Origin of the sequence: Streptococcus oralis ATCC 35037, from assembly GCF_900637025.1 — a bacterium.
Classification (GTDB): domain Bacteria; phylum Bacillota; class Bacilli; order Lactobacillales; family Streptococcaceae; genus Streptococcus; species Streptococcus oralis.
Genome location: NZ_LR134336.1, coordinates 1753186 through 1868528 on the forward strand (window position 1 = coordinate 1753186; position 115343 = coordinate 1868528).

The 115343-nt window shown below is 42.9% G+C and carries 114 protein-coding genes and 1 riboswitch (2 of these 115 only partly in view); of the genes, 27 read left to right on the forward strand and 87 right to left on the reverse strand.

The window, feature by feature from the left end:
* The 26 genes from rplV to uvrA form a co-directional block, all read right to left on the reverse strand.
* Positions 1–227, reverse strand: partial view of a 50S ribosomal protein L22 gene (gene rplV, locus EL140_RS08705; RefSeq protein ID WP_000818137.1) — the 5' portion only. It extends 118 nt beyond the left edge of the window; the window shows 227 of its 345 coding nt (coding positions 1–227); it begins with the start codon at positions 225–227; its stop codon lies beyond the left edge, outside the window.
* 11 nt (positions 228–238) lie between these two features.
* A complete protein-coding gene (rpsS, locus tag EL140_RS08710) occupies positions 239–520 on the reverse strand; it encodes a 30S ribosomal protein S19 (RefSeq protein WP_000533766.1) in 282 nt (93 codons plus the stop codon).
* Positions 521–623: 103 nt separating this feature from the next.
* On the reverse strand, positions 624–1457 hold the full coding sequence (gene rplB, locus EL140_RS08715; RefSeq protein ID WP_000512910.1) for a 50S ribosomal protein L2: 834 nt from the start codon (positions 1455–1457) through the stop codon (positions 624–626).
* 17 nt (positions 1458–1474) lie between these two features.
* Complete coding sequence (locus EL140_RS08720; RefSeq protein ID WP_001055347.1) at positions 1475–1771, reverse strand: 50S ribosomal protein L23; 297 nt, start codon at positions 1769–1771, stop codon at positions 1475–1477.
* Positions 1771–2394 carry a 50S ribosomal protein L4 gene (gene rplD / locus EL140_RS08725; RefSeq protein ID WP_000024539.1) on the reverse strand — a complete coding sequence of 208 codons (624 nt, stop codon included), beginning with the start codon at positions 2392–2394 and terminating at the stop codon, positions 1771–1773. Before rplD ends, EL140_RS08720 begins: the two co-directional genes overlap by 1 nt.
* A 24-nt stretch (positions 2395–2418) precedes the next feature.
* Positions 2419–3045, reverse strand: coding sequence for a 50S ribosomal protein L3 (gene rplC, locus EL140_RS08730; protein ID WP_000160197.1), 627 nt, complete (start codon positions 3043–3045; stop codon positions 2419–2421).
* Between the two features lie 82 nt (positions 3046–3127).
* Complete coding sequence (rpsJ, locus tag EL140_RS08735; protein ID WP_001284513.1) at positions 3128–3436, reverse strand: 30S ribosomal protein S10; 309 nt, start codon at positions 3434–3436, stop codon at positions 3128–3130.
* 255 nt (positions 3437–3691) lie between these two features.
* Positions 3692–4105 (reverse strand): effector binding domain-containing protein, encoded by a 414-nt coding sequence (locus tag EL140_RS08740; RefSeq protein WP_000478847.1) that lies wholly within the window; start codon positions 4103–4105, stop codon positions 3692–3694.
* 567 nt (positions 4106–4672) lie between these two features.
* The gene (locus tag EL140_RS08745) at positions 4673–5299 is read right to left on the reverse strand and encodes a uridine kinase family protein (RefSeq protein WP_000725974.1); all 627 of its coding nucleotides are present in this window, start codon (positions 5297–5299) and stop codon (positions 4673–4675) included.
* Positions 5296–5892, reverse strand: coding sequence for an anaerobic ribonucleoside-triphosphate reductase activating protein (gene nrdG / locus EL140_RS08750; protein WP_000220157.1), 597 nt, complete (start codon positions 5890–5892; stop codon positions 5296–5298). Before nrdG ends, EL140_RS08745 begins: the two co-directional genes overlap by 4 nt.
* 4 nt (positions 5893–5896) lie before the next feature.
* Positions 5897–6403, reverse strand: a complete 507-nt coding sequence (locus tag EL140_RS08755) for a GNAT family N-acetyltransferase (protein WP_000423439.1) — start codon at positions 6401–6403, stop codon at positions 5897–5899.
* A gap of 9 nt (positions 6404–6412) precedes the next feature.
* A complete protein-coding gene (locus tag EL140_RS08760; protein ID WP_000603391.1) occupies positions 6413–6913 on the reverse strand; it encodes a GNAT family N-acetyltransferase in 501 nt (166 codons plus the stop codon).
* Positions 6914–6956: 43 nt separating this feature from the next.
* Positions 6957–7097 carry a hypothetical protein gene (locus EL140_RS09650; RefSeq protein ID WP_000521629.1) on the reverse strand — a complete coding sequence of 47 codons (141 nt, stop codon included), beginning with the start codon at positions 7095–7097 and terminating at the stop codon, positions 6957–6959.
* An 11-nt stretch (positions 7098–7108) separates the two neighbouring features.
* The gene (gene nrdD / locus EL140_RS08770) at positions 7109–9316 is read right to left on the reverse strand and encodes an anaerobic ribonucleoside-triphosphate reductase (RefSeq protein ID WP_000636178.1); all 2208 of its coding nucleotides are present in this window, start codon (positions 9314–9316) and stop codon (positions 7109–7111) included.
* A 129-nt stretch (positions 9317–9445) separates the two neighbouring features.
* Positions 9446–10963 carry a hypothetical protein gene (locus tag EL140_RS08775; protein WP_001103717.1) on the reverse strand — a complete coding sequence of 506 codons (1518 nt, stop codon included), beginning with the start codon at positions 10961–10963 and terminating at the stop codon, positions 9446–9448.
* Positions 10964–11217: 254 nt separating this feature from the next.
* The gene (cls, locus tag EL140_RS08780; RefSeq protein ID WP_000126965.1) at positions 11218–12750 is read right to left on the reverse strand and encodes a cardiolipin synthase; all 1533 of its coding nucleotides are present in this window, start codon (positions 12748–12750) and stop codon (positions 11218–11220) included.
* A 456-nt stretch (positions 12751–13206) separates the two neighbouring features.
* Positions 13207–13662 carry an SP_0198 family lipoprotein gene (locus EL140_RS08785; protein ID WP_000853131.1) on the reverse strand — a complete coding sequence of 152 codons (456 nt, stop codon included), beginning with the start codon at positions 13660–13662 and terminating at the stop codon, positions 13207–13209.
* Between the two features lie 90 nt (positions 13663–13752).
* Positions 13753–15003: a bifunctional folylpolyglutamate synthase/dihydrofolate synthase gene (locus tag EL140_RS08790; protein WP_000464358.1), complete on the reverse strand. Its 1251-nt coding sequence runs from the start codon at positions 15001–15003 to the stop codon at positions 13753–13755.
* A gap of 306 nt (positions 15004–15309) precedes the next feature.
* A complete protein-coding gene (locus EL140_RS08795; RefSeq protein ID WP_000017624.1) occupies positions 15310–15615 on the reverse strand; it encodes a DUF1292 domain-containing protein in 306 nt (101 codons plus the stop codon).
* Positions 15616–15630: 15 nt separating this feature from the next.
* Positions 15631–16050, reverse strand: a complete 420-nt coding sequence (gene ruvX, locus EL140_RS08800) for a Holliday junction resolvase RuvX (RefSeq protein WP_002874889.1) — start codon at positions 16048–16050, stop codon at positions 15631–15633.
* Between the two features lie 3 nt (positions 16051–16053).
* Positions 16054–16320 (reverse strand): IreB family regulatory phosphoprotein, encoded by a 267-nt coding sequence (locus EL140_RS08805; RefSeq protein WP_000507059.1) that lies wholly within the window; start codon positions 16318–16320, stop codon positions 16054–16056.
* 86 nt (positions 16321–16406) lie between these two features.
* Positions 16407–16976 (reverse strand): SP0191 family lipoprotein, encoded by a 570-nt coding sequence (locus EL140_RS08810; RefSeq protein ID WP_000734688.1) that lies wholly within the window; start codon positions 16974–16976, stop codon positions 16407–16409.
* A 66-nt stretch (positions 16977–17042) separates the two neighbouring features.
* Positions 17043–17441, reverse strand: coding sequence for a transcriptional regulator Spx (gene spx, locus EL140_RS08815; protein ID WP_000591165.1), 399 nt, complete (start codon positions 17439–17441; stop codon positions 17043–17045).
* Between the two features lie 134 nt (positions 17442–17575).
* On the reverse strand, positions 17576–20236 hold the full coding sequence (gene mgtA / locus EL140_RS08825; protein WP_000858849.1) for a magnesium-translocating P-type ATPase: 2661 nt from the start codon (positions 20234–20236) through the stop codon (positions 17576–17578).
* A 195-nt stretch (positions 20237–20431) separates the two neighbouring features.
* A riboswitch (M-box (ykoK) riboswitch) is annotated at positions 20432–20583 on the reverse strand.
* A 55-nt stretch (positions 20584–20638) separates the two neighbouring features.
* The gene (locus EL140_RS08830) at positions 20639–21700 is read right to left on the reverse strand and encodes a M24 family metallopeptidase (RefSeq protein WP_001042872.1); all 1062 of its coding nucleotides are present in this window, start codon (positions 21698–21700) and stop codon (positions 20639–20641) included.
* The gene (uvrA, locus tag EL140_RS08835; protein ID WP_001152912.1) at positions 21693–24524 is read right to left on the reverse strand and encodes an excinuclease ABC subunit UvrA; all 2832 of its coding nucleotides are present in this window, start codon (positions 24522–24524) and stop codon (positions 21693–21695) included. Before uvrA ends, EL140_RS08830 begins: the two co-directional genes overlap by 8 nt.
* 136 nt (positions 24525–24660) lie before the next feature.
* Between uvrA and EL140_RS08840 the strand changes: the two genes are divergently transcribed.
* The 5 genes from EL140_RS08840 to EL140_RS08860 all read left to right on the forward strand — a co-directional run bounded on the left by EL140_RS08840 (position 24661) and on the right by EL140_RS08860 (position 28349).
* Positions 24661–25605, forward strand: coding sequence for a magnesium transporter CorA family protein (locus EL140_RS08840; RefSeq protein ID WP_000815617.1), 945 nt, complete (start codon positions 24661–24663; stop codon positions 25603–25605).
* An 11-nt stretch (positions 25606–25616) separates the two neighbouring features.
* Positions 25617–26294, forward strand: coding sequence for a DUF1129 domain-containing protein (locus EL140_RS08845; protein ID WP_000078003.1), 678 nt, complete (start codon positions 25617–25619; stop codon positions 26292–26294).
* Positions 26295–26309: 15 nt separating this feature from the next.
* Complete coding sequence (locus EL140_RS08850) at positions 26310–26657, forward strand: TfoX/Sxy family protein (RefSeq protein WP_000331830.1); 348 nt, start codon at positions 26310–26312, stop codon at positions 26655–26657.
* A 320-nt stretch (positions 26658–26977) separates the two neighbouring features.
* Positions 26978–28012: a S66 family peptidase gene (locus EL140_RS08855; RefSeq protein WP_025169048.1), complete on the forward strand. Its 1035-nt coding sequence runs from the start codon at positions 26978–26980 to the stop codon at positions 28010–28012.
* Between the two features lie 73 nt (positions 28013–28085).
* Positions 28086–28349: a SemiSWEET family transporter gene (locus tag EL140_RS08860; RefSeq protein WP_000166112.1), complete on the forward strand. Its 264-nt coding sequence runs from the start codon at positions 28086–28088 to the stop codon at positions 28347–28349.
* A 71-nt stretch (positions 28350–28420) separates the two neighbouring features.
* Here EL140_RS08860 and EL140_RS08865 read toward each other — a convergent pair whose 3' ends face one another.
* Genes EL140_RS08865 through ruvA form a run of 3 tightly spaced genes read right to left on the reverse strand, consistent with a single transcriptional unit; the run spans position 28421 to position 30259 of the window.
* Positions 28421–29095 (reverse strand): CPBP family intramembrane glutamic endopeptidase, encoded by a 675-nt coding sequence (locus EL140_RS08865; protein ID WP_000987418.1) that lies wholly within the window; start codon positions 29093–29095, stop codon positions 28421–28423.
* Positions 29096–29656 carry a DNA-3-methyladenine glycosylase I gene (locus tag EL140_RS08870; protein ID WP_001126059.1) on the reverse strand — a complete coding sequence of 187 codons (561 nt, stop codon included), beginning with the start codon at positions 29654–29656 and terminating at the stop codon, positions 29096–29098.
* 9 nt (positions 29657–29665) lie between these two features.
* Entirely contained in the window at positions 29666–30259 is a 594-nt protein-coding gene (ruvA, locus tag EL140_RS08875) for a Holliday junction branch migration protein RuvA (protein ID WP_000273401.1), read from the reverse strand.
* A gap of 158 nt (positions 30260–30417) precedes the next feature.
* Here ruvA and EL140_RS08880 point away from each other — a divergent pair, with 158 nt between their 5' ends.
* Complete coding sequence (locus EL140_RS08880) at positions 30418–30915, forward strand: helix-turn-helix domain-containing protein (protein WP_000761362.1); 498 nt, start codon at positions 30418–30420, stop codon at positions 30913–30915.
* Positions 30916–31067: 152 nt separating this feature from the next.
* Here EL140_RS08880 and mutL read toward each other — a convergent pair whose 3' ends face one another.
* On the reverse strand, positions 31068–33017 hold the full coding sequence (gene mutL, locus EL140_RS08885) for a DNA mismatch repair endonuclease MutL (protein WP_000018214.1): 1950 nt from the start codon (positions 33015–33017) through the stop codon (positions 31068–31070).
* A gap of 208 nt (positions 33018–33225) precedes the next feature.
* Here mutL and EL140_RS08890 point away from each other — a divergent pair, with 208 nt between their 5' ends.
* Together EL140_RS08890 and EL140_RS08895 are read left to right on the forward strand one after the other, a co-directional pair.
* Positions 33226–33666 carry a LytTR family DNA-binding domain-containing protein gene (locus tag EL140_RS08890; RefSeq protein WP_000861947.1) on the forward strand — a complete coding sequence of 147 codons (441 nt, stop codon included), beginning with the start codon at positions 33226–33228 and terminating at the stop codon, positions 33664–33666.
* Positions 33663–34121 carry a DUF3021 domain-containing protein gene (locus EL140_RS08895; protein ID WP_000743977.1) on the forward strand — a complete coding sequence of 153 codons (459 nt, stop codon included), beginning with the start codon at positions 33663–33665 and terminating at the stop codon, positions 34119–34121. The genes EL140_RS08890 and EL140_RS08895 overlap by 4 nt, the downstream gene beginning before the upstream one ends.
* 42 nt (positions 34122–34163) lie before the next feature.
* Here the strand turns inward: EL140_RS08895 and mutS are convergent, their stop codons facing one another.
* Positions 34164–36698, reverse strand: coding sequence for a DNA mismatch repair protein MutS (gene mutS, locus EL140_RS08900; protein WP_000179917.1), 2535 nt, complete (start codon positions 36696–36698; stop codon positions 34164–34166).
* Positions 36699–36748: 50 nt separating this feature from the next.
* Positions 36749–37195: an arginine repressor gene (gene argR, locus EL140_RS08905; RefSeq protein WP_001231483.1), complete on the reverse strand. Its 447-nt coding sequence runs from the start codon at positions 37193–37195 to the stop codon at positions 36749–36751.
* A gap of 154 nt (positions 37196–37349) precedes the next feature.
* Between argR and argS the strand changes: the two genes are divergently transcribed.
* From argS to EL140_RS08920, 3 genes are all read left to right on the forward strand, one after another.
* Positions 37350–39041, forward strand: a complete 1692-nt coding sequence (gene argS, locus EL140_RS08910) for an arginine--tRNA ligase (RefSeq protein ID WP_001092719.1) — start codon at positions 37350–37352, stop codon at positions 39039–39041.
* Between the two features lie 334 nt (positions 39042–39375).
* The gene (locus EL140_RS08915) at positions 39376–39621 is read left to right on the forward strand and encodes a hypothetical protein (RefSeq protein ID WP_000084865.1); all 246 of its coding nucleotides are present in this window, start codon (positions 39376–39378) and stop codon (positions 39619–39621) included.
* A gap of 197 nt (positions 39622–39818) precedes the next feature.
* Positions 39819–41081 carry an NRAMP family divalent metal transporter gene (locus tag EL140_RS08920; protein ID WP_000084704.1) on the forward strand — a complete coding sequence of 421 codons (1263 nt, stop codon included), beginning with the start codon at positions 39819–39821 and terminating at the stop codon, positions 41079–41081.
* A gap of 80 nt (positions 41082–41161) precedes the next feature.
* Here EL140_RS08920 and nrdI read toward each other — a convergent pair whose 3' ends face one another.
* The 5 genes from nrdI to EL140_RS08945 form a co-directional block, all read right to left on the reverse strand.
* Complete coding sequence (nrdI, locus tag EL140_RS08925; RefSeq protein ID WP_000724232.1) at positions 41162–41632, reverse strand: class Ib ribonucleoside-diphosphate reductase assembly flavoprotein NrdI; 471 nt, start codon at positions 41630–41632, stop codon at positions 41162–41164.
* 76 nt (positions 41633–41708) lie between these two features.
* The gene (locus EL140_RS08930; protein ID WP_000740039.1) at positions 41709–42242 is read right to left on the reverse strand and encodes an ABC transporter permease; all 534 of its coding nucleotides are present in this window, start codon (positions 42240–42242) and stop codon (positions 41709–41711) included.
* 58 nt (positions 42243–42300) lie between these two features.
* Positions 42301–43587 (reverse strand): response regulator transcription factor, encoded by a 1287-nt coding sequence (locus EL140_RS08935; protein WP_000278917.1) that lies wholly within the window; start codon positions 43585–43587, stop codon positions 42301–42303.
* A gap of 11 nt (positions 43588–43598) precedes the next feature.
* A complete protein-coding gene (locus EL140_RS08940; protein WP_002874905.1) occupies positions 43599–45269 on the reverse strand; it encodes a sensor histidine kinase in 1671 nt (556 codons plus the stop codon).
* Positions 45247–45861, reverse strand: coding sequence for a YesL family protein (locus tag EL140_RS08945; protein WP_000514460.1), 615 nt, complete (start codon positions 45859–45861; stop codon positions 45247–45249). The genes EL140_RS08940 and EL140_RS08945 overlap by 23 nt, the downstream gene beginning before the upstream one ends.
* A 133-nt stretch (positions 45862–45994) precedes the next feature.
* Between EL140_RS08945 and EL140_RS08950 the strand changes: the two genes are divergently transcribed.
* On the forward strand, positions 45995–46564 hold the full coding sequence (locus EL140_RS08950) for an MptD family putative ECF transporter S component (protein ID WP_000739513.1): 570 nt from the start codon (positions 45995–45997) through the stop codon (positions 46562–46564).
* Between the two features lie 28 nt (positions 46565–46592).
* On the opposite strand, the gene EL140_RS08955 is transcribed toward EL140_RS08950, so the two are convergent.
* The 11 genes from EL140_RS08955 to tsaB form a co-directional block, all read right to left on the reverse strand.
* Positions 46593–47285: a methionine ABC transporter permease gene (locus tag EL140_RS08955; protein WP_000137507.1), complete on the reverse strand. Its 693-nt coding sequence runs from the start codon at positions 47283–47285 to the stop codon at positions 46593–46595.
* A 1-nt stretch (position 47286) separates the two neighbouring features.
* Positions 47287–48348 (reverse strand): methionine ABC transporter ATP-binding protein, encoded by a 1062-nt coding sequence (locus tag EL140_RS08960; protein ID WP_000085696.1) that lies wholly within the window; start codon positions 48346–48348, stop codon positions 47287–47289.
* On the reverse strand, positions 48341–49714 hold the full coding sequence (locus tag EL140_RS08965) for a M20 family metallopeptidase (protein ID WP_000231781.1): 1374 nt from the start codon (positions 49712–49714) through the stop codon (positions 48341–48343). The genes EL140_RS08960 and EL140_RS08965 overlap by 8 nt, the downstream gene beginning before the upstream one ends.
* Positions 49715–49832: 118 nt before the next feature.
* Positions 49833–50687: a MetQ/NlpA family ABC transporter substrate-binding protein gene (locus EL140_RS08970; RefSeq protein WP_000694534.1), complete on the reverse strand. Its 855-nt coding sequence runs from the start codon at positions 50685–50687 to the stop codon at positions 49833–49835.
* A 153-nt stretch (positions 50688–50840) separates the two neighbouring features.
* Positions 50841–51683, reverse strand: coding sequence for an amino acid ABC transporter substrate-binding protein (locus EL140_RS08975; protein WP_000724968.1), 843 nt, complete (start codon positions 51681–51683; stop codon positions 50841–50843).
* Between the two features lie 102 nt (positions 51684–51785).
* Positions 51786–52109: an AzlD domain-containing protein gene (locus EL140_RS08980; protein ID WP_000253936.1), complete on the reverse strand. Its 324-nt coding sequence runs from the start codon at positions 52107–52109 to the stop codon at positions 51786–51788.
* The gene (locus EL140_RS08985; RefSeq protein ID WP_000659740.1) at positions 52099–52794 is read right to left on the reverse strand and encodes an AzlC family ABC transporter permease; all 696 of its coding nucleotides are present in this window, start codon (positions 52792–52794) and stop codon (positions 52099–52101) included. The genes EL140_RS08980 and EL140_RS08985 overlap by 11 nt, the downstream gene beginning before the upstream one ends.
* Before the next feature lie 137 nt (positions 52795–52931).
* The gene (locus EL140_RS08990) at positions 52932–53540 is read right to left on the reverse strand and encodes a hypothetical protein (protein ID WP_002874908.1); all 609 of its coding nucleotides are present in this window, start codon (positions 53538–53540) and stop codon (positions 52932–52934) included.
* Positions 53541–53606: 66 nt separating this feature from the next.
* Positions 53607–54617 (reverse strand): tRNA (adenosine(37)-N6)-threonylcarbamoyltransferase complex transferase subunit TsaD, encoded by a 1011-nt coding sequence (gene tsaD / locus EL140_RS08995; protein ID WP_000655077.1) that lies wholly within the window; start codon positions 54615–54617, stop codon positions 53607–53609.
* Positions 54607–55044: a ribosomal protein S18-alanine N-acetyltransferase gene (gene rimI, locus EL140_RS09000; protein WP_000569810.1), complete on the reverse strand. Its 438-nt coding sequence runs from the start codon at positions 55042–55044 to the stop codon at positions 54607–54609. The genes tsaD and rimI overlap by 11 nt, the downstream gene beginning before the upstream one ends.
* Entirely contained in the window at positions 55041–55724 is a 684-nt protein-coding gene (tsaB, locus tag EL140_RS09005; RefSeq protein WP_000865685.1) for a tRNA (adenosine(37)-N6)-threonylcarbamoyltransferase complex dimerization subunit type 1 TsaB, read from the reverse strand. The genes rimI and tsaB overlap by 4 nt, the downstream gene beginning before the upstream one ends.
* Before the next feature lie 190 nt (positions 55725–55914).
* Between tsaB and cibA the strand changes: the two genes are divergently transcribed.
* Positions 55915–56097, forward strand: a complete 183-nt coding sequence (gene cibA, locus EL140_RS09010; RefSeq protein ID WP_000180842.1) for a fratricide two-peptide bacteriocin subunit CibA — start codon at positions 55915–55917, stop codon at positions 56095–56097.
* Between the two features lies 1 nt (position 56098).
* A complete protein-coding gene (locus tag EL140_RS09015; RefSeq protein ID WP_000589673.1) occupies positions 56099–56242 on the forward strand; it encodes a hypothetical protein in 144 nt (47 codons plus the stop codon).
* Between the two features lie 274 nt (positions 56243–56516).
* On the opposite strand, the gene EL140_RS09675 is transcribed toward EL140_RS09015, so the two are convergent.
* On the reverse strand, positions 56517–56732 hold the full coding sequence (locus EL140_RS09675; protein ID WP_000492025.1) for a hypothetical protein: 216 nt from the start codon (positions 56730–56732) through the stop codon (positions 56517–56519).
* Between the two features lie 290 nt (positions 56733–57022).
* On the opposite strand from EL140_RS09675, the gene EL140_RS09030 reads away from it, so the two are divergent.
* Both EL140_RS09030 and rnjA read left to right on the forward strand, forming a co-directional pair.
* Complete coding sequence (locus EL140_RS09030; RefSeq protein ID WP_000639581.1) at positions 57023–57256, forward strand: DNA-dependent RNA polymerase subunit epsilon; 234 nt, start codon at positions 57023–57025, stop codon at positions 57254–57256.
* 1 nt (position 57257) lies between these two features.
* The gene (rnjA, locus tag EL140_RS09035; RefSeq protein WP_000331973.1) at positions 57258–58937 is read left to right on the forward strand and encodes a ribonuclease J1; all 1680 of its coding nucleotides are present in this window, start codon (positions 57258–57260) and stop codon (positions 58935–58937) included.
* Positions 58938–58999: 62 nt separating this feature from the next.
* On the opposite strand, the gene mnmG is transcribed toward rnjA, so the two are convergent.
* The 7 genes from mnmG to apf all read right to left on the reverse strand — a co-directional run bounded on the left by mnmG (position 59000) and on the right by apf (position 67418).
* Positions 59000–60913, reverse strand: coding sequence for a tRNA uridine-5-carboxymethylaminomethyl(34) synthesis enzyme MnmG (gene mnmG, locus EL140_RS09040; RefSeq protein WP_000221896.1), 1914 nt, complete (start codon positions 60911–60913; stop codon positions 59000–59002).
* 8 nt (positions 60914–60921) lie between these two features.
* Positions 60922–61377: an NUDIX hydrolase gene (locus tag EL140_RS09045; protein WP_000068548.1), complete on the reverse strand. Its 456-nt coding sequence runs from the start codon at positions 61375–61377 to the stop codon at positions 60922–60924.
* A 140-nt stretch (positions 61378–61517) separates the two neighbouring features.
* Positions 61518–62639 (reverse strand): tRNA 2-thiouridine(34) synthase MnmA, encoded by a 1122-nt coding sequence (gene mnmA, locus EL140_RS09050; protein ID WP_001282932.1) that lies wholly within the window; start codon positions 62637–62639, stop codon positions 61518–61520.
* A 428-nt stretch (positions 62640–63067) separates the two neighbouring features.
* A complete protein-coding gene (gene argH / locus EL140_RS09055; protein ID WP_001125696.1) occupies positions 63068–64459 on the reverse strand; it encodes an argininosuccinate lyase in 1392 nt (463 codons plus the stop codon).
* 27 nt (positions 64460–64486) lie between these two features.
* A complete protein-coding gene (locus tag EL140_RS09060; RefSeq protein WP_000031903.1) occupies positions 64487–65683 on the reverse strand; it encodes an argininosuccinate synthase in 1197 nt (398 codons plus the stop codon).
* A gap of 15 nt (positions 65684–65698) precedes the next feature.
* A complete protein-coding gene (locus tag EL140_RS09065; RefSeq protein ID WP_001045256.1) occupies positions 65699–66505 on the reverse strand; it encodes an ABC transporter substrate-binding protein in 807 nt (268 codons plus the stop codon).
* 277 nt (positions 66506–66782) lie between these two features.
* Positions 66783–67418, reverse strand: coding sequence for an aggregation-promoting factor (gene apf / locus EL140_RS09070; protein WP_000060322.1), 636 nt, complete (start codon positions 67416–67418; stop codon positions 66783–66785).
* A gap of 241 nt (positions 67419–67659) precedes the next feature.
* Here apf and sdaAB point away from each other — a divergent pair, with 241 nt between their 5' ends.
* Genes sdaAB through EL140_RS09085 form a run of 3 tightly spaced genes read left to right on the forward strand, consistent with a single transcriptional unit; the run spans position 67660 to position 69863 of the window.
* Positions 67660–68331 carry an L-serine ammonia-lyase, iron-sulfur-dependent subunit beta gene (sdaAB, locus tag EL140_RS09075; protein ID WP_000555868.1) on the forward strand — a complete coding sequence of 224 codons (672 nt, stop codon included), beginning with the start codon at positions 67660–67662 and terminating at the stop codon, positions 68329–68331.
* Positions 68332–68339: 8 nt separating this feature from the next.
* Entirely contained in the window at positions 68340–69212 is an 873-nt protein-coding gene (gene sdaAA / locus EL140_RS09080; protein ID WP_000500053.1) for an L-serine ammonia-lyase, iron-sulfur-dependent, subunit alpha, read from the forward strand.
* Between the two features lie 21 nt (positions 69213–69233).
* Positions 69234–69863: an HAD-IA family hydrolase gene (locus EL140_RS09085; RefSeq protein WP_001139313.1), complete on the forward strand. Its 630-nt coding sequence runs from the start codon at positions 69234–69236 to the stop codon at positions 69861–69863.
* An 87-nt stretch (positions 69864–69950) separates the two neighbouring features.
* On the opposite strand, the gene EL140_RS09750 is transcribed toward EL140_RS09085, so the two are convergent.
* From EL140_RS09750 to EL140_RS09105, 4 genes are all read right to left on the reverse strand, one after another.
* Positions 69951–70157 carry a DUF805 domain-containing protein gene (locus EL140_RS09750; RefSeq protein ID WP_002875299.1) on the reverse strand — a complete coding sequence of 69 codons (207 nt, stop codon included), beginning with the start codon at positions 70155–70157 and terminating at the stop codon, positions 69951–69953.
* Positions 70158–70218: 61 nt separating this feature from the next.
* Entirely contained in the window at positions 70219–70641 is a 423-nt protein-coding gene (locus tag EL140_RS09095) for a DUF805 domain-containing protein (protein WP_000947295.1), read from the reverse strand.
* Between the two features lie 248 nt (positions 70642–70889).
* The gene (locus EL140_RS09100) at positions 70890–72740 is read right to left on the reverse strand and encodes a nucleoside-diphosphate sugar epimerase/dehydratase (RefSeq protein ID WP_001035722.1); all 1851 of its coding nucleotides are present in this window, start codon (positions 72738–72740) and stop codon (positions 70890–70892) included.
* Between the two features lie 75 nt (positions 72741–72815).
* Positions 72816–73646, reverse strand: coding sequence for a glycosyltransferase (locus EL140_RS09105; protein WP_001114304.1), 831 nt, complete (start codon positions 73644–73646; stop codon positions 72816–72818).
* A gap of 221 nt (positions 73647–73867) precedes the next feature.
* Here EL140_RS09105 and EL140_RS09110 point away from each other — a divergent pair, with 221 nt between their 5' ends.
* The 5 genes from EL140_RS09110 to EL140_RS09130 all read left to right on the forward strand — a co-directional run bounded on the left by EL140_RS09110 (position 73868) and on the right by EL140_RS09130 (position 78022).
* Positions 73868–75034: a CynX/NimT family MFS transporter gene (locus tag EL140_RS09110; RefSeq protein WP_000744866.1), complete on the forward strand. Its 1167-nt coding sequence runs from the start codon at positions 73868–73870 to the stop codon at positions 75032–75034.
* Positions 75035–75169: 135 nt separating this feature from the next.
* A complete protein-coding gene (locus EL140_RS09115) occupies positions 75170–75496 on the forward strand; it encodes a PadR family transcriptional regulator (RefSeq protein ID WP_000273860.1) in 327 nt (108 codons plus the stop codon).
* Entirely contained in the window at positions 75483–76076 is a 594-nt protein-coding gene (locus EL140_RS09120; RefSeq protein ID WP_000198650.1) for a DUF1700 domain-containing protein, read from the forward strand. Before EL140_RS09115 ends, EL140_RS09120 begins: the two co-directional genes overlap by 14 nt.
* Positions 76069–76998, forward strand: coding sequence for a DUF4097 family beta strand repeat-containing protein (locus EL140_RS09125; protein WP_001229036.1), 930 nt, complete (start codon positions 76069–76071; stop codon positions 76996–76998). The genes EL140_RS09120 and EL140_RS09125 overlap by 8 nt, the downstream gene beginning before the upstream one ends.
* Positions 76999–77059: 61 nt before the next feature.
* A complete protein-coding gene (locus EL140_RS09130; RefSeq protein ID WP_000191330.1) occupies positions 77060–78022 on the forward strand; it encodes a DUF6574 domain-containing protein in 963 nt (320 codons plus the stop codon).
* 63 nt (positions 78023–78085) lie between these two features.
* Here the strand turns inward: EL140_RS09130 and EL140_RS09135 are convergent, their stop codons facing one another.
* The 12 genes from EL140_RS09135 to EL140_RS09190 all read right to left on the reverse strand — a co-directional run bounded on the left by EL140_RS09135 (position 78086) and on the right by EL140_RS09190 (position 93479).
* The gene (locus tag EL140_RS09135) at positions 78086–78946 is read right to left on the reverse strand and encodes a DUF4299 family protein (RefSeq protein ID WP_001140329.1); all 861 of its coding nucleotides are present in this window, start codon (positions 78944–78946) and stop codon (positions 78086–78088) included.
* Positions 78947–79067: 121 nt separating this feature from the next.
* Positions 79068–80054 (reverse strand): oxygen-dependent tRNA uridine(34) hydroxylase TrhO, encoded by a 987-nt coding sequence (gene trhO / locus EL140_RS09140; protein ID WP_001030023.1) that lies wholly within the window; start codon positions 80052–80054, stop codon positions 79068–79070.
* Positions 80055–80185: 131 nt separating this feature from the next.
* Positions 80186–80482, reverse strand: coding sequence for a bacteriocin immunity protein (locus EL140_RS09145; RefSeq protein ID WP_000188106.1), 297 nt, complete (start codon positions 80480–80482; stop codon positions 80186–80188).
* A gap of 68 nt (positions 80483–80550) precedes the next feature.
* Positions 80551–81240: a CPBP family intramembrane glutamic endopeptidase gene (locus tag EL140_RS09150; protein ID WP_000760779.1), complete on the reverse strand. Its 690-nt coding sequence runs from the start codon at positions 81238–81240 to the stop codon at positions 80551–80553.
* Between the two features lie 160 nt (positions 81241–81400).
* Positions 81401–82885, reverse strand: a complete 1485-nt coding sequence (locus tag EL140_RS09155; protein WP_000800393.1) for an ABC transporter substrate-binding protein — start codon at positions 82883–82885, stop codon at positions 81401–81403.
* 108 nt (positions 82886–82993) lie between these two features.
* Positions 82994–83917, reverse strand: coding sequence for a carbohydrate ABC transporter permease (locus EL140_RS09160; protein WP_000818344.1), 924 nt, complete (start codon positions 83915–83917; stop codon positions 82994–82996).
* Between the two features lie 13 nt (positions 83918–83930).
* On the reverse strand, positions 83931–84860 hold the full coding sequence (locus EL140_RS09165) for an ABC transporter permease (RefSeq protein ID WP_000714584.1): 930 nt from the start codon (positions 84858–84860) through the stop codon (positions 83931–83933).
* A 357-nt stretch (positions 84861–85217) separates the two neighbouring features.
* Positions 85218–87098, reverse strand: a complete 1881-nt coding sequence (locus tag EL140_RS09170) for a beta-N-acetylhexosaminidase (protein WP_000259997.1) — start codon at positions 87096–87098, stop codon at positions 85218–85220.
* The gene (locus EL140_RS09175; RefSeq protein ID WP_002875296.1) at positions 87092–87961 is read right to left on the reverse strand and encodes an ROK family protein; all 870 of its coding nucleotides are present in this window, start codon (positions 87959–87961) and stop codon (positions 87092–87094) included. Before EL140_RS09175 ends, EL140_RS09170 begins: the two co-directional genes overlap by 7 nt.
* Positions 87962–88047: 86 nt before the next feature.
* Complete coding sequence (locus EL140_RS09180) at positions 88048–90693, reverse strand: alpha-mannosidase (RefSeq protein WP_000432720.1); 2646 nt, start codon at positions 90691–90693, stop codon at positions 88048–88050.
* Positions 90694–90783: 90 nt separating this feature from the next.
* On the reverse strand, positions 90784–92064 hold the full coding sequence (locus EL140_RS09185) for a glycoside hydrolase family 125 protein (RefSeq protein ID WP_000640535.1): 1281 nt from the start codon (positions 92062–92064) through the stop codon (positions 90784–90786).
* A 128-nt stretch (positions 92065–92192) separates the two neighbouring features.
* Positions 92193–93479, reverse strand: a complete 1287-nt coding sequence (locus EL140_RS09190; protein WP_000843535.1) for a hypothetical protein — start codon at positions 93477–93479, stop codon at positions 92193–92195.
* Between the two features lie 231 nt (positions 93480–93710).
* Between EL140_RS09190 and EL140_RS09195 the strand changes: the two genes are divergently transcribed.
* On the forward strand, positions 93711–95798 hold the full coding sequence (locus EL140_RS09195; RefSeq protein ID WP_000854335.1) for a GH92 family glycosyl hydrolase: 2088 nt from the start codon (positions 93711–93713) through the stop codon (positions 95796–95798).
* A 36-nt stretch (positions 95799–95834) separates the two neighbouring features.
* Here the strand turns inward: EL140_RS09195 and EL140_RS09200 are convergent, their stop codons facing one another.
* The 15 genes from EL140_RS09200 to EL140_RS09270 form a co-directional block, all read right to left on the reverse strand.
* Positions 95835–97514 carry an alpha-L-fucosidase gene (locus EL140_RS09200; protein ID WP_002875295.1) on the reverse strand — a complete coding sequence of 560 codons (1680 nt, stop codon included), beginning with the start codon at positions 97512–97514 and terminating at the stop codon, positions 95835–95837.
* A gap of 524 nt (positions 97515–98038) precedes the next feature.
* Positions 98039–99544: a zinc ABC transporter substrate-binding lipoprotein AdcA gene (gene adcA, locus EL140_RS09205; RefSeq protein WP_000736547.1), complete on the reverse strand. Its 1506-nt coding sequence runs from the start codon at positions 99542–99544 to the stop codon at positions 98039–98041.
* Between the two features lie 9 nt (positions 99545–99553).
* On the reverse strand, positions 99554–100360 hold the full coding sequence (locus tag EL140_RS09210) for a metal ABC transporter permease (protein WP_000950027.1): 807 nt from the start codon (positions 100358–100360) through the stop codon (positions 99554–99556).
* Positions 100353–101057 carry a metal ABC transporter ATP-binding protein gene (locus EL140_RS09215; RefSeq protein WP_001269482.1) on the reverse strand — a complete coding sequence of 235 codons (705 nt, stop codon included), beginning with the start codon at positions 101055–101057 and terminating at the stop codon, positions 100353–100355. The genes EL140_RS09210 and EL140_RS09215 overlap by 8 nt, the downstream gene beginning before the upstream one ends.
* The gene (gene adcR / locus EL140_RS09220) at positions 101057–101497 is read right to left on the reverse strand and encodes a zinc-dependent transcriptional regulator AdcR (protein ID WP_001249328.1); all 441 of its coding nucleotides are present in this window, start codon (positions 101495–101497) and stop codon (positions 101057–101059) included. Before adcR ends, EL140_RS09215 begins: the two co-directional genes overlap by 1 nt.
* Positions 101498–101645: 148 nt before the next feature.
* Entirely contained in the window at positions 101646–103697 is a 2052-nt protein-coding gene (gene nt5e / locus EL140_RS09225; RefSeq protein WP_001042710.1) for a cell surface ecto-5'-nucleotidase Nt5e, read from the reverse strand.
* Positions 103698–103839: 142 nt separating this feature from the next.
* Positions 103840–105108, reverse strand: coding sequence for a D-alanyl-lipoteichoic acid biosynthesis protein DltD (gene dltD / locus EL140_RS09230; RefSeq protein WP_000919848.1), 1269 nt, complete (start codon positions 105106–105108; stop codon positions 103840–103842).
* On the reverse strand, positions 105101–105340 hold the full coding sequence (gene dltC / locus EL140_RS09235) for a D-alanine--poly(phosphoribitol) ligase subunit DltC (RefSeq protein ID WP_000351968.1): 240 nt from the start codon (positions 105338–105340) through the stop codon (positions 105101–105103). The genes dltD and dltC overlap by 8 nt, the downstream gene beginning before the upstream one ends.
* A 12-nt stretch (positions 105341–105352) precedes the next feature.
* Positions 105353–106597 (reverse strand): D-alanyl-lipoteichoic acid biosynthesis protein DltB, encoded by a 1245-nt coding sequence (dltB, locus tag EL140_RS09240; protein WP_000970393.1) that lies wholly within the window; start codon positions 106595–106597, stop codon positions 105353–105355.
* Complete coding sequence (gene dltA, locus EL140_RS09245; RefSeq protein WP_002875292.1) at positions 106594–108144, reverse strand: D-alanine--poly(phosphoribitol) ligase subunit DltA; 1551 nt, start codon at positions 108142–108144, stop codon at positions 106594–106596. Before dltA ends, dltB begins: the two co-directional genes overlap by 4 nt.
* A gap of 20 nt (positions 108145–108164) precedes the next feature.
* The gene (locus EL140_RS09250; RefSeq protein WP_000730286.1) at positions 108165–108296 is read right to left on the reverse strand and encodes a teichoic acid D-Ala incorporation-associated protein DltX; all 132 of its coding nucleotides are present in this window, start codon (positions 108294–108296) and stop codon (positions 108165–108167) included.
* A 226-nt stretch (positions 108297–108522) separates the two neighbouring features.
* On the reverse strand, positions 108523–109227 hold the full coding sequence (locus EL140_RS09255; protein WP_000975172.1) for an MIP/aquaporin family protein: 705 nt from the start codon (positions 109225–109227) through the stop codon (positions 108523–108525).
* 67 nt (positions 109228–109294) lie between these two features.
* Positions 109295–111121, reverse strand: coding sequence for a type 1 glycerol-3-phosphate oxidase (glpO, locus tag EL140_RS09260; RefSeq protein ID WP_000395895.1), 1827 nt, complete (start codon positions 111119–111121; stop codon positions 109295–109297).
* 51 nt (positions 111122–111172) lie between these two features.
* Entirely contained in the window at positions 111173–112681 is a 1509-nt protein-coding gene (glpK, locus tag EL140_RS09265; protein WP_000076796.1) for a glycerol kinase GlpK, read from the reverse strand.
* Positions 112682–112837: 156 nt separating this feature from the next.
* Positions 112838–114265 carry an AcpB/EbpR/MafR family transcriptional regulator gene (locus tag EL140_RS09270; protein WP_000280557.1) on the reverse strand — a complete coding sequence of 476 codons (1428 nt, stop codon included), beginning with the start codon at positions 114263–114265 and terminating at the stop codon, positions 112838–112840.
* Positions 114266–114429: 164 nt separating this feature from the next.
* Here EL140_RS09270 and hslO point away from each other — a divergent pair, with 164 nt between their 5' ends.
* Positions 114430–115302 (forward strand): Hsp33 family molecular chaperone HslO, encoded by an 873-nt coding sequence (gene hslO, locus EL140_RS09275; protein WP_000357833.1) that lies wholly within the window; start codon positions 114430–114432, stop codon positions 115300–115302.
* A protein-coding gene (dusB, locus tag EL140_RS09280; RefSeq protein WP_000183305.1) for a tRNA dihydrouridine synthase DusB crosses the window boundary here: on the forward strand, positions 115289–115343 show its start. The gene runs 926 nt beyond the window's last position; 55 of the gene's 981 nt are visible here — the first part of the coding sequence; its start codon is at positions 115289–115291; its stop codon lies off the right edge, out of view. Before hslO ends, dusB begins: the two co-directional genes overlap by 14 nt.

Here is a 115343-nt window from a genome sequence, read left to right on the forward strand (position 1 = left end):
GATACTACCAAGTTAGCTTTGTCCAAACCAAAGTTATTTTCAGCGTTAGCTACAGCTGAATTCAAAACTTTCAAGATGATTTCAGCAGCTTTGTTTGGTGTGAATGTCAAGATTGCAATAGCATCGGCTACGCTTTTACCACGGATGTTGTCAAGAACAAGACGTGATTTACGAGGTGAAACACGTACTGTACGAGCCATTGCTTTAGCTGAAGTAATTTCTGCCATTTATGTTCTCCTTATTTTCTACGTGTTTTCTTGTCGTCTGCAGCGTGACCTTTGTAAGTACGAGTTGGTGCAAATTCACCAAGTTTGTGACCTACCATGTCTTCTTGGATGTAAACAGGTACGTGTTTACGTCCGTCATAAACTGCAATAGTGTAACCAATGAAACTTGGGAAGATCGTTGAACGACGTGACCAAGTTTTGATAACTTTTTTCTTTTCGTCGTTAGCTTGAGCTTCAACTTTTTTCATCAAATGCTCATCGACGAAAGGTCCTTTTTTAAGACTGCGTCCCATTTTTATATTTTCTCCTTTAAATGTTGTACCACAGCGGCTTGCGCTCACATGGAGCGCTACCGAGCTGGCGGATTTCCTAGTTGCTTAGGCGACTAGTTTACTATTATTTCTCGTTGCGACGACGAACGATAAGTTTGTCAGATTTCGCTTTCTTGTTACGAGTTTTAAGACCAAGAGCAGGTTTGCCCCATGGAGTAGATGGCGCTTTACGACCAACTGGTGCTTTACCTTCACCACCACCGTGTGGGTGATCGTTAGGGTTCATTACAGAACCACGAACTGTTGGGCGGATACCTTTCCAACGGCTACGTCCTGCTTTACCAAGGTTTACAAGTCCATGTTGTTCGTTTCCGACAACACCAACTGTAGCACGACAAGTTCCAAGAATCATACGAACTTCGCCAGATTGAAGACGAACAAGAACGTATTTACCTTCTTGACCCAATACTTGGGCAGAAGCACCAGCAGCACGTACCAATTCTCCACCACGACCTGGTTTCAACTCGATATTGTGAATCAAAGTACCAACTGGGATGTTAGCAAGTGGAAGAGCGTTTCCGACTTTGATATCTGCTTCAGGACCTGAAACGATACGTTGACCAACTTCAAGACCTTTTGGAGCAATGATGTATGCTTTCACACCGTCAGTGTAGTGTACAAGAGCGATGTTTGCAGAACGGTTTGGATCGTACTCGATTGTTTTAACAACTGCTTCAACGTTGTCTTTGTTACGTTTGAAGTCAACCAAACGGTAGAAACGTTTGTGTCCACCACCTTGGTGACGAACAGTGATACGACCGTTGTTGTTACGACCAGCCTTGCTCTTCAAAGCAACAAGCAATGATTTTTCAGGAGTGCTTGTTGTGATTTCAGCGAAATCCAAAGAAGTCATATTACGGCGACCGTTTGTTGTTGGTTTATAAACACGAATTCCCACGATATTTCCTCCTTAGATTATTCAGCTTCAGCAGCAAACAACTCGATTGCTTTTGAATCAGCTGTAAGTGTGATGATAGCTTTTTTAGTTTTGTTAGTAAAACCAGTGTAACGTCCAACACGTTTTGCTTTTGGTTTTACGTTGATTGTGTTAACATTGGCAACTTTAACACCTTCGAAAGCAGCTTCAACAGCTTGCTTAATCAAAAGTTTGTGTGCACGAGTGTCAACTTCAAATACATATTTTCCTGCTTCAAGTTGAGCCATTGAGCTTTCAGTGATGACAGGTTTTTTGATAACATCATACAAATTCATTATGCAAGAACCTCCTCGATTTTAGAGATAGCTGCTTGTGTGACAAGAAGTTTGTCGCTATTTGCGATGTCAAGAACACTTGCAGTTGTAGCAGTTGCAACTTTCACATTTGGAAGGTTACGAGCTGAAAGAGCTGCGAATTCATTTCCTTCTTCAAGGATAACAAGAACTTTAGAATCGATGCTCAATGCTGCAAGAACTTTTGCAAATTCAGCAGTTTTTGGAGCTGTAAATTCAAGAGAATCAACGGCTACAAATTTGTTTTCAGCAACTTTTTCAGAGTAAACTGATTTAAGAGCTAGGCGACGAACTTTTTGTGGAAGTTTGTAGCCATATGAACGTGGAGTTGGTCCGAAGACAACACCACCACCACGCCATTGTGGTGAGCGGATAGAACCTTGACGAGCACGTCCAGTTCCTTTTTGACGCCATGGTTTGCGTCCACCACCTGATACTGCAGAGCGGTTTTTAACAGCGTGTGTTCCTTGACGAAGGCTTGCGCGTTGGCTGATGATTACATCAAACACAACTGATTCATTTGGTTCGATACCAAATACTGCATCGTTAAGAACAACTTGGCCAGCTTCTTTACCAGTTTGGTCAAATAATGTTACGTTTGCCATTGTGACTGATTTCCCCTTTCTTTATTATTTACCAGCTTTAACTGCTGATTTGATAGTGATAAGAGATTTCTTAGCACCTGGTACGTTACCTTTGATAAGGATAACGTTCTTTTCTGGAACAACTTGTACAACTTCAAGGTTTTGAATTGTTACACGGTCGCCACCCATACGTCCTGCAAGGTTCTTACCTTTGAATACGCGGTTAGGTGCAACAGGTCCCATTGAACCTGGACGACGGTGGTAACGAGAACCGTGAGCCATTGGTCCACGTGATTGTCCGTGGCGTTTGATAACACCTTGGAAACCTTTACCTTTAGAAGTACCAGTTACGTCAACAACGTCTCCAGCTGCGAATGTTTCAACTGTGATTTCAGCACCAACTTCCAAGCCTTCAACGTTTTTGAATTCACGAATGAAGCGCTTAGGAGCCGTGTTAGCTTTCGCTACATGTCCTTTAGCAGGTTTGTTGCTCAATACTTCGCGTTTGTCATCGAAACCAACTTGGATAGCGTTGTATCCGTCTGTTTCTACAGTTTTAACTTGAAGAACAACGTTTGGAGTTGCTTCAATAACTGTTACAGGGATCAATTCGCCAGCTTCAGTGAAGATTTGAGTCATTCCCACTTTTTTCCCTAAGATTCCTTTTGTCATGAGAAAATAGTTCCTTTTCTATATTTTTTATTCAAAAAGTTTTTAACGAGCGTTTTTCATGCTCAAGGTTTCAAACTTTGGATTAAAGCTTGATTTCTACGTTTACACCACTTGGAAGATCCAATTTCATCAAGGCATCAACTGTTTTTTGAGTTGGGTTAACGATATCGATCAAACGTTTGTGTGTACGCATTTCGAATTGTTCGCGAGAGTCTTTGTATTTGTGAGTCGCACGAATGATTGTGTAGAGGCTACGTTCAGTTGGAAGTGGGATTGGACCCGCAACTTGTGCACCTGTACGAGTAGCTGATTCTACGATTTTTGCAGCCGCTGTGTCAAGCGTACGGTGTTCGTATGCTTTCAAACGGATACGGATTTTTTTGTTTGCCATCTTTTTCTCCTTTTCGTCTATTTAAGATAATAGGCTAGCTCCACAAGAAAACCGACGCGCGTTGCGTGGCAATGCAACCGAGCGTGTCGCAACCTCTTGCATCAAAGCTAAGGCTGTAATTTACAGCACCATAATAGAATAACACAAAGCCCCTGCGATTGCAAGGGATTTGCGAGCTTTTTTCGTTTTTTTACTAACCTAAGTTACTAGAGTATGTTCTGATCCTCTTTCGTAAATAAAACTTAGTTTGACAATTTACCCATTTTTGGAGGTGGCGATAAAGATAGATACTGTCTGATCTGGATCATATTTTTCAAAATCAATACTATACTGACGTCGCAGTTCTCTTGCTTCTTCTGCCTGCCAAATTTGTTGCCAGGTATGAAGAAAACCTTTTGAATCACTTGTATCCACCTCAAATACTTGGTAGGTTTGTCCTGAAGTGTCAAAATCCCAGTCTTCTTTATCGGATAGACTACAGAGCGACAAGCTGTAATCCCCCTTGTAGTCGCTGACATAATCATGATAGACTGCATAAATCGAAAGCCCTTGGGCAAATGCCTCCTCTACTTCTTTCTGGTGTTCCTGCCATAGATGGCTAATTTTTTCCATCATGTTTGGATCTTGGAAATTATTTGTAGAGATACTACTGATTATTTTTAAAAACATTCCTTCGCTCCTTTTACTTTCACTTCTAAGGTGACTGACTAGCAATCAACCTCAGCTCTAAACTTTCTAGCTACCAAGAGGCTAATTCACGCAACAAAATGAAATAGCATTCTTTGCGTATAGGATATATCACACCATTCACTATCAACTCCCTTTTCCCAGAAAAAACGATGCCTATAACAGACAAAACGTTCAATTTACCGGTCTCAACCAGAGCTGAAAAACAATGCAGGCTTCAACCAAGACCATCCTTCCAATTCTTATTGATATAGTCTGGAAAGTTTTTAACGAACATTTTTTGTGCTCAAGTCTAAGACATAAAGGGATTCCAACTCAAAGCAAAAATAGGAAATCGACGCGCGTTGTGTGGCAGTGTATCCAATCGTGGTCACAACCTCTTGCATCACAGCTAAAGATGTGATTTACAGCACCACGGTAGAATAACACAAAGCCCCTGCGATTGCAAGGGATTTGTGAGCTTTTTTTCGTTTTTTTAGGATGAAACTGTTTTCCTATTTCATCTTCATACAATTACTAATTTACGACTATTAAAACCAATCTTTTCTTCTATATAATACGAGTCATTTTGACTTTGAATTTATCTTCTGATTGATCCACTAAGATATCTGCTTTAAACTCGGTTTCTCTATAGTAACGCTGATACTGCTCCCGTCTCATCTGATGGCTAGCTAGTATAAAGGAAGCATCGCGATTTCTCATAGTCGTATCTCGAGCTAGGCGCCGCTTTAATTCGGTCTCTTCATCCGTGTAGAAACAGATAGTTTTGTCAAAGAGTTCCTTGGGTAGGAAACCCACAGACATCCCTTCGACAACCAGTATCGGTTTCGAACCAGATAAGACTTCGCTTGGCTTCCAAGGTTCATCAATCGTCAAGATGTCCATACCTGCCTGCAAGGCGAGAATATCCCTCTCCAAACTTTCCAGTTCATGAGCCACTGGGAGGCAAGCTGTCACTTTTTGATCTGGAAGTTCTTTTGGCACCACTAAATGACGGTTTGAGGTAATGTAGGGATCTGTTTCTAGTAAATTTACTATAGTAGAATCTAGGGCTTGATATAATTCCTGAGCGAAGGTAGACTTGCCTGAAGCTCCATGACCGTAGATCCCTAACGTCCTAATTCTTCCCGTTTCAATCTCTGAAACCAGTTGCTCTATCAGGTCTTTTTTCTTCATTCTCTCTTCACCTGTTCATAGCTTTCTTTTCCGTCATTAAGCTTGTCCCAAATCACCACTTGCCCACTTTTGAGGGATTTTTGCACATCGATAATTCGTTGATTAGAGGAACCTCGAAACTGGAGCATGAGATTACGCTTGCTTTTATCATACCGTCCATCGACAAGGATGTCAATCAGCGACAAGAGTTCCAGTTTATCTGGAGTTTCCAGCATCATTTCTTCCCAGGTATATCCAGTCCAAGACCAGATGTCTTTATCTGGCAATTCCTTACGGATACGTTTGACGAGGGGCAAGAGAATTCCTGTATTAAGAAAGGGTTCTCCTCCTAGCAGGGTCAATCCTTGAACATAGGGCTGGGCAAGATCTACCATGATCTGTTCTTCTAACTCTGCTGTATAAGGAATACCTGCATTGAAAGACCAAGTCGCAACATTATAGCAGCCCTCGCAGTGGAACATACAGCCTGCGACATAGAGGGAGTTGCGCACTCCTTCTCCATCTACAAAGTTAAAGGCCTTGTAGTCAATGATTCGCCCTTTACTAAGCTCCTCGCTTTTCCATTCACCTGGTTTTGGTGTATTCCATGTCATCCTTTTACCCCAAATCTATCCAGTAGCGCTGACTTCTATCGATTGTATTTTCGTAAACACCGCCAGCGGAGAGAATCGTGCGGCGGCTGGCTTCGTTGTCTTCATCGCAAGTAATCAGCACTCGTTCCAATCCTTGCTTTCGAGCCTCTGCTAGTCCTAATCTCAACTGCTCCTTCCCATATCCTTTGCCTCGTTGACTGGGACGGATAGAATAGCCAATATGACCGCCTTCCACAAATAATTTGTCATTCAAGGACAAGCGCAGGGCTAAAAATCCCAAAGGTAAGCCGGTCTCATCAAAGGATAAAAATTTGATTGCAGGAACCCAGCCTACTGGCAGGTTGACAGCATCCTCTTGCTGCTCTACAATCTTTAAACAATCCTCATAATCCTTTGCTCGCTTCCAAGCGGAGCCCATGCCACCGTGCATATAGGATTTTGCTGCATCGAACTCCGCAATCATCTCTAATATCGCTTCTTTATCTTCCAAAGTTGGTCGTCTTAGCTCCATGCTTCCTCCTTAATCGACATCAATCCAATAGCGCTCCGTTCCGTTTCGAACATCCTCCAACTCCCCACCATTAGCTAAGATAACAGCTCGGCTTGCTGGATTTTCTGTGCTACAAGTCACTAAAGCTCGTTTAATATTCTTTCCCTTAGCAACTTGTAGACCTTGTCGGAGGGATTTTTTGGCATAACCCTTACCTCTTTCAGATGGACGAATGGAGTAGCCAATATGGCCCCCATTTTCTAGTAAGTAGTCATTTAATCGGAGACGAAGGTTGAGAAAGCCAAGAGCCTGGCCTGCTACGTCAAAACTAACCAGTTGGATAGCAGGAACCCAGTTTTCAGGAATATTGAGTCCCGCTTCCGCTTGAAGATTTTCTTCTAGCCACTCTTCATAAACAAAATTGTTGGCGTTCCAAAACCCACCATCGTGGGCTGATTGAGTCTGTTCAAACTCTGCCATCATCTCTAAAACTGTTTCTTTATCTGCCAATGTTGGTCTGCGTAGTATCATTTTTACCTCCAATTAAGAGAAAAGTGAGAGGCAACTCTCACTTTTATTTTTTCTTGTTCTTGTTTAAAAACTGTTCTCTGAGGTTGAGCAAGCGTTCTTTTTTTCCTACTCCACCTTTCGAATGTTTTTCATGATAACGGGTTACTTGAGCACGTCCCTTATCGTCTAATTGGTATTTCCCCATTGCGTTTCCTTCTAATTTATTACTTCATGTCCGGCTGTTTTAATGGTTGAACCGTTCATGTGTTTGACACGCGCAGCGATTTCCTTGTGGCGTCCGTTAACCATCGGACGCGCTTGAGGATTTCCCAGATAACCACACGTACGTTTGACCACATCTACTGTTTTAGGGTCGCTATTGCCACAGTTGGGACAAGCAAATCCTCTCTCAGTTGGTTCAAAATCCCCTTCAAAGTCGCACTTGTAGCAACGATCAATCGGAGTATTGGTCCCTAGATAGCCGACACGGTCATAGGCATAGTCCCAAACAGCTTCCAAGGCTTTAGGATTTTGTTGAAGAACTGGATACTCACAATAATGGATGAAACCACCTGACGCACCTGCTTCTGGGTAAACTTTCTCAAAGTCTAATTTTTCAAACGGTGTTGGATTTTTACGAACATCGTAGTGGAAAGAGTTGGTGTAGTATTCCTTGTCCGTGATGTCCGGAATAGAGCCGAACTTCTCTGTATCCAAGCGACAGAAGCGGTCTGTCAGACTTTCAGACGGTGTGGAGTAGATAGAGAAATGGTAACCATATTGGTCAGACCACTCTTCCACACGACGTTTCATATCGCGAATGATATCCAATGTGAATTCCTTGGCTTCAGGATTGCTTTCCCAGCTATTTCCAAAGAAGACTGTAGCCACTTCGTACAAACCGATGTAGCCCAGCGAAACTGTCGCACGGCGATTCTTAAAGAGTTGGTCAACACTTTCTTCTTTTCCGAGACGGCGACCGAAGGCTCCGTACTGATAGAGGATAGGGGCATTCGCTGGTGTTGCTTCCTTGGTCCGTTCAACACGGTAAACCAGAGCATCTTCTGCGATATTCATCCGCTCATTGAAGATTTCCCAAAACTTATTCAGATCCCCTTCAGACTCGAGGGCGATACGAGGCAGATTGACCGTCACAACACCTAGATTCATCCGACCTGAATTGACCTCAACACCATTTTCATCTTTCCAGCCTTGGAGGAAGGAGCGACAGCCCATAGGAACCTTGAAAGAACCTGTCAGCTCGATAATCTTATCATAGGACAAGACATCAGGGTACATCCGCTTGGTTGCACACTCGAGAGCCAACTGTTTGATGTCATAGTTCGGAGTCCCTTCTTCCAAGTTAAGGCCTCTTTTCAACGTAAAGATGAGTTTAGGGAAGATGGCTGTACGATGTTCTGATCCAAGACCCTTGATACGAATGGTCAAGATAGCTTTTTGAATTTCACGCTCAAAACGATTGGTTCCCAGACCAAAACCGAGCGAAGTAAAAGGTGTTTGGCCATTTGAAGTGAAGAGAGTGTTGATTTCATACTCGAGAGATTGCATGGCATCGTAGATGTCTTTTTGGGTTTTCTTCCAAGCATAATCTTCCCGTTTGTCAGGCAAGACCCACTCTTCCGCATCTTTGAGGTGTTTTTGGTAATTCTTCTCCGCATACGGAGCCAAGACTTCATCGATACGGTCAGCTGAGCAACCCCCGTACTGGCTAGAAGCAACATTGGCGATGATTTGTGAAATTTGAGCTGTCGCAGTCTGGATAGACTTGGGACTCTCTACCTCTGCATTTCCAATCTTAAAACCATTTTCCAGCATGCCTTTAAAATCAATCAAACAGCAGTTGGTCATCGGAGTGTAGGGGCTGTAGTCCAAGTCATGATAGTGGATATCCCCTTTTTGGTGAGCATTAGCTACGTGCTTAGGAAGCATTTGTAGCCCGATTGATTTCCCAACAATCCCTGCTGTCAAATCACGTTGGGTGTTGAAGACATCGCTGTCTTTATTAGCATTTTCATTAACAACTGCTTGATCTTTATTGAGAAGTTTATGGATACTAAAGTTTATATCTGTCGCTTTTGAGCGCTCAAAATCCCTTTGTGTCCGATAAGTGATATACTCCTCAGCCAGCGCATACTCTTTGGCTTCAAGGAGTTCATGTTCTACGACATTTTGAATTTCGTAAATCTTGACACCTTGAGGGAAGCGGCTGTGAATTTCCGTCACGATTCTTTCAACTAGACCATTTAGGCGTTTTTCTACTAGAGGCGTAACGTCCATAACCTTTTCCGCCGCCTTGTGGAGAGCCTTGTCAATCTTGTCTACATCAAACACTACACGTCTACCATCTCGTTTTTCAACGAACAAGGTGGGAACGGTTGCAAGCTTTTCTTCTAATACAATCATATCCATGCTCTTTTCTAAAATATTGTTGAATTGTTTATATTCAGTATTATACCACTCTAAAAATAAAAATCAATATCTTGTGTTAAAAATCCTAAAAATTTTAAAATTCCACAAGATATTGATTTTTTGTTATTTTGATTTATATAGTTTGAACTCGCTAGTATCTGTCTGAACAAGCTCATAGTTTTCACTGATCCAGCTCTCTACATCTGACCACAAGGCAACTTTTTGATTGACCACAATCATCTTCGGTTGATTCTCTTTCAGATCATTCATCAGTTTAGTTTTATTTTCATCGCTTGCAGTATAGAGTGTTGGAGTTGATAGAGAAGTTGGCGCCAAGCGCTCACTGGTACGGTAGAAATCAGGACGATCATCCCAAACATAGACACGATCCTCAGAACTCGTTTGTTGTTTAACCACGCTAGCAAGACGGTCTCTCTCCTGATAAGTCGCTGGGTGCGAAAGGTAGCGACTCACGATAGGAAGAACAATAAGGTAGGCAAGGGCAATCAGTGGTAGATAGAAATTTCCTTTAAGGAAAGAAGTTTGTTTCTCACGTCTTCTTCTACGACGACTCCCTCCCTCCGAAACATCTTCCTTGATTCCTGTCAGAAGGAGCAAGACCAAGAAAGGAATTAGCACCACAAGACGAGTACCGTTGATAGGTTCTTTGGAGAGAATCAAGATTCCCAAAGAAACCAACAATCCCAAGCTAGCAGCAATTGAGAGGGCATATTGCTTGGCTGGTTTTGACTGGAACAAGCCTGTAAAGAGCAAGCCAAGGGAACCTAATCCAATAGCAAGCAAACCATAGAAGGCTGCATTTTCAAGCAAATGCGCATTTGAAAAGAGGCTAAGAGCATTTACCGGATACAAGGTCTGGCTAATAGCATCCCCAAAACTACCTGTCCACACTGTATAGTAGCCTAAAGGATAGAATAAGAGTGAAAATCCTAGGGCTGACGCAAAGAACTGATATAGACCATGAACAAAGTGACCTTTGCCTAGATTAAAGCCGATAACCCCCAAGGCCAGTACAGTCGCAAACAAGGCGGTTGGGATTGGCGCAAGGAAGAAAGAAAGTGCAAGGCTCATCCCCACTCGTACAAATCCTTTGTCATCCTTCGGAAAAGCTAGATAATTTGTAACGATACTCAATGAATAAAATAGGAAAGGCAGGGCTAGCAAGAGAGCATAGCCACCACCAAAAGCGAGGCCCGCCACAAGCAAGTATAAAATAAAGACAAGTCGCTTCGCTTCCTTTTCTTGGCCGACAAGAGTATCTGCAGCCTTAAAAAGAAAAACACCTGCTCCAAACAAGGCCAACCACTCAACCAAAGCAATCAGAATACTGCCTTGAAAAAGGTAGGTTAGCACATAATAGAGCAATCCCTCCGTCCCAAAATAATCGGTATACATTTGACCATTTTGATGCAAGGCCCAACCGGTATAAAGATCCTGAGTTTGTTGCGGGCTTACTAAACCAAAAATAAGGGGGATAACCACAGAAATGGCTGTGGCCACTAAACTCCAAAGCAAAATACTAAAAAAGGGAATGGGAGCTCCTTCTCGTTTTTCTGGCACTGACCAGTCTTGGTAATGAGATTCTTCTTGTTTCTCATCTATTTTCCCGTATACGTTCATTCAATTTCTCCTCTAAGTTTATCTGTTTTAGTATATCAAAATCTTACAGGAATGTCAGCTTGGGATTGATATTTGCTGAATTTCTTATTCAATATCGCAAAGCGTTCGATTTCACGAAAACGGTGAAATCGGCTGTTTCTATACTCTCTGATAAAATCATCATCTTCTAGATTAAGCATGGTTTTCTCCTTTACTTATCTATTCGTAAGAAGACAAAAATAAGATCCAGCCTTGGGCTAGATCTTGGTTGATTGTCAAAGCATAGGTGCAAACAACTGGACAATTTCCTTGATCAGGCTTTGATACCAGCTTGTTTTGATGGTGTGGGGATAAATTTCTTGAGAAACTTTAAAAATCTCTTCGAAGTCCCTTTCAATATCGATGATAGACTGCGTTCTATAAAGTAAGACGGCATTTTCATAGTGGTGAAGCAAGCTACGATAGTCAAAATTGATGGTCCCCACGGTGGCTGCCTCTCCATCGACAAGTATTTGCTTGCTATGAAGGAATCCCGGACTGTACTCATAAATACGAACCCCAGCAGATAGCAAATCTGGATAGGCTCCCCGAGTAACTAACTGAATAACCTTCTTATCTGGGATACACGGCGTCACAATTCGCACATCTACCCCTCTCAGAGCTGCATTTTTGATACTTTCGGTGAGATCATAGTCCGCAATCAGATAGGGAGTCGTGATGTAGACGTAATCTGTAGCTTGATTGATAAGATTTTGATAGACCGTTTTTCCAACCTGGGCTCGGTAGATGGGTTTTGGTCCACTACTATAGGGAATACAGAGCCCCATCCCATCTTTTGGTTGATTTTCGAGATGGTATTGGTCAAAGTCACTAATCTCCCCACGGTTGATATACCATGCAGATAAAAAGAGTCTGGTAAAAGCCTTAACTGCCGGTCCATCCAGACGAATACCGCTATCCTTCCAATAACCAAAGCGTTCGATATGGTTGATATACTCATCGGCCAGATTGACACCACCTGTATAGGCAATTTGACCATCTATAATCATGATTTTACGGTGATCACGGTTGTTATAAGCAACGGTCAAACGTGGAATCACCTTGTTAAATTTGTGGGCTTCAATCCCTCGACCACGAAGCTGGATGGTGTAATCTCCAGGCAAGGTTGCCATACAACCAATATCATCATAGAGAAGCTTCACTTCTACACCTTGAGCTACCTTTTCTTCCAAAATCTCCAAAATACTATTCCACATCAAACCTTCTTCGATGATATAGTATTCGAGAAAGATAAACTTCTCAGCTTTCTTGAGATCCTCTAGCATCTGATGCCACATGCTTTCACCAGATGCAAAAAATTGTGTATCCGTTCGATCATAGACATCGGCATTCGTGTCCATGCTGAGGAGTGATTTGATAACGCCGTAAGCCGACTTGTCTTGTTCCTTTAACTCCAAACGGAGAGCTCTGCTATTGTCCTCTCGATCAACCATTGATTGGAGCTGCTTTAGCTGCTTTATTTCTTTTTTAGATAAACGGCGCTCTCCAAACATGATATAGAGTAAGGGGCCAAACACTGGCACAAAGGCTACTAACAGCCATGTTACCTTACTCTCAGGATTCATGGACCGATTAACAATCGATACAATGGTCGCCATACTCATCAAAATAACTAGAATAATCCAGAGAATCGGAGCCATCTGCCCTAGATAGAGAAATAAACCAAAGATGATAAACAACTCTGCCAACATGATGGTAATACTAAAACCATACTTGGACATGAGTAGCTGCATTTTTCTAGCTGTCATACATCCCCTTCCTTTTCTAACATTCTCCTTAACTGCTTGATAAACTAATGTTTCTACTAGTATACCTCAGTTCAGGGGTAGATAGCAACCTTTTACCTTTTTCTATGCAAACTATTCCAAGAGCTGCAAGATTTCTAAACTACACCCACACTATATGAAGCGCTGCCCCTCTTATCTTTTTAACTAGGGTATTAAGAAACTTAAAAAGAACTACCAAAATGATAGTTCTTTCCAATATTATTTATATTTTGAAGAATAAGTTCCTTCCACTCTACTTAGTCTTTAAAAAAGTTCTTTGTAGAGAGCAATGGTTTCTTCTAAAGTTGGCATATAAGAAGTTTTACAAATATTTGTAAGCGTTTTAAGTAAAAAGTTAGTAAAGAACAGCCAACCCTTTTTTCAAGAAAAAAGCTCTAAAAAGATAGCTTTCATCTCATTGGAACTTTTACTGAATCATTATTGCTTAGTTAATACCACTCGGTCAGATGCCTCTCGGTCCATATCGTCGATAATCAATTGATTACCATTAACCGTGTAAATTTTGACATCATCACCGATAATGACACGTTGATTTTCTGGCTCAAAGCTGACTTGCTTGATTTCCTTATCTCCATCTGGCTCGACTTCAGTCCATGTACCAGTTTTACCTGTTACAACAAGAGTGATTTGGTCATTCTCATCTTTTCCAGTATAGGTACCATCGATATTCGTAGGTTGATCTACAGTAGTGTCCTGACTTGAGGATGCCTGTGATTGACTAGCACTTGTCGCAGCGCTAGAAGATGATTCTTGTTGAGTAGATGATTGCTGCGCCGATTGCTGGGTAGGGGCTTGTGCCTTAGGTCCACAAGCTGCTAAAAGACTAAGAATTGCTAGGGAAGCAATAGAAAGTGTGAATGTTTTCGTTTTCATAGCGATTTCCTTTCTTTTGTGCCAATAATTTGCTGGAATCGTTTCCAGATATACCTCCTACCTACAGTATAGCAACATAAACCTATAAGGTCAACTAATCTCATCGCTTTCAACCAAACTTGCTCGAACTTCCGAGATAAAGTAGAGGGATCCCGTCACGAAAAGCAAGTCCTGGCCATTGGCCTTATCTTCAAATTCTCTGATAAAGTCGCCATAGGAAGGAATCAAATCATAACCTACCACATCCTTTTCATCCAGAGAGCCTTGGTAGTCAAAGCCTGTTACCTTAAGTTCCACCTCAGGTAACTGCTTAGATAGATAGCCTAACATCCCCTGATAATCCTTGCGTTTAAGTGCTCCAAAAAGGATATGAACCTGGTAACCTTGCTGGATTTTCCCCTGGATAAACTCTACTAGACGAGTCAAGGCTGGCAGATTGTGAGCCCCATCTAGGTAGATTTGCGGACGAATCCGTTCCAATCGACCTGCCCAGTTTGTCTCCTTCAAAGCCCGTCTGACAAGCACTTCTTCGACCCTTTCACCTCTTGATGCCATAAACAGAAGAAAAGTTTGTAAAGCCAAGGCGGCATTTTCTTGCTGATAAACACCTTCCAAACTAATTTCAAGTTGTGAAAAATTCGCTAGGCTGCTTGAAAAATCCCCAGCATTCAAGGAGAAGTCTAGCCCAGCTTGATAGAGATCCACACCTAACTCTCTTGCTGTATTTTGACAGACAAGTTTAGCTTCTGGAGCGAGCTTAGCAATGACTGCCTGCTTGCCGGCCTTGAAAATACCAGCTTTCTGCTCGGCTATTTCCTCTAGACTATCGCCCAAGGTCTCCTGATGATCTAGCCCAATGGAAGTAATAACTGCAATCTCTCCTGTTACGACATTAGTCGTGTCAAGCAAACCACCAATCCCCACCTCTAGCAGGACTAGATCCACTCCCTGCTCTTTAAAGTAAAGCAAGGCAATCAAGGTCAACAATTCAAAGAAAGACAATTGATCGTGTGTCTCTAAAAGAGTTTTCTCCATCTCCTTGACTTGGTTAGCTATACGTACAAAGTCTTCCTCTGCGATTGGTTCCCCATTGATACAGATTCGATCATGGATGCTGATGATATGAGGAGAGGTAAAAGTACCAACTTTTTTACCATGAGCAACAAACAACTCCCTCATGAAGGCAATAGTTGACCCTTTACCGTTAGTCCCTGTTACGTGGATAATAGGATAAGTCTTCTCAGGATTCCCCAGCAAATCCACTGCTAGCTGCATTCGTCCAAGTCCAGATCTAAAGTTTAAACCAATCCGACTATGAAGCCACTTTTCTACTTCAAACATACATATCTCCTTAACAAAAGTCCAATCAACTACCGCATCAAAGTATGATTACAAATAAAAAACGAGGTCGGGACTAAAATCCCGACCTCTTACCTGGTTAGCTAATCACTAGCTACTATGAATTTCAACGTGGGCTAAAAACGTCCCCCGGAACTACTTACGGTCTTTATTTTTAGCGTAAGGGTAAAAATGTTCACTGAACAAACCAGTTCTCTCTTATTTTAAGGAACTGGGCTAAAAACGTCCCCCGGACATTCCTGCGTTTCTAATTTCTGGCGCAGGGCTAAAAACATCCACTGGATGTTTTTACTCCTCCATAAAGCTGTTGAAGACTTCTTCAATCATGTTCCATTCGTCTTCTGAGTCTTCTGGAATTGGTTGCAATTCGCCTTCTGTTCCGTCTTCATTTTCGATGAATGAGTAAGCTTGAATTTCAACTTCACCGTTTTCATCTTCTTCTGCGTTAACTGGCACTAGAAGAACATAGTTTTTACCAAATTCTTCTTTCCCATCGATGGTCAAAAGAATTTCAAACAAGGTTTCATTACCTTGCTCATCTACTAGTGTAATCAATTCACGTTCTTCGTGGTCATGGTTGTGATCGTGTGACATAGTTTCTCCTCTGTCTTAAAATTTTCTATCTAAATAATTTTGCAAAATCAACTGAGCAGCCAGCTTATCAATAACTTTCTTGCGTTTGTTACGGCTGATATCTGCTTGTTCAATCAACATACGCTCCGCAGCAACGGTCGTCAAACGCTCATCCTGATAGTCTACTGGTAAACCAAAAAGTTCCTCTAATTTTGCTCCGTAGGCTTGACTGGCTTCTACCCGCGGACCGCTGGTATTGTTCATGTTTTTAGGCAGACCTACTACAAAGCGTTCCACCTTATAGATGTCAACCAATTCCTTGATACGATCAAAACCAAACTGGCCCTGGTCCTCATTAATCTGGATGATTTCAAGTCCCTGAGCAGTGAAGCCCAAGGGATCGCTAATAGCCACCCCTACTGTTTTTGAACCGACGTCCAATCCCATAATTCTCATAGATTATAGATCGACTCCTTGTCCTTTAAGGTAGTAGCGTACCAATTCTTCAACAATTTCATCACGCTCATACTTACGGATTTGATTTCGTGCATTGTTATAACGAGGAACGTAGGCAGGGTCACCACTCAGTACATAACCGACGATCTGGTTAATCGGATTGTAGCCCTTGTCGTTCAAAGAAGCATAGACGTCTGTCAACGTTTCGCTAATTTCTTTCTTATTGGAATCATCCAATTTAAACCGTACAGTTTCTTCAGTAAATCCCATTCTAACACCCTCTTTCCTTAGAATAGTACTATTATAGCACATTCCCTGACGTTCTACAAATAAGTCAGTCTATTAATTTGGATTTTCTATTGTTCTGTCGCCCCATTTGCCACTCTATCAGCAATATACTGGCTAGGTTCGTTTTTTAAGAGATTTTCAAGACCAATATTTTTTAAATATTCTAGTTGAGATGCCTTTTTGACATCCAAAACTTGAAAATCATAAGTCGTTGTGGTCTGGATTTCTGTCTCGCTGAGTAGCTTGGTTTCCAGTGTAAATCCTGCCAGTTTGCGCGCCTCTTGGATGGTCTCATCCTTCTCTTCAGCTTCTAGAAGCGCTTTTTGCGTCTCCTCTAGGCCATTTTCAGAGATAAAAGTCTTGAGTTCATCCCCCACAGGTCGTTTTTGCTGGATGGTCAAGGTCAAAAACTGATTGCCTTTATAAGTAATGGTCTGAATCTGTTGCGTCCCATTTTCTGACTTCGGCATCAGCAAGGTCTTGGTGACAACCGTATTCTTTTCGGCATTGTCCAAAACGGGAAGGTTGGATTGGAGAGGTTCAGATGCTGTTGTGGAAGCAGCAGGAGTTTCCTTTTTTTGCCCACATCCCGCAAGCAAAAAGAGGAGAGCAAAACTAGCAATTAGTAACTTTTTCATAATTCCTCACTTGATTTTAAAACAAAAGAGCAAACAAGGCCAGGAGTCACTCCCAGCCTTGATGTTTTATAGAGCTGCACGTAGACGTGCTTCTGCATTTTCTACATTACGGACAGAGCGTGGCAAGAAGGCACGGATATCATCTTCTTTATAGCCGACTTGCAGGCGCTTCTCATCAACGAGAATCGGACTCTTTAAGATCCGTGGTGTTTCCATGATTAAGTTGAGCACTTCATTGACACTCAAATCCTCGATGTCAACTCCAAGTGCCTTAGCGTAGCGGTTTTTTGACGAAACGATACTGGCAATTCCATTATCTGTTTTCGTGAGAATATCTAATAACTCTTCTCTTGTAATTCCTTCTTTACCGAGATTTTGTTCTTTATAACTTAACTGGTGGGCATTGAGCCAGGTTTTCGCTTTTTTACAGCTAGTACAACTTGAGACTGTATAAATTTTGATCATGTACCTACCCCTTTCGCTACATGTTACTATCAGTTTAGTCTATTATACCATAAAAAACATCCGACTTGCGACCTATTTTTAAAAAAAATTAACTTTTTTCGCGATTTTCGTACTTTTTTCTTGACAAAATCAATTTATAACCAACTTTTAAATTTTTTGATATACAATCGTTTCACAACTGTAACACTTATCATATAGAGAACAATAATCAAAAGCAAAAAGAGGAAATAAATTGGTTCCAAAGGGGTTAAATGAAGCAGGCTAGCAATTGAAGAGTAGGGAAGGAAGGTCACAAAACTAGCTGCCAGCAAGGTTGTACCAAGAACAAACCATGATGGACGACTTTGTAAGAAAGGAAGTTTTGCTGAACGAAGCATATGGATAACCATGGTTTGGGACCACATGGATTCAATGAACCAACCTGTCTGGAACAAGATGATAAATCCCGTTGCAGACTCTGCTCCGTGAGCATAAGCTTGACCTGTCGCCATTGGGACAATGATAAAATAGAGCAAGATAAAGGTCAAAATATCAAAGGCAGAAGAAATCGGACCCATCCAAATCATAAAGCGAGTAATAGACTTGGCTTCCCACTTATGAGGATGCTTCAAAAAGTCTTCATCTACATTATCAAATGGCAAGGAAATGCAAGAAAGATCATAGACGAGGTTTAAGACAATCAAGTGAATCGGAGCCATAGGAAGGAAAGGTAAAAAGATACCAGACACTAACAGAGAGAAAATGTTCCCGAAATTAGAGCTGACCGTCATCTTAATGTACTTGGTCATGTTGGCGTAGACCTTACGACCTTCAACGATACCAGTTTCAAGAACCATGAGATCCTTATCTAGCAAAATGACATCAGCCGTTTCTTTGGCAATATCTACTGCTGTATCAACAGAAATCCCCACATCTGCCACTTTCATAGAAGGGGCGTCGTTAATACCATCTCCCATATAGCCGACACCATGACCATTTCTTTTTAGCTGTAGAATGATGCGAGCTTTTTGGTCAGGAGACAATTTAGCAAATACTGTTACACTTTCAACCACTTCTGCCAACTGCTCATCTGACATTTGGTCGATATCTACCCCTAAAAGGATGTGTTCAATGTCCAAACCAACTTTCTCACAGATGGCTTGCGTTACTTTTTCATTATCCCCAGTTAAAATCTTAGTCTTAACACCATGTTCAAGTAAAGCCTTGATTGCAGGTGCTGCAGATGGTTTTGGTGGATCTAGAAAGGCAAGATAGCCTGTTAGAATCATCTCTTTTTCATCTTCAACGGAGTAAGCAAAACCTTCTTTTAGGCCTGTTTTATAGGCAACTCCCAAGACTCGCAATCCCTGTTGATTAAGTTGATCTACTTCTTTTAAGATTTCCACTCGGATATCATCCGTCAAAGGACTAATCTGACCTTGATATTCCACATGGGTTGAAATCGCAAGCATTTCCTCTAGAGCACCCTTGGTTACCAAACTAACAACTTCGTTCTCATCCTTGACGATGACACTCATCCGTCTGCGTTCAAAATCAAAGGGCAATTCATCTATTTTTTGGAAGCTAGTATCCAAATTTTGTAGAATAGCGTGTTCTTTAGCTTCTTTTTCAGTTCTACTGATAATGGCACGGTCCATCAAGTTTTTCAATCCCGTTTGAAAATAGGAATTGAGGTAGGCCCGTCTCAACACAGACAAGTCCAAATCTCCATGTATATCCAAAGGATATTCAAGGACAATTTCGTCTTGGGTAAGGGTTCCGGTTTTATCCGTGCATAGGATATCAATAGCACCTAGGTCCTGTATGGCATTGAGTTTTTTGATGACGACTTTTTCCTTGGCCATGATAATGGAGCCTTTTGCTAAACTGGCCGTGATGATCATAGGAAGCATCTCAGGTGTCAATCCAACACCAACACTCAGTGCAAACACACCTGCTTCCAGCCAGTCGCCATCTGTCAAGCCATTGGAGAGAAACACGATGGGAACCATGACTAACATCAAACGGATCAAGAGCCAAGAGATGCTGTTCATCTCCCGTTCAAAAGAGGTCGGTTCGTCATAGGTATTGAGAGTCTGCTCGATTTCTCCCATCATGGTGTCATCACCGACCGCTAGAATCAAAGCCTTAGCACTTCCTGATATCACATTGGTTCCCATAAAAGCGAGCGCTTCTGCTTCTAGCAGACTATCAAAATTTGACTGACTCATTTTTGACAAGGCTAGTTTTTCAACCGAGTCACTTTCACCTGTCAAACCAGACTGTTGAACAAAGAAATCACGTGATTCAATTAAAATGAGGTCTGCTGGAATCATATCCCCAGCACTTAATTTGACTATATCTCCAACGACCAAATCTTCAATTGCGACCTCTAAACTCTGGCCTTCGCGGATAACTGTGGCTGTATTCACAATCATTTTTGATAGATTGGTCGCAGCCTTGTCACTCCGCAGTTCCTGGACAAAGCGTATGCCACCAGAGATTAGAACGAGAACGACGATGATGATAGAAGTCGTCGGATCTTCTTGTCCAGGCTTCGCCAACCAGACATTGGTCACCATGGAAATCATAGCGATGACCAGCAGGATGATTGTAAATGGATTGATAATAGATTCGTAAATCTTTTTGAGGATACTGTCTTCTTGACCCTTGGTGATGGTGTTTTCGCCATATAGGTCACGATTTTTCTCCACCTGCTCCTCAGTCAAGCCTGTTAGACTTGTCTTATAAAAAGATAAAGTTTCTTTTAAAGGTGTATGAATAGCTGTTGCTAATCTTTCTTTTGTAGTTTTCATTGGTTTCTCCTATCTGTATGAATGATATGTTTCATACACAGAGACCAATCACTTTATAAGGGCAGAACGACACAAATCAGCGATTGGCTGTGTATGTGCGGTTCTGGATGATCGTCAATTTGCATCGTTTGTCTCCTTTCCTTGTTCTAAAACAGTAGAAAATCCCACCATAAAATGGCAGGATTAAAAAACTAACTATCTGTTTTTTCGTTCAAGCTTTAACTCCATAGGGCGATGTAATGAGCTTAGTCTTGGCCTTCGCGACCAGGACTGTTGACCAACGAGTAGTGTCTCCACTGCTTTGCGGTAGTCATCCGTATCCCTATGGTAGCCTCACCTACCGTTTTCGTCTATCAGTATAAACCTTTAAAATATAAAAGTCAATGATTTATCATAATTTTCTTAAATAACAATTAATTCCTTCGGCGCTAGAGTCAACAATTCGCAACCGTTATCTGTAATTAAGATATCGTCTTCAATACGAACGCCGTATTTACCTTCAATATAGATACCCGGTTCATCAGTCAAGACCATACCTGCTTGAATGCTCTCGGTAGAAGTTTGACTAAAGTAGGGTTCCTCATGGATATCCAGTCCGATACCATGGCCAATACCGTGAGTAAAGTAGTCGCCATAGCCTGCCTCGATGATAATATCACGAGGAATTTTGTCAAAGTCACGGAAACCTAATCCTGCCTTAGCTTGATTAATCAGAGCTTGGTTGGCTTTCAGGACAGTATTGTAAATTTCTGCCTGCTCGTCACTGACATGACCGAGGTAGATGGTCCGTGTCATATCACTGACATAGTGGTCGTAGAGACAGCCGAAGTCCATGGTAATGGCTTCTCCCGCTTCAACCGGTTTGTGCATTGGATGAGCATGGGGCTTAGAAGAGTTGATGCCACTTGCTAAAATGGTATCAAAAGACAAGCCTGCTGCTCCCAACTCACGCATGCGGAAATCAAGGAAGTTGGCAATTTCGATCTCAGTTTTTCCTGGTTTGATAAAGTCAAGCGCATCACGGAAAGCTTGGTCTGAGATAGAACATGCCTTACGAATAGTCGCAATCTCCGCTTCATCTTTAATCATCCGAAGCGCTTCAACAAACTGAGTCTGCGGAAGCAAGTCGATTCCTGCAAAAGCTGCCTGCATACGGTGGTAATAAGAGACCGAAATCTCGTCCTCAAAACCAACGCGAGACAAACCCATATCCTTAACAATGCCTGCAATAACAGCCAATTCATCACGATCAGCCACAATCTCAAAACCTGTCACTTCTTGCTTAGCTGCAATGATATAGCGAGAGTCTGTCACCAAAACCTGACGGTCACGGCTGATAAAGACTGTTCCATTTGAGCCCCAAAAGCCGGTCAGGTAATAGACGTTTTTAAGGTTGTTGATGATGATACCATCTAGTTCTTTTTCTTGCATTTTAGCTAGAAATGCTTGCACACGTTTATTCATGATGTAACTTTCCTTTCAAATAGTGTCCTGTGTAGCTGGCTTCATTGGCTGCTACTTCTTCTGGAGTTCCTGTTGCGATGATGGTTCCGCCACCGACACCGCCCTCAGGTCCCAAATCGATGATATGGTCTGCCGTCTTGATGACATCCAGATTGTGCTCAATGACGAGAACAGTATTGCCATCGTCGACAAAGCGAGCTAAAACCTTGAGCAAGCGAGCGATATCCTCGGTATGAAGCCCTGTCGTCGGCTCATCCAGAATGTAGAAGGATTTTCCTGTCGAGCGTTTGTGGAGCTCACTAGCTAACTTCATACGCTGGGCTTCTCCACCTGAAAGGGTGGTAGCTGGTTGTCCTAACGTTACATAGCCCAACCCTACATCCTTGATGGTCTGAAGTTTACGCTGAATCTTGGGAATGTGTTGGAAGAATTCCACCGCATCGTTGACGGTCATGTCCAAAACCTGCGAGATATTCTTTTCCTTATAGTGGACTTCTAGGGTTTCACTGTTGTAGCGAGTCCCATGGCAAACTTCACAGGCAACATAAACATCTGGCAAGAAGTGCATCTCAATCTTGATGATCCCGTCACCTGAGCAGGCTTCGCAACGACCGCCCTTGACGTTAAAACTGAAACGGCCCTTCTTGTAGCCTCGAATCTTAGCTTCATTTGTCTGAGCAAAGAGGTCTCGTATATCGTCAAAAACTCCCGTATAGGTAGCCGGGTTAGACCTTGGCGTTCGTCCGATAGGGCTCTGGTCAATGTCAATCAAGCGGTCTACATGCTCAATCCCTGTAATCGTCTTAAACTTACCAGGTTTGTCTGAATTGCGGTTAAGCTTCTGGGCAATGGCTTTTTTGAGGATGCTGTTGATTAAGGTCGATTTCCCTGAACCTGATACACCTGTCACTGCGATGAATTTTCCCAATGGGAAGCGAGCGGTAATATTTTGCAAGTTATTCTCATGCGCTCCTGTCACTTCGATAAAGCGGCCATTTCCGGCACGGCGCTCTTCTGGTACTGGAATGGCACGTTTACCTGACAAGTACTGGCCTGTGATAGATTTGCTGTTACGAGCCACCTGCTTTGGCGTCCCTGCAGCGACGATTTCTCCACCAAAAACACCGGCACCGGGACCAACGTCAATCAGATAATCCGCCTCACGCATGGTATCTTCATCATGTTCCACTACGATCAAGGTATTTCCTAAATCACGCATTTTTTTCAAGCTGGCAATCAGGCGGTCATTATCCCTCTGGTGGAGACCAATCGACGGCTCATCCAATATATAGAGGACACCTGAGAGGTTGGACCCAATCTGAGTCGCCAAGCGAATTCGCTGACTCTCCCCACCTGATAGGGTTCCTGCCGAACGTGACAGCGTCAAATAGTTAAGCCCCACGTTATTGAGGAAGGTCAAGCGATCCTTGATTTCCTTGAGAATGGGACGAGCAATAATGGCTTCATTTTCAGACAAGGTCAACTGGCTCACCAACTCCAAATGGTCTGCGATAGACAAATCTGAGATTTCACCGATATGTGGCCCTTGCTCACCACCCACACGAACAGACAAGGCCTGATCGTTGAGACGATAGCCGTGACAAGTTCCGCAGGTCAGCTCATTCATGTAGAGACGCATCTGGGTGCGAGTATAGTCACTATTGGTTTCGTGGTAGCGACGTTTGATATTAGTGACAACTCCTTCAAAAGGAATGTCAATATCCCGCACACCACCAAATTCATTTTCATAGTGGAAATGGAATTCCTTTCCATCCGAACCATAGAGAATCAAGTCCTTATCCGCTTCTGACAGGTCCTCAAAGGGGATATCCATATCCACACCAAAAGCTGTCATAGCCTGCTCTAACATATTTGGATAGTAGTTTGATGAGATAGGATTCCAAGGTGCTAGCGCCCCCTCACGTAAGGTTTTACTGGCATCTGGCACTACCAAATCAGTATCCACCTCCAGCTTAATACCCAAACCATCACACTCACTACAAGAACCAAACGGCGCATTGAAGGAGAAGAGACGAGGCTCTAACTCTGGTACGGTAAAACCACAAACTGGACAGGCATAGTGCTCAGAGAAGAGCAACTCAGAATCGTCCATAGTATCGATAATCACATAGCCTTCTGCGATACGAAGGGCAGCCTCGATTGAGTCAAAGAGACGGCTACGGATACCCTCCTTGATAACAATACGGTCAACTACGACATCAATATTGTGTTGCTTGCTCTTAGACAGCTCTGGAACTTCGGTCACATCATAAACTTCCCCATCCACTCGGACGCGGACATAGCCGTCTTTCTGAACCTTTTCAATGATACTCTTATGTTGCCCTTTTTTCTTACGAATGACCGGAGCTAAAATTTGCAGACGTTGGCGTTCTGGCAATTCCAAAACCTTATCCACGATTTGTTCTACAGAAGAAGCCTTGATAGTCCCATGCCCGTTGATACAGTAAGGCGTCCCCACACGTGCGTAGAGGAGACGCAGATAATCATTGATTTCAGTCGTGGTTCCCACGGTCGAACGAGGGTTTTTGCTGGTGGTTTTCTGGTCGATGGAAATAGCTGGACTGAGGCCATCAATGGCATCTACATCTGGTTTTTCCATGTTGCCCAAGAACTGACGAGCGTAAGCTGACAAGCTCTCTACATAGCGACGTTGGCCCTCAGCATAGAGGGTATCAAAGGCCAGACTGGATTTCCCAGAACCTGACAAACCAGTCACAACAACCAGCTTGTCTCTTGGAATCTCCACATCTATATTTTTTAAGTTATGGGCACGCGCCCCATGAATCACAATTTTATCTTGCATCTTTGTTCTTTCTAGTCCATTATTGCTTTCCATTATACCAAAAAATGTGAAATTCTATTACCCAAAAAGCTGTTTTTATAGTATAATAGTACGGTGCAAAAAATGAATCACTGAATAGTAGGAAAGGATAGGGGATATGAAACAAGTTTTTCTCTCAACAACAACTGAATTTAAAGAGATCGACACGCTTGAACCGGGTACTTGGATCAATCTCGTCAATCCTACACAAAATGAATCGTTGGAAATCGCTAACGCCTTCGACATTGACATTGCCGACCTTCGAGCACCACTCGATGCGGAAGAAATGTCCCGTATTACCATCGAAGATGAGTACACTTTGATCATCGTGGACGTTCCCATCACAGAGGAAAGAAACAATCGTACCTACTACGTTACGATTCCGCTGGGGATTATCATCACAGAGGAAACCATTATCACCACCTGCTTGGAACCCCTCCCCGTTCTCGATGTCTTTATCAACCGTAGACTGCGTAACTTTTACACCTTCATGCGTTCACGCTTTATCTTCCAGATTCTCTACCGCAACGCCGAACTTTACCTTACGGCCCTTCGTTCGATCGACCGTAAGAGTGAACAGATCGAAAGTCAACTTCACAAATCTACTCGAAACGAAGAGCTGATTGAGCTCATGGAATTGGAAAAGACCATCGTCTATTTCAAGGCCTCACTTAAGACAAATGAGCGCGTGATTAAGAAATTAACCAGCGCAACTAGCAATATCAAGAAATACCTAGAAGACGAAGACCTACTCGAAGACACTCTGATTGAAACCCAACAGGCCATCGAGATGGCAGATATCTATGGAAATGTCCTTCACTCTATGACAGAGACCTTTGCCTCTATCATTTCCAACAACCAGAACAACATCATGAAAACCCTGGCTCTCGTGACCATTGTCATGTCTGTCCCAACCATGATTTTCTCTGCCTACGGAATGAACTTCAAGGATAATGAAATCCCTTTGAACGGTGAGCCTCACGCCTTCTGGTTAATCGTCTTTATCGCCTTTGCTATGAGTGTTTCGCTCACTCTCTATCTCATCCATAAAAAATGGTTCTAAGAGGAATCCCTATGTCTCAGATTGATTTACAAAAATTAACTAAGAAAAACCAAGAGTTTATCCATATTGCTACCCAGCAATTTATCAAAGATGGCAAAACAGATGCTGAAATCAAGGCTGTTTTTGAGGAAGTCATTCCTAGAATCCTTGAAGAGCAAGTCAAAGGAACAACAGCTCGTTCCCTCTATGGCGCTCCAACTCACTGGGCTCACAGTTTCACAGTCAAGGAACAGTACGAAAAAGAGCATCCAAAAGAAAATGATGATCCAAAACTCATGATTATGGACTCAGCCCTTTTTATTACCAGTCTCTTTGCACTGGTTAGCGCTCTGACCAACTTTTTCTCTACAGACCAGGCTATTGGCTATGGATTGATTACCCTCTTGTTGGTTGGGCTTGTTGGAGGTGTTGCCTTCTACTTGATGTACTACTTTGTCTACCAGTACTATGGACCAGACACAGATCGTAGCCAACGTCCTCCATTCTGGAAATCAATCCTCGTTATCCTGGCTTCTATGGTCCTTTGGTTGGTTGTCTTCTTTGCAACAAGCTTCCTACCAGCCAACCTCAATCCAGTCCTTGCTCCATTGCCTTTGGCTATCCTAGGGGCTACCCTTCTCGCCCTTCGCTTCTATCTCAAGAAACGTTTCAACATCCGAAGTGCAAGCGCGGGCCCATCACGTTATTAAGAAAAGTGAAAAGCTATGGCATATAGTCAATCCTTAGCTCAGCAGACTCGAAAAATTCTAGCACTCAAACTTCCTCCCCAAATTTTCGAAGAAGAGTTAGAAGAAAAGAAACTATTTGGTGGTCTTGCCTTTATGATTCGTGGGAAAATGGTCCTTACAGTCAGTTCCAGAAAGGACGAGCTGGTTATGGTGAGAATTGGCAAAGAAATGGAAAAGCAAGTTCTACCCCGAACAGGAGCTCATACCACATTGATGAGAGGGCGACCTTATCATGGCTATATAGACCTAGATATCGAAGGTCAAAAAGAACTTCCTTACTGGATTGATTTAGCTCTCTCCTATAATCAAGAGTTGACCAAGTAACTCATATCTAGTGAGATTAGTGATTAGAAAAACGGAAAGCAACTGCACAGTCGGTTGCTTTTTCACTTGCTTTCTTGAAATTCAATAGAACTTCTGAGTCTGATTCTTATAGTTTTCTCTCATCTTTTGTGATAAAATAGGCTCATACTCAATGAAAATCAAAGAGCAAACTAGGAAGCTAGCCGCAGGTTGCTCAAAGCACTGCTTTGAGGTTGTAGATAGAACTGACGAGGTCAGTAACATATATACGGCAAGGCAAAGCTGACGTGGTTTGAATTTGATTTTCGAAGAGTATCAATCTATTTCTAGGAGGATGAGATATAGTTTCTACTATTGGTATCGTTAGTTTGTCTAGCGGTGTTATCGGAGAGGATTTTGTCAAACACGAAGTCGATTTGGGTCTCCAACGTCTCAAGGATTTGGGACTCAATCCTGTCTTCTTGCCCCATTCGTTAAAAGGTTTAGACTTTATCAAGGACCATCCGGAGGCACGTGCAGAGGATTTGATGCAGGCCTTTTCTGATGATAGCATCAACATGATCCTATGTGCCATCGGTGGGGATGATACCTATCGCTTGCTACCTTATCTTTTTGAAAACGACCAGCTTCAAAAGGTTATCAAACAAAAGATTTTTCTTGGCTTCTCAGATACCACTATGAACCACCTTATGTTGCACAAACTAGGGGTCACGACTTTTTATGGGCAATCCTTTTTAGCAGACATTTGTGAATTGGACAAGGAGATGTTGCCCTATAGCTTTCACTACTTTAAAGAACTGATTGAGACTGGAAGAATCTCAGAAATCCGCCCTAGCGACCTTTGGTATGAGGAACGAACTGATTTTAGTCCCAAGGCCCTGGGAACAGCTCGTATCAGTCATGTAAATACAGGCTTTGATTTGTTACAAGGAAATACCCAGTTTGAGGGAGAAATTCTCGGCGGTTGCCTTGAATCCCTCTATGATATCTTTGACAATTCTCGATACGTAGATAGCACGGAGCTCTGCCAAAAGTACAAACTCTTCCCTGACTTATCCGACTGGGAAGGAAAGATTCTTTTGTTAGAAACAAGCGAAGAGAAGCCTGAGCCGGAAAACTTCAAAAAGATGGTGCTGGCTTTGAAAGAAACTGGGGTATTTGAGGTCATCAGTGGACTCTTGGTCGGAAAGCCAATGGATGAAGCCTTCTATGACGACTATAAAGAGGCACTAATGAGCATCGTTGACAGCAATATCCCAATTGTCTATAATCTAAACGTTGGGCACGCCACACCAAGAGCCATTGTACCCTTTGGCGTCTATGCTTATGTGGATGCAAAAGAGCAAGTCATTCGCTTTGACTATAACAAAAAATAAACAATTTCTCCATTTTTATGCTTTTGTATTGATTTTCGCTAATTTCTATGATATCTTTTTGAAGGAGGTGTATATGACTAAACAAAAAATAAATCAAATTGTCGGTTCAATCGGGGCCTTTATCGGGATTATTGTATTTATCGCCTACATCCCACAAATTTTTGCCAATTTACAAGGCAACAAAGCTCAACCATTCCAGCCTTTATCCGCAGCAGTATCTTGTTTAATTTGGGTTATTTATGGATGGACAAAAGAACCTAAGAAGGATTGGATACTAATTATTCCAAACTCAGCTGGCGTTGTCTTAGGTGGACTGACATTTCTTACTGCACTATAAAAGTTACTAGCATATAATCAAAAAGCTGAGAGGAGATTCTCAGCTTTTTCTCTTGTATAACTACTAAAACGTCACATACTACTGATAACTAAAATAATCAAGGGAAGGCTATTGCCTAACATATGAACAACTAGAGGATAATAAATATTCTCTTTTTCTTTCACATAGATGATAGAAAAGGCAATGCCTCCACCTAGATAACCGACTGCACTGACCCACTCTGATAAAGCCAAACTGTGCATATGAGTCAGAGCAAAAACAAGTCCTACCAGAAGAATGCTTAGCCAACTTGACAGACGTTTCTGCAAGTGATGTAACAAGAGCTGACGGAAAAAGAGTTCTTCCACAAAAGGTCCTATGATACAGGCGAAAACTGCTATCAGTATTGGTTGTTCTTGAAAGGTACTTTGAATATTCGACTGGTTTAGACCTTGTCCGACTAGCCCAAAAAACTGCTTCAACATCTCTGATACAAATTCAAAGACAAAAGTCATCAGAAAGAGAAAGAGCCATCCTGTTAAGACGCAAAAGAAGAATTTCCTTTTAGTCTTTCTAATCTCATTCCATTGTTTGATCAATCGATCCTTAAACAAGAAAGAGCCATATAGAGCTAGTACTACATAAACTAGATAATTTGCAATAGCAGATGGCATCAAGAAAGCCAGCAATTTAACTCCATCAAATACAAAGAGAACTGTATAGAGAATCGCAAAAATCAGAATTCCCTTATTTTTGTTAGACATCATTTAATTCCCCTTCCACTCACAATCATTCTCGTGGTCATCAACTAACCCTGCAGCTTGTAGAAATGACAAGACTGCAACGGGACCTGTGAACTTGAAGCCTCGTTTTTTGAGATCTTGAGATAACTTTTCAGACAAGGCTGTTTTAGCAGGTGCTAGGTGATAGTCAGGAACATCATTCACGATCGTTTTTCCCTCAACAAAAGACCAGAGATAGGCATCAAAGGAGCCATATGCTTCCTGAACTTGTAAAAATGCTTGGGCATTGGCACGCGTAGCAAAAATCTTGGCACGATTTCGGATGATGGCTGGATTGTCTAACAAGGCTTCCAACTGCGCATCTGTCATTTCCGCGACCGCTTGAATTTGATAGCCATGAAATGCTTCTCGGAAAGCCTGGCGTTTGTTGAGTACCGTTTCCCAAGACAGACCAGCCTGATAAGTCTCCATACAGAGCAGTTCAAAAAGAGCGCGGTCATCATGAAGGGGTTGCCCCCACTCCTCATCATGATAGGCTACATATAAGGGATTATTCATTTTTACCCAACCACAGCGTTTTGGCATATTATACTCCTATTTGACCAACATCTTAAGGGCCGACTTGATATAGTTCTCTGCTGTATCCGTCGTTCCTTCAAAGAATTTCTTGATTTTCTTAAGTTCAGTCGCCTTGTAGCCCAGTGCCAGCATGGCTTCCATAGCTTCTTCCAGTTCTTGGTTTTCAGCGCTGGTTTGCACTGCGACCTTGGAAGGAAGGTCATCACTAGCCACGACTACCTTGCCTTCCAAGTCCAGCACCATCTGCTGGGCTGTTTTCTTGCCAATTTTAGGGAACTTGGTCAAGTAGGTGATGTTCTTAGTCTCGATCGCTTGAACCAAGCCAGCATTGTCATCAGCTGCGATGATAGCAAGAGCTGACACAGGACCAATCCCTGAGACCGAGATCAGACTGAGAAAGAGCTTTTTCTCATCTTCTGAGCGAAAACCGTAGAGCAGATGGGCATCCTCACGAACAACTTGGTGCACATAAATCTGAGTTTCTTGATTGACCTGACCTGAGTAGGCATAGGGATTGGCTACATGCAAGATATAACCGATACCATTTGCCTCAAGGATGATATATTTAGCAGTGATTTTGGTAATGATTCCTTTTAAATATTCGTACATAATTTTTCTCCATTATTTTGCCTATCTAGTATACCATATTTCCCCAAGACAGACTGCAACAAAAGGTGCAACCTCTGGTTGACAAATAGTACAGGAGATTGTATTCTCATTATAAGTAAAAATTGTTAGGATAGAGGTAGAAAAAGGAGGATAGAATCATGAAACTCGCAGAAAAACTATTTGAGCTCCGAAAGGAAAAAGGTTGGTCCCAGGAAAAGCTAGCAGAACAAATCAATGTTTCTCGGCAAAGCATCTCAAAATGGGAGTCTGGACAGGTCCTTCCTGAAATCGAAAAAATCATTGAATTAAGCAAGATTTTTCAAGTGACAACTGACTATCTGCTACTGGATGAAAACTCTGAAAAAGGTTCCATAGAAGTGATCTTGGAGGAAGATAAGGACAAATACTATAAAGAGGTTAAATCTTTTGGTCTCTGGCAAGTGATTTATATTTTCGTCTTGGCTCTGGCTACCTATCTCTTTTTAGCTGGTTCTAGTTTTCCAGCCGAGTTCACCGCCTGGATTTGGCTGACCTTCGTTCTCTTGATTGCGTCTGCAGTTGCTATCAACAAGGCTCTCAAAACCAAACAACGTTATCTTGATAAAGTGATTGGTCTTGAGAATCCTTCAAACCAAGACGATTCTGCGAAATCTTGAGTCACCTAGTTCAGTTTTCACAACACTTTTTATAGGACTGGTCTTGTCAAGCAAGTGTAAACCTCGTGTCAAGTTGCCCATGTCCATTCAAAATGCCCACCTTAGAAAAGCTAAAAAGCCTTGTTTGGAAAAAACAAAGGCTTTTTGTGTTCTTAATATTTCCCCAACTCACGGAGACTGGTGTGATTTTCCTGAATGCGTCGGAACATCTTTTCCATGTCTGACTTGGTAAAATGCACCAAAACAGGACGTCCATGGGGACAGTTATATGGATTGTCACATTGAGAAAGCTGATAAAGGAGCTGTCGAGCTGAATGGTCATCGATACGATGGTTGGCCTTGATAGACCGCTTGCAGGACATCATGATGGCTAGCTCTGCTCGGTATTTTTTGATAGAAACTTCCTTAGTCAAGAGCAGCATGTCGCACATTTCATAGATACCTGACTCAATCTCTTCTTCTGCCATCCAAATAGGATGTTCACGCAGGATAAATTGATTTTCTCCGTACTCTGCTAGAAAGACGCCTACTTCCTCTAAAAGTGCCATTCTTTCCTTGAGACGAAGAGCATCATCCGCAGGAAATTCAAAGATGTAGGGCACTAGGAGTTGTTGCTGACTCTGGTCAACATTGCCGATGCTTTCACGGTATTCCTCGTACTTGACTCGTTCCTGAGCCGCGTGCTGGTCTATGATGTAGAGTCCATCTCGCCCCTGGGCAAAGAGATAGGTCCCGTGCATCTGTCCGAAAAACTCCAACTCTGGGAAGCTGGATGCTTCTTCTCTCTCCAGCTTGTCATAAGCCTTATCAAGACTGGCTAAGTCTAACTCTGGATGGTCTAATTGGTCATAGTTAGCAGGCTTTCTCTCTGCAAAATGCAGTTTTGCTGGCTTGGTCAGTTGCTCCAAGGTTTCCTTGGCAAACAAGGTTAAATCCTGCCCTTCCTCAGTTAATTCAACCTGATGATCAGCCACCTCAGCTTGACTGGCTCTAGTTACCTCCGTTTTTTCATAGTAAAGCGTATTTTCTTTGAGTGGGAGAATAGTTTGCTCTACCTTTTGACGATTGCGCACGGTCGACTTGGCAAGATTTTCTAAAGCATCAGGAATCAAGGCTTGTTCCTTGAGACTATTTGAAATAGCTTCTGAAAGCAGCGCCATCAGTTCTCTTTCCTTAGAAATCCGCACTTCTTGTTTGGTTGGATGCACATTGACATCAGCTAGATAGGGGTCAATATGGATGTGAATGACAGCCAGTGGAAAACGCCCTACCATAAGCTTGCTTCCGTAACCATCCAAAATAGCACGGTTGAGCAAGAAGTTCTTGATATAACGGCCATTGATGAAGAGGCTGATATAGTTACGATTTGCTCGGGTTAATTCAGGTAAAGACACAAAACCTGAAATTTCGAAATCTAAGTCAGAATTCTCAATTTCAATCATCTTCTTGGCACTCGCCAAACCATAAATCCCTGCGATGGCTTGACGCAGTTGACCAGTCCCTGCTGTCCGCGTCATTTCCTTGCCATCACTAATCAAGCTAAAAGAAATCTCTGGATGGGCCAAGCCCAGACGGTTGACAATATCAATGATATGAGACAGCTCCGCTTGCTGGCTCTTCATATACTTGAGACGAGCTGGTGTGTTGAAAAAGAGGTCCTCCACACAAACTTTGGTCCCCACAGGACTAGTCGCTGGTATGACTTTCTCAACCTCACCTCCACGCGCAACGAGCTTGGTTCCATGACTCGCACCATCTACCGCCGTCAACAGAGTCAAGACGCTGACAGAAGCGATAGAGGGCAGGGCTTCACCACGAAAACCAAGCGTCCGAATCCGAAAGAGGTCTGCTTGATTTTTTATCTTACTGGTCGCATGACGACGCAGGGCCAATTCCACCTCATCGTGGGCAATTCCATGACCATTATCAGTGATTTGAATCTTCTTAAGACCAGCTTCCTCAATCTCAATGGTAATCTGGCTAGAGCCCGCGTCAATAGCATTTTCTACCAACTCTTTGACCACGCTAGCAGGACGTTCAATGACCTCTCCTGCTGCGATCTGGTTTGCCAGCACCTCTGGCAATTCAATAATATGAGACATCTTTCAGCCCCTTTCTGTATCTATTTTCCTAGAAATTGATTAGTGCTATTATACCATATTTCAGATGTTACCAGAAAAAGCAAATACCACATAGACTCCAAATCTGTCCACATAGGCAAAAGCTCTTGCCATAGGTCGTAAAATAGTGTTTAATAAAGGTGTACAAGAAGTGATCACAATTTTGTATAACTGAAAAGGAGGGAAATTTATGAAAGTAGAACTACAGATTAAGGAGACTTACGAGGAGGAAAAGCTGATTGTCCAAACTCCTCAGCCGACCGAAAAAGTCCAGAAAGTCATCGAGTTCGTAGAAAATCTTGACCAAAAAGAAACAATCAAAGGAAAGATTGATGATCAGGTCTATCTAGTTAAGATTTATAAGATACAACGCTTCTATATCGAGAATCGAAAGGTTCTAGCAGAAACTGCCAGTCAGACCTACAGCATTGATTTACGACTCTATCAAGTTCTTGACATTCTGCCGACCACTTTTATCCAAATTTCCCAATCAGAAATCGTTAATATTGACGCTATCTCTCATCTCAAGCTCACGCCCAATGGTCTGGTTGAAATTTTCTTAAAAAACGAAAGCTTCACCTACTCTTCACGCCGTTACCTAAAAACCATCAAGGAGAAATTAGAACTATGAAAAAACAAATCTTTCACGATGCAGCCGCTGGTGTACTTATCGGCCTCATCCTCTCTATCCTCTTTTCACTCATTTATGCACCAAATACCTATACCCCACTAAGCCCCGAGTCTCTTATCGGCCAAGCGATGGCTCAACATCAGGTTCACGGTGCCTTGGTCTTGCTCTACTGTATGATCATCTGGTCAGCTATCGGTGTTCTCTTTAGCTTTGGTGGTCGTTTATTCAGCCGTGATTGGAGCTTGCTCCGTGCCACACTTTCCCATTTCTTCCTTATGCTGGCTGGCTTTGTTCCACTAGCAACTCTGGCTGGTTGGTTCCCCTTCCACTGGACCTTCTATCTCCAACTCATTCCAGAGTTTGCAATCGTCTACCTTATCATCTGGGTTATTCTCTATAAAAGAGAAGCTAAAAAAGTAGACCACATCAATCAACTCTTGGCTCATAAAAAGTAATAGAGAAAAATCCCACTCACAAACACATGAGTGGGGTCCTTTTTATAATTTTTGTTTGAGCTCAACCAAGACATTCATAGCCTGCATAGGTGTCATATTGTACACATCCAGTTTAGCTAATTCTGCTAGGATAGGATGCTCTGCAGGCGCGTCAAAGAGTGACATCTGTTCAGTAACAGCACTTGTTTGTCTCATTGGAGCAGGACTTTCCGTCCCTTGATTCTCCAGTTGAGTCAATATCTTATCCGCCCTTGCTAAAAGTTCTTCTGGTAAACCAGCAATCTTAGCAACGTGGATACCGTAGGATTTGTCAGCTGGTCCTGGTTCGATCTTGTGAAGGAAGGTGACCTGCCCATTCTGCTCCAAGGTTGCCACATGGACATTAACCAAGTGTTCCAAACTGGATTCCAGACTAGTCAACTCATGATAGTGAGTCGCAAAGAGGGTTTTGGCTCCGATATGTTCATGAATGTATTCGATAATGGACTGGGCAAGAGCCATCCCATCATAAGTCGCAGTTCCTCGACCTAACTCATCAAAGAGAATGAGTGAATCCTTGGTCGCATGCGAAATGGCATTGTTAGCCTCCATCATCTCCACCATGAAGGTTGATTGACCTGAAACCAAGTCATCTGCTGCTCCGATACGGGTAAAGATGGCATCAAAAATCGGCAAATGCGCACTTTCTGCTGGCACATACGAGCCTAGCTGGGCCATAACCGCTGTTATGGCTAGCTGACGCATGTAGGTAGACTTCCCACTCATGTTTGGCCCTGTGATTAGCTGAATACTCGTATCTTCTGCCATCTGAATAGTGTTAGGAATATAGGTCTGCGCCCCCATAACCTTTTCAACGACAGCATGGCGTCCCTTTTGGATATCGATTTGGGAATCCTCTCCAAACTCCGGTCGAATCAAATGCTGGGTTTCAGCCACAACTGCGAGACTTTGCAAGACATCAACCGTCGCAATTCCTTGGGCTAGAGCCTGCAAACGCTGGATGTACTTGCTGACTTCCTCACGGATGCGCATAAAGATTTCATATTCTAGGTTGGCTGACTTCTCACGCGCCTCCAACATATCCCCCTCGATACGGGCTAATTCCTCGGTCCCAAAGCGTTCTGAGTTTTTCAGCGTCGCCTTGCGGAAAAAGTGGGCTGGTACATTTCCCAGTTGTGAATTGGTCACATGGAAATAGTAGCCATCTTTTTTATTGTAGTCAATCTTGAGCGTGCTGATACCAGAGTTTTCTCTCTCCTTAGCTTCAATCTCAGCAATCCAGCTAGTCCCTTCTCTGAGTACTCGGCGGTATTTATCCAAAGTCTCATCAAATCCCGTACGGATAATGCCCCCTTCCGTAATCACGTGAGGGGCTTCAGGAGCAATCGCTGCGCTAATCAAACTCTCCAACTCTGGAATGGCATCCAACTGTGCGATGAGATAGGCCAGAGCAGGTTGCTCCATCCCTTCTAAAATCGCTCGAATCCGTGGTACACTAGACAAGGTGGTCGCTAACTGTAAAAGATCCTTGGGATTGGTCTTGCCAAAAGAAACCCGACTAGCCAAGCGTTCGATATCATAAACACCCTTAAGACTGTCCGTTAAATCACTACGCTCAAAGAAGTGGTCAAGAAAGACCTGCACCACCTCTTGACGCTGGACGATTCGCTCCTTATCAATCAAAGGACGATGAATCCAAGAACGCAAGAGACGCATTCCCATAGCCGTCTTGGTTTCATCTAAAAGCCAGAAAAGACTGCCTTGCTTCTTGCCTGAACGGGCATTCTCAACCAAATCCAGACTAGCCTTGGTCGCATAGTCCATCTGTAAGAAATCTTTGATTTCATAGCGGATAACTGGTTTGAGGTGGTTCAATTCCCGCATCTGGGTCCGGTGAACATACTGGAGGAGCTTACTAGCTGCCGCTTGCTCCACAGCTGCCAGTCGTGGATCCAGTAAATGAAGGTCCTCAAAGCCTTCCTTCTCATAAGAAAGCACCAGATTCATCTGACGACTGAGGATTTGTTCTTCTTCCTCAGACAAGTCATAACCCAGCACCACTTCTCTAGCCTTGAGATTGCGAATTTCCCCACAAACCAACGTGAAATCCAATAGCCCCGTTACATAGAAATCACCCGTCACCAGATCCATATAAGCCAGACCAAACTGATTGCCATCACGATCTAAGGCAACCAAGAAATTATTCTGACTATCCGGATTACTGCTATCGACGACCGTTCCAGGTGTGATGACCTGGACCACCTCTCGCTTGACAACACCAACCGCTTGTTTGGGATCTTCCATCTGTTCGGCTATGGCCACCTTATAGCCCTGGTCGATCAATACGTCGATATACTGTTGGGCAGAATGATAGGGGACGCCCGCCATGGGTATCGGATTTTCTGCATTTTTATTCCGACTCGTTAAGGAAATTTCTAAAATTTGTGCTGCATTGATTGCATCTTCATAGAACAACTCGTAAAAATCACCCATTCGAAAAAGCAAAAAAGCATCTGGGTATTGTTTCTTAATATCCACATACTGTTGCATGCCGGGTGATAGCTTTTCTGTTGCCATTTTCCGTCTCTCCTTGCTAAAAATAAGTCTTGAGAGCAACTCCCAAGACCTTATTTATCTTTCATCAAATCTAGCAAACGATCTTCCATCAGCTTGGCAACGTGCTGGTCTCGACAAATAACCAATAAGGTATTAGCACCAGCAACCGTTCCTAAAATCCATTCATCCTTGTTTGCATCTACAATGTTTGCTAAGACTGCAGCTTCCCCAAGTTTAGTATGAAGTACCAAGGTGAACTCTGCTCTTGCAACTCCTTCTAAATGATGAGACAAAAACTCAACTAAATCAATCTTATCTGTCTCATTTGCTAGTACATAATACACCATATCATTTTTCTTAACCTTGGTCAAGCCGATTTCACGCAAATCACGTGACAAAGTCGTTTGTGTCACATAAACATTACGAGCTTCTAAACGATCTTGAATCTCTTTTTGTGTCCCAAGTTTTTCTTCGGTGATCATCTTTTTAATCAACTGATGCCGTTCTCTTTTTCTCATATTATCCTCTTAAGTGAATATTTATAACAAGTTTTACATTTATTTTATAACTACATTATACCAAAAAAACTAGATAATTCAAAAAAATTCTTTTCTTTCTCAAAAAATGTAGTAAATTGTGTTAAAATAGTAAAAAAGCCCAAAAGGAGCCCTTATGAATACAAAAGAATTGATTGCTAGCGAGTTAGCTAGCGTCATTGATAGCCTGGACCAAGAGGCTATTTTAAATTTACTGGAAACACCTAAAAACTCAGAAATGGGAGACATCGCCTTCCCTGCCTTTTCTCTAGCAAAGGTCGAGCGTAAAGCTCCTCAAATGATTGCAGCAGATATTGCTGAAAAAATCAATAGTCAAGCCTTTGAAAAGGTTGTTGCTACTGGACCTTACGTCAACTTTTTCCTCGATAAATCTGCTATTTCGGCTCAGGTATTACAGGATGTTATCACTGAAAAAGAGCACTATGCCGACCAAACCATTGGCAAGCAAGAAAATATCGTTATCGACATGTCTAGTCCTAATATCGCAAAACCATTCTCTATTGGGCACTTGCGTTCAACGGTTATCGGAGATAGCTTGTCACATATTTTCCAAAAGATCGGCTATCAAACGGTCAAGGTCAACCATTTGGGAGACTGGGGTAAACAGTTTGGAATGTTGATCGTTGCCTACAAGAAATGGGGAAATGAGGAAGCCGTTAAAGCGCATCCAATCGATGAACTTCTTAAACTCTACGTTCGCATCAATGCTGAAGCTGAAAAAGATCCTAGCTTGGATGAAGAAGCACGCGAATGGTTCCGCAAACTGGAAAATGGAGATGAGGAAGCCCTCGCTCTCTGGCAATGGTTCCGTGATGAAAGTTTAGTGGAATTCAACCGTCTTTACAATGAATTGCAAGTTGAATTTGACAGCTACAACGGAGAAGCCTTCTACAATGATAAGATGGATGCTGTTGTAGACATTCTCGCTGAAAAAGGACTTCTTGTTGAGTCAGAAGGGGCTCAAGTTGTCAATCTTGAGAAATATGGAATTGAACATCCAGCCCTTATCAAAAAATCTGATGGTGCAACTCTCTATATCACACGTGACTTGGCTGCAGCCCTCTACCGTAAAAACGAATACCAATTTGCAAAATCCATCTATGTTGTTGGTCAAGAGCAATCTGCCCACTTCAAACAACTCAAGGCAGTACTACAAGAGATGGGCTACGATTGGAGCCAAGACATTGTCCATGTTCCGTTTGGATTGGTAACAAAAGAAGGGAAAAAACTCTCTACTCGTAAAGGAAATGTCATCTTGCTAGAACCGACTATCGCTGAGGCTGTTAGTCGTGCCAAGGCCCAAATCGAGGCGAAAAATCCTGAGTTAGAAAATAAAGACCAGGTTGCCCACGCTGTTGGAGTTGGGGCTATCAAGTTCTATGATCTTAAGACCGACCGTACAAATGGATATGACTTCGACCTTGAAGCTATGGTATCCTTTGAAGGAGAAACTGGACCTTACGTTCAATACGCCTACGCTCGTATCCAATCTATCTTGCGCAAAGCCGATTTCAAACCAGATGCAGCTGGCAACTACAGCTTGAACGATGCTGAAAGCTGGGAAATCATTAAGCTACTCCAGGACTTTCCACGTATTATCAATCGTGCAGCAGATAACTTTGAACCTTCTATCATTGCGAAATTTGCGATTAGTTTGGCTCAAGCATTCAACAAGTACTATGCACATACACGTATCCTAGATGAAAGTCCTGAGCGCGACAGTCGTCTGGCCCTCAGCTACGCAACCGCAGTCGTCCTCAAAGAAGCTCTTCGTTTGCTCGGAGTAGAAGCGCCGGAGAAGATGTAAATCGCCAAAGTTACTTGATTGCAGAGCAATCTAAGTAACTAACGCCAAATCCTATTCGGACTTTGGCTAGGCGCTTCACTAGTCATGGTCCCTAAATATAATCGATTTAGAGCCCATGACGTCGTAACCAGTACGAATTGCCTAAACGCTTCACTAATTCACCTAACCAAATAATATCGATTTGGTTAGGCTCATGTCGTAATCTTTTAAATTACTTGAAAGCAATCTGAAAGATTGAGGCAAAATAACATTTATATTTTGTTCGGCCTTGCAGCTGTTTAATGAAACAATTTATTCACTTTTACTATTTCTTTATCACACTGGGAGATTTCCTATGAGCCAATATGCTTATATCCTCGTTGTACTTAGCTTGGTTTTCCTTTTTCTGCTCAATAAGTACGAGAAGGAAAGACTTCAAAGACTCTACCAAGAGCAACTCTTGAAGGACGAGACATTTAGGTCTGACATCAAAGAGAAAATTCACACGACTGAAAATATCAATGATGTCATTGCACATATCAATAAAACTTACCATCTGGGAATGTTGCTCTCAAAAGACGTCACAGATCAATTGAAATAATCAAAATCCGAGAAGCTTTCTTCTCGGATTTTTTAGGCTTACCATATTCTCCTTGGAGAAATTTCATTAATACATGTAAAGTTTTCTGTAATTTTCTATATTTTTTCAAAATATTCTTGCATTTCCTTTAAGTTTTTTGTAGAATAGTAGCTATCTATTCAGATTATTCTGAAAATTCAAAAATAGGAGTGTTTATTATGTCACAAGTTACGTTATCAAACCAGTCAACCTGGGCAAGCAAACTAAAGGCAATGGGGCCAGGAATCCTAATGGCTTCTGCTGCCGTTGGAGGTTCTCACATTGTATCCTCTACTCAAGCTGGTGGTTCTTATGGTTGGTCACTACTCCTCTTGGTTATCTTGGCCAATGTTTTTAAATATCCATTTTTCCGTTTTGGTGCTGAATACACGGCTGATACGGGAAAGACTTTGGTCGAAGGTTATGCCGAAAAAGGGAAACTCTATCTCTGGATTTTCTTTATCCTCAATGTCTTTTCAGCTATGGTCAACACAGCTGGTGTTGCCATTCTGTGCTCAGCTATCATCGCCAGTGCCTTCCCAATGATCGGTCTTAGCATCACTCAATGGTCCCTTATCCTTGTTGCAGTCATTTGGGCTATGTTACTCTTTGGTGGCTACAAACTATTGGATGGTATGGCAAAATGGATCATGTCTGCTTTGACCATTGCAACTGTTCTTGCAGTTATCATTGCAACAATTAAACATCCAGAATACAGCTCTGATTTTGTCGAAAAGACACCTTGGCAAATGGCGGCACTCCCTTTTATCGTTTCCCTCTTAGGATGGATGCCTGCCCCTATTGAAATTTCAGCCATCAACTCACTCTGGTCTGCTGAAAAGAAAAAGACCGTCAACTTTAATACAGCGGACGCACTTTTCGACTTTAACATTGGTTACATTGGAACTGCAATCCTAGCTGTATTCTTTGTGGCACTAGGAGCACTTATTCAGTATCCTACCGGGCAGGCAGTTGAAGCTGCTTCAGCCAAATACATCTCTCAATTTGTGGGTATGTATGCCTCTGTTCTTGGAGAATGGTCCCGTTATTTGATCACCTTTATCGCCTTTCTTTGTATCTTTGGAACAGTTATTACTGTTATAGATGGTTACTCTCGAGTCAATCAGGAATCGCTGCGACTCTTGATTCGTCAAAAAGAGGATTCTCGCAAATCTTTGAACATCTGGATGACCATTATCGCTATCATTGGTATCGTAATTATTAAATTCTTTGCTGGTCAAGTTTCTACCATGCTTCGCTTTGCCATGATCGGTTCTTTCCTGACAACACCATTCTTCGCTCTCTTGAACTATGTTTTGGTGACACGTGAGAATAAAAATCTTCCTTCTTGGCTAAAACTCCTCGCTATCGCAGGGTTGATTTTCCTCTTTGGCTTTGCTATTTTCTTTATCTATGCACTTGCCATCGGAAAAGCAGGATAGTTTATAAATGGCACCCTTACGGGGTGCTTTTTGTATACGCAAAAAGCAGTTGAAAATCTCAACTGCCCTTCAGTACTACTTTATTTTTCTGTTTCTAACTCATACAAATCTGCAATGATCGCTGCGACCTTTTTAATATCTCCCAGCATGCCACGCATTTCAAAGTCTGCTAGGACCGGGAAGCCAAAACGCTGGCTGTACTGCTTAGCTGTCAGGCAGTATTGGTTATTAAAATTGCGATTACCAGATCCCACTACCCCAAAACACTTACTAGCATTGTCTCCATAAGCAATAAAGTCGCCCACTGGAGTCGTTAGAATTTCAACATCGCCGTTATCAACGCCATTTCCACCTTCTAGATAGGTTGGTAAAAAGGCGACATAAGGATGGTCCATCTCAAAGAAATCTTGGCCTTCCTTGACCAGATCCTTGATATGGATTTTTTGGACCTCAATTCCTTCGTACTGAGACAGGAGATAGTCCTTGAGACGGCTTACAAAACTCTCTGTATTCCCGCTCAGACTGATATACACTAGGGATATTTTTTTCATATTGACCTCGATTTTTTGTTTACGATTTAAAAAGAACTACCAAGATTGTAACTTGATAGTTCTTTTTTGTCAATACTTAGGCAACTTCTTCTGCTTCGACTTCTTCAGCCAAATCTTTTTGTTGGCGCCACATCTTGTAGAAGACCAAGGCTAAAAAGAGGACGTTGATGATGATGAACAAAATATTCGTTCCTTGTGCTAATGCTCCCATTCCTAAGCCGAGGGTAGTATCTTTGATTAATTGAACTGCATCTTGAACGTTCATATAGCTATAAACCAAACCAACAATAGCTAGTAGAACATAGCCAATATAAGCATAGTTTGCGAATTGCACATTTTTACGTACAAGAAATACAAAAGCTACTACAACTAGAATTGCAGATAAGACAATCAACAACGTATTAAAAATAGAGTGCGATGACGCTGTTACTTGGTAAGTATAGTTGACTGTGTCTTCTAATTGCTGAGCAGTAAGCGTCCCGCTATTCGCCAGGCTAGCACGAAGCACATCTTTACTTGGCAATGGACTCAAGATTCCAAATAATGACATAGATGAAATAAGGGCTGATAGGACTAACAATACCCAAAGATAAATAGGATTCTTTTTCATGTTTTCCTCCATAAGATATTTTGAACATTATAGCATTTTTTGTACAGGAATACAACTTTTACAAGCTGGTTTCAACCTGTTTCCGATAAGCTTTCGGTGATTTTCCGCACAATTTACGGAAAACCTTGTAGAAATATCCAACATTACTGTAGCCAACTGCATAGCAAATATCTTCGATACTATCACTGGTCGAAAGCAAGAGTTGTTGCGCCGCCTTAATTCGCTGTTTATTGAGCAATTCCGCAAAAGTCGAGTTGGTTTCCCTCTTGATCAGCTGACCGAGATAGACAGGATTGATAAAGAGATCCTTGCTAATATCCTTAAGCGAGAGCTCTTTCTGATAATCACGCCCAATCACCTCCAGAACGCTCACCACATTTTCATTCATGCGGTACTGGCCAAAGAACTTGGTCAAGGTTTCTTTGATATAGGCAACCAATTCTTCAAAGGTGTTAATGGCATGGATAGCTTTGACAATCTCGGTCATATCATCTGCTTTTAGGTGTTCAAACAAATGAAAGACATCCATGACAAACTGGGTGAAGAGCTGCTTCGTGATGGCCACGCGCGGAGTATTCTCCAAAACAACCTTCTCTAGCAAGGTCAATTCTTCGATGATTTGATTGATATTCCCTTGGATAATCACCCGATAAATCGGCTCGTAATAGGCAAACAAACTCTCGGATTTTTCTAGATTGACTGAACCGTAGAATAGGGCTTTCTCAGCATTGATCTTCCAATTCTCAAAGGACTGCTGGTAGGGTGCTTCAAATGATGTCACGATGATGCCATCTAGTGGCTGATCAGAGATGAAAATCTGCCAGTCTTGCCCCAAAACATAGTAAGGAATAGTGAAAGAACCTTGTTTTTCCTTAGAAAGGCCTATCCACCAGTTGTCTTTACCTGACAGATAGTTAGTAAATCCTGTCTCATCCAATTCTTGACTGAGGGTCTGACTTTGCTCCACCTTCTCCTGAAGCTGTTGCGCAATCTTTTCTAATAAATGGCCCAACTCCACCTTGTCTACTGGCTTGACCAGATAATCCACGACACTAAGGTTCATGGCTTTTTTGACGTAGTCAAACTCCTGATAACCAGACAGCAAGATATAATAGGTATCTGGAAGTAACTCTTTCATTTCCCTAATCATCTCAAGCCCGGTCTTATCTGGCATGTTGACATCGGAAATGACCACATCTACTGGATTTTTCTTAACATAGTCCAAAGCATCATCTGCGTGATTAGCTGTCGCGACGACTTGCATATCCCATTTTTCAAAGGGGATTAATCGCTTGAGCCCCTCTGTCACCATGTACTCATCGTCTACTAATAAAACTTTATACATTTCTACCCTTTCTATTCATCCTGGATAGTGATATGGTAACGAACACCCTCTTGTTCAGCTGACTCTACACTGATTTGGTAGCGATCCCCAAAGTAGAGAACAAAGCGTTCGTGTACATTGACTATTCCAATTGACTGCCGCTCCCCACTATAGCTTGCCTCGTGTTCAAAACTTCGTTGAGCTAATTTTTCTTGCAAGCTAGCTAGTTTCTCAGCGGTCATGCCCCGACCATTGTCTTCCACTAGGATTTCAACGAATCCTTGGCCCTTCAAGGCTTTGATACTGATGACATTATCCGTTCTGCGATGGTCAACACCATGGGCAAAGTAGTTTTCTACTAATGGTTGGAGTGTAAATTTTGGAATCCTCATTTCTTCCAATTCTGGTGCAATCTTGAAACCATAAGCAATGGATTTAGGATAACGTACCATACAGAGATAGCTATATTTTCGGCAAAATTCCAACTCCTGCTTCAACGTCGTTTCCCGCTCGTCGGAGATATTGTTGCGTAACAGGCTGCTAAATTCATAGATAATATCTGCCAGTTCATCCTGACTTTGCATGACGGCATACATCCGTATAAATTCCAGAGTATTGTACATAAAGTGAGGATTGATCTGAGCTTGCAGGGCTCGCATATTGGCATCTTTTTGACTGAGCTCTAGCTGATAGATATCATGGATATTTTTTTCCAGGCGATCCAACATATCATTGGTTGTTTCTGCAATGAGAAGCAACTCTTGGTCTTTTTCAGAAGTATCGATTCGAAGGCCTTCTTCCCCTTGAGCAATCACCTCGATCGAATCTACTAGGTCTACGACCTGCTTTTGGTAATTTGAAAAAGTCTGTCTAAGGGTCACGTACAAAATGATGATAAAGAGAATACTTAGCCCAATAATGACAGCTGAACTCGTCAAAGTTCCTGTGAGAACAAAATTTTTAGGAACAGCAACTCGAACCTGATAACCGTGAGAGGTAACACCTACAAACCAGTTTTCTCGCTCGGCTGATACCTTCTCACCAATATGGAACATCTCGGTCTCAAAAGGCGAAGTTACTGTTACAGCCATTGGGATATGACCCCGAGTATTGTCAATAGCCCCATGTAAAACATCTGGCGATAGGGAGATATAGATCACTCCTAAATCCTTGTCAGACACAGGATCGGAAACGGGAATGGCAAAACTATTGGCTGTCGGCTTAAAACCCTCCGCAGGAATTTTCTCTCCACTTCGTTTTTCTCTAGTCGAAACATAGACTTCCTTATAGTCCTGAAGAACAATAGCCACTCCAGTCACAAAATCATTCCGAACATAGAGGTCATCAATATTTTCATACAGGGAAACCGAGATATAAGGCGAAGTTTTACGCTCTAATTGCCAGTAGAAATAGTCTGGTGTGCTGAGACTGAAATACTTGTAAATCCCTTCAATGCGGGCCTGATTTTCAACCAAAGACTGAGCAAGTTGGGTTGACTCTCTGTGATAATATTCCACTTCGCTCACTGTCCGAGTGGTCACACGTTCTGCAACCCTTTGGGCTTCTTTCTCACGCGAGTCCCAGTCAGCATACGATAGCATAATCGCAAAACTGGCAATGACCACGATCATAACCAAGCTATAAATCCGTAAAAGAGAGTGAAGCCAGAACTGCTTCATTCTATTTTGTTGCCAATTTTTCATGGATACTTTCATAAATAGGTTCCAACATATCACTGATAAAGAAATGCCACATTCCAATTCCTACAAAAAAGAGCAAGGCAGGCATATAATAACCAACTCCTACAAGGAGAGCGGAGCCGAGTAAAACTTTGGCAATCGCAGGTAGGCTCATAAAAATCCCGATAAGGGACAGTTTCAAGGTATTTTGGTAGGATAAATCAAAGTACACCTGAAGTTTCAAGGAAACAGTATAGGCTAGAAAGACAAGAGCAACTACAAGGACATTGAGAAAGGTCGCCAAGAGGTGGAAAATCGTCTGGTGTGGCAATTGAACTAGAAGATACAAACCATAAACTAGGACAAGATCCACAAACACAAAACTATAGAAAGCCAGATTGCTCTTGACAAAATTACTCTTATACAATTCCCAAGCTTCCTTCAAATGGTAGGCTCGATAGGTATAACCATGTTCCGCATACAAACTCATAAGAGTTGCACTAGCTGGGGCCAAACCAAAGACCACTCCTCCTGCTAGTGTTAATAGCCAGAAATAAGCCGTCGCAATCATTCCCAAAAAGATACGATTAAAGACGAATTCTAGAAATTTTCCCATGCCGCTCTCCTTAAACTAACGATGTAACTATTATATCATATTTCAAACGTTTTCAAAAATATAGAACTCCCATTTACAATCCTCAAAAAGCGTGATACAATTGGTTTTGTTAATTCGCATCAAGGAGATTCTCATGAAGAAAAATATCTTAACCACCCTCTTGGCCGCCGTCCTCTACTTTCTCTGTGTAGGGATTGGAGTCTTCCTAGGACACCTGGTCGACCAAACAGGCAATATGTTCTACGCGCCTGCCTTTTCTGCACTTGTCGGTGGCAGTGTCTACATGCTTCTTTTGACGAAAGTGCCTCGTTTTGGTGCTATCACCACTCTAGGACTTTTTATGGCACTTTTCTTCCTAGCTAGCAAGCATGGCGCTGGTGCCTTTCTCCCAGGTGTCGCCTGTGGTCTTGCAGCAGATGCCATCGCTCGTCTCGGAAACTACAGAGATCGAATCAAAAACACCCTCTCCTTCCTCGTCTTTGCTTTTAGCACAAGTGGCCCTATCTTCCTCATGTGGATCCGTCCCAAAGCTTACGTGGCCACTTTACTTGCGCGTGGGAAATCCCAAGAATACATCGACCGTATCATGGTCCCTCCAGAGTTGGACAAAATTTTTCTCTTTGTCGCAAGCATTCTCCTTTGTGCCTTGATTGGTGCTTTGCTTGGACAAGCCATTAGTAAAAAGTTTACACACAAAATCTAATCACTAAAAAAGAGCCCTTCGGCTCTTTTTATTTATGACTTAATTTCTTGGTCAAGAAATCTCCCAAAAACTGGATTGTAAAGATAATCAAGATGATAATGATAGTCGCCAAGATGGTCACATCGTGATTGTAGCGGTTAAATCCATAAGCGATGGCTACGTTACCGATACCACCAGCACCAACTGCTCCCGCCATAGCTGTTTCCCCAACAAGGGAAATCAAGGTCACAGTCGTCACACGAATCAAATCTGGAAGACCTTCTGATAGGTAAACACCCACGATGTCCCAGAAAGTCGCACCACTAGCCTGTGCCGCCTCAATGACACCACCATCCAGCTCAGCCAAGACAACCTGCACCTGACGGGCAAAGAAGGCAAAGACTGCAAAAGAAAGGGGTACAAGGGCTGCGTTTGGCCCGATACTAGTCTTGACGATCAAGTGAGAAAGTGGCGACATGATTGCCAAGAGGATGATGAAGGGAACCGCACGGAAAATAGAGGTAATCTTGTCTAAAATCCAGAAGATAACCTTATTTTCCAAGACACCGCCTGGCGCTGTCAAGACGAGGAAAAGACCTGCTACCAACCCCAAGAACCCTCCGATGATGAAGGAAAGAACTGTCATATAAAGAGTTAGGTAGATAGCTGTTCCCCAGCCTGCCTGACCAGCCCAGCCCATCTTGTAGACATTTGGTAGATAAGTTTGAATCAACTCTGTCATTTTACTGTCCTCCCTTCAATACTTTTAACTGTACGCCTGCTTGACGAATGGCTTCTTGAGCACCTGCTAGCGCTGCTTTTTCACCTGACAAGACCACAACCAATTCTCCAACAGGAGTGCCATCGAGAATTTCGATATTTCCATAGAGGATATTGGCCGTTACTTGGTAATGTTTGTACAATTCATTCAAAAGTGGCTCGTCTGTCGAAGCCCCTGCATACTTGAGCTGCACTAAGATACTGTTCTCAGATAAATGCTCTACGATTTCTTGCTTCTCAATCTTGACCATGGCTTCGTCAATACCTGTGGCTGTTGAGATAAAGTCCTGTGTCAAAGGTTGTTTAGGATCTGAGAAGATTTCAAGAACACTACCCTCTTCAATCAAACGACCATCCTGCATGACCGCCACACGGTTGGCAATGTCTTTTACAATCTGCATTTCATGTGTAATCAAAACAACAGTCAAGCCTAATTTTTTGTTCAAATCTTGCAACAATGCCAAAATCTGCTTAGTTGTCTTAGGGTCAAGGGCAGACGTTGACTCATCTGAAATCAAAATTTTCGGATCATTTGCCAAGGCACGCGCAATAGCTACACGCTGTTTTTGTCCTCCTGATAGTTGTGAAGGGTAGTTTTCAGCACGATCCGCCAAGCCAACCAAGTCTAACAACTTAGCTACTTTTGCTTTCTTTTCTTCCTTGCTAAGTCCAGAGTGTTTGAGGGCAAAGGTCACATTTTCCTCTGCTGTCTTTTGACTCATCAGGTTAAAATGCTGGAAAATCATCCCAATGTCTTGACGCTTACGACGCAACTGCTCTGCTGTCAGAGTCACTCTGCCGTTAAAAATGACGTCGTTATCAATGGTAATTTTCCCAGCAGATGGCTTTTGCAAGAGGTTAATCACCCGTACAAGGGTTGATTTCCCTGCTCCAGAATATCCAACGATTCCGTAGATATCCCCTTCTTGGATGTGAATGGTCACATCCTTGACCGCTGTGATGGTTCTTTTCTTTTGGTGAAAAGTCACATCGATCTGATCTAACTTAATAATATCTCTACTCATAGCTTCTAATCAGCTCCTCTACTAATTCAATATGGGTGTAGTAATCGGCGATTCGCACATTTTCATCTCCACCGTGGTCTCGGCTATTGGCATTTCCTAGACCAAAAGCCACCATTGGCACCTCTAGGGCATCAAAGACCGTATGCATCGGTCCTGTCCCCGCTGTTGTCGGCAAGACTGAAACGCCCTGTGGATAGAATTTCTTGGCCAACTCGATTACGTTGAGGATGGCCGGCGCGCTCATATCGCTTCGATAGCTCATCTCTCCCAAGGTATAGTATAATTCTACCTTATCAAAGCCATTTTTGTCTAGCTGTTTACGAATTTTTTCCAGAACATCATGCGGTTCTAGGCCAGGAACCAAACGAACCTCTAGCTTAGCACTGGCTTCTGCTGGCAAAATCGTTTTAACTCCTTGTCCTTGGTAACCTGACTGAATTCCTTCGATATTAAGGGCTGGCTCGAAAAAGAACCGTTTTAGGAAGGCTGCACGATCCTCTTGTAAGAGAGGCAATTCCAAGCCATAAATGCGACTAATTTCCTCTGGATTACGCTGGGCGTAAGTATCCACCAAGGCTAGTTCTCGTTCATTTGGCTCTTGAACATCCTCGTACAAGCCTTCTACTAAGGTACGTCCATCAGCAGCTCGCAGACTACTTAAGGCCTGGATAAGATACCACGGTGCTGACTCCACGACACCACCATAACTCGAGTGGATATCCACATCCGCACTTTTCACCTTAGCATCAAAGGTCACAATCCCCTTGTTTCCGCCAGAGATTTCCAGCTGTTCCAAGGCGTTCTTGGTCCCTTGTTCCCAGACTAGCAAGTCCGCCCCACGAAGTTTGTCTGCGTGTTTCTCTAAATACTTATCTAGATCCATGGAAGCAGATTCCTCTGCCCCTTCCATGATAAAGCTGATATTGACAGGGAGATCATCGTGGTGCTGCATATATTTTCTCAAAGCACTCAAACGAGCTGTGATATGGCCCTTGTCATCGTCAACCCCACGCCCGTACATAAAGCCATTTCGTACAGAAAGGGTAAAAGGATCCTCTGTCCAGACCTGATCCCCATCCGCTGGCACAGTGTCATAGTGGTTATAGAAAATCAAGGTCTTGGCATCTGGACGCGAACTCTTGAAATGCGCCATGACAAAGGGAGCCGTGTAGCTCTCATCAATCTCCACTTCAGCCCCTACACGCTTGAAAATCTCACCCAGATAGTTTGCGACCTCCTTGAGCCCAACCTGCTGGGCAAAGACTGATTTCTTGGAAATTAAGGTGCGCAAGACTTCAAAATAATGTTGGGCAACATGATCCTTTTCAAATTTTTCAATCTGCTCTTGTTCGCTAGGAAAAACCATTTTCTCTCTCTTTCTACTGCGTACTTGTGTACTCAGAACGAACACAAGTGCCTCTTTAAAATCAACTCTCTATACAAAAGCAAGAGGTGGAAACTCTCTCCCACCTCCCTATGTCTTATTACCAAACTGGTTGGTCCAAACCGTCTGATGTTTCTTCAATGACTTTTCTCACTTCATCAGTGTGATAAGCCGCGATAATTTTCTTGATGGCATCAGCTTTAGGTGATGATTCCCAATCTTTTTTCGCAACAATGATGTTGTACCATTGTTTTGAGTTTTCATCAGCTTGTTCTTTGAAGAGTGCTTTCTTGTAGTCCAATTTTGCTTCTGTAACGAAGGTATTGTTTACAACGGCAGCATCAACTGATGACAATGAACGAGCTGTTTGGCTAGCGTCCAATTCAGTAATCTTCAAGTTCTTTGGATTTTCTGTGATGTTAGCAACTGTTGCAAGAGCAGTTCCAGAAACATCCAATTTGATCAAACCAGCTGATTGAAGCAAGTAAAGCGCACGGCTTTCGTTTGTTGCATCGTTTGGTACGGCGATTTCACCCTTATCTGGGATTTCTTCCACTTTGGTGTACTTGTTTTCTTCCCCATTTTTACCTGAGTAAAGGCGGATTGGTGAGATGTACGTATCTGCAATCGCTACAAGGTCTTTCCCGTTTTCTTTGTTCCAGTTGTTCAAGAAGTTGTAGTGTTGGAAAGCGTTCAAGTCTACTTCGCCATCAGCAGTTGCCTTGTTTGGTTGTGAGTAGTCTGTGAACTCTGTGAATTCCAATTTAATTCCATCTTTTTTAACCAATTCTTGGATTTTATCCCAACGTGCTTCTTCAGAACCGCTACGGTTAACTGTTGCAATTTTGACAACTGTTTCGTTATCTGCTTTCTTTTCTGAATTTCCGCAAGCTGCAAGAGTCAAACCTGCGACTGTAGCAAGCGCTGCTACACCGAGCCATTTTTTAATTTTCATGATTCTTTCTCCTTAAAAATAATACCGTAACAGTATCTCATACTTTATTTGATTTAGCAAATTGTTATTAGATAGGCAGACATATAGTTTGAAACTATATACCTAAAAATTGAGAAATCATCCGCCTTTCTCAGACTGGATGATTTCATACGACTATTTAATATCAGCTTCTGCTGGGAGATAAGTGTCTCCGAAGAACTGTTTAGACAATTTTTCAAGAGTTCCGTCTTTGTAGAGTTCTTGGATACGTTTGTCTACAAATGATTTCAACTCATCTTGACCTTTAGCAAGAAGTGGGTAAACATAAGGTTGTTGGTCGCTCGGAAGTTCAATGACTTTCAAGTTGTCCAAACCTTGGTTCTTGATAACTGTTTCAACACCGATCTTATCAAAGATCTTGTAGTCAAACTGACCATCGCTCAAACGAGACATGATTTGTTGGAAATCAGCCTTAGTGTAGTTAAGAACCGTTGGATTGTCTGCGTGTTGTTTGTTATAATCTTCTAGCTGTTTAGCTGATGTTGTCCCTTGAACAACCTCAGTAGACTTGCCTCCGATATCATCAAGCGACTTGATGCTAGAGTCGTCTTTTTTCACTACAAGAACGTTAGGGTTTTTAGCAGTTGGCGCTGCATAAAGGTACTTTTCAGCACGTTCTTTGGTATAACTAATATTGTTCACAGCCATTTGGTAGCGATCGCTATCAAGGCCTGCAAAGACACCTGACCACTCTGTCTTTTCAAACTTAACATCGTATTTGTCAGAGTCTTTAAAGATAGCACGGACTACTTCAATCTCATAACCAGTCAACTCGCCATTTTCTTCGTAGTTGAATGGTTTTGGTGAAGCATTGGTTGCAACGATAATTTCTTTCTTACCAGATGCTGCTTCGCTAGTTGCAGTATCTTTCTTATCTCCGCCTGAGCAAGCTGCTAGTACACCTGCGGCAACAAGTCCTAGAGCAGCAAGAGATGAATATTTGACGATTTTTTTCATGTCATTTCCTCCAAAATAGAATACTTTACTATCTTAACAGAAAATATTTTTTTTCGCCATTATATGATACCTATCTCGGTGATAGGTTTTTTTTATGGCTGACTAAAAGACCAGACGCAAGACTGCAATCAAGACTACTCCAAAAAGAACCGTACCCACTAGATTGCGGTAGCGAAAGGCTACCCAAGCCGTTGGAAAGACTGCTAAAAAGTCCAGCCATTTGATCTGAGGAAGGCTGCCAACCTTGCCAGTCACTACGCTTGAAAGGATCAAGGCAAAGATAATGGAAACAGGCAAGAACTTCAAAAAACGCTCAACGATAGCTGGCAGCCCCTTGTACTTAACCAAGATGAAGGGAATCATACGGGGAATCCAAGTCACTAGACCTGAAAAGATAACGGCTAACAAAAGATATTTACTGACCATCTAAGACCACCCCCATGGTACAACCTAGCAAGGTCGCAAACAAAACAGCTAGCGACTGAGACACCACTGTCAAGAGCAAAAAGAAGGACACCGCAACCACGGCTAGGATCCGCAGCAGATTTCGTACAGGAACCCGTCTTTGCATAATCTGAAATTGCGAGGTAAAAATCCCGATAAACATCCCAACAAGGGCAAAGTCTAAGCCAAAGACCTCAGGATTTGGAAGAAGCCCACCTAAAGCTGTCCCCGCAACTGTCCCAATAAACCAGGCTACATAACTATTGAGATTGTTCCCATGCATCCACATAGGATGGACCTTGTCTGTATGGGCTAATTCTCCCATCAAAACCCCGTAGGTCTCATCTGTCAGGAGACTAGACATGCCGATATTTTGCCAGAGACTAGTATGACGGAAATAGGTCGATGCATGCAAGCTCAGCAAAAAGAGTCGCAAGTTGATCAAAAAGACCGTCATAGCAATAGCTGCTACAGGCGCTTGTACCGCAATCAGTGCCAACATGGCAAACTGGGCGCTCCCAGCATAAACAAAGAGGCTCATCAAGCCCATCTCAACAGGTGTCACATAGGGCGCGCCAATAATCCCACAAGCCAGGCCAATGCTGACATAGCCAAGGGCAGTCGGCATGGCCGCCTGTGCACCTTCCCAAAATCCTTTTTCTTTCATCCTTCTCCTCATATTCTCTCCAATTGAGGCTGTTCATCATCACAGCCACAGCACGGACTATTATAACATATTCAAAGAAGAGAAAAAAGTTTTGGATTCGAAACCCATTGCCAGCAAAAAGTGCTGAAGAGGAAGCATCATGGATACATGAGAAATTGATCCACTCGGATAGTATACTTATCGATTTCTGTGTCTGTAACATATTTATTTTCTGTTGGATAGACATCCACCCAGAGTTCCCACTGTTGTCCCTTCAACTTGACCTTGTAGCGATAACCGTCATCATAGAGGCCTACTGTATCAGTTGTCATGGACTGGTAATCTGGGAGTTCTTCCAGTTCTTTTTTTACAGTCTGGGATAGATTGTTAAGCACTACTTTCTGCTCCACCTTTGAAGTTACAGGAATATGAACTGTCGCTTCTTCCAAGTGATGCGATTTTGAAAATGTAAAGGTTGCTCGACCAGTATAGCCTTTCAAAGTAATCTGCTCATAGTGATAGAAAAGGCGACCTGTTTTATAGAAATATGGGTCTTCTGCACGCCAAGTGTCGCGATAGGCCGTTTCCTCTTCTTCCTCCACCTCGCTAGCATTTCCCAATACTTCTTCAAAGGATTTAGGAGACATACCGAACGAAAGGGATTCAAACAAAACCAGTTGTGTCTTTTTGATATTCTGGCAAGCTGATAAAAGCATGAGTAAAGCTCCAATAGCAAGCAAATTACTAATTATTTTTGTAATTTTCATATATCTACTATACAAAAAAAGGTTAGGATCTGTCCAAGATAAAAGAGTCAACCTTAGGCTAACTCTCTATTCCATAGTATCAAAGGCGAGACTTGGTTTGGCGTTGAGGTCCAAGCCCGCAAAGTTTTCTTTATTCCACTCGCTGACGCTAGCATAAGCAATCATCCCTGCATTGTCTCCACAAAGGCGCAGGGGTGGGATGATAACCTTGACATCTGTGATTTCGGTTGCTAGACGTTCTCTGAGCCCTTTATTAGCTGCCACGCCACCGGCCACGACTAGGGTTTTAACAGGATATTTTTCCAAAGCCTTCTTGGTTTTGGCCATAAGAATATCCATGACTGCTGCTTGGAAAGATGCTGACAGGTCTTCCTTGGACAAGCTTTCTCCCTTTTGCTCGGCATTGTGGTGAAGATTGATAAAGGCAGACTTGAGACCTGAGAATGAGAACTCCAAATTGTCTTCCTTAATCATAGCACGAGGAAAGTCATAAATATCCTGCCCCTGATGAGCTAGCTCATCAATTTCGCGACCTGCAGGATAGGTCAAGCCCATGACACGGCCGACCTTATCATAGGCCTCACCAACTGCATCATCCCGCGTTTCCCCAACAATCTTATAATCCCCAGCCTCAGAAACATAGACCAACTCTGTGTGCCCACCACTAACCAAGAGGGCTAGCAAGGGAAACTCCAAAGGCTCAACGCTCTGAGCCGCCATGAGGTGACCAGCCATGTGGTTAACGGGGATCAGCGGAAGTCCATGAGCCCAAGCAAAGGCCTTGGCAGCTGACAAACCAACTAGCAAAGCCCCAACCAATCCAGGTCCATAAGTAACGGCAACGGCTGTTACATCCTCTTCGGTAATTCCTGCTTCTGCTAGAGCCTCCTCGATACAGGCTGTAATGACCTCGACATGGTGACGACTAGCTACTTCTGGCACTACGCCCCCAAAACGTTTGTGGCTCTCAATTTGACTAGCAATGACATTGGACAAGAGCTGGTCGTCGTTTTTTAAGACAGCGACACTGGTCTCGTCACAGGATGTCTCAAATGCTAAAATATATCTATCCTTCATCTATTTCTCTCTTCATGATGATGGCGTCCTCGACTGGGTCATGGTAGTAGGCCTTTCGCTCAGCGATGACCGCCATCTTTTCTTTCTTGTAAAATGCTTGCGCTCGGTGATTTGACTTTCTGACTTCGAGGAAAATCTCCTTGTCTGTCGGCAATGTTGCAAACAAGGCTGATGCTATTTCCTGTCCTTGATAGGCTTTCTTGACAGCGATTTGCAGGACTTCTGCCTCAAAGAGATTCTCCTGCACAGCTAGAAATCCAATCACTTCTGTTCCATCATAAGCTAGAGCGTACCAAGTTTGGTCTTGGGACAGGTCTGCTTGGATTTGTTCCAGCGTCCAAGGACTGACTGGGTAAACATCTGCCATGACAGCGTAGATGGTTTTAGCTAGTTCAGGCTGTTTTTGGATTCGTTTGATTTCTATCATAGGCGTTTAATGTAAGACCCGCCAGACTCGGTATGGTTCTTGAGCCAGTTTTCCTCAGCTTCAACACGTTTGAGGTAATTTGGCACAAAGTCGTGCAAGGAGTCTGCTTCCTCGTCCCAGGCCCAAAGAGCTAGATTAGCTGCATTTGGCAAGGTTTCTTGATAGCTAGCTTGAGGTAGTTGTTCTTGGATCTGTTCCACAAAGGCTCCAACTTCTCCGACAAAGGTTACCTGTTCAGCATCCTTGACCTGCTCTAGCACTTCCGCAAAAGACAGGTGCGCTTCTGGAAAGACTGGTTTGGCGTTTTGATAAAATCCTGCATAAACATTGTTGCGACGTGCATCCATGATAGGAACCACCAAGCCTTCTTGTTGGCGTGGCACCAGAGCCAATAGGCTAGACATCCCAACTAACTCAATGTTCAGGGTATGAGCCAAGGTCTTGGCAGTTGCTACCGCAATTCGCAAGCCCGTGTAGCTACCTGGCCCTTCAGCGACCACGATTCGATCCAAATCCTTTGATGTCAAATCTAGACTGGCCATCAAAAAATCAATGGCTGGCATAAGGGTAATACTGTGATTTTTCTTGATATTAATCGTCGTCTCGGCAAGAACCTGCTTGTCCTCTAAAATGGCTAGAGAAAGAGCCTTGCTGGACGTATCAAAAGCTAATACTTTCATAACACATTCCTATTTTTTTGTCTGTTTACTATTATACTACAAAAGCCAGCGCATGGGAATTTTCTTTGTTTTGAAACAAAAGGGCCTGTCACTTAGACAAGCAATTCTGCACAAAAAATTCAAAAAAATTTTACATTTTTCCTATCTTTTCCGAATATATGAGTGAACAAGGAAAAAGGAGGAAAGTTCAATGACAAATTTTGACGTTCTTGACAATCAATTTTTATCGTTATCTGAAAACGAATTATCAGATATTGATGGTGGTCTCGCTCCCTTAGTTATCTTTGGAGTAGCAGTATCTTGGAAAGCTATTGCAGGTGGAACAGCACTTGTAGGTTCTGGTTTGGCAGCTGGTTATTTTTTAGGAGGTTAGTATGATTAAAGGTTTAGATAAGTATTGTGCAATTTCTAATAAAGAATTGCAAGGAATTAAGGGTGGTTTTGGCGTAGGTGTTGGTATAGCTTTATTTATGGCTGCTTACACTATCGGGAAAGATCTTCGTAAGAAGTTTGGATAAGTCATGCTAGATAAAAATTACATTTTTAGAAGGGTAAACTTTTTTCTCTTCTTCGGCTATAGCCTGCTCTATCTTCTAAATGATTTAAACATAACTAGGATCTCCTTACCAGTTGATTTATCGGTTTGCATTGTTTTCTTTTTATGTTTCAACTCGATTTTCGATGCGAGAAATCATCATCGTAACAATAAAGATATCATCTAAAAATAGAAAAAGTCCATCCCATCTATCAAGACGAGGTGGATTTTCTGTATATCTAGATGAATAATTGAGATCAAACATTTAAACCAAAATGAAAAACGAGCCAGACAACATAGGTGACAAGGAGGAGAAAAATTGAATAGAGTGTCACAAAAGCAAGCTTCCAAAGGAATTTTGTTTTGCGGTGTTCCAGATACGTAAAAATAAGATTTCCACCATATACACAGGCTACAAAAACTATAAACATCAAGAGGCGAACCCCTACTGCAAATTCAAACAAACTAAACATCCTTAATCCTCCTTATTTTAAAAACTATAGGAAATATTCCCATCCATAAACTTCCCTTCCTCTTTCCATTATAACACCTAAGCGCTCTCCAACCAAATTCTATCTATCTTTTTGCTCCTTCTTCCCCTACCGACTTTCTCATTTTCCGTCTTTTACTAATTTTTCATTTTGTGGTATAATTGAAATAATTGTAACGAATCAAGGTCAATCTAGACACAAAATGGAATGAAATCAAGCAAATCTATGCTAAAAGTTTGGAATAAGCTGACCTGTAAATAGAAAGGAACTATATGATTTACAAAGTTTTTTATCAAGAAACAAAAGAACGTAGCCCACGTCGTGAAACAACACGCTCACTTTACCTAGACATCGATGCCAACTCAGAACTTGAGGGCCGTATCGCTGCTCGCCAACTTGTCGAAGAAAACCGCCCAGAGTACAATATCGAATTCATCGAACTCTTGTCTGACAAATTGCTAGATTACGAAAAAGAAACTGGCGCTTTCGAGATTACGGAGTTCTAATATGGCCTACACTCTTAAACCTGAAGAAGTCGGCGTTTTTGCCATCGGTGGTCTGGGAGAAATCGGGAAAAACACATACGGAATTGAATACCAAGATGAGATTATTATCGTCGATGCTGGGATTAAATTCCCAGAAGATGACTTGCTGGGTATCGATTACGTCATTCCTGATTATTCTTACATCGTGGACAATATCGACCGCGTCAAGGCCGTTTTGATTACACACGGACACGAGGACCACATCGGTGGGATTCCTTTCCTGCTCAAGCAAGCAAATGTCCCTATCTACGCTGGACCACTTGCCTTGGCTTTGATCCGTGGAAAACTCGAAGAACACGGTCTCTTGCGCAACGCCAAACTTTACGAAATCAACCACAACACTGAGTTGACCTTTAAAAATCTTAAGGCAACTTTCTTTAGAACCACTCACTCTATTCCAGAACCTTTGGGGATTGTCATTCATACTCCTCAAGGGAAAATCGTCTGTACGGGTGACTTTAAGTTTGACTTTACTCCCGTTGGGGAACCTGCGGACTTGCACCGGATGGCAGCCCTTGGTGAAGAAGGCGTACTCTGCCTCCTCTCTGACTCGACAAATGCAGAAGTGCCAACCTTTACCAACTCTGAAAAAGTCGTTGGTCAGTCCATTATGAAGATTATCCAAGGCATTGAAGGACGTATCATCTTTGCTTCCTTTGCCTCAAATATCTTCCGTCTCCAGCAAGCAACGGATGCCGCTGTTAAGACTGGACGCAAGATCGCGGTCTTTGGACGTTCGATGGAAAAGGCCATTGTCAACGGAATCGAGCTTGGCTACATCAAAGCTCCTAAGGGAACCTTTATCGAGCCAAATGAAATCAAAGACTATCCTGCAGGCGAGGTTCTAATACTCTGTACAGGTAGTCAGGGTGAGCCGATGGCAGCCCTCTCTCGTATCGCCAATGGAACCCACCGTCAGGTGCAACTCCAACCCGGCGATACTGTTATCTTCTCTTCTAGCCCAATCCCTGGAAATACCACTAGCGTCAACAAATTGATTAACACTATTTCTGAAGCTGGTGTCGAAGTTATCCACGGTAAAGTGAACAATATCCATACATCTGGACACGGTGGTCAGCAAGAGCAAAAACTCATGCTCCGCTTGATTAAGCCGAAATACTTCATGCCTGTCCACGGTGAATATCGTATGCAGAAAGTCCACGCTGGACTAGCGGTGGATACGGGTGTCGAGAAGGACAATATCTTTATCATGAGCAATGGTGATGTGCTTGCTCTTACTGCTAACTCAGCCCGTATCGCAGGTCACTTCAATGCCCAAGACATCTATGTCGATGGAAATCGTATCGGTGAAATCGGCGCTGCTGTCCTCAAAGATCGTCGTGATTTATCTGAAGACGGTGTCGTTCTAGCAGTCGCAACTGTTGACTTTAAATCGCAGATGATTCTGTCTGGCCCAGACATCCTCAGCCGAGGCTTTGTCTACATGAGAGAGTCTGGAGACTTGATTCGCCAAAGCCAGCGCATCCTCTTCAATGCTATTCGTATCGCACTGAAGAACAAAGATGCTAGCGTGCAATCTGTCAATGGTGCCATCGTCAACGCTATTCGTCCTTTCCTCTATGAAAATACAGAACGTGAACCGATTATCATCCCGATGATCCTCACGCCAGACGAAGAATAATACTCTTTGTTTTTCATTGAATACAAGTCAAAAAACAGCCCCATCTTCGGAGCTGTTTTTCTCTATGCTTTCTTTTCTTGATTTTTAGAAATACTACGATTTTTCCCCTCAAGATAGACCATCAAAATAGAAATATCTGCTGGGTTTACTCCCGAAATACGGCTGGCTTGGCCGATAGTTTCTGGATTGATGAGTTTGAACTTCTGACGGGCTTCGGTTGCGATAGAATCAATGTCATCCCAATCAATATTGGCTGGAATGCGTTTTTCTTCCATCCGTTTCATCTTGGCAACCTGATCCATAGCTTTGGAAATATAACCCTCGTATTTGATTTCTGTTTCAATCAATTCGATAATCTTGTCATCCAAGTCCTCTGCTGCAGGTCCGATGAAAGCCACCACATCCTGGTAAGAAACTTCTGGACGGCGAAGGAATTCCTTGGCTGTCACCGCATCTGTCAACGGTTTGAAGCCCATCTCCTCAACCTTGGCATTGGTTTCCTTGACTGGCTTGAGTTTGATACTGTCTAGGCGCTTCATCTCATTGTCAAATTGATTTTTCTTGATTTCAAAGCGGGCCCAACGTTCATCATCCACAAGTCCAATCTCGCGTCCCATCTCTGTCAAACGCATATCGGCATTGTCATGGCGGAGAATGAGACGATATTCTGCACGACTGGTCAAAAGACGGTAGGGTTCAATGGTTCCCTTGGTCACCAAGTCATCAATCATCACCCCAATATAACCGTCGCTGCGCTTCAAAATCAACTCAGGCTTGCCTTGGATTTTCAGAGCCGCATTGATACCAGCGATAATCCCTTGACCTGCCGCCTCTTCATAACCTGACGTTCCATTTGTCTGACCAGCAGTGAAGAGGCCTGAGATTTTTTTGGTTTCAAGCGTTGCACGCAATTGATGAGGCAAGACCATGTCATACTCAATGGCATAACCAGTTCGCATCATCTCAGCATTTTCCAAACCTTTGATGGAATGAACCAAGTCACGTTGGACATCCTCAGGCAGACTGGTTGAAAGTCCTTGGACATAAACTTCCTCTGTATTGCGCCCTTCTGGCTCTAGGAAGAGTTGGTGGCGTTCCTTGTCCGCAAAGCGTACAATCTTGTCCTCAATCGATGGACAGTAACGAGGCCCAACTCCCTTGACCACACCTGTGAACATAGGCGCACGGTGGAGGTTGTTTTGGATAATCTCATGACTGGTACCGTTAGTGTAGGTCAACCAGCATGGCACTTGGTCCTTGACATAATCCTCATCACGTGAAGTATAGGAGAAGTGATTAGGCGCTTCGTCTCCTGGTTGGATTTCTGTCACATCGTAATTGATAGACGAAGCCTTGACACGTGGAGGTGTCCCCGTCTTGAAACGACCAATTTCGAGGCCCAATTCCTTAAGGTTGTCAGCAAGGTTAATCGAAGCTAGGCTGTGGTTTGGTCCTGATGAATACTTGAGGTCTCCGATGATGATTTCCCCACGGAGGGCTGTTCCTGTCGTCACGATAACAGCCTTGGCAGCATACTCTTGATGGGTCGCTGTACGCACACCGACAACCTTGCCATCTTCCACCAAAATCTCATCAATCATAGTCTGACGAAGGGTGAGGTTGTCTTGATTTTCGACGGTTTTGCGCATTTCTTTAGAGTAAAGCTCCTTGTCAGCTTGCGCACGAAGGGCACGAACAGCTGGACCTTTCCCAGTGTTGAGCATCTTCATCTGGATGTAGGTCTTGTCAATGGTTTTAGCCATTTCACCACCAAGGGCATCCACTTCACGCACGACAATCCCCTTGGCAGAGCCACCGATAGAAGGGTTACAAGGCATGAAAGCCAGCATTTCAATGTTGATGGTCGCAAGCAATACCTTGCAGCCCATACGGCTAGCAGCTAGAGATGCCTCCACCCCAGCGTGCCCCGCACCGATTACAATAATATCGTATTCTTCCGTAAAATTATAAGTCATTTTCTCTCCTATTTCTCAAGATGAATGTGTCTTAGTTGGCCATCCCAATCTGGTAGGGCTGTTTTTAAAAAGGCTGGAACTAGCTGGATATTCTGGAGTTTATCCAAATCAATCCACTCACAAGGCTGCGTTTTTTCATCTTCCTGCATGGTCAATGGAGCATCTTCAAGCAAGTCCACCAGATAATGAAACTCGATGTTGTGATAGGAAACACCGTCTTGTTCAAAACGATTTTCAACCACGAAAGCTAGCTGCTCAGCTTGAGCTTTGACACCCAGTTCTTCCTTCACTTCACGGACTACCGCGTCTTCCGTGCTTTCATTGACTTGAATCGCACCGCCAATAGTGTAATACTTGCCCTTATCTTTGGTAACTAGGAGCTTGCCATTTTGGAGAATCAAGGCTGTCGCCCGAACACCAAAAACAGTATTTTCCACTTTTGTCCGAAAGTCTTGTTGAGCCATTTTTATCCTTTCCCTTAAACGACACAAAAACAGTCAAAACTCGTAAGGAGTGCAGGGCAAAAAAGCCTGCAACATCCATGAGCTTTGACCATCATTTCTATTGCTTTTATTATTGTAGCAAATTGAGAAAATTTGTCAATCTAAATGTACTGACAAACTTGTCCATCTCGATAAGCATTGTCAATCAAGCCACCACCTAGACACTCTTCGCCATCGTAAAAGACAACTGCCTGTCCTGGTGTAATCGCACGTTGTGGTTCCGCAAAGATGACCTCTGCCTTGTCTCCTTTGACATGTACTGTCACCTTAGAATCAGGCTGACGGTAGCGGAATTTTGCTGTGCATTCTAGAGTAAATTCCTCTGGCATGTCACGAGTAAAGTGAACTTGACTGGCCTCTAGGCTTGTTGACATGAGCGAATCATGATAGAAACCTTGGCCGACATAGAGGATATTTTGGCTCAAATCTTTTCCGACAACGAACCAAGGGGCATTGTCACCGCCGTGTTGACCACCGATACCAAGTCCTCCACGCTGACCAATCGTATAATACATAAGTCCTGCATGCTCACCCATATCGCGACCGTCCACAGTCATCATGCGACCAGGCTGGGCTGGCAGGTAGTTACTGAGAAAGTTTTTAAAGTTCTTTTCTCCGATAAAGCAAATCCCTGTCGAATCTTTCTTCTTGGCAGTCGCAAGACCTGCTTCTTCTGCTAGTTTTCGTACTTCAGGCTTTTCCAAATGCCCCAGTGGGAACATAGTTTTTTGAAGTTGTTCTTGCGAAAGTTGACTGAGGAAATAGGTCTGGTCCTTGCCATTGTCCACGCCACGAAGCATGTGAACGATGCCATCCTCATCACGCGCTACTCGGGCATAGTGCCCAGTCGCTATATAGTCTGCGCCTAAGGTCATAGCATAGTCCAGAAAGGCCTTAAACTTGATTTCCTTGTTACACATAACGTCTGGATTTGGCGTGCGCCCTGCACGGTATTCCGCTAGGAAATACTCAAAAACGCGGTCCCAGTACTCTTTTTCAAAATTGACAGAGTAGTAAGGAATGCCGATCTGGTCTGCCACCGCAGCCACATCCTTGTAATCTTCGGTCGCCGTACAGACGCCGTTTTCATCTGTGTCATCCCAGTTCTTCATGAAGATACCGATCACATCGTAGCCCTGCTCCTTGAGCAAGAGAGCCGTCACCGACGAATCAACACCACCACTCATCCCCACGACAACACGTGTTTTAGAGTTATCACTCATGGTAAGTCTCCCATCTATTCGTTTATTCATACCCTTCAAAATTCTATTCATTATAACTTTCAATAGAATTTCTTTGAGTATCGTCTTTTCGTTTGCTTTTAGGAGTAAAATGGTCTGGGAGACCATTTTAGCCTATCATCTTAAAATGAAAATATGATAGGCAACGAGTCGCAGGCATAACTTGAGTTCGCTCAATCAGTCCGGGAGACTGATTGAGGTTATAAATCAGACAAGCTCAGCTTGCATCTCATTGCGAGTTAACGACGTAATAAAAGATAAACGAAATGACTAGTTCACGATTGAAGGTCGTGTGTGCTTTAACGATTGAAGGTCGCTTGAGCAGTATTCATTATAACACGCTTGGTTGGAGAAGACAAGAAAGAGGCTGATAAATCATCTCAACCTCTCTTTCTTCCTTTGCAAACGAATCAATTTTCCCCTTTAAGTTCTTTCTTCGCTTGTTCTATCTGGTATTTCACTTGCTCAAAGCCGGTTCCTCCTAAGGAATTCCGTCTCCGAACAGCGGTTTCTGGACGCAAGTAGATATAAATATCCTCTTCAATCAAGGGATGGTAGGCTTGCAACTCCTCCAAATCCCAATCTTGGATGTTTTTACCATGCTTGATAGAGTCTAGAACCAATTTCCCTACAATTTCATGCGCTTCTCTAAAAGGGAGTCCTTTTTCAGCCAAATAATCTGCCAGTTCGGTCGCATTCGAAAAATCATTCTCTGTGGATTGCTGCATTTTGGCCTTATTAACCTGCATGCTCGATAGCATACCTGCCAACACATCCAGAGAATTTAAAATCGTTTCTACTGTATCAAACATGCCTTCCTTGTCCTCTTGCAAATCCTTATTGTAAGCCAGAGGCAAAGACTTCATGACGGTCAATAGCCCAAGCAAGTTCCCGTAAACTCGGCCTGTCTTCCCTCGAATCAATTCCGCCATATCAGGATTTTTCTTCTGGGGCATGATAGATGAACCCGTTGAAAAGCTATCAGACAAGCTAATGTACTGATACTCAAAACTGCACCAATTGATGATTTCCTCACAAAAACGACTCATATGCATCATCAAAATGCTGGCATTTGACAGAAATTCTAAGATAAAATCACGGTCACTCACTGCGTCCAAGGAATTGGTATAGGGTTGTTGGAAACCCAATAAATCACTCGATAATTGACGATCGATTGGAAAAGTTGTCCCCGCTAAGGCAGCCGCACCCAGTGGAGATAGGTCCGTATGTTTCAAGTTAAATGCAAAGCGCTCGCTATCCCTTTGGAACATATTATAATAAGCCATGAGATGATGGGCAAAACTAATAGGTTGGGCATGTTGCAAATGAGTATAACCTGGCATGATGGTTTCCACATGTTTTTCAGCCAAATCCAGCAAAACACTGTTCAGATTCGCCAACTTATCCAAGACATGGCCAAGCTGCTCCTTTAGATATAAGTGCATATCCGTTGCGACTTGGTCATTCCGAGAACGAGCCGTGTGTAGTTTCCCAGCCAGAGGACCAATTTTCTCTGTCAGCAACACTTCCATATTCATATGAATATCTTCATTTGCAATATCAAAATGAAGCTCTCCTGCCTCTAAATCTCGCAACAAAGCTTTCAGACCATCTTGGATCTGCTCTGACTCTTCCAAGCTTAAAATGCCAGTCTGTCCTAGCATTTGAACATGAGCTAGGGAACCCATCAAATCAAATTTTGCCAGCTGGTGGTCAAAAGAAATACTCGCACCGAACTGTTCTACCCACTCTTCCACAGTGCCTTCAAATCGACCACCCCATAATTTTGTATTTTTCGGCATATCCTGTCGTCCCTTTCTATCGCGTCACTACTCAACATTTTTCTGAACTTCTGAATAAACCTTAGTCGGAAGCCCCCAAAGCTTGATAAATCCAACAGCCGCATCTTGGTCAAAAGTATCCGCACTAGTATAAGTCGCCAAATTTTCATCGTAAAGAGAATTTGGTGATTTCCGAGCCACTACCTGGGCGTTCCCCTTATAGAGTTTAACTTTTGCAGTTCCATTGACAACTTTCTGTGTCTCCTTGATATAGGCAATCAAAGCCTGAGTTGCTGGGCTAAACCACAAAGCATTATAGATGAGATTGGACAACTCATTTTCGATAATAGGTTTGAAATGAGCCACTTCTCTCACAAGAGTCAAGTCTTCAATCTCCTTATGAGCTGCCAATAAAGTCACAGCGCCTGGGCACTCATAAATCTCTCTTGACTTAATACCGACTAGGCGATTTTCCACATGGTCAATCCGTCCGACACCATGTTTGCCTGCAATTTCATTGAGTTCTTGAATCAAAGCCGCCACTTTCATCTTCTCACCATTGAGGGAGATGGGCACCCCACAGCTAAACTCAATGTCAATAAATTCTGGACTGTCTGGCGCCTCTTCTGGAGAAGATGTGATTCCAAATGCTTCTTCTGGCGCTTGGTTCCAAGGGTTTTCCAAAACACCACATTCATTTGCGCGTCCCCAAAGATTTTGATCGACAGAGTAAGGATTGTCAAGGTCAGCAGGAACTGGAACACCGTTTTCTTTGGCATATTGGATTTCTTCTTCACGAGACCATTTCCACTCACGAACAGGCGCAACTACTTTTAAATTGGGATCCAAAGCCGCAATAGAGACTTCAAACCGAACTTGGTCGTTTCCCTTACCTGTACAACCATGAGCAATTGTGGTTGCCCCCGTCTGATGAGCTATCTCAACTAGTTTTTTTGAAATAAGAGGGCGACTCAGAGCAGATACCAAGGGATACTTCTGTTCATAGTAGGCATGAGCCTGAAGGGCCACTAAAACATAGTCATTAGCAAATTCTTCCTTAACATCAATGACATAAGACTCAACAGCCCCAACCTTGAGAGCTTTATCGTGGATGAATTCCAGATCTTTTCCTTCACCCACATCCATACAAACAGCAATCACATCATAGTCTTTTTTTAACCATGTAATAGCAACTGATGTATCCAATCCACCTGAATAGGCTAAAATGACTTTTTCCTTACTCATTTCTCATCCTTCTTTCTATTTTTCGATAGAGGCTTTAAAAGCATCGTCAATCAATTTGTCCAACTCCCCAGAATCCTTCAACTTCTGGATGGTTTTGTCAACCGCTTCTTTCAATTCTTTACTATCTTTTTTCATCGCAACAGCGTAGGAATCTTCTTTGTCATTGTCAAAATCAAACTCAGCGATGGCTAGGTCTGGATTATTCTCTACAAATCCTTTCGCCACTGGTTCCTCAAAGATAACCGCATCCAGTTGCCCTGATTTCAAATCTGTTATCAAATTTCCATTTTTAGGAAGTGAAACGAGAGATGAATTCTGCAAGGTTTCTTTAGCCAGAGTTTCCTGGATAGAACCTTTCTGCGCTCCAACCTTTTTCTGAGCCAAATCCTGGACTGATTGGTAATTCGTTAATTCAGATTTTCTTACGATAACCTTATTTTTCGAAGTGTAGTAGGGAATTGAAAAATCGTAAACTTGACTTCTCTCTTCCGTTTTAGAAACACCTGATATGGCAAGATCCGCCTTGCCTGAATCAAGACTAGCCAGTACATTGTCAAAACTCATTGGAGAGAACTCCACTTCTACACCTAGTTCCTTTGCGATGGCTTTGGCTAGCTCAACATCTGAACCTACAATCTGATTTTTCCCATCGACCAATTTCTGGTATTCAAATGGAGCAAACTCTGGATTTAGGGCCACCACCAATTTTCCTTTAGCCTTAATGGCTTCAACACCTTGGGATTGAGTGTTACTACAAGCAAATAATAAGGGAAACATAAGCAAACCAAACATCGTCATCAACACCTTCTTCACTTTATTCATAGAAGAGCCTCCTTTTATTTTTATACTTTATTGTTGTATAAATAATACTCCTCTCGTTTTCGTTTGTCAAGAAAAAACTGTATTTTATTTCATTAAAATCAAGAAAAAGCTTATTATATGATATATTTTTACACATAATAAGCTTATTTATACTATTTGAGTTTTAAAACAATTTGAAGAATTTTGTCGGAATTATACAAATAGAGCATTGCTGAGAAGCTCGTTTCGCTTTTTGTTCTAGAGAAACAAAAAAGAGCCCTAAAGGACTCTTGTATTCTTAATACCAACCGTTGTTAAGCCAGAAGTTCTTGGCAGCTGTCCATGAACCGTAACGTCCTGCAACGTAGGCATCTGCTACACGTTCTTGGTTTTCAGCTGAGTAGTCACCGTTCAAGTATGAATCTGTCAATTGGTAACGTCCGATGTAACGTCCGTTTGTAGCAGTGTAGCTACCACCTGATTCTTTTTGAGCGATCCATTCTTTGGCTTCTGCTTCAGAACCACTTACAGTAGAAGCTGCTGCAGTGTTGCTTTCTGCTGCTGGAGCTGCAGGTGCGGCTGGAGCTTCATAGGTTGTTGTTTCAGTTACTTCTTCTGCAGTTTCTTCCGCAGCTGCTGGTGCTTCATAAGTTGTTGTTGAAGCTGCAGCGGTTGCAGTTGCTGTCGATGGAGCTGTTCCTTCGATAACCAAAACTTGGTCAACATAGATAAGGTGAATATCTTTGATGTTGTTTTTTGCTGCCAATTTTTCAACAGTTGTGTTATACTTCTCAGCGATTTCTGAAAGAGTATCACCTGATTTAACTGTGTAAGTTACAGTTTCTTGGGCAGATGCAAGTGATGGAGCAAAGAAAGCAAGCAAAGTTGCTACTCCTGCGATAGTTGTTTTAATTTTTTTAGTTGTTAATGACATATCTAAAAATTCTCCTTCCATTGGATATATCTATGATACCTTTTAAATGTTACCGTTGTTTAACGGTTTTATGTAGAAATATTACAAAAATGTTTTATATTTACCGTTTTACGGAGGTTTTTGTCACAAAAGACCTTGTTTTATACTATCTTTAATCATTTTGAGGTTTTGATTAGGGAAATAAGCGCAGAGGTTCATTCTTTGATATAATAGATATAAGAATCTTTGTAAGGGGAAACAGATGCACTCACTTCGTTTTCAATCTGTCTTTGATATTATCGGACCTGTCATGATTGGTCCATCAAGTAGCCATACAGCTGGTGCCGTTCGTATCGGAAAAATCGTCTCATCCATCTTTGACGATACGCCAACAGAGGTAGAATTCCAATTATTTAACTCATTTGCCAAGACCTACCGCGGTCATGGAACGGACCTTGCTCTCGTCGCTGGTATTTTAGGTATGGATACAGACGATCCCGACATTCCAAATAGTCTGGAGATTGCCCATAAACGTGGTATCAAGATTGTCTGGACCATTCAGAAAGATAGCAACGCTCCTCATCCTAACACCACTAAAATTACTGTGAAGAATGAACACAAGTCCATCAGTGTGACAGGAATTTCCATTGGTGGGGGAAATATCCAGGTTACGGAGCTTAACGGCTTTGCTGTCTCTCTCAACATGAACACACCAACCATTATCATCGTGCATCAAGATGTTCCAGGTATGATTGCCCATGTTACTGAAGCCCTCTCTCGTTTCGATATCAACATCGCTCAGATGAATGTGACTCGAGAAAAAGCTGGAGAAAAAGCCATTATGATTATCGAAGTCGATAGTCGAAGTTGCGAAGAGGCGATTGAAGAAATCCGAAAAATCCCTCATCTCCACAATGTCAATTTCTTTAAGTAGGAGGAAACATGTTTTATTCTATCAAAGAATTGGTCAAGCAGGCGGATCTAGACTTCCAAGGAAATGTCGCCGAACTCATGATTGCGACAGAATATCAACTAACCGGTCGGGAACGGCCAGAAGTTCTCCTTCTCATGGAACGCAATCTAGAAGTCATGAAAGCCTCTGTCGAGCTCGGCCTCAGTGAAAACAAATCCCGTAGTGGCCTAACGGGCGGAGACGCGGCCAAACTAGACCGCCATCTCAAAAGTGGCAAGGCCTTGTCGGACTTTACCATCCTATCAGCAGCCCGTAATGCCATCGCGGTCAATGAACACAATGCGAAGATGGGCTTGGTCTGCGCTACCCCAACCGCAGGAAGTGCTGGCTGTCTGCCAGCCGTTCTCACTGCTGCTATCCAAAAATTAGACCTTAGCCACGAAGAACAGCTGGATTTCCTCTTTGCTGCTGGTGCCTTTGGACTAGTCATCGCAAACAATGCCTCTATCTCAGGTGCTGAAGGTGGCTGTCAGGCCGAGGTTGGCTCTGCATCTGCCATGAGTGCCGCAGCCTTGACCTTGGCTGCAGGTGGAACGCCCTATCAAGCTAGCCAAGCCATCGCCTTTGTCATTAAAAATATGCTGGGCCTCATCTGCGACCCCGTCGCTGGTTTGGTTGAAGTTCCCTGTGTTAAGCGCAATGCCATGGGAGCCAGCTTTGCCTTTATCGCAGCAGACATGGCCTTGGCAGGTATCGAGTCTAAGATCCCTGTTGACGAAGTCATCGATGCCATGTACCAAGTCGGATCTAGTCTTCCAACTGCCTTTCGTGAAACGGCCGAGGGTGGACTCGCCGCCACACCTACTGGTCGTCGCCTACAAAAAGAAATCTTCGGAGAATAAGTTTATCTGTTAGGAGAAATCATGCCCTCTATCTCAGCTATCTTTTTTGATCTGGACGGAACCCTGGTTGACAGTTCCATCGGGATCCATAATGCCTTTACCCATACCTTTAAAGAGCTAGGAGTTCCAAGCCCTGATGCCAAAACCATTCGTGGTTTTATGGGACCGCCCCTTGAAAGTAGTTTTGCAACATGCCTTCCCCAGGAACAAATCTCTGAGGCCGTCCAGATATACCGCTCTTACTACAAGGAAAAAGGGATCCACGAAGCCCAACTCTTCCCCCGAATAACGGAATTACTCCAAGAACTTTCACAAAACTACCCTCTCTACATCACTACAACAAAGAATACTCCTACTGCTCATGATATGACTAAAAATCTGGGAATCCATCATTTCTTTGATAGCATTTACGGTTCTAGTCCTGAAACGCCACACAAGGCGGATGTCATCCGTTACGCCTTGCATATGCATCAACTGCCTGCAGACCAAGTCCTCATTATCGGGGACACCAAGTTTGATATGATCGGAGCCCAAGAAACTGGCATTAAAAAGTTCGCTGTTTCTTGGGGATTTGGAGAAGAGGCTGATTTACTCATCTATCAACCTGACTGGATTGCCCATACCATTGACGATATCATTAGCCAGCTCTAACCATACAAAAATACTCCTAACACTAGTGAACTAGGTTGAGGAGTATTTTTTATATGTTGTTACTATCAGAAGGAATCAACTCCATGCTTAAGCAGTAATTTGATCCTGTTCTTCAGTATCTGTATCTTCATCCTTCTTACTTGGCCAAGCAAGCATGACAATAAGGGTAATCGGTCCAACGAGAGGAACCAAAGCAATGAAGATAAAGGCCCAGTGGAAACCAGCGTCTCGTAAGCGACGAACAGTCACGGCGATAGAAGGCAACATGAGAATAGGCGCTAAAAAGAGGTACAATTCCTGAAGCGATTATTTGCTGCGAAGCGACTCAGCCGCTTTAAAATAGAGTAGAAATATCTTAATATTTTCGTACCATTTCTTCAAACTGAGAGTCTTCCGTATTCTCTTTATCTTTTTCACTATTTTCTATCACTTTTTCTACAAATCGTTGACTTGGCATAGCGAGCATAACAAGCAGTGTTAATGCACCCAAAGGAACAAATACAATAAAAATATAGGCCCAATGGATACCCACATCTCGTAAGCGACGTACTATCAGTGCTAGTAGAGGAACAAACTCTATTATAAACAAAATAATACACATACTGAAGACCGCAATATTCCTGATGGCTTTATCAGATTCTACTCCAGTAAAAAGTGAGTAGTAGGCGGGCAAGAAAATCACCATATTTAGCAGCCAAACCCACCAAAATTCTGGACGTGTGGAACGACCAGAAAAATTTGCATAGCCTTTGAAAAAACTCCTAATAGCACTCAGCATACAAAAATCTCCTTTTGACTTTAATACTTATTTCGCAAAGTTATGTTACCAGCTTAAAATAGAGGTAGTTTTTAGATTGTCTGAAATCACTCTCCTGATAGATCAAATAACATCGTCCCTTGAATAGTTGCGCTTATTAAACCTTTGAAAGATCCGATGTTCTCTACTCTCTATTTATAAAAACCAGCTTTCTGATTCTCTCAGAAAACTGGCGATAGTTGTTTCATTATGAAGGTAGTTGGACACTCTTACTCAGCATGAGTTGTCTCATTCGCAAAGGAAATAATCGCTTCTTTGAGCTCATCTCCGCTGAGTGAACGGAACTCTTCAATCTTTTGATCAATCGCTTCTAGCGGCATGACATTTACCTTACCAACGAAAATCTTGTCCATGACTTGGTTATCAACCAATTCGGTCGAAACCAAGAGTTCTTCATAGAGTTTTTCACCTGGTCGAATACCGACCTCAACGATTGGAATTTCACTTTCCGTGTGCCCACTTAGAAGGACCATTTTCTTAGCCAAGTCATAAATCTTGACTGGTTTGCCCATATCGAGGATAAAGACTTCTCCGTCCTTGGCATAAGCGCCAGCATGGATTACTAGACGGCTAGCCTCTGGAATGGTCATGAAGTAACGTGTCATACGGAAGTCTGTCACCGTTACAGGACCGCCTTCAGCAATCTGACGTTCAAAGACAGGAATCACGCTACCACGACTACCCAGAACATTTCCAAAACGGACTGCACAGTAGGTTGATTTGCTACGTTGGTTAAAGCCAGTGACAATCAATTCTGCCACGCGCTTAGTCGCACCCATAACATTCGGTGGATTGACCGCCTTGTCAGTCGAAATCATGACCATCTTAGGTACTTTGGCTGCATCAACAGCCTTGGCAACATTGTAGGTTCCGAGAATATTGTTCTTGAAGGCTTCTTTTGGATTGCGCTCCATCATCGGAACGTGTTTGTGGGCTGCAGCATGGTAAACAATGGCTGGTTTGTACTGCTCAAACACCTGCAAAAGACGGTCATAGTCCTGAATATCTGCAATAACAGGAACATAATCAATCCCTTGGAATGTACGGATCAATTCATGATAAACGAGATAGATTGAGTTTTCACCATGTCCAAGCAAGACAATACGCTCGGGATTGAAGCGACTAACCTGGCGACAAATCTCCGAACCAATCGAACCACCAGCTCCTGTCACCAAGATGGTCTTGCCTGTAATCTCAGTACCCAGACGCGATTCGTCGAGACGAATTTCCTGACGGCCCAAAAGGTCTGTGATATCAATTTTCTGGAAACCACTGCCTGGTTGATGGAGTCCTTGAACGACTGTCTCAACCTTAGGCATCTTGTAACATTTGACGCCTAGCTTATTACACATCTGCAAGATGCGTTCGTACTCTGATGGGTCAAGCGAAGGGATCGCTACGATGACACGCTCGATTTGGTGACGTTTAGCCAATTCAGGGAGATTATCATAAGAGCCCAACACTGGGATTCCACCTAGTTTTTGTCCCTTTTTCTTTTCATCATTATCCAAAATCCCCACTAGCTCAAGGTCGCTAGTTGGATGTTGGTAGCTGTTCATAAAGAGGGCGCCACCATCACCAGCACCAATCAAGAAGGTCCGACGATGCTCTCCATCTCCACTACCTTTTTTACGTTTAGAATAAATCAACTGCCAAGTGATACGAGGAAGCAAGATGAGGAAGGTACTCAACAAAATGAAGAGTACGATGAAACGGATAGAAAACAATGGAAGAAAGGCATAGCAGATTCCATAAGAAAGAACACTGCTGAGCATCACTCCGAAAAAGATTTTCATGAAATCCGTAATCTTGCTATAACGACTAATACTAGCATTTAGCCCCCAAAACGCAATCATGATTTGATAGAGGAGGAAGGCTAAAAGAGTGTAGATTACATAATCTACAGGCGCAGGATTTATAAGGCCATAAAACAAGATATAAGATACGATGATGGAAACCACCATACTCAGAATATCGAATATCCCCCAAAACACTTGTTTTTGCTGTTTATTTAAAATTTCAACCAGATCAATCACATAATCTGTTAGTTTTTTATTCATAGGAATTTACTCCCCCTTAAAAGAGTCAGATGATACTGTTGTTATGATAACCTGAATCATTCAGTCTATCGGGGCTTACTTTCTCTTTCTTAAAAGTTTGACGAAGATAAACTGACGTACAAAGCCTGGACAAAGTGCAACAATGGCCTGAATGGCTACACTTTTAGCATATTCCATGTAAGAAATTTGCCCTCGCTCAAGCATCCGTTGGCGAGCTTGACGATAGAGTTTAAGGTAACGCAAACCACCTCGACGCTCAAACATCCCTGCACCGACACGAACCTTACACAAGATTTGATCTAGGTTCCCAGTCTTGGCACCTGCAGCAATCATATTGAGCCAAAGGAGGTCATCCTCCATGTAAAGGCCATCTTCATAGTTGCCTGCCTTGAGGACCATGCCCTTTTTGAACATGACTGTCATATGGTTAAAGGCGCTTCTCATTCTCTGATAAGCCACAATGTCTGCATGCTGAGTTGGAACACGACGATAAGACACAATCTCATCTGGATTGTCAATGAACTCTGCGATATGCCCACCTAAGAGATCGAGATCTTCTTTCTCCATTAGCTGAAGCTGTTTCTCAAAACGAGCCGGAACGGCTAAATCATCCGTATCCATGCGAGCAATAATGTCATACTGGCACTGTAAAACACCGTATCGAAGAGCCAAGCCTAAACCTTGGTTTTGTTCTAAGGGGCACCGTTTAACTGGAATGTCTGACTGAGCTTCCACTTCATCTAGCACCTGATAGAGTTCGGGTGTGAGCGGCCCGTCCTCAACAAGAACAAGTTCGCTCGGTTTCAAGGTCTGGTTTTGAACACTTTTGATAGCATCTCTTAAAAACGTCGGATTTTCCTTTACATAGACCGACATCAAGACGCTGATTTTTTGCTTTTCAGGCACAGTTTTTCTCCAATGTATAGATTTCCTTCCACTATTTTATCACAAATTCTCCTAGTTTCCTATTTTTATATCAAATCAAGGAAAATTCTAGTAAAGAAATCTGTCTCTTTTCACTTTATTTTCACTTCCATTGATTGATCTGTCTTGGCTGCCATTACTTGACATTATAAGGAAAAAACCTTAAAATAAGCTGTTATTAAAATCATCCTATCGAGGTTTTTATGAAAAAACAATCACTCTTTTTTGTTCTAGGAATTGTCTTAATCGGGACCGTTTTACGCTCTCCTTTTACTGCTCTTCCAACTATTTTAGGAGATATCGCTCAGGGACTAGGAGTGGAGGTTAGTTCTCTTGGGATTTTAACCAGTCTCCCTCTCTTGATGTTTGCTCTTTTCTCTGCTTTTGCGAGCCGCTTGGCACAAAAAATCGGGTTGGAACACCTCTTTACTTACTGTCTCCTCCTCTTAACTGTTGGCTCTGTCATTCGGATTTTCAATCTTCCCCTTCTCTATCTAGGGACCCTAATTGTGGGAGCAAGCATTGCGATCTTCAATGTACTCCTCCCAAGTATGATTCAGGCAAATCAGCCTCAAAAGATTAGTTTCCTAACAACTCTCTATGTCACTGCCATGGGAATTTCGTCAGCCATCGCTTCTTATCTTTCGGTCCCTATCACCCAAGCTAGTTCTTGGAAGGGCCTCATCCTCGTTCTCAGCTTTCTCTGTCTAGTCACTCTGCTAGTCTGGTTGCCAAATCATCGCCACAACCACCACCTAGAAAGCCAGAAAGAAAAGCAAGTCAAAGAGAATATTCTAAAAAGTAAAGATGTCTGGGCTATCATTGTCTTTGGCGGTCTTCAGTCCTTGCTCTTTTATACGAGCATGACCTGGTTGCCAACTATGGCTATTAGTGCTGGTCTTTTTAATAGCGATGCTGCTCTTCTGGCTTCTATCTTCTCGCTGATCAGCATTCCTTTTTCGATGACTGTTCCAAGTCTGACGACTCGTCTATCAAATGGTCACCGTCGAATCATGCTGGCAATTATCTCTATCGCTGGTATGATAGGAATTGCTATGCTCTTGTATCCAGCCAATAATTTCCTCTACTGGTTAGTCGTCCATCTCTTGATTGGGACTGCCTGCAGTGCTCTCTTTCCCTACCTCATGGTTTGCTTCTCTCTTAAAACCAGCTCACCTGAAAAGACTGCGCAACTCTCAGGTCTAGCGCAAACAGGGGGCTACATCTTGGCGGCCTTTGGTCCTACCTTGTTTGGTTATAGTTTTGATCTTTTCCAATCTTGGATTCCAGCGGTTCTTGCCCTTCTAGCCATCGATATCATCATGACGATCTCACTCTTTATGGTGGATCGGGCTGATAAAATCCTCTAAACTCCTAATTTTTACTAGGAGTTTTTTATATGTAAAATTTTTACACATATTTCTTGACAGGGCTTTCATATTGAGATACAATATATTTGAAAAGAGTATATATAAAATTTTTATATAATGAAAAGGAGGTTTCCCATGTACTTCCCAACATCCTCTGCCTTGATTGAGTTTCTCATCTTGGCTGTACTGGAGCAGGGGGATTCTTATGGTTATGAGATTAGCCAAACCATTAAACTCATCGCCAATATCAAAGAATCTACGCTCTATCCCATTCTCAAAAAATTGGAAGCCAGTGGCTTTCTGACCACCTACTCTAGAGAGTTTCAGGGGCGTATGCGCAAATACTACTCCTTGACCAATCGGGGCGTAGAGCAGCTCGTTACTCTAAAGGAAGAGTGGACGCTCTATACCGACACCGTCAACGGCATCATAGAAGGGAGTATCCGCCATGACAAGAACTGACTATCTGACTCAGTTAGAAACCTATCTCCATAAACTACCTGAAGCTGACCGCATCGAAGCCATGGACTACTTTAAGGAACTATTTGACGATGCAGGTCCAGAGGGCGAAGAAGAACTCATTGCCAGTCTAGGAACCCCAAAAGAAGCCGCTCATGATGTCCTCTCTAACCTCCTCGATAAAAAAGTTAATGAGGCACCTGCTCAAAAGAATGACCGTCAACTGCTACACATTGCCCTACTTGCCTTACTAGCAGCCCCTATCGGAATTCCTGTTGGAATTGCAATTATCTTAACCATTATCGGGCTTTTTATCGCAGCCACCTCCGTCATTCTAGCATTCTTTACCGTCTCTGTGACGGGTATCCTACTGGGCGGACTCTTTATCGTAGAGAGCTTTAGTGTCCTAGTCGAAGCCAAATCTGCCTTTATCTTGATTTTCGGGGCTGGTTTGCTTGCTATCGGTGCTTCTTCTCTTGTTCTACTAGGCATCTCCTATGTAGCTCGTTTCTTTGGGCTCCTGGTCGTCCGCTTGGTGCAATGGATTCTTAAAAAAGGAAAGAGAGGTGACAGACATGCGTAAATTGACAAAAGGATTTCTCATTTTTGGTGTGGTTTCCACAATCCTTGGTTTTATCATGATCATTGTAGGCGCCCAGTCCAATGGTATTCAAAGTTTGCTTGCCATGTCAAAAGACCCCGTCTATGACAATCGTATCGAAGAAGTGACCTTTGGAAATGAAGTGGAAAAACTTGATTTGACCCTTGAAGAACACAGCCTAACCATCACAGAGTCTGTAGATGACAAGATCCATATCACCTATCATCCTTCCGTGTCTGGTCGTCACGATCTGACTACTGGCATGAGTGACAAAACACTAAGCGTCACTGACAAACAAGCCTCCCAACATCGCTTTCTAGGTTCAGGAATCGAAGGCCTACTTCGTATTGCCAGCAATTATTCTCACCGTTTTGACGAAGTCATTCTCTCCCTCCCCAAAGGAAGAAGGCTGCAAGCTATCACCGTCTCAGCCAATCGTGGACAAACCACTATTCGTCAAGCCAATCTTGAAAATGCGACAATCAAAACAAAAGGCTACCTCTTAAGACTAACTGAAAGTTCTATCAAGAACAGCACACTAACGACACCTCATATCATCAATATCTTTGATACCGAATTGACAGATAGTCAGGTCAAGACGGAGGGAGCACACATCTATGCTGAAAATATCCAAGTTCACGGCAAGGTCGAGCTAGAGGCTCATTCAACTCTAAACCTCATTCTCTCCCAGAAAGAGACCGACCGTATCAATCTAGATATTTCTTCTCAGCATGGCGGTATCTATCGTAAACCCAAAGAAGAACATCGTGGACAAAAAGAGAATGAACTTGCCAACCCTTATAAAACGGAAAGAGCAGATATCAAGGACCTGCTCATTGCAAAAGCCAACCAGGATATCTACCTACCTAAAGAAGAGTACTCTTCTCCATCTAGAAACCATTGACAAAAACGCTTTCATCTGCTAGGCTAAAGATAGAAAACGACCATAAAAAGGAGGTTCCACCATGACACAAGAATGGTTTGAAAGTGCCGATCTTGAGAAGAAATCACCTCAGACAAAATCAGAAATCCAGCCCAACGAGCCTGAGACTTCAGAAACTGTGGAGACCGAACTACAAGTAAGCCAAGAAACATCTGTCTCACCTAAAGAGTCGGAAACGCATGAGGAGGAAACTCCCGAAATGACTGAGGAAACCCAAACCGAGGAAGAGGGAGAAGGGAAAACTGAAGAGGAACACAAGCAAGAAAACCCTGCAAAAGAGAAAAGTATCCTCAGCAAGGCTTTAGAAAGCCCCTATATCCCAGATATTGACCCTCGTAAAACAGCCAGATTCAAAGAAGAAATCGCACTGTTTTGGACTTGGCTGCTGGATGCTATCCAAGAACCAACTGCCAGCAAGAATACGGACCAAAAGCATCGTTACAGTGTCTTTGCCCTGCTCACCTTGCTGTCGTCAATCAACCTTTTCTTTAGTATCTATCATATCAAGCACCTCTACTACGGCTATATGGCCTCTATTGCCAATAGTTTACCTAACCAGCTCCCACCTTTAGATCTCTTTGCTGGACTTTCTATCTTGGTCGCTAGCGCTCTATTTTACTTTTCCATCATTTTGGGAGGCTTTACTGTCCGACGTGTACTGGACCAGGAGAGCGACTTCACATTCCAAGAAGCTTGCGATCGTTACAGCCGACTCTTTGCTATCCCGCTTGTCTTAACGGCTCTAGCAAGTTTCTTTGCACTTTTTGGCAGCTTGCGATTCGCTGGCATCCTCACTCTTCTAAGCATGACCATCTTTGCCCTTGGCAATCTCTTTGTGATTAGCAAGCCAAGTAAGGCTAGTAGCCTTGACCCATTTTATCGTTTCTTGCTAGCTGTCTTACTTGATGGCGCTATTCTCTTACCCTTCTTCATTGCAGAGCTCGCGCTGACAGTTGACTACCTTCGCATCCTGACATTCTTTTAACCAAAATCCCTGCCATTTGTTAATGACAGGGATTTTTATGTTTACTCTTTTTTTGAACCGTGTCTACTTGACGGCTGCCAATTCCTCAAAATTTTTTCCCAAAATGGCTTGTACTTCTAATTGATTGGCATCTAGTTGCTGATAAAATGCTTCTGGTAGCGACTCTAGGAATCTTGCATAGTCCAAGCGAGCGATGGATTCATAGTCTTCTGCTTTGGACCCATCACCAGAAATCTTCACTAAATCAATCTCCCAAACAAGCTCCTTACCTGCCAGCTGCTCCGTATAAGGCACAGGTACAATGGGTTCTTTTGGCAAAATCGTCTTGACTCCTTGGGCTAGGTGATAGATACCGTGCACCTTGCCTTGAGCATCTGGGTAAAATTTCACACTGGCAAGGTAGGCATCAGAGCCTTGAACCTTCTTGACCAACTCTTCAAAATGTGCCAATCCATCCTCAGCCAAAAAGCTCTCGAGGTATTCCTTGTTGAGATAGATAGGTGACAAGAGCCCTTGGCAATATACTAAACGAACTGCCTTATCCGCTAAATATTGCTTGACCGTTTGTCGGAAATAAGCTTCAAAGTCAAAGTCTTCTAGCCCTTCTACCGCTTCCCCCAACTTGCCAGATAGGGCCTGGAGGAGAGTCTCTACAATCTCCCAGTCTGCTCTAGTAAGAAAATCTGGAATCACCACTTGATAACCTTTTCGACTATCCGCATAGTTCACCTTGAAGAGAAATTGCGACTGGCCTACAATCCCACACTCGATATACTCGAGACGATTGAGGGGCTGACGGAGATAGACCGCATCATAACTGTGTGACTCCAAGCCCTCCACCAAGGCCAAGATGGACTTGGCAGTCAAGACCTCCTGTTGTCCTAGAATACTTTCTTTATTTGGGATAAAAAATGTTTTCGCCATAACTGGCCTCCTTTGAAATCGTTTACATATAGTATAATCTATTTTCCTGAAAGATACAGAAACAAACTTTAGTTTTTTAGATATAAAGCATAGAAAAACAGCCCCTAAGGACTGTTTGATGTTATACAGTAGCGACTTGATCCAAGCTTTCACCGATAGCTGCTAGGCGCTCGATTACTTCTGCTTGTGTCAATTCATTTTCTGAAACATAGCGGTTGCGTGGGTGAACACGACACTCGTGTGAGCATCCACGAAGGTACTTGTCTTCATTTTCTTCTGATGTTAGGATACGACGGTTACAGAAGGGATTTCCACAGTTAACATAGCGTTCACATGGTGTTCCATCAAACCAGTCTTTCCCTACAATGGTAGGGTTGACATGGTTAACATCAACTGCGATACGCTCGTCAAAGACGTACATTTTCCCATCCCAAAGTTCACCTTGGACTTCTGGGTCTTTACCGTAAGTTGCGATTCCTCCGTGCAATTGGCCGACATCTTTATAGCCTTCACGGACCATCCAGCCTGAGAATTTCTCACAGCGAACTCCACCTGTACAGTAAACCACAACACGCTTGTCCATGAATTTTTCCTTGTTGTCACGGACCCATTGTGGCAACTCACGGAAGTTGCGGATGTCTGGACGGATAGCCCCACGGAAATGTCCTAGATCGTACTCATAATCGTTACGTGTGTCAAGAACCACTGTATCTTCGTCAAGAAGGGCTTCTTTGAACTCTTTTGGAGACAAGTAAGCACCTGTTGTTTCAAGTGGGTTGATGTCGTTGTCAAAGTCATTGTCTTCCAAACCAAGGTGGACAATTTCTTTCTTGTAGCGAACAAACATCTTCTTGAAGGCTTGTTCACTTTCTTCGTCAATCTTGAACCAGAGGTCTTCCATACCTGGGAGGCTGTGAACGTAGTCCATGTATTTTTGAGTTGTTTCGTAGTCACCTGAAACAGTCCCGTTAATCCCCTCGTCAGCGACGAGGATACGGCCTTTGAGACCGATTGATTTACAGAAAGCCAAGTGATCTGCCGCAAATTGCTCTGCATTTTCAATTGGAGTATAGAGGTAGTAAAGTAAGACACGAATATCTTTTGCCATAAGATTTGTTCTCTTTTCTATTCTTAAATTTTCAGAATTTTTCATTCAACTATTCTAGTATACCCACTTGAGAAAACGAATGCAATTTATTTGACCGAAAATTATATAGAGAGACCTACCACTGCACTTCATCAGTAACCATAGCGAATCGCAGATAATTCTCTCAATTTTTTGATTTGCTTAGCTTGACTTTCTGACAAACCCAGCTTGTTATCAATCAACACACGTGAGATGTCAACGTTCATTTGGCTCAGAATAAATGGAGTAGAGGTTCCATCGTCCTTTAATCGTTTTTGATAAATCACTAACTGATTTTTCAGGGGAGCAAGTTGAGGCGCAACCTTTATATCTTCCAATAGATGATCAATGATGGTCATCGCTTCACAACGTCTTTCACTTCCTCCAGCAAACCATTTTAATGGTGTCATACTCATTTCCCTCCTGAAATTCGCTTATAAATTGAAAAACTATAATTCCTAACTCTCCAGCCAGTATTTTACCCAAACACCCTATGTAAAAAAGTCAGCAAAAATGGCAAGGTCGCTACAATATTATTGATTACATGCACCGCATAGGAAGGATAAATGCTCTTGGTATAACGGGTCAAACCAGCAAAAATGATTCCAGATGTTGCAAAGACGAAGATATCTAACAGACTAGGCAGGCTTGAAAAATGAGGGAGAGCAAATAAAATAGAAGGAAGAAGCAAATCAAGAGCAAATCTCGAATCTTTAAAAAAGGCGTGTTGCAGTAATCCTCTATAGATTAACTCTTCCATCAGTGGAATCAGAAAGAACAGGGCTATATAGATACCTAGCTCTGCAAAGTTAGTCCCACTATAACCAATCAATACAGCCCAACCTTCAGCAGTTGACTGGACATGTTTAGCTGTCTGAACGTTAAAAGAGATCTGGAGCACTACCACTAATACTATCAAAATCGAATACCAAAGCCATTTTTCTCTTGGAATGCGAAAGAGATAGCCGTGCCCTGTCTTAACCAGAATCCAAATCATGACTCCGCTAAATAGCAAACTCAAGATATTTTGAATCCAGAAGAAATTGCCAATCTGGGAAGAAAATTGCCAATAGTTTTGGACAATAAGCGTCAGCTGGGAAAGGCCAAATACGAAAAATAGGTAAGAGAAGACAGCACTCATTTTGAAAAGAAGACGATATTTTTTCATAATAAATCCTCTATAGATGTATGTGTATCACATCGCATAAACCCTCAGAACCACTCTTTTCATTTTTACATCCTAAAAATCACTACCTCCCCTAGAGAACTAAGGAAGGCAGTGATCACATTTTTAGGAATTAGGAATGAATACACGAAATCAATCGATCTTATGATTTTTTGTTTTTCAAGAATTCGTCATATTGTTTTTGCATTTCGTTCAATACTTTTTCGTAGGCACCTTCAGATTTCAATTTTTCCATCAATTCTGGAATAGCTTTATCTGGGTCTACAGTACCAGTGTTGATAGCTGTATCGAATTGTTGCATTGTGTTAGAAATGGCTGAGATTTCAGATTTCACATTGTCAGTGTTAAAGATGAATCCAAGTGCTGGAGATTCTTTAGCTTCTGCCAATTGTTTCTTAGAATCTTCGATTTGTTGATCTGTAACGTTTTCGTTGATGTAAAGAATCCAGTTGTTACCAGTGTTCCATCCACCCATGTGAGTATTTCCTTTGTAGCCATCAAGGACGCGTACACGGTTTTCTTTACCTTCAATTTTTTCCCAGTTCTTGCCTTCTGGACCGTAAACAAGACCGTTCAAGAGTTCTGGGTTCGTGTTCAAGAGGTTCAACACTTCCATTGATTTTTCTTTGTTCTTAGAGTTGTTTGAGATAACAAAGTTGGCAACTTGTGTTGTTTGGTTTTTCTTGATAAAGTTAGTGATTGGTTTGATTTGGATGTCTTTGTTAGCAACGCGTGAGAGCAAGCTGTTACCGTAGTCAGCTGGTCCTACTGTTTCTTCACGAACGAACCAAGTATCTTGTTGAAGGTCAAATGAAGTGTCGCTTGTTGCTACGTCTTTTGGAATGTATCCTTCTTCATAGAATTTGTGAAGAGTCTTCAAGTGTTCTTTGAAACGAGGTACTTCGTAACGGTTTACGATCTTAGTAGTGTCTCCTTCAAGGTCGATAACAAATGGAAGTCCGTTTGGTACTGGGTAGTCAAAGTTATCAGATGGGATAAAGTTCTTCGTAACCGCAAATGGTACTACATCTGGAGCTTTTTCTTTGATTTGTTTCAAGACTGGCTCAAGTGTTTCGTATGAAGTTACACCTGAAATATCGATACCGTATTTAGCAAGAAGAGTTCCGTTGAAGGCAAAGTTTTGAGATGATGCAACGTTAGCTGCAACTGGTACTGCATAGATCTTACCGTTTACAGTGTTCCCTTTGATGTAAGCTGGGTCAAGTGCTTTGTAAAGCTCTGCTCCTTCTTTTTTATACAATTCTGTTAAGTCAGCATAAGCACCTTTTTGAGCATTTACGACATAGTTAGATGCAAATGCGATATCATAGTTTTCACCAGATGATGTGATAACAGACATTTTCTTATCATAGTCACCCCATCCAAGGTATTGGATATCCAATTTAGCACCGACTTTTTCTTCGATGATTTTGTTTGCATTTTCTAGCAATTCATCCAAGTTGTCTGGTTTGTCACCGATTTGGTACATTTTGATTACAGGTTTTTCACCTGAAGCAGTATCAGCAGCTTTTTTGTTATTACCTGTAAGGTTTCCACAAGCAGCAAGACCAGCAGCCAAAGCGACTACGCTAGCAGATGCAAAAGCATATTTTTTCCAGTTTTTCATGATAAAAACTCCTTTTTTTATTTTTAAACTTATAAACGATTTAATGATTTGTAACTTCAGTCACTAAGATGAAGTTGGGAAGGGAGAAACGGTGTTTCTCAACAAGTGCTATTCTTTCACACCACCGATCGTCAACCCTTTAACAAAGTAGCGTTGGAAGAATGGATACAGAATCGCGATTGGAAGGGTTGCAACAACAACCATGGCCATACGACCTGTTTCTTTCGGTAGAGCAACTCCCAGTTGGCCAGATAGGCCGACTGCTTTTGCAATGTAGTCCATATTTTGTTGGATTTGCATAAGCAAATATTGCAATGGATACAAGTTGTCACTCTTGATATAAAGAAGGGCGTTGAACCAGTCGTTCCAGAAACCAAGAGCTGTCAAAAGCGTGATGGTTGCGATACCTGGAAGTGACAATGGCAAACAAATCTGGAAGAAGATCCGAGCTTCACTGGCACCATCGATACGAGCAGATTCGAGAATGGCTTCTGGAATGGTCTTCTTGAAGAAGGAACGCATCAAGATGATGTTGAATGGTGAGAGAAGCATTGGAACAATCAAGGCCCAAACGGTATCACCAAGTTGAAGCAGGCGAGTGACCACGATATAGCCTGGTACCAAACCAGCATTGAACAACATACTGAGAAGAGCGAAAATCGTAAAGAATCTGCGGTACTTAAAGGTTGTCCGTGAGATGGCGTAGGCATAAGTGGTTGTGATGAAGACGTTGGTCACTGTTCCGACTACAGTTACAAAAACTGAGATAAAGAGCGCTTGGAGGATCTTATCTTTAAACTGAGCTAGGAACTGGAATCCATCTACACCAAATTTCGAAGGGAAAAAGCTATATCCATACTGGAGGATGCTCTTTTCATCTGTCACCGAAATGATGATAACGAAGATAAAGGGCAAGATACAAGAAAGAGCGATCAAACCAGAGATAATACTAAAGAAGATATCTGCTTTCTTACTGAAGGAGTGAATGCCGACATTATCGATTTTTTCTTTTTTAATTTTCTTTTCTGCCATATTCTCCTCCTTTCTAGAACAAAGCTGAGTTTGGATCGACTCGTCTTGCAAGCAAGTTTGATAGGATAACCAGAATCAAACCGACTACGGATTGGTAAAGACCGGCTGCTGAAGCCATACCGATATCTGCTGTCTGAGTCAAACCATTAAAGACATACACGTCCAAAACGTTGGTTACATTGTAGAGCTGACCAGCATTGTGTGGGATTTGATAGAAGAGACCGAAGTCTGCACGGAAGATATTTCCGACTGCAAGGATGGTCAAGACTGTCACAAGTGGAGTCAACTGAGGAATGGTTACGTTGCGAATGCGTTGCCACTTGCTAGCCCCGTCCACTGTTGCTGCTTCGTAGTAGGTTGGGTCAATTCCCATGATTGTCGCATAGTACATGACACTGCTATATCCAAAGCCTTTCCAAATACCTAGGAAAAGGAGAAGGTATGGCCAAATGCCTAAGTCAGCGTAGAAGTTGACTTCCTTCATGCCAATGGATGTTAGGAAATGGTTGAAGACCCCTTTGTCAATGTTTAGGAAGGCATCTGTAAAGAAACTGATGATAACCCATGACAGGAAGTAAGGGAACAACATAGACGTTTGGAAAATTTTAACCATTCTCTTAGAGCGGAGCTCGCTGAGGATGATGGCAATCCCTACTGATACAATCAAACCGATAAAGATAAAGCCAAGATTGTAGAGAACGGTATTTCGAGTGATGATAAAGGCATCTTTTGAACTGAACAAGAATCTGAAATTATCTAACCCGACCCATTTACTATTCACAATACTATCTATGAAACCATTACTGGTCATATGGTAGTCTTTAAAGGCGACCACATTCCCAAATACTGGAATGTAAAAGAATAGAATCAACCAGAGTGCCCCTGGTAAAACCATCAAGAGAAAGATCCAGTTATCTCTCAAGGTCTTTGAAAACTTTTTCATAATTTCCTCCCTTTTTATTCCTAAAAACTGATTTCATCGAATTTTTAGGTTTGATAACGATTACATTATTAGTATACTCCTATTTGAAGGTCAGGTTAAACTACTAATTATAGAAAAAACTCCACAAATTATTTTTTGTGGAGAAGTTTTTTATAAGAAATAGGTTTCACGAGAAACACTCTGAACAAGGGACACTGTTCTTGTTTTTATACTCAATGAAAATCAAAGAGCAAACTAGGAAGCTAGCCACAGGCTGCTCAAAGCACTGCTTTGAGGTTGCAGATAAAACTGACGAAGTCAGTAACATCTATACGGCAAGGCGAAGCTGACGTGGTTTGAAGAGATTTTCGAAGAGTATTAAGTCGTATAAATCGTCGATGCGGTCGCAATAGTGTGCCACTGATTGGCTGTAGTTGCTGCGAAATCCTTGTCTGCGTAGAAATCAGTAAATGGTAGGATTTCAACTTCTAGCTCGTCGATGCGATCAATCTGACCTGCCAGATAAGCCTCGATGCGACTTTCTGCTCGTTTGATACGTTGCAAGAGTCCGCCCATACGGATATCGACTGTATCCAAGCCAAAGACCTTGTTTTCTTTCAACCATTGGTGGCTAAAGAGAGCATGGAAGTGTTCAATCTCGCTTCTGAGTTTTGGTAATTCTTCTCTGGCGATTTGCTGCAAGCTGACTTTGTCATCGACTTTATAAGTTTCACGAATGCGTCGTCCAACATCTACTTTACTGCTTAAAATCTGGTTCAATTGAGCCTGAGTTTCAAAGAGATAAGAGTAGGCACCAGCTTTTTCTTTGATAGCAGCAAGGGTCACAGCAGCCTGAGCGAAGTGCGGTTTGTCCTGTTCAGGTGTCATGTGTCTGTCAAGAATCGGACAGAGAACATCCTGATAAAAGACATAGCGGTTGGGATTGATACCACTGAGATTGCCTGGCAAGTCTGGCAAGAGATTGGCAAGGTCAATCTGCATAAAGTCCTCAACTGATAGACCCGTATTGGTCTTGAAGTGAGCAGACAAACGATCTAGGTCATTGCGGTAGCTGAGTTCTGCCCAGATTTGCAGACTTGGTAGGATAGAGAACTGTGCAGTTTCCCCACCGTTATCCCCCCAACCCGTCACGATGACTTCTTTGATATCATTGGCGCGGCAGGCTTTGTTGGCTTCTACAGCAATGAGACGGCTGAAATGGTTGTTGGGTGTGAAACCGATCCACTTCCAAGCTCCGCCTGCAAAGGCAAGGTCTTGGCTAATCTTGTGGTGGTTGCGGAAATTGCGATTGTACTTTTCTTCGCTGTCTTGATAATAATCCCAGTAAACCAAGGTCACACGGTCTTTTAGACGGTCTAGGTAGACATGCGTTTCCTCTGGAATCTCCACATCACGGTCGTACTGACCATCCGCTGACATGAGTTTGAAGAACATATCGCTCCACATCTGGCAGTGGAAACCATACTTGTCAGCAATATCCAGCACGCGCTCTAAGTGTTGACACATGAGAAGACTACGGTCTACAACACCATTCAAGATGAGGTAGCGTCCCAAACCAACCAAGTGGGCTTCATCCATCCCGATATTGACCTTGCGAGTCTGCAGTTTAGACAAAGTAGCAAACATCCCATCAATCAGGTCATAAACCTTTTCTTCGCCGATAAGGAGAATGTCCTCCACATCACGGAGTTCCTGCACTTCTTTGACCCCCCATTTGACAAAGGCTGACAAGTGGGCCAAGGTCTGGATGCAGGGCACAAAGGTCATGTCAAACTGTTGGGCATAGGCTTCGATTTCCTGCAACTCTTCTGCTGAATAAGCCCCGCGGAAGTAACCAAAATAAGGCTGCCCCTCAATCTGGTAGGTATCTTCCATGTAGAGCTCGAAGGTTGAGTAACCCATGAGAGCCAAGACTTCAATCATCTGTTTGGCAGAAGCCACATTCAAAACTGCATTGCGAGAACAGTCTGCCATGTAGGCTAAATCTTCATAAGCCGCCTGCTCCTCAATCGCTACCTTATCACCTTCTACTAGAGCTGTTGCTAGCACTGACAAGGCGCGGTAGAGTTGGTGAGGTTTGCGATAGGTTAGTTGATAGTGTCCACCTTGACCTATAATCGAGATAGACGTTTGGTCAGACTGAGCGACTGCAACTTCCACATCTGGTAAAGAGATATGTTTTGTCAGCAAGTCGATTGCCTGAGTTTGTTTAGGACTAAGTCCTGTAAAAACTACCATTGGTTTTCCTCCTGTAGCCAGTTGACAAGGGCACCGTAGAGATTGGCGTCTGCGTGATAGGTGCAGGCCTGGATAACTGGTGCGACCGTGTATTCTTCGTAGGTTTCGACAAATTCATCGACAGCTTTTTTGACACCTTGGATAAAGTCTGGATTCTGACTGATGGAGCCTCCCAGACTAATGACATCTGGGTCGATGAGATACTGGATATTAAGCAAACCTTGAGCCAAATTACGGTTCATACGCAAAATGGCTTCTTGACAAAGAACATTGCCAGCTGCGGCCTCTTGGTAAATCTTGCGTCCGTCCCAGTCAGTCTGACCAGATTTTTCAATCACGTATCGCACCATATTTCCAGTTGACGCTAGTTGCGACCAGTTGTTGAGCTTTTCCGCAGGCTCGATAGTTGTCATGTAGCCAAACTCTCCTCCCAAGCCGTGGCGACCTCGGTGAAGTTTGCCATTGATAATCATGGCACCGCCAATTCCTGTCCCAATCACGACACAGGCTGCATTTTCAATCTCTGGGTGAGCCAGCAGTTCACTAAGTCCAACACAGTTGGCATCATTTTCTAGATGGACGGGGAGTTGATGATGAGCAAGAGCTTCATACCAAGAAAAGCCATGGATGTAAGGGACGGCACTGATGCCCTCAATCACACCTGTTTCTTGATTGACCGCGCCTGGAACACTCATAGCAATGCCCTTATAATCTTGTTCTGCCAAGCGTTGGTCTAGCCAAGCTAGTAAATCCTCCAAACTTTCTGGCGTCGGAATACTTGTCTTATCTAGTATTTTTCCATCAGGAGTCAGACTGGCAAACTTAATCCCAGTCCCTCCGATATCAATGGTTGCAATGGTCATTGTTCTTCCCATAAAAAGGGGCGACTCAGTAGTTCATCCTAACTCTTTCGCCCCTCCTTTCTATCTCATAGTATTCTTTAAAACTGTTAAATGTCTTCTTTTTTGATCAATTCTGTACGAATTTCTTGTGGTGCTAAGAGTCCTGAATGAACTGGATATGGTCGTTCAAGCAAGTCCAGAATGGTTTGTTGCTGTTCTGATATACGCACATTTTCTTGACTCATATTGTAGTAACGAAGTACATATCCTTCTTCATTTTCAGCTACCTTAAAGGCTGTTGGGCAGACTTGTGGTAAGCTGAGTGCCGCATGACTCAAGAGGCTACCAGTCGCAGCAACACTTCCTTCTTGTTTAGCAACTTGAAGACTAGTGAATGGTGTTTGGAAGGCTTTGGCACGACGGAAAGCGGAGAAGCGTTCCCCTGCTTGGTGGCATTCAAGAGCAAACTCGACTTCAAACTCACGCAAGCACTGAGCCTCTGGTGTTGGGAAGTAACCCCAGTCACCTAGCTCACCTGAGGCACGAAGAATGGTCACTGCAATGGTTTCGTCTCCAAGGATTTCATACTCGTGCAATCCTTTATTGGCCACCGTCACCCCTTTTTCATCGTCATACAGACTGACGAAGGCTTGTTGGTGTTGAGGATTTTCAGGATTTTCCCAAGAAGCAGCTGGTTTGTTTGGTCGTGTCACCACCTCATAAATGCTTTCCGAATCATTGCTTGGACGCGTATTATGAGTCTTGACCAAGAGACGGATACGGTGGTCCTTGGCTGTGTTAGTAAAGCGAGTCTTGAAGCGGATTTGTGGATTGTCAACAAAGACGGTCATCTCTGTTTCAAGAGGAAGGGTTGTTAGTTCATCTGAGCGTCCAGCTTCACGCGTCATAAACTCTATGATGCCTCTTTGTTCCGCATCCAGTTTTTCGTCTGCACTTACTGGAATTGTCAATTCATGCTTGAGTAAGATCTTGGCAAAACGAGCTGTATTTTCCAAGACCTCATAGCCCTTAAGCTCTGCATAGATAGGCTCTGTTCCTTTTGGTTGGAAATAGATGTACTCATTTCCGATGTCACCACGGTCTTCAAAACGAAGAACATCCTCATAAGCTTCATGAGTTGTCTTGTCGTAGACTGTGATATTTTCATCCACACTGACCGTTACAAATGGCGTATCAATCACTCCGTTTTGGTAAATACCGTCACGGTGTTCTTGTTCTCCTTCGAGCAATTGGAAGGTTGTCCAAGAAAGTGGTGCCAGATGAACAGGGACTGTCACGCGCACTTGTCGAGCGATACGAGCCTGACGGAACTTGTCTTTTGGCAAATCATACTCAAAGTTAGCTCCCAGATCTTCGATTTTCGCTTCTACAGCATGCCCTTCCAAGTCTTCGACACGGTAGCTTGGCAAGGTCAAAGCTGCCATCTTCTTATAGCCTTCTGTTGGGTGCAATTCCTTGAAATCACAAGTCGCCACATCAATCACGGTGCTGACCGTATCAACCTTGTCATGCAAACCTGTGTTAATGACAGTAAAGAGATGGTCGCTTTGCGCTTCGTGAGTTGCAATTTTGCCCTTCCACTCATTGAGAAGATTGGTCTTAACGAAGTTTCCAACTTGGTTGACCTTGGCAAAACGCGTTTCCATCTCACGGTGAACTTCGTCAATACTACAGCCACAGATACTATCATGTGGCGCATTTTGTAGAAGGACTTTCCAAGCATAAGTCAACTGATCCTTATGGTTGTGCCCACCAGTGATGACAGTCAATGGCTCCACTACTTGTTCTAGGAGGTTGCTATTTTCTTGGAAAGCTTGTTTGAGGTAAATACGGGATGAAGAAGTGTTAGCAAGTGTATACCAACCGTCTGTTTCTTGACTGGTCAACTCACCCGTAACGGTAGATAGTTGCTCAGGTAGAGCACTTTCTACTGCATGGACATAGTCATCAAATGAACTATGAACAAAAGTCACATCTGGGAAGAGTTCATTGGCCACACGAATGGCTTCGCTCAGATTTCGCTGTACAGGCTGGTGGTCACATCCGTTCATCATCAACCATTGGTTGGTCGAAGCGTAGTCACGCACGTCTGACAATTTTTGTTTCCAGAAAGTTAGGGCCTCGTCCTTATCAACTGGGATTTCATTCCCGTTACTGTACCAGTTGGCAAAGAGGATACCGAGGACGCGGCTTCCGTCCGCACCCTGCCAGTACATTTCTGAAAACTGGGAAGTAAACTGCTCATCTTCGAGAACTTGGTTGTCAAATCCAATCGGCTTCACACCACGCCCAAAGGCTGCCACGTGAATGCCTGATTTCTGAAGGATTTGAGGAGCTTGTCCCATATTTCCAAAGGTATCTGGGAAGTAACCAATCTGAGTGGATTTGCCCCATTTTGCACATTCTGCTTGACCAATCAAGGTATTGCGGACGTTGGCTTCACTTGAAATCAAGTAATCATCCTGCAAGATGTAAAAGGGACCAATTTTGAGTTTGCCTTCGTCAATGTAACCTTGGACTTTGTCGCGATTTTCAGGGCGAATTTCCAAATAGTCATCCAGGACAATGGTTTGTCCATCCAAGTGGAAACTCTTAAACTCAGGGTCATTTTCAAAGAGATCAAAAAGATTGTCAAACAACTCCACCAACTGCATACGGTGGCTTTCAAAAGGTAAGTACCACTCACGGTCCCAGTGACTATGTGAGATAATATGTACAACAACATTTTCCATGAAGTAAAACCTCATTCTAAATTTAAATTTTAACGTTTTAAATGTAAAGGTGTGATTCTGACACGAATCGGTGAAACTAAAGCGCGCTCCTTAACGAATATCCAGGTAATCCAAGACTAATTCACAGAACATCATGTTGGCCCAAGAAAACCATTCACGTGAGTAAAGCGTTGGGTCATCCACGTGGAAGCTTTCGTGCATGACACCTGTACCACCGTCGCAGGCAACGAGCTGATCCAGCAAGAATTTCTTCTCTGCCTTATCACTTGTTGTCAGGCCTTGGATAGAAAGGGCAATCGGCCAGATATAGCGATAGAAAGTATGAGAACTTCCGAGACCACTAGCATATTCACCTTGGTAGAAATATGGATTTTCAGGGCTCAGAATGGTCCGACGAGTTGCTTGGTAAACCTCATCGTCAATGTCGCAGTAGCCCAGATAAGGCGCAGCCAACAAACTTGGTACGTTTGGATCATCCATGATGCTAGCATTTCCTAGACCATCCACTTCAAAGGCGTAAATCTTTTCACCCTTGCTGTTGGAGGTATAAGCGTAGTTTTCGATTCCTTCTTGGATCTCTGCTTGCAGACGTTTAGCGTCTGCGATGATGTTTTGGCTATCAGCTAGATCTAGTTCTGCAAAGATTTCTTGGACATACCCCAAGACAACGACTGCAAACATATTGGATGGAATCAAATAGCTATACTGACAGCAGTCATCACTTGGTCGGAAGGCTGACCAGGTCATACCTGTCAGGGCAAAGTCAGGTCCAAAGCCATCATTTACCAGAGTATCTTCCTTGCGGTCTGTATCGCGGACAAAACGATATGGAGAGTTGTTGTGGTCCTGCTCTACCGTCCAGAGATGAAGGATTTCCTTGGTCGCAGCGACAAAAGTTTCATCAAACTGACTGGTTTCGCCAGTCTCTTTCCAAAGGAGATAAGCCAGCTGCAAAGGATAGCAAAGCGAGTCCACCTCATACTTGCGCTCCCAGATCCAACCGTTAAGGTCGGTGTGGTCAGTCTCATGGTGACCCTTCCAGTTTTCCTCAATGTTAAAGGAGTTGGCATAAGGATCCTTGAGCACCAAGGTCATCTGACGCTTAACCAAACCTGCAATGGTCTGACGCAGGAGAGGATCTCTTTTAGCCACATGAAGGTAGGGTCTGAGTTGGGCTGTCGAATCCCGAAGCCACATGGCAGGAATATCCCCAGTGAGTACAAAAGTTGAGCCATCTTCTAAGATTTCAACTGTATTATCCAAGGTGTCTGTGTAGCAACGCTCGAAGACATCCACCCACTCCGGATGGTCCTTGGCCCGCTCTGCTACTTCGTCCAGCCATTCTCTAACAATTTCTTTCGAATAAATCATCGTGCAGTTTCCTCTTTCAAACAAGTTTCATGTTCAGTATAAAAAAAATCACCCCTAAAAGATATACACAAACTAAAGTCGTTTTGAAACAAACTTATGAAAAAAAAGCTGGGATTCCCCCAACTTTTCTATTCACTTTTCTTTTCTTCGTAAACCTTATAACCTTCGGTAGCCAGTTCAGCTTTTAGACCTTCTAAATCTTTTGATCCCCAGCTTGATACTTTAGAAGCAGCATCAAGATCCAGATTATTGTCCTTCAAAAGGTAAGCTTGATAACCATAGTATTTGTAACGAACTTCTTTTGAATTGCCACTTGACCAAGTTACTTTATAAACTGTTATCAACGAAACTTTTCCATTTGATTTTTTATTCTCTTCTGGGATGACTTTCAAATAACTGCCTTGCGACTCTAAAGTGTAGGTGCTAAAGGAACTATTTTGATTTTCAGACTTGCTATAGTCATCATTCTTTTTCAGAAGATCCGCAAAGTTCTTCACATCTTTTAAGTCTTTCAACCCTTCAACAGTCACCTCGACCTTATTGTTGTCAACAACTTTTCCTTTTGATTTTAACTCATTGATATAGGTCACACTAACAGTAAGAGTAACTGTATCTCCGTTCTTCAAGTTTGTCGGACGTTTGTTATCTTCAAAGTTGAAATAGCCGTCTTTATTAGGATTTTCTGTAATAGACGCTATGCCATACCCATTAAATCCAGTAAATGTCACAGGAGTTTCTTTGAGCAAATCAGCCGTTGATACCTTCTCATATTCTTTCAAGTTTTCAACTTTGAAAGTTTTCTTTTCAGCTTTAAATGGTGAGTTTTTTGAGCTTGTTGTTACAGTGAACGTAACTTCATCCCCATTTTTGAGACCATTTGTTTTGTCAAATTCATAATGGACACTACTAATCATCGCTTCTGCTTGTATCAATTTAGACGCCAACTTGCCATCTCTTGACACCTCTGCGTAAATAATAGAATCTTTTTTAGCCAAACCAGCTGCCTGATCTTTATTAAAGCCTACTTTTTGGTATGCTATTTCTGCTACTTTCTCAGCAATATCTTGACTATTATAAGTTACCGTTCCAGATTCTTCATAACCTGAGAACTCAACTTTAACGTCGCCAATCAAGCTTTTTGGTTGTGACTGGATAACATTGTATCCCACAAATGCCACAATAATAACGGCTACTGCCACAAGAGCTGCAATGATTTCTTTGCGTTTCGTTGCAAACAGTCCTTTGGTTTTTTCAACTACTTGTTGAGCTGAAGCCGCAGCTGAAGCTTTTGCATCTTCTTTCTGTTCTGATTTAGAATCTTTCTCTTCCACCACTTCTTCAGATTGGTCATCTTTTGCTTGCTCAGAAGCAGTTTCTTCCACAGTTTCTGGTTCTTGAGTAGCAACTGACTTCACATCCTCTACAGGCGTGTTTTCAACCTTCTCTACAGATTATTCGTTATTCACATTATTTACCGAATCACTCATAAAAAAAATCCCCTTTTCTTTTTTATTGTCTCCATTCTAACAAAAGAATGAATATTTGTAAATTATTAACCGAAATTTATAGGGGCATTCACTTTTTAAAATTCGGTTATTGGCAATTTCATGTTATACTAAACAAAAACTCCAACAGAAAGCTTTTTTATGAAAACACTACTTGAAACCATCGATACCCGCTTTGGGACTGCCAGCAAACACGCCTTTTCTCGAGGAAATACCCTGCCCTACACAGGCGTCCCTTTCGGGATGAATTATTTTGTGCCTCAGACCAGTGACCAGGAGGGAGCTTGGTTTTTCGATCCGCATCTGCCCATTTTTCAAGGGATTCGATTAACCCACCAACCCAGTCCTTGGATTGGGGACTACTCTTGGCTCCTTCTGACACCTGTTACAGGCCAGCTAGGTGGAGACAGCCTCTTTCACCGTCAGTCCTCCTATGATATGGATAAGGCCTCTTTCCAGCCTCATTATCTGAAGATTTTCTCCCTGCGCTATCAGATTGGAACCCAGCTCACACCGACTTGCTATGGCGCTTCTATTCGTTTGGAGCAAAAGCAAGGCAAAGCCCTCTCCCTCTATCTTCACACAGCAGATGAACTGACAGTGGAGCAAGTAGATAAGCGGACTCTAGCCCTGCGTCAAGAGGGAAAAACAGAGACCAACAAAAATCCGCTGATACTGTTTACTGCTTTACAAATGAATACGGATATTCTTGCTATCACACAAGAAGAGGGAGACTGGCGAATTGACTTAGCAAGCAGTCAAGCCGAGATTCAACTAGCGACTTCCTTTATTTCTCCTTCTCAAGCGCTATTTAATCTACCTCAAACGGACTTTGATAGCTGTAAAGCAAATGCCCAAGCAAACTGGGAAAATCTCCTCCACCGTTTTGATATCGTGGAGACAGGGGAAGCCGACCGAATCTTCTTTGATCACTGCCTCTACAGACTCTTCCTCTTCCCACAGACATTTTATGAGGTGAACGAGTCAGGGCAGAACATCCACATGGATTTGTCTACTAGTACTGTCAAGCCTGGTGTCCTCTTTAGCAACAATGGTTTCTGGGATACCTTCCGCACCACCTTTCCCCTCTTTGCCCTTATCATACCGGAACACTATCACCGCTTTCTAGAAGGTTTCCTCAATAGCTACCGCGATACTGGATTCCTTCCAAAGTGGCTGGCTCCAGACGAGCGTGGTATGATGCCTGGTACCCTTTTAGATGGTATTATCGCAGATAGCGCCTGCAAGGACATGGCTCCTGACTTGGAAGAAGAACTCCTCCAAGCTATGCTGGAGACAGCCACCAAGTCCGACCCTCTCGGCATCAATGGTCGCCACGGACTAGCCCAATACCAAGAATTAGGTTATCTTTCTACCGACCACCACGAAAGTGTCAGTCACACCCTTGACTATGCCTATAGTGACTTTTGTATCGCCAGCTGTGCCGAAAAACTAGGTCAGAATGACATCGCGAAAACTTATAGAACTGCGTCTCAAAATTACCGTCATCTATTTGACACTGAGACAGGCTACATGCGTGCGCGAGATAGCCAAGGCAACTTCCGCCCTGACTTCTCTCCTTATAGTTGGGGACGCGACTACGCCGAATGCTCTGCCATTCAAGCGACCTTAGGCGTCTTACATGATATCCCAGGCTTAATCCAGCTTATGGGTGGAAAAGAAGCCTTCAGCCACTATCTTTTGAAAGCCTGTCAGGACGCTCCTCTCTTTGAAACCACCGGCTATGGTTACGAGATTCATGAAATGAGCGAGATGGCAACAGCTCCCTTTGGACAACTCGCCATTTCCAACCAGCCTAGCTTCCACATCCCTTATCTCTTCCACTACAGCGACTACCCTGACTACACTGCTCTACTCATCAAAACCCTCCGTCAGAAAGCCTTTCACCCAAGCTGGCAAGCCTATCCTGGCGATGAGGACAATGGCAGTCTCTCGGCTTGGTACATCTGGTCGACTCTGGGATTTTATCCGACCTGTCCAGGAAAATCAAGCTACGACCTCGGAATCCCTCTCTTTGACCACCTCCGTATCTACCTGGCTAAGGAAAATAAATGGCTGGATATCCATGCCGAGCAAAACTACAGCCATTTCAACTTTGTCAAAGAATGCCGACTGGACCAGACCCCAGTATCTAGCATTCAACACCAAGACCTCTTGAAAGCTGAGCAACTGACCTTCACCCTCAGCTGGCTACCAAATCACTCCTAACCAAAAGAACCTTTGCATCGCGCAAAGGTTCTTCTTTTATGAAACTTGGACCTGAAGCTGGTCAACCAGCTGCCCATCTACCGTCAAATTCAGATAAAAATCTAAGCTTTTATCTCCTGCAAAATACAAGGTTGGTAGCGTTAGCCTTTTTTCAGTCTCGCTAACTTGAAACGCAAGGACTTGAATCTCGTCCCGATAAGCGACACCATGCACACCCGTCCCTGGTTGAATCGAAATCTTAGCTTCTAAAGGACTGCTAGATTCTATGCGTTTCACTGTAAAGTGGACATTTTCTCCCTTGATCACAGCTAGACTTTTTTCTGAAAACTCTAGTTGCTGAACAGCTTCTTTTTTCGACAAGGTAGGTGTTTTATAGAGTGAAATTTTGGTCAACAAAGGCAAAGCCTGTGCCTCTGTAATGGTCACGCGTATCTTCTGCGCCTCAACGACTGATCCTCGTAAGAGACGTTTGTAGCCAACAGTATAACCAGAGCCAAACTCCTGCCAGGCACCATCCAACTCTACCTGAACATGGAAAGCAGCGATGCGTTGCCCCAACTTCAAATCTTCTCTCAGCTCGATCACATCAAAAGTTTTAGGTGCCCCTAAATCGAGCTCTAATTGGATTGGCAACTCTGCATCACTTGACCAAGAACTAGCCTCCAGTCCATCTGTCAGATGATGACAAGCAAAGTCTGGTGATAGAGCAGGACCAGATACCTTGGCTCCCAAAGCCAAATCCTCTTTATAGAACTCGTCACGGTAGACAGCAAATTCATAGAGACGCTGAATATCCTTTTCGTCAAAGAGTCCATCTTGGTTTGGAGGAATATTGAGTAAGAGAGGTGTACCCCGACCCACCGAGTGAAAGTAGATTTCGACCAATTCCTCAAGAGACTTGGGATCCTGATCCTCATGGTAAAACCAGCCTGGCCGAAGAGAAACATCTGCCTCACCGATTGAAAACAGCGTTCCCGAGGGGTCTCCGTGCTGCAGGTAATCTAATTCCGCTTCTGTCCCCAACTGGTCTGGCTTGACTTTTTGCCACAAGGGGTCCCCTGCATAGCCTCGTTCATTTCCAATCCAGCGAATACTAGTTCCCTCAGTGGAGAAAATCAAACAATCGCCCTGCAAGTCACGAATGGTTTCAAACCAGGTCTCAAACTCATAGTTGACCTTCTGGGCCCCTTCTCCTCGAGCACCATCCATCCACACCTCAGCGAACTTACCGGCATTCCCATAGGCAGGATTTGACAAGATTTCCTTCAATTGAGCCAGATAGTAGGCATTGTAGTCTGCTTCTCGGTCCACATGATAGAGGGGACTATGGGCATCCCAAGGAGATAAATAAACTCCCATATCCATGTCAAACTCAGTTACAGCTTTGGAAACCTCAAGGAGCAAGTCCCCCTTTCCATCCCTCCAAGGGCTAGCCTTGACCGAATAATCTGTATGTGCTGACGGATAGAGCACAAAACCATCGTGGTGCTTGACCACCAAAATCAGCTTTTTAAAACCCGTTTCTTTGAGTACCCGAACCCATTCACGCGCATCCAACTTGGTCGGGTTAAAGCGTTCAGGATCCTCCTGTCCAGTCCCCCATTCCTGGTCATAAAAGGTATTAGGACCAAAATGGATAAAGGCAGCTAGTTCATCCTCTAAATAATCCAGCTGGGCCTGGCTTGGTAATGGTCCATGCGGTTTTATTTTCGTCATCATCTCACATCTCTTTCTCTTGTTCACAAAGTTATCCACAAGTTGTGGATAAGAAAACATGCCTAAAAACTAGTTTCTCCAAAATCCAGCTCTTAGACTTGGAAGCCTTCACGCTAAACACACCTTTGCCAAATGCCTCTGTACTAGGGTTTATACTAGCTTTCCAGAAAGTCACTAATATACGAAACTATTATCAGGATACTTCAACTCCCTGAGTTGTATGTCATTTCCCCCTAGACTTATCCACAGACTGTGAATAAACTAGTGTTCCAGACCGCTCTCTCCTTGACTATAACAAAAAGCGATAGCAGCGTCAATATGACTAAGATTCCTTCCTAAATCCCCTGAAAAGATTCTATAATTTGTACAATCGTAGCTTTTGCATTCGCCAGCTAGTGAGAATCAGCCAGTAGAAAATGACCTCTTTATCACATTGTGAACAGCACAACTGTGGTACTATAATACCTAACAACCTAATCATTTCCAGCAAAAAATCCCGCAGATTTGCGGGATTCTCTCTTGCATCAATGCGCTAACATTTCTTGGGCGATTTCTTGACCAGATAGGTTATCTGGGTAGTAGGTTGGCCAGTTATCCATTTCTTCAAAGAGGGCTTCTTGGCTTGTGCCTCCAAAGAAGATATGGAAATGTTCTGCCTTGACTGGGGCGATATTGTGGTCACTAAACTGAACATACTTGAACTGTCCAGCGTCCGCATCTGTCGCTTCAAAGAGGAAGCGCACACCACGATTGCCTTTCTTATAAGTCAAGATTTTCTTGCCGACATACTTATAGGTGAATTTCTTGCTTTGGCCACCTTGAACAAATTCCATAGTGTTATCCGTGATGTTGATTTTGGTCACATCTGTCTGATAGCCTTTTCTATAGTAAGCCTTATACTCATCCTTGGTCATCTTACCAGTCAACTTAGCCTTGTAGTCAAAGACTTGATCAAAAGTTCCATCCTCAAGGAAAGGATAGACAGACTGCCAGTTGCCAGCATAGTCACTCAAGGTGCGGTCCTTGACATCTGCATCCTCAAAGTAACCATTGTGAACTGTCTTGGTATTTTCTTCCTTCTCTGGTTCGATTTCTGGTCCTTCTTGGTCCGTTGTCTGTTTCAAAGCCTTGAGGTTTTTCTCCATCACGGAGATATAGTCCTCACCAGCCTTGGTTGCTTCTTCTGTTAGACTTTCTAGCGGATTGAGCACGTCTAGTTTGACACCTGTTTCTTTTGAGAGTGTATTGGCGAGGGCTTGTGAAGCATTTTCTTCAAAGTAGATATAAGAAATCTTGTTTTTCTTGATATACTCTGTCAATTCTGCCAAACGTGCTGCTGATGGTTCTGCATCTGGTGAGAGACCTGAGATGGATACTTGCTTGAGACCGTAGTCCAAGGCAAGATAGTTAAAGGCAGCGTGCTGGGTCACAAAGCTCTTTTGTTTCGCTTGAGATAAGCCATCTGTATAAGCCTTATCCAATGCTTGCAATTTTTCAATGTAGGCAGCTGCATTCTTCTCAAAAGTCTCTTTTTTATCAGGATAATCTGCTGACAAGCTGTCACGGATATGCTCTACCAGTTTGATGGCGCGTGCTGGTGAAAGCCAAACGTGGGGATCGTAGTCGTGATGGTGACCCTCACCGCCATGATCATGCCCTTCCTCTTCTTCCTCACCACCTGGCAAGAGGAGCATATCACCTGTTGCCTTGATGGTTTTCACTTTTTTCTTATCCAAGGATTCTAGCAATTTTGGAACCCAAGTTTCCATATTTTCATTTTCATAGACAAAGGTATCTGCGTCTTGGATTTTGGCAACTGCCTTGGCAGACGGTTCGTACTCATGGGGTTCTGTACCAGCACCGATTAGAAGTTCTACATTAGCAGTATCTCCTGCGACTTGCTTGGTAAATTCGTAGACAGGGTAAAAGGTTGTCACGATATTGAGTTTCCCATTTGCCTGTTTTTGATTGGAACAAGCCACTAAAAACAGGGCACATAGACTAGCTAGTAGTAAGCTCAGTTTTTTCATTTCATTCTCCTATTTGATAAAACGTTTCAGTAGACTGACTAACAAAAAGACAGCTACAAAGATAATGGTGATACTAGCGCTGGCAGGTGTTTCTGCGTAGTAGGAAATGTAGAGTCCTGCCACCATTCCCAAAAAACCAATAGCGCTGGCTAGTAACATAACGGATTTGAAGTTTTTCCCCAGACGAAGGGCAATGCTAGCTGGTAAGACCATAATGGTCGACACCAAAAGGGCTCCTGCAGCTGGAATCATAAGGGCAATGGCCACCCCTGTCACCATGTTAAAGAGAATAGACATGGTACGAACTGGCAAGCCATCCACAAAGGCCGTGTCCTCATCAAAAGTCAGGATGTACATGGGACGTAAGAATAAGAAAGTCAAGAGCAAAACGACCGCAGCAATGGCAAAGAGGAATAGCACCTGCTCCTGGCTAATGGTCACAATAGACCCAAAGAGGTATTGGTCCAAACTCATGGAGCTCGAACTTTTCCCCTTACTCATGACAATCAGAGACACTGCAAGTCCTGTTGACATGAGGATGGCAGTTCCGATTTCCATAAAGTTCTTATAGACTGTCCGGAGATACTCTAGAAAGACCGCAGCAATCAAGACGATAGCAATGGTTGAAATAGTTGGAGAAATTCCCAAAACCAGACCAAAGGCTACCCCTGACAGAGAAACGTGACTGAGGGTATCACTCATGAGACTCTGACGACGTAAGATAAGGAAGGTCCCAAGAACTGGAGAAAAGAGACTCATGGCAATGACCGCCAAGAAGGCACGCTGCATGAAGTCATAAGATAACAAACTAAGCATGGTCCACCTCCTGGTCGCTTTCGTGAACGTTGAAACAACGCCACGGCGAATCTTGGTTACGAACCAGATGGATGTTGCGATCCGCATAGTCCTTGACCTCCTCAGGGTCATGGGTAATCATCAAAACAGCCTTGCCATGATGGTGAGCACTATGGTGCATGAGTTCGTAAAATTCATTTTTGCTTCCTGCATCCATCCCTGTCGTCGGCTCATCCAAGACAAAAATATCTGGGTCAGAAGCAAACATCCGGGCAATCACTGCTCGTTGCTTTTGCCCTCCCGAGAGGGAGCCAATTCGTTTGTCACGGTGTTCCCACATACCAACTGAGTCTAGACTGGCCTTGATATGCTCCTCATCATGGGCGTTCAAGCGACGAAACCAACCCTTTCGCGGATAGCGACCCGACTTGACAAATTCATAAACCGTACTCGGAAAACCAGCATTAAAACTGGCAATCTGCTGGGGAAGATAAGCTATCCTAAGCTTTTTCCCATGAGTATTTGTCTTTGAGATGGTTACCTTACCAAATCTTGGCTGCAAGATGCCTAGGCTCGCCTTGATAAGCGTTGTCTTGGCAGCTCCATTTTCACCAGTCAGGGTGACAAACTCCCCACTATCAACACTGTAGTTGATGTGCTCGAGGACAGGTTCTTTGTCATAATAGAAAGACAAGTCCTCTACTGTAATATACCGCATTATTTGATTTCTCCTACTAAAGCAGTTAAAAACCGCTGGATAACTTCTTGTTCATTTGGAGTAAACTGACTTGCCACTTGTTCATAGGCTAAGAGCGTGTGTTCATGATGATGGTGGTGTTCCTCTGCCACTGGTCGAGCTAGTTCTGTCAGTTGGTAAAAAATCACACGCGCATCCTTTGGATCTCTAGATGTCTCTAACATACCCTCTTTGACCAAAGATTTGATAGCCTTGGTCACTGCTGCCTGACTGACGTTAAGACGACGGGCCAACTCCGAGTTGGTTAGGGATTCTTCTGACAAGAGCATGAGGATGTGTTCCTGAGTGTTGGTCAAGGCAACGTCACTCGTGCAATGCCCAATCAGAATTTCATGCTGGTTCTCAGATCTCAAGATCACCTCATTTAAAAAGTTATCGATTTCCTGTGCAAGCTGTCTCATGTGTTACTCCTTCCCTAGCTATCTTTTTCGTAAAAAATAGAGATAGTCACCGATTCTTTACTGGTTAATTATATCATAAACCAAAAAAGAGTCAAGGGAAAAAGGCGTAAAAACGTTTCCCTAGACTCTTCTAGATATGAAATTTAACCTATTTTTGTTTTGGTTTTCGGCTCGATAAGATACCTGCCAAACCAGCTACCATTCCCATCAAGAGCAAGAAGATGGATTGTTCGCTTCCTGTATTTGGGAGGGCCTTTTCTGAGACAACTGCCTTCTTGCTAAATTGACTTGCCACCTCATAAGTCAATGGCACATTTGTAGTCGCATCATTAGCAGCCGCATTCGTTTGAGGCGTTTCTACTGGCAGACTAAAAGTTGTAGAATCCACAGAAATCGTCCGTGAGTTCGGATTGATCTTTTCATACTGGGTCAAATCAGCAGTTTTCAGATACTCTTCAAAGGCTGCATCCATAGATGGGCCTTCTTCACGAGCGCCACCCAACATCGTGTAGCCATCACCACCCGCAGCTAGGAAATCATTGGTTGCAAGATAGTACGTTTTTGCGAGGTCCAGAAGATCATAACGACCAGTTGTACGGTTTTTGACCTGGATGGCCAAGACACGTTTGCCTGATGGTAGGTTGGTATCATAGTAGACCTTCACACCTGAAACTTGCAAGAAACCACCACTTGGCTCCAACAATGGTTGCCCGTTCTCATCCAAGACCTTCTTGCCATCCTTATCGACCTGCAAGATAGATCCGAGTGATTTTTCAAACATATCCAAGACTTGTTGCCCCGTCACTTGGATTTGTGAGATGGTATTTCCAAATGGAAGAACGGCAATGACATTTCCTTTAGTGATCGGTTTGCCTTTTGCAATAGTTTCACGCAAGCCACCGCCATTTGTCACAGCGATGTCAGTCGGATGGCTAAATCCTGTTTGACCATACTGATAGAGCGAGTCTGCCACGACGTTTCCGAGGTTGGTTTCACGGACCCGAACATTTTCACGATCACCGTTGAGTTCTACAGGGCTGTTTGAGACAATCTCAACCGCATTTTCAGCATCGTATTTTTGTTTAATGTCTTTGACTAGTTTTTCAACTTTTGGATTGGCTGGTAATTTTTTAGCATCAGCAGCCGGAATCTGAGTTGGATTGCCCAAAAGCTGACGGGATTTGTAGGTGATTTTCCCTACATTGTGAAGGTAGCTTCCCGTCTGGTTATAGGTAACATTATCTCCATAAGTCGTTGATTCTACTGTATGAGAGTGACCGTCGATTACTGTTACGCGTTTCCCTTTCAAACGAGGATTTTTAGACAAGGCTTCTGCCAAGGTTGAACCACGCCACTCGACTGGAGTTGTGGTATCTACACCCAAGTGAGCGAGCACAACATAGTGTTTGTAGTCCTTGCCTTCTGCACGCGCCTTAGCTTGAACTTCTTCGATGACCTTATTGACTTCAGAGATTGGATCTGTAAAAGTTACCCCTTTGACATTTTTAGGGTGAGTTTTGGTAGCTGTTTCAGGTGTTGTCACGCCGATTACAACAAACTCATCACCTTCCACAGTCTTATCTTTATCAACGATTGTAGAAGCTTCAAAGAGACGAGCACCATTGACGTAGGTATTTGAACTAAGTAATGGGAATTTCAAGATTTCCTTGTATTTCTTAGCTTCGTCTAAACCAAAGTCAAACTCATGGTTTCCTACTGCCATGGCATCATACTGCATCTGATTGAGAATTTCAGCACGCGCTTCACCCTTCGTAGAGTTGGAAATCGGCAAACCTTGGAAAGCGTCTCCCGCGTCAACAACCAGAGTATTTTGATTTGATTTTGCACGCTCCTGCTCAATGACAGTCGCTAACTTGGCATCTCCAATTACTCCTTTTTCCTCTACAATACGACCATGGACATCATTAGTGTGTAAGATAACGGTGTCCTTTTCTTCGCTTTTAGTAGATTCAGCAGGAGCTGACGGAGCTTCTGCAGGTGCAACCGCTTCTGAAGTTGCCGAAGTTTCCGGTACTGCAGGGCTCTCAACAGGAGCTGGGGTCGCCGACGTAGCAGGAGTCGCTACGACAGCTGAACTTTCTGCAGAAGTTGTTGCTTCTTCAGCGTATACTTGTCCAGCTAAGAAGGCTGGAGCTAACAGGGCTGTCGATAAGACAGGTAACAAAGAACGTTTGTTCATTTTAAAATCCCTTTCTTTTCTTTTTCTCTTTTATATTATACGCTATTTCTAAAAATTTTGAAACTTTTGACCTATTTGTATCTTAAATATTCGCCATTTAAACAAAAAAGCTTGGGTTTAAATCCCAAACTTTTAACTCATTTTATTGGAAATCTTTGATGTTCCCATCATAGGTCGCCCAGTCCTTGCTAAAGAAGCGGTCATTCATCTTATAGTCTGGAGCTGGAGTCGGATCCGTCAAGAAGGGATTGACAACCTTATCAAAAGCTAGCCAACCCAACCAACCAATGTGAATGGTGTCCTTGACAAAGTAGGGATCTCCACCTTTTTTAGAAAAGTCAGCAATGTTGGTGAAACCTTGACTTTCTAACTGGTAACGAATTTTTTCAACAGCATGTTGGTACATTTCCTCGCTGAGCCCTGTATGGGCCATCCATTTTTTATTGACAGGCTGGATCACAAAAAGGACATTGACCTTTGATTTGGCAAATTGATTGAGAACCAACTGCAAATCATTATATTCAGACGACTTGAGGAAATTGTAATTTTTTTGATAGCCCTTATACTTCTCGAGGTAGTCTTTCACCTGGGTCTTATAAAATTGATTTTCAATTCCCATATCGTTATTATTGGTATTGGCTTCTGCATCCTTTCGAGCAATTTTTTCTAACTCCTCATAAGAAAATTGATCTGGAAGATCTTTTAAATAGTTCTCCACGTGTTCCTTGTACTTGAGTTTTCCTCGAATGGAAAATTGTCCAAATAGAGAGGCCTGACGCTCATTAAAACGTGCAAATGCCTTGATAATAGCATGATCAACCTCTGATAATTCCTCACCCTTTGACAGTTTCTCAACGATACCCTTCATAGAGACTCCAGGATTTTGCTTTAAGAGACGTTTAGCTGCATGTTTGGCTGCTATATCTCCCGATTGATTTTCTAGAAAGGCTGTCAACTGATCGTTGTTAAAGTAGTTTTGGAAGAATGCTGGCTCATAGTCCTCCTCTGTAAACCACTGAGGGGAAATGACAAATACTGCCTGCTTTTCCTCGATTTCTGGCAAGATCTGCTGCATGCCGAAATACTGATTGAGAGAAGCTGCTCCTGCTTGCCCCAAAAAGTAAGGACGGTAGGGACGGCTATACTTCTCCGCCAAGACCGCTGGGTGCATGCTATCAAAACGAATCCACTCACTTGAGCCAAAAAAGGGAATAAAGCGCATATTTGGTTCCGTAAAGGCTCTCACTTTTTGACTTCTCTCTTTAAAACTTTCCGAACTAATCGCTGCTGCAGAATATTTCTCTTCCATCAAATTATGACTTGGATTGTTTGGATAGAAAAAGATTAGTAAGAAAACAAGAATACTAGCAAGAAGCAGAGGCCCGAAGATCAGCCACAAGCGTTTAAGCATTCTTCAACTCCGTAATACCTGCTACGATTTTATTAGCCGTATTCCAGTCATCACGACCGAACTCCGTCACTGGAACACGAATGTCAAAACGGTTTTCAATCTCAACAATCAATTCAACCGTTCCCATGCTATCCAAGACACCGGCATCAAAAAGATCTTCATCCATCATGTCAGAAACATCTTCCATAAACAACTCATCAATAATTTCAATAACTTCTGATTTGATATCCATTTTAATATCCTTTTATTTTTTAAACCACAAATCATTCAAAAATCCAGAAAAGATTAAGAATGAAACCATCACGACATGGAAGGTGACAACCATGCCAAGCAACTGAATCCAGCGATTCTCAGGTAAGGAACCCTTTCCAGCTTTTTTCCGTTCTTTATTGAGCGCTTTTTTCTTACGAATCCAAGCGTCATTGATGACTAGCCCAATCCCATGGAAAAGTCCGTAGGCGATATAGTACCAGGTCACACCATGCCAAAATCCCATAATCAGCATATTGAGAATATAGGCTACACTTGAAGTGATATTGCGATTTTTAAAGACCTTCTTTCTGGTCAACACCATGACCATCCGCATAAAGACAAAGTCACGGAACCAGAAAGACAGACTCATGTGCCAGCGATTCCAAAACTCTTTTAAATCCCTTGACAAAAAAGGCTTGTTAAAGTTGATAGGACTATGAATACCCATCAAGTTTGAAATGGCTAAGGCAAACATAGAGTAGCCCGCAAAGTCAAAGAAGAGCTCCAGACCAAAGGTGTACATGACCGCTAAAGCGTAGAGGTTAAAGAAACCACCTGTCTGCAAGGCCAAATTTTTCAGCGGAGGCAATAATGTCTCTCCTAAAATGTGAGCCAAGATAAACTTGTAGAGGAAGCCAAGCATGATATATTTGACAGCCTCCTCTAGCATATCCATCAGCTCATCCCGCTCAGGAATGGTCTCGTAATTTTCATTGAAGCGTTTAAAACGATCAATGGGACCACTTGAGAAAGTCGGCATAAAAAGAAGAAAACGTAAGAATTGCCAGATCGTTAATTCCTTGATGACACCGTCTCTCAACTCAACGATAACCCCAACTGCACGAAAGGTCAAGTAAGAAATCCCTAAAAAGCCAAACAAAGATTGAGGTCCATGAATAGCAGGAGATACTTTCACAAAGACGATTGGCAATAGGGATAAAAAGCTAATCAGGTAAAATATCCATTTACTATCCCGTTTTTTCCTGTACCTTTTGTAGAAAGATACAAGAAGTACTTGCCAGATAACATAAAGGATCAAAGCGCTTATTTGATTCGTCTTTCCACCAACCAACATGGTGACGATAAAGAAAAGACTAACGAGCACCTCATATAAGGCAAAACGCTTCTTGAAAAAAAGACCGATAAAGATAGGTAAAGTCGCAACAATTACGTATAAAAAGTACTGAAGATCACCATAAGGTTCCAAATGAGGTAGCTGTTTATAAAGCTCCATCATCTACTGTTTACCTCGTTAATCAAGCCCTTGATATCAATTTTACCATTAGGCGTTAGTGGTAAACTGTCTCGATAGAGAAACTTAGATGGCATCATATAGGACATCATGATATCTGCTAAATCTTCCTTAATAGCCTTGGTAATATCGATATCGCGTTCAAACTGTTCACGAACACCGTCCTTTAGGATAACATAGGCCAGCAGATTTTGTACCTTGTGGTCTTTGTTATAACGTGGAACAGCCACAGCCGACTCAATAAAGCGAGACTTGTTGAGGTTTTGAGAGACATCTTCAAGCTCAATGCGATAGCCATTAAACTTAATTTGGAAATCCATGCGTCCACCATAGAGAAGCAAGCCCTCATCTGTCATAGTTCCTACATCCCCTGTGTGGTAGGCCGGAAGACCTTCGAACTCAAAGAAAGCTTCTGCTGTTTTTTCAGGATTATTCATATAACCTTTTGAAACAGCTGGTCCAGAAACAATGATTTCTCCCTGTTCACCATTTGGAACTTTCTTACCTTCTTCATCAATGACAAAGGTTGGAGAATCCGCCTTGGTATAGCCGATTGGCAGGCGTTTGAGAGTCTTCAACATCTCGTCTGTTACAGCAACTGCTGACAAAGCTACTGTCGCTTCTGTTGGACCGTAGGCATTGATAATACGAGCATTTGGGAACCGCTCACGTAGTTTTTGAGCTGTTTTGACCGTCAATTCTTCACCATCAAAGTAGAAATGCGTGATTCCTGGCATTTTCTCACTATTAAAGTCTTCTGACAACATGGCCATATCTGCAAAGGAAGGCGTCGAGGTCCAGATAGCGATTGGCAAGGAAAAAATTGTCGCAAAGAGTTTTTTGAAGTCCTGAGTAATGGCAGATGGAAGAGCGAAAAGCGTGCCACCCAGTGCTAAGGTTGGCGCCCAGTACATGACAGATAGGTCAAAAGAATAAGGGGGCTGAGCCAGCATTTGTGGACGACTTGGCGTCTCAAATTCCTTATCTGTAATCATCCAGTTGGTAAAGCTGAGGAGATTATCATGGGAAATCTGCACTCCCTTTGGCTTACCAGTCGTACCAGAAGTAAAGATGATGTAGTAGTTGTCATCTCCCTTGACTGGATGGGTCATCTCGTAGCTGGAAGCTTGAGCAAAAGCTTCATGGACTTGCTTTAAATTCAGCATCGGTGTGCTAGTTTGCTCTAATGGAAAATCTGAGATAGCAATAATCAAGCTTGGCTCTGCAACTTCTACGATAGCAGAAACTCGTTCCAAGGCCGAATGGCTATCAATTGGAATGTAGGCATGACCTGACTTAGTTAGCGCTACAAAGGTAGCCAACATCTCATATTCCTGACCACCAAAAACGACGACTGGAGATTTCTCAGGCAAGCCTAGTTGGTCGATAGCTGCAGCCAAACTATCCGAATCAGCCTTCAGATCACCATAAGTATGCTCTTGCCCCAAAACATTGTAAACTGGATAACTGGCTTGTGTCTGAGCAAAGTGCTCAATCGTTTCAATCATATCAACTATGGATTTATTTGACACAATAGGTTTTCTCCTTTGAGTTAAAATTCGTTATAGATAAAGCCACCTTGCCCCTGTCCAAGGTAACTAAAAAAATAAAGCAAACCAAGCAAAATAACGAAATACAGAAATGTTTGAGCACAAAAAATATAAAATGTTCTCTTTTTTTTCATATTCGACTTCTTTTTTGTAAATTTTCAGAAAAGCTATGCAAATCAGCAATTACTGCCTTATCTTCCTAACATTTTACCACTTTATCAACCTTTTTTTCAACTGTTTACCATAACTTAAAAATTGGTTTTAGCTTATTTTAAGATAAGTTAAAATATTAATGTTTTGGCCATCAAAAAAGAGCCTGAGATTTCCATCTCAAACTCTGTTGCCAATCACTCTTTTATCTTAGAAAAGTGAAAATACGAGAACTGCTAGGGCCGCTCCGAGGATAGGTCCTACAACAGGAATCCAAGCATAAGACCAGTCCCCATCTCCCTTGTTTGGAATTGGCAAGATGCTGTGCATGATACGAGGTCCAAGGTCACGAGCTGGGTTCAAGGCATAACCCGTTGTCCCACCTAGTGAAAGACCGATACCAACAATCAAGGTCCCCACTGCAAAGGTCCCTAATCCTGCCTGAAGGTCATAGAGCCCCAAGGCAAAGATTGTCAAGAGCAAAATAAAGGTTCCAAGGATTTCGCTGATTAAGTTGGATACTGTGTTCTTGATTGCTGGTCCAGTACTAAAGGTCGCTAGGATATTTCCTGAGTTTTCTTCCGCCTCATAGTGTGGTTTGAATTGCAACCAAACCAAAATCTGAGCCACCATCGCTCCTGCGAATTGGGCTAGGATATAAGGGAAAACAGAAGCCCAAGAGAGCGTTCCTTTTAAGGCCATCGCAAACGTCACAGCTGGATTTAGGTGGGCTGGACTGAGCGTGCCAGATACAAAGGCCGCAACGGCTACAGCAATTCCCCATCCCATAGTAATCACAATCCATCCTGAATTGTTGCTCTTAGTTTTGGGAAGAACCACACCTGCTACAACTCCATTTCCTAGGAGGATGAGGATTAAGGTCCCCAAAAATTCTCCAAATAATTCTTTCATCATATCTTTGTCTCCATTTAAAAGAAGGGGCGGGCGACAAGGAATGCTGCCCTCCACCTCTTTTCCTTTTTTAATTTTTTAGTTCTGCCAAATCGTTTTGAGCAAGAGCTGCTTCGACATCCGCACGGTAGGCTGCTTTTTCTTCTTCTGTCCAATCATAGAATCGTCCCATTTCATCCAAAACTGGCTCAACGATGCTATCTAAACTATCACGCATGAAGAGCATGTGGTTGGTACGACGAAGGAGGAAGTCAACTGGGCTAAGAGCCAACTCATTGCGCATTGCATAGTGAAGGGACAAGGTATCTGCCAAGCTGAGTCCTGGCGCTTGTTCCAAGCTGTGAGCAAGGGCAAAGACCTTCGGTGCATTTGAACCGTAAAGATTTGCTAGATAGTGAGCTTCCTTGCTATCCAAACCACGTGAAACTCCAAGTTGCGCAAAGGCTTCAATTTCTGAGTCCACATTTGCTGGGTTCAATTCTCCACCTGAAACAGGGTAAGTCTTCGAGTTGATGAGTTTAAAGCTACGGTCAAATTCGGCTTTGAGGATGTCAACCACGCGCTCCATAGCTCCTTCAGCCATCTTACGGTAGTCTGTGATTTTACCACCAGCAAGGGTCAACAAGCCATTGTCATCACGATCCAAACTCGAACCACGAGAAACTGCAGATGGATCCAAATGTTTCTCAGATGTGCTGCTTTCAAGCTTGCTGACAGCAGATTCAACATCTTCACGCGTTTTTTCTTTCGATAGATAAGCTTCGACAGTCGCAATCAAGCTATTGAAGCTCTCATCGCTAATGGTTCCGTTATTTCCTCCATTGTAGTCAGAAGCGCTATTGCCTGCGATCAATGGACGAAGACCAGCCCAGCTGCTTTCGATATCATCAATGGTAATGTTTGCTTCTGGGAAGCGGTTGTTGACAATGCCAAGTAGATAATCCACATCTTCCTGCGTCACTTTTGGATGTTCCAAATCGCCTGTGTAGTCTGTATCCGTTGTACCAAAGTAAGTCTTGTTTTCACGTGGGAGAACAAAGACCATACGCCCGTCTCCCAAACCTGTATCAAAGTAAACCGGCTGTGAAACCTTGATCTTGCTTGAATCCACTACCAAGTGAACTCCCTTAGTTGGACGCATTTGTGAGAATTGTGTTCCCTGATTGGACAAATTACGTACCTTGTCGCTCCAAGGACCTGTCGTGTTGATAACCAGACGAGCCTTGATTTCAAAGACTTGGTCTGTCAACAAATCACGAGCTACAACACCTGTAATCTTGCCACTTTCGTTAAAGAGGAAGCCTTCTGCCTTAACGTGGTTGGCAATGAGGGCACCGTCTTGATTGGCACGTTTGATGTTTTCAATCACGAGACGCGCATCGTTGTTACGGAAGTCAAGGTAAACCCCGCCTCCTACCAAGCCTTCTTTCTTCAAGTTTGGCTGGCGTTCCAAGACTTCTTCCTTGCTCAAGACCTTGTTGGCAGCTGGCGTGTTGCTAACACCTGCCAAAAGGTCATACAAGTCCATGGCTACTTTGAGACGGAAGAGGCTAAAGGTCGCTCCATCCTCATCGTAAACTGGCAAGAGCATTGGATCTGGTTTTGGAATGTGTGGAGCGATTTGTTGAACCACCGCGCGCTCAGAAACTGTATCTGACACCACTTCCACATCAAATTGCTTGAGGTAACGCAGACCTCCGTGGACCAATTTTGTTGAACGGCTAGATGTTCCTTCTGCGAAGTCCTGCATTTCAATCAATCCAGTGTCAAGTCCACTAGCTGCCGCCTGCAAAGCTACACCAGCTCCTGTAATCCCACCACCAATAATCAGGAGGTCCAGGGTGCGTTCCTGCATTTTTTTAATTGATAATTCACGTGTTTTCTTTGAAAATTCCATATTTACACACTTTCTAACTGAGTCGCTTTATTCTCCCAGTATTAGTTGTTATTAGTCATCGATTTCCGCAAAGACTTGCGTTGCTTTCACAGCTTTCTTCCAGCCCTTGTAGAGTTGTTCCTTGCGCGATTCGTTCATGGATGGCTCAAAGAGTTCTCCTGTCTCGTTCAAGAGTTTCAACTCGTCCAAATCCTTCCAGTAACCCACTGCCAAACCAGCTAGGAAGGCTGCACCGAGGGCAGTTGTTTCCAAGTTTTTAGCGCGGGCAATATCGATTCCCAAAATGTCAGCCTGGAACTGCATGAGGAAGTTGTTCATAGCAGCACCACCATCGACTTTGAGGACTTGAATAGCAGTCTGCGCATCCACTTGCATGGTGTCGATGATGTCACGTACTTGATAAGCGATAGATTGCAAAGTTGCCTTGATAAAGTCTTCTTTGCTTGTTCCACGAGTTAAGCCAAAGACCGAACCACGAGCATTTTGGTTCCAGTATGGAGCCCCTAGACCTGTAAAGGCAGGTACGACATAAACTTCGTCATTGTTGTGAGAATTGAGAGCATATTTTTCAGACTCTGGTGAATTTTCAACCATGCGAAGTCCATCACGAAGCCACTGAATGGCACTTCCTGCGATAAAGATAGAACCTTCCAAGGCATAGTAAACCTTGCCGTTGATTCCGTAACCAATCGTTGTCAAAAGGTTGTTTTCAGACAACTGCATCTCTTCACCAGTGTTCATAATGATGAAAGAACCTGTTCCATAAGTATTCTTGACCATACCAGGTTCAAAGGCCAACTGACCGAAGAGGGCTGCCTGTTGGTCCCCAGCCATACCTGAAATTGGCACTTCTCCACCGTAGAAATGGAATGGAGCAGTCTTGCCGTAGATTTCAGAGTTAGAACGAACTTCTGGAAGCATAGCCTTCGGAATGTTGAGGATTTCTAAAATCTCATCATCCCATTTGAGTTCTTTAATGTTATAGAGCATGGTACGAGCCGCATTTGAGTAGTCAGTCACATGAGCCGCACCGTCAGTCAATTTCCAAACCAACCAAGTATCGATAGTACCAAAGAGCAATTCTCCTTTTTCTGCTCGCTCTTGAGCGCCTTCTACATGGTCCAAAATCCAACGAACCTTGGTAGCAGAGAAATAAGCATCAATGATCAAACCAGTCTTTTCATGGAATTTTTCCACATAACCTTGGCTTTTTAGTTGTTCAGCCAGAGGAGCTGTCTGGCGTGATTGCCAAACGATAGCATTGTAGATAGGGAGACCTGTTTTCTTATCCCAGACGACAGTTGTTTCACGCTGGTTGGTAATCCCGATGGCCTCGATTTGACTTGGTTTCACACCACTTTCGATGAAAGCACCCGCGATAACTGACTGAACAGAGTTCCAAATTTCATTGGCATTGTGCTCAACCCAACCTGCTTGAGGGAAAATCTGAGTGAACTCTTTTTGACTAGAGCTGACCTTTTCTCCTTTTTTGTTAAAAATGATGGCACGAGAACTGGTCGTTCCCTGGTCAATAGCCATGATGTATTTTTCTTGTGACATGTGCTGTCCTCCTGATAAAATCTTGAGGGGGTTCCTCTTTACAGTAACTAGTATACAAAATAAAGCGCTTTCTTGTTTATCAATTTTTTTAAAATTTTAAAAAAATGTGAGGAGATTGTGCGAATTTCACAAAAAAGACCTGAAAATTCAGGCCTTTTAAGCAAAGAGCATCTGACGAATCTTCGCCAAATCCTCCATATCCAAATCATTTTTTAAATAATAGACCGGAGTCTGTTCTTTCTTATGAATGGGGTTGTTGGTAATTAACAAATCATAATGTCGACTGGGGTCATAGGCTTCAATAGTAATGAAACGATTGTATTCCAAATACCGTTTCAAAATGGCAGCCATCCTAGAAAAGACAAGGAAACCAGATGTCAAATCCAGACCAATCCTCATATGTTGGCTACCATTTTCTGCCATATACTCTATCAACTGGAGCCATTCCCAGAGAATTTTCTTATCCAAATCCGTTCCCTGATGAAAGCCTGGCAAGATATGAAAAATTCTCTCTGCAGTCCCTTTAAAATCATGTTCCATCAGCAAATAGGGATGGCGATTCTCTGTCTGGTATCTGTACTGATCTTGTAAAATATAGCCCTTATATAGATAGACTTGACCACAAAGCTGACTAAGTTCATAGGTGACATGGTCCTCTGTGTAGTCCCCCAGCAACTCCTCTTTCTTCATTTCTTGAATCAATTGTGTCAGCAAATCGGCTAATTGCCCTCCAAAACCAAGAATATACTCCATAGTATGAAGGGGCAAGATACGATGGGAAAGGAGAAATGAAAAGAATACCATCATCTCACCATCCTCAGTTCCTAGAGGGGTGTGTTGCCCAGCAAAAAAGGACGGAGCCTTTCGAAGCAAACGAAGATAGAAAATATTGTCAAAATACCCCCGCATTTTTTCTTCTATGACTTGAAACTGACAGGCATTGACCCGAAGACGCTGTTGACTGATGTGAGCCCAGAGAACCAAGTCCAATTTCTGACCTGAAGACAAGCTAGTACCGCAGATTTCTTCTAGGGTAGCAATCTCTTGTTTTCTCTCAGCTTTCTGCATATGACCTTCCCACTCCTGACTGGACCAAATCTTGCGGAAAAGACAGAAATAGAAATAGCGAATCTGATGCTCCGGACCTCGCCAACGGCCATTTTGGATGGATAAGTCAAACTCTGACAAAATCTGATTTAGACTAGCTAAGTGGCGACCAAGCGTGGCCTCGCTAATCATCAATTCTTGAGCCAACTGATGAGCTAGAAACTGTTGGTGATAGAGAAGGTAAACCAAAATTTGGTACTTAATGGCATTGTCTAGAAACAAGCTCCGAATCTCTCTTCCCTTGGTATCTGCACCAATTGACAAACGCAGATTTTCATCTTCCAAGTGAATGGTCAGCTCTAGTCCTCTTTCCCAGGCATTTTCGTTAATCAGAGAAATGTACTTGGTTAGGGTCGCCTTTGAAAAACCTGTTTCTTCCATGGCTTCCTTGACTGTTGTCTGCGAATCTTGTAATAGAAAGGAAAGGACTAAAAATTGGCCAGATTCGGCTTTTTCCATCAAATCACCTAAATACATTTGTTACCCCTTTCATTTTCTCCTTCAAGCATAGCATAAATCTTTCAAATGCTGAAATAATCTGTTTCTCATTTTATTTTAAAGCTGATTTCCTCGTCCTTATTCCACAGAAACAGCAAACACACGGCTCCCCCTTTGAGCATTTTTATGCTAAAATAGTAGCTATGGATAAAATTATTAAAACAATATCAGAAAGCGGAGCCTTTCGTGCTTTTGTCCTTGATAGCACTGAAACCGTCCGCACTGCTCAAGAAAAACATCAAACTCAAGCCAGTTCAACTGTTGCACTTGGCCGTACCCTTATCGCTAGCCAAATTCTCGCAGCCAATGAAAAAGGAAATACCAAGATTACTGTAAAAGTTCTTGGAACGAGCTCTCTCGGTGCCATCATCACGGTCGCAGATACCAAGGGAAATGTCAAAGGCTACGTTCAAAATCCAGGTGTTGACATCAAAAAGACCGCAACAGGTGAAGTCCTAGTCGGACCTTTTGTTGGAAACGGTCAATTCCTCGTTATCACAGACTATGGTACTGGAAATCCTTACAACTCCATGACTCCTCTCATCTCTGGAGAAATCGGTGAAGACTTAGCCTACTACCTGACCGAAAGTCAACAAACTCCTTCAGCCGTCGGCCTCAATGTTCTTTTGGATAAAGACGACAAGGTCAAAGTCGCAGGTGGCTTCCTTCTCCAAGTATTGCCAGGGGCCAAGGAAGAAGAGATTGCCCGCTTTGAGAAACGCATCCAAGAAATGCCAGCCATTTCAACTCTTCTAGAAAGCGACGACCATATCGAAGCCCTTCTAAAGGCTATCTACGGCGACGAATCCTACAAACGTCTTTCTGAAGAAGAAATTCGTTTCCAATGTGACTGCAGCAAAGATCGTTTTATGAACGCTCTTGCCAGCCTTCCAAATTCAGACCTTGAAGAAATGAAAGAGGAAGACCACGGGGCAGAAATCACTTGTCAATTCTGCCAAACAACTTATAACTTTGATGAAAACGACCTGGAGGAACTCATTCGTGACAAATCTTAATACACCCTTTATGATTGGCAATGTTGAGATTCCCAATCGTA

What these genes read in the sequence shown, in the direction of transcription:
- rpsS (WP_000533766.1), bottom strand. Translation starts at nt 520, where the DNA reads ATGGGACGCAGTCTTAAAAAAGGACCTTTCGTCGATGAGCATTTGATG.
- EL140_RS08720 (WP_001055347.1), bottom strand. Translation starts at nt 1,771, where the DNA reads ATGAATTTGTATGATGTTATCAAAAAACCTGTCATCACTGAAAGCTCA.
- rplD (WP_000024539.1), bottom strand. Translation starts at nt 2,394, where the DNA reads ATGGCAAACGTAACATTATTTGACCAAACTGGTAAAGAAGCTGGCCAA.
- rplC (WP_000160197.1), bottom strand. Translation starts at nt 3,045, where the DNA reads ATGACAAAAGGAATCTTAGGGAAAAAAGTGGGAATGACTCAAATCTTC.
- rpsJ (WP_001284513.1), bottom strand. Translation starts at nt 3,436, where the DNA reads ATGGCAAACAAAAAAATCCGTATCCGTTTGAAAGCATACGAACACCGT.
- EL140_RS08740 (WP_000478847.1), bottom strand. Translation starts at nt 4,105, where the DNA reads ATGTTTTTAAAAATAATCAGTAGTATCTCTACAAATAATTTCCAAGAT.
- EL140_RS08745 (WP_000725974.1), bottom strand. Translation starts at nt 5,299, where the DNA reads ATGAAGAAAAAAGACCTGATAGAGCAACTGGTTTCAGAGATTGAAACG.
- nrdG (WP_000220157.1), bottom strand. Translation starts at nt 5,892, where the DNA reads ATGACATGGAATACACCAAAACCAGGTGAATGGAAAAGCGAGGAGCTT.
- EL140_RS08755 (WP_000423439.1), bottom strand. Translation starts at nt 6,403, where the DNA reads ATGGAGCTAAGACGACCAACTTTGGAAGATAAAGAAGCGATATTAGAG.
- EL140_RS08760 (WP_000603391.1), bottom strand. Translation starts at nt 6,913, where the DNA reads ATGATACTACGCAGACCAACATTGGCAGATAAAGAAACAGTTTTAGAG.
- EL140_RS09650 (WP_000521629.1), bottom strand. Translation starts at nt 7,097, where the DNA reads ATGGGGAAATACCAATTAGACGATAAGGGACGTGCTCAAGTAACCCGT.
- nrdD (WP_000636178.1), bottom strand. Translation starts at nt 9,316, where the DNA reads ATGATTGTATTAGAAGAAAAGCTTGCAACCGTTCCCACCTTGTTCGTT.
- EL140_RS08775 (WP_001103717.1), bottom strand. Translation starts at nt 10,963, where the DNA reads ATGAACGTATACGGGAAAATAGATGAGAAACAAGAAGAATCTCATTAC.
- cls (WP_000126965.1), bottom strand. Translation starts at nt 12,750, where the DNA reads ATGACAGCTAGAAAAATGCAGCTACTCATGTCCAAGTATGGTTTTAGT.
- EL140_RS08785 (WP_000853131.1), bottom strand. Translation starts at nt 13,662, where the DNA reads ATGAAAACGAAAACATTCACACTTTCTATTGCTTCCCTAGCAATTCTT.
- EL140_RS08790 (WP_000464358.1), bottom strand. Translation starts at nt 15,003, where the DNA reads ATGTTTGAAGTAGAAAAGTGGCTTCATAGTCGGATTGGTTTAAACTTT.
- EL140_RS08795 (WP_000017624.1), bottom strand. Translation starts at nt 15,615, where the DNA reads ATGTCACACGATCACAACCATGACCACGAAGAACGTGAATTGATTACA.
- ruvX (WP_002874889.1), bottom strand. Translation starts at nt 16,050, where the DNA reads ATGAGAATTATGGGATTGGACGTCGGTTCAAAAACAGTAGGGGTGGCT.
- EL140_RS08805 (WP_000507059.1), bottom strand. Translation starts at nt 16,320, where the DNA reads ATGGGATTTACTGAAGAAACTGTACGGTTTAAATTGGATGATTCCAAT.
- EL140_RS08810 (WP_000734688.1), bottom strand. Translation starts at nt 16,976, where the DNA reads ATGAAAAAGTTACTAATTGCTAGTTTTGCTCTCCTCTTTTTGCTTGCG.
- spx (WP_000591165.1), bottom strand. Translation starts at nt 17,441, where the DNA reads ATGATCAAAATTTATACAGTCTCAAGTTGTACTAGCTGTAAAAAAGCG.
- mgtA (WP_000858849.1), bottom strand. Translation starts at nt 20,236, where the DNA reads ATGAAAACTACAAAAGAAAGATTAGCAACAGCTATTCATACACCTTTA.
- EL140_RS08830 (WP_001042872.1), bottom strand. Translation starts at nt 21,700, where the DNA reads ATGAATAAACGTGTGCAAGCATTTCTAGCTAAAATGCAAGAAAAAGAA.
- uvrA (WP_001152912.1), bottom strand. Translation starts at nt 24,524, where the DNA reads ATGCAAGATAAAATTGTGATTCATGGGGCGCGTGCCCATAACTTAAAA.
- EL140_RS08840 (WP_000815617.1), top strand. Translation starts at nt 24,661, where the DNA reads ATGAAACAAGTTTTTCTCTCAACAACAACTGAATTTAAAGAGATCGAC.
- EL140_RS08845 (WP_000078003.1), top strand. Translation starts at nt 25,617, where the DNA reads ATGTCTCAGATTGATTTACAAAAATTAACTAAGAAAAACCAAGAGTTT.
- EL140_RS08850 (WP_000331830.1), top strand. Translation starts at nt 26,310, where the DNA reads ATGGCATATAGTCAATCCTTAGCTCAGCAGACTCGAAAAATTCTAGCA.
- EL140_RS08860 (WP_000166112.1), top strand. Translation starts at nt 28,086, where the DNA reads ATGACTAAACAAAAAATAAATCAAATTGTCGGTTCAATCGGGGCCTTT.
- EL140_RS08865 (WP_000987418.1), bottom strand. Translation starts at nt 29,095, where the DNA reads ATGATGTCTAACAAAAATAAGGGAATTCTGATTTTTGCGATTCTCTAT.
- EL140_RS08870 (WP_001126059.1), bottom strand. Translation starts at nt 29,656, where the DNA reads ATGCCAAAACGCTGTGGTTGGGTAAAAATGAATAATCCCTTATATGTA.
- ruvA (WP_000273401.1), bottom strand. Translation starts at nt 30,259, where the DNA reads ATGTACGAATATTTAAAAGGAATCATTACCAAAATCACTGCTAAATAT.
- EL140_RS08880 (WP_000761362.1), top strand. Translation starts at nt 30,418, where the DNA reads ATGAAACTCGCAGAAAAACTATTTGAGCTCCGAAAGGAAAAAGGTTGG.
- mutL (WP_000018214.1), bottom strand. Translation starts at nt 33,017, where the DNA reads ATGTCTCATATTATTGAATTGCCAGAGGTGCTGGCAAACCAGATCGCA.
- EL140_RS08890 (WP_000861947.1), top strand. Translation starts at nt 33,226, where the DNA reads ATGAAAGTAGAACTACAGATTAAGGAGACTTACGAGGAGGAAAAGCTG.
- EL140_RS08895 (WP_000743977.1), top strand. Translation starts at nt 33,663, where the DNA reads ATGAAAAAACAAATCTTTCACGATGCAGCCGCTGGTGTACTTATCGGC.
- mutS (WP_000179917.1), bottom strand. Translation starts at nt 36,698, where the DNA reads ATGGCAACAGAAAAGCTATCACCCGGCATGCAACAGTATGTGGATATT.
- argR (WP_001231483.1), bottom strand. Translation starts at nt 37,195, where the DNA reads ATGAGAAAAAGAGAACGGCATCAGTTGATTAAAAAGATGATCACCGAA.
- argS (WP_001092719.1), top strand. Translation starts at nt 37,350, where the DNA reads ATGAATACAAAAGAATTGATTGCTAGCGAGTTAGCTAGCGTCATTGAT.
- EL140_RS08915 (WP_000084865.1), top strand. Translation starts at nt 39,376, where the DNA reads ATGAGCCAATATGCTTATATCCTCGTTGTACTTAGCTTGGTTTTCCTT.
- EL140_RS08920 (WP_000084704.1), top strand. Translation starts at nt 39,819, where the DNA reads ATGTCACAAGTTACGTTATCAAACCAGTCAACCTGGGCAAGCAAACTA.
- nrdI (WP_000724232.1), bottom strand. Translation starts at nt 41,632, where the DNA reads ATGAAAAAAATATCCCTAGTGTATATCAGTCTGAGCGGGAATACAGAG.
- EL140_RS08930 (WP_000740039.1), bottom strand. Translation starts at nt 42,242, where the DNA reads ATGAAAAAGAATCCTATTTATCTTTGGGTATTGTTAGTCCTATCAGCC.
- EL140_RS08935 (WP_000278917.1), bottom strand. Translation starts at nt 43,587, where the DNA reads ATGTATAAAGTTTTATTAGTAGACGATGAGTACATGGTGACAGAGGGG.
- EL140_RS08940 (WP_002874905.1), bottom strand. Translation starts at nt 45,269, where the DNA reads ATGAAAAATTGGCAACAAAATAGAATGAAGCAGTTCTGGCTTCACTCT.
- EL140_RS08945 (WP_000514460.1), bottom strand. Translation starts at nt 45,861, where the DNA reads ATGGGAAAATTTCTAGAATTCGTCTTTAATCGTATCTTTTTGGGAATG.
- EL140_RS08950 (WP_000739513.1), top strand. Translation starts at nt 45,995, where the DNA reads ATGAAGAAAAATATCTTAACCACCCTCTTGGCCGCCGTCCTCTACTTT.
- EL140_RS08955 (WP_000137507.1), bottom strand. Translation starts at nt 47,285, where the DNA reads ATGACAGAGTTGATTCAAACTTATCTACCAAATGTCTACAAGATGGGC.
- EL140_RS08960 (WP_000085696.1), bottom strand. Translation starts at nt 48,348, where the DNA reads ATGAGTAGAGATATTATTAAGTTAGATCAGATCGATGTGACTTTTCAC.
- EL140_RS08965 (WP_000231781.1), bottom strand. Translation starts at nt 49,714, where the DNA reads ATGGTTTTTCCTAGCGAACAAGAGCAGATTGAAAAATTTGAAAAGGAT.
- EL140_RS08970 (WP_000694534.1), bottom strand. Translation starts at nt 50,687, where the DNA reads ATGAAAATTAAAAAATGGCTCGGTGTAGCAGCGCTTGCTACAGTCGCA.
- EL140_RS08975 (WP_000724968.1), bottom strand. Translation starts at nt 51,683, where the DNA reads ATGAAAAAAATCGTCAAATATTCATCTCTTGCTGCTCTAGGACTTGTT.
- EL140_RS08980 (WP_000253936.1), bottom strand. Translation starts at nt 52,109, where the DNA reads ATGGTCAGTAAATATCTTTTGTTAGCCGTTATCTTTTCAGGTCTAGTG.
- EL140_RS08985 (WP_000659740.1), bottom strand. Translation starts at nt 52,794, where the DNA reads ATGAAAGAAAAAGGATTTTGGGAAGGTGCACAGGCGGCCATGCCGACT.
- EL140_RS08990 (WP_002874908.1), bottom strand. Translation starts at nt 53,540, where the DNA reads ATGAAAATTACAAAAATAATTAGTAATTTGCTTGCTATTGGAGCTTTA.
- tsaD (WP_000655077.1), bottom strand. Translation starts at nt 54,617, where the DNA reads ATGAAGGATAGATATATTTTAGCATTTGAGACATCCTGTGACGAGACC.
- rimI (WP_000569810.1), bottom strand. Translation starts at nt 55,044, where the DNA reads ATGATAGAAATCAAACGAATCCAAAAACAGCCTGAACTAGCTAAAACC.
- tsaB (WP_000865685.1), bottom strand. Translation starts at nt 55,724, where the DNA reads ATGAAAGTATTAGCTTTTGATACGTCCAGCAAGGCTCTTTCTCTAGCC.
- cibA (WP_000180842.1), top strand. Translation starts at nt 55,915, where the DNA reads ATGACAAATTTTGACGTTCTTGACAATCAATTTTTATCGTTATCTGAA.
- EL140_RS09015 (WP_000589673.1), top strand. Translation starts at nt 56,099, where the DNA reads ATGATTAAAGGTTTAGATAAGTATTGTGCAATTTCTAATAAAGAATTG.
- EL140_RS09675 (WP_000492025.1), bottom strand. Translation starts at nt 56,732, where the DNA reads ATGTTTAGTTTGTTTGAATTTGCAGTAGGGGTTCGCCTCTTGATGTTT.
- EL140_RS09030 (WP_000639581.1), top strand. Translation starts at nt 57,023, where the DNA reads ATGATTTACAAAGTTTTTTATCAAGAAACAAAAGAACGTAGCCCACGT.
- rnjA (WP_000331973.1), top strand. Translation starts at nt 57,258, where the DNA reads ATGGCCTACACTCTTAAACCTGAAGAAGTCGGCGTTTTTGCCATCGGT.
- mnmG (WP_000221896.1), bottom strand. Translation starts at nt 60,913, where the DNA reads ATGACTTATAATTTTACGGAAGAATACGATATTATTGTAATCGGTGCG.
- EL140_RS09045 (WP_000068548.1), bottom strand. Translation starts at nt 61,377, where the DNA reads ATGGCTCAACAAGACTTTCGGACAAAAGTGGAAAATACTGTTTTTGGT.
- mnmA (WP_001282932.1), bottom strand. Translation starts at nt 62,639, where the DNA reads ATGAGTGATAACTCTAAAACACGTGTTGTCGTGGGGATGAGTGGTGGT.
- argH (WP_001125696.1), bottom strand. Translation starts at nt 64,459, where the DNA reads ATGCCGAAAAATACAAAATTATGGGGTGGTCGATTTGAAGGCACTGTG.
- EL140_RS09060 (WP_000031903.1), bottom strand. Translation starts at nt 65,683, where the DNA reads ATGAGTAAGGAAAAAGTCATTTTAGCCTATTCAGGTGGATTGGATACA.
- EL140_RS09065 (WP_001045256.1), bottom strand. Translation starts at nt 66,505, where the DNA reads ATGAATAAAGTGAAGAAGGTGTTGATGACGATGTTTGGTTTGCTTATG.
- apf (WP_000060322.1), bottom strand. Translation starts at nt 67,418, where the DNA reads ATGTCATTAACAACTAAAAAAATTAAAACAACTATCGCAGGAGTAGCA.
- sdaAB (WP_000555868.1), top strand. Translation starts at nt 67,660, where the DNA reads ATGCACTCACTTCGTTTTCAATCTGTCTTTGATATTATCGGACCTGTC.
- sdaAA (WP_000500053.1), top strand. Translation starts at nt 68,340, where the DNA reads ATGTTTTATTCTATCAAAGAATTGGTCAAGCAGGCGGATCTAGACTTC.
- EL140_RS09085 (WP_001139313.1), top strand. Translation starts at nt 69,234, where the DNA reads ATGCCCTCTATCTCAGCTATCTTTTTTGATCTGGACGGAACCCTGGTT.
- EL140_RS09095 (WP_000947295.1), bottom strand. Translation starts at nt 70,641, where the DNA reads ATGCTGAGTGCTATTAGGAGTTTTTTCAAAGGCTATGCAAATTTTTCT.
- EL140_RS09100 (WP_001035722.1), bottom strand. Translation starts at nt 72,740, where the DNA reads ATGAATAAAAAACTAACAGATTATGTGATTGATCTGGTTGAAATTTTA.
- EL140_RS09110 (WP_000744866.1), top strand. Translation starts at nt 73,868, where the DNA reads ATGAAAAAACAATCACTCTTTTTTGTTCTAGGAATTGTCTTAATCGGG.
- EL140_RS09115 (WP_000273860.1), top strand. Translation starts at nt 75,170, where the DNA reads ATGTACTTCCCAACATCCTCTGCCTTGATTGAGTTTCTCATCTTGGCT.
- EL140_RS09120 (WP_000198650.1), top strand. Translation starts at nt 75,483, where the DNA reads ATGACAAGAACTGACTATCTGACTCAGTTAGAAACCTATCTCCATAAA.
- EL140_RS09125 (WP_001229036.1), top strand. Translation starts at nt 76,069, where the DNA reads ATGCGTAAATTGACAAAAGGATTTCTCATTTTTGGTGTGGTTTCCACA.
- EL140_RS09130 (WP_000191330.1), top strand. Translation starts at nt 77,060, where the DNA reads ATGACACAAGAATGGTTTGAAAGTGCCGATCTTGAGAAGAAATCACCT.
- EL140_RS09135 (WP_001140329.1), bottom strand. Translation starts at nt 78,946, where the DNA reads ATGGCGAAAACATTTTTTATCCCAAATAAAGAAAGTATTCTAGGACAA.
- trhO (WP_001030023.1), bottom strand. Translation starts at nt 80,054, where the DNA reads ATGGCAAAAGATATTCGTGTCTTACTTTACTACCTCTATACTCCAATT.
- EL140_RS09145 (WP_000188106.1), bottom strand. Translation starts at nt 80,482, where the DNA reads ATGACACCATTAAAATGGTTTGCTGGAGGAAGTGAAAGACGTTGTGAA.
- EL140_RS09150 (WP_000760779.1), bottom strand. Translation starts at nt 81,240, where the DNA reads ATGAAAAAATATCGTCTTCTTTTCAAAATGAGTGCTGTCTTCTCTTAC.
- EL140_RS09155 (WP_000800393.1), bottom strand. Translation starts at nt 82,885, where the DNA reads ATGAAAAACTGGAAAAAATATGCTTTTGCATCTGCTAGCGTAGTCGCT.
- EL140_RS09160 (WP_000818344.1), bottom strand. Translation starts at nt 83,917, where the DNA reads ATGGCAGAAAAGAAAATTAAAAAAGAAAAAATCGATAATGTCGGCATT.
- EL140_RS09165 (WP_000714584.1), bottom strand. Translation starts at nt 84,860, where the DNA reads ATGAAAAAGTTTTCAAAGACCTTGAGAGATAACTGGATCTTTCTCTTG.
- EL140_RS09170 (WP_000259997.1), bottom strand. Translation starts at nt 87,098, where the DNA reads ATGGTAGTTTTTACAGGACTTAGTCCTAAACAAACTCAGGCAATCGAC.
- EL140_RS09175 (WP_002875296.1), bottom strand. Translation starts at nt 87,961, where the DNA reads ATGACCATTGCAACCATTGATATCGGAGGGACTGGGATTAAGTTTGCC.
- EL140_RS09180 (WP_000432720.1), bottom strand. Translation starts at nt 90,693, where the DNA reads ATGGAAAATGTTGTTGTACATATTATCTCACATAGTCACTGGGACCGT.
- EL140_RS09185 (WP_000640535.1), bottom strand. Translation starts at nt 92,064, where the DNA reads ATGATTTATTCGAAAGAAATTGTTAGAGAATGGCTGGACGAAGTAGCA.
- EL140_RS09195 (WP_000854335.1), top strand. Translation starts at nt 93,711, where the DNA reads ATGAAAACACTACTTGAAACCATCGATACCCGCTTTGGGACTGCCAGC.
- EL140_RS09200 (WP_002875295.1), bottom strand. Translation starts at nt 97,514, where the DNA reads ATGACGAAAATAAAACCGCATGGACCATTACCAAGCCAGGCCCAGCTG.
- adcA (WP_000736547.1), bottom strand. Translation starts at nt 99,544, where the DNA reads ATGAAAAAACTGAGCTTACTACTAGCTAGTCTATGTGCCCTGTTTTTA.
- EL140_RS09210 (WP_000950027.1), bottom strand. Translation starts at nt 100,360, where the DNA reads ATGCTTAGTTTGTTATCTTATGACTTCATGCAGCGTGCCTTCTTGGCG.
- EL140_RS09215 (WP_001269482.1), bottom strand. Translation starts at nt 101,057, where the DNA reads ATGCGGTATATTACAGTAGAGGACTTGTCTTTCTATTATGACAAAGAA.
- adcR (WP_001249328.1), bottom strand. Translation starts at nt 101,497, where the DNA reads ATGAGACAGCTTGCACAGGAAATCGATAACTTTTTAAATGAGGTGATC.
- nt5e (WP_001042710.1), bottom strand. Translation starts at nt 103,697, where the DNA reads ATGAACAAACGTTCTTTGTTACCTGTCTTATCGACAGCCCTGTTAGCT.
- dltD (WP_000919848.1), bottom strand. Translation starts at nt 105,108, where the DNA reads ATGCTTAAACGCTTGTGGCTGATCTTCGGGCCTCTGCTTCTTGCTAGT.
- dltC (WP_000351968.1), bottom strand. Translation starts at nt 105,340, where the DNA reads ATGGATATCAAATCAGAAGTTATTGAAATTATTGATGAGTTGTTTATG.
- dltB (WP_000970393.1), bottom strand. Translation starts at nt 106,597, where the DNA reads ATGATGGAGCTTTATAAACAGCTACCTCATTTGGAACCTTATGGTGAT.
- EL140_RS09250 (WP_000730286.1), bottom strand. Translation starts at nt 108,296, where the DNA reads ATGAAAAAAAAGAGAACATTTTATATTTTTTGTGCTCAAACATTTCTG.
- EL140_RS09255 (WP_000975172.1), bottom strand. Translation starts at nt 109,227, where the DNA reads ATGATGAAAGAATTATTTGGAGAATTTTTGGGGACCTTAATCCTCATC.
- glpO (WP_000395895.1), bottom strand. Translation starts at nt 111,121, where the DNA reads ATGGAATTTTCAAAGAAAACACGTGAATTATCAATTAAAAAAATGCAG.
- glpK (WP_000076796.1), bottom strand. Translation starts at nt 112,681, where the DNA reads ATGTCACAAGAAAAATACATCATGGCTATTGACCAGGGAACGACCAGT.
- EL140_RS09270 (WP_000280557.1), bottom strand. Translation starts at nt 114,265, where the DNA reads ATGTATTTAGGTGATTTGATGGAAAAAGCCGAATCTGGCCAATTTTTA.
- hslO (WP_000357833.1), top strand. Translation starts at nt 114,430, where the DNA reads ATGGATAAAATTATTAAAACAATATCAGAAAGCGGAGCCTTTCGTGCT.